Origin of the sequence: Psychrobacter sp. T6-6 (genome assembly GCF_052258185.1) — a bacterium.
In the GTDB taxonomy this organism is placed as follows: Bacteria; Pseudomonadota; Gammaproteobacteria; order Pseudomonadales; family Moraxellaceae; genus Psychrobacter.
In genome coordinates, this window is record NZ_JBQQEX010000002.1 from 519042 (window position 1) to 634384 (window position 115343).

The following is a 115343-nucleotide window of genomic DNA, read 5'->3' on the forward strand; positions in this document are numbered from 1 at the left end:
ATTATCAAAAGGTTTATAGGTAGTCACAGCTGCTGGCTGCCTGTCATTCTGCTATCTATATTGCTTGTCTGGCAGGGACGTCAGAGAACCAAATATCAGAACCTGAAGCCAGAAAATCCTGTCAAAACCCTATGTCAAACCCATCAGAATTTAAGGAATGTATGATGTCGAATTCTCGCCTACTGTGGTCATCAATGACCGTCACCGCAGCATTGATGCTGAGTGCTTGTAGCCAACCTGCCAACGAAACAACTGATGCCAGCGCCGATGCACCTGCTGCAGAAACGACTGGGCAAACCATTCGTATTGCAACCGAAGGCGCTTACCCTCCATTCAACTATACCAATGCCGATGGTAGCTTGTCAGGCTTTGATGTCGATGTCGCAAACGCGCTATGTGATCAGATGCAAGCTGAATGTGAAATCGTCGCTCAAGATTGGGACGGTATTATCCCAGGTCTATTGGCACAAAAATATGATGCGGTTGTCGCAGGGATGTCTATTACTGCTGAGCGTCAAGAAAAAGTTGATTTCACTGAGCCGTACTTTGCCAACACGATGGTATGGCTAACCAACAATGATGGCAGTTTTGATCCGATGGCGATCAACAATGTCACACTAGGTGGACAGCGCTCTACCACGCCAGGGGCTTATCTACAGGATAACTACGAAGGCAAAGAAGGCAACACGGTTCAACTGTATGACAACTATGACAATGCTTACCTAGATCTAAAGTCTGGTCGTAGCGATGCGGTATTGGCCGAAAAAGTCTCTGCCAAATCATGGTTAGCAGACAATACAGAAGGCTTTGGTATTGTTGGTGATGAAATTGATAACGATGACAACATTGCGATTGCTGTGCGTAAAGGGGATGGCCTCAAAGCAGAATTTGATAAAGCATTGAGCGAAATCCGTAGTAACGGTGAGCTTGCACGCCTTGAGCAAAAGAACTTTGGTCAATAATGGTTTCCTGAATGTTTGTACTCAAAACAAGCGATGCTGATAAGTAAAAAACGGTTCAGTATTGCAGAAACAGTTGAGTATAAAGTAGTCAGTAATAAGTGATGATACGGCTGGTAAATATATTAAGGAATAAGAGATATGACAATTTCAATGAGCAAAAAAGCATTGTGGCTAGCGCCGCTTAGCGCAGCAATGCTAATGTTGGCAGGTTGTAACAATAGCGCAGCACCAGAAGAAAGCGCTGAAGCTGATACCGCTACCGAAGCACCTCTAGATATCAAGATCGCCACAGAATCAAGCTATAAGCCTTTTAGTTACACAGACGCTGATGGCAAGCTAATCGGTTATGAGATTGAACTGGTTGACGCATTGTGTGCACAGATGAAAGCTGAGTGTGAAGTGATCTCACAAGATTGGGATGGTTTGATTCCAGGATTGAACGCACAAAAATTTGATGCAGCCATCGCTGGTATGTCGATCACCCCTGAGCGTCAAGAAGTGGTTGATTTTAGTGACCCGTACTTCTATAGCGGCATCATCCTAATTGGCAAAAAAGGCGATGACCTCAGTGTCGATGCGCTAGCAGATCAGCCAATTGCGTCACAGCGCTCGACAGTATCCTCACAGTATCTGCAAGACGAGCATGCAGATGCTGATATCAAGCTCTATGACACGCAAGACAATGCTTACCTAGACCTGACGTCAGGCCGAGTACGCGGTATGATGTCTGACAAAGTCACTGGTACCGACTGGCTAAAAACCGAAGCTGGTAAAGATTACGAAATCAAAGGTCAAGAGATTAGCAGTGACGACGATGCAATGGGTATTGCCTTCCGTAAAGGCGATCCATTGGCTGCAAAATTCAATGCAGCATTGGCTGAGCTAAGAGATAATGGCACTTATGACCAAATCACTGGCAGCTATTTTGGTACCAGCTCGACCGCTGCTGCACAATAAGTAGTCGTCACGGATGGTGTCGAAGAGGTAGTGGTCGCCGACGAGGCGGCAACTGCCTAAAAGGACGTCTAGCGAGTGGACGGTTGTTCCTCAAAAGTACGTTATTTAACCAAGAAAACTCAAGGATGATCATGAGCAACCATTGTGCCTCAGCCCGTGCCACGATTGGCAAATCTGTTATGAGTACCATAACGACCAGTCGTCTATCTGTACCGTTGTTTGCATTAGCGACTGCTTTTGCAGTCACTGGGTGTAGCAACAGTCAAGACAATGCAAGCGATACCAATCCAGAGGCGACCGACAAAGCAGTAGTCACGAAGGAGGACGTATTGCGTATCGGTACTGAAGGGGCGTATGCGCCTTTCAACTATACCAATGCGGATGGGACACTTGGCGGTTTTGATGTTGAGATAGCAGAGGCGCTCTGCGCGGATATGCAGGTGACTTGTGAGATTGTAGCGCAAGACTGGGACGGTATTATCCCTGGTCTAAAAGCAGGCAAGTATGATGCGATTGTGGCGGCGATGTCGGTCACACCAGAGCGCGCAGAGCAGGTAAGCTTTACCGATCCGTACTTCAGTAATGCTTTGGTTTTTTTAGCCAAAAAAGACAGCAGCTTCGACCCCAGCAATCCTAGCGATATTGACGCTAATTCGATTGCCGCACAGCGCTCGACTATCTCATCACAGTGGTTTGAAGATACTTACCCGCAAGCTGAGATGAAGCTTTATGATACGCTGAGCAATGCATTTTTGGATCTCGGTTCAAACCGCGTCGATGCCATGATCTCTGATAAGCTGCCAGCGATAGAGTGGCTCAGCTCACCTGCTGGTAGCAAGTATGCGCTAAAGGGTGATGAGATTGATATCAATGACAACTTTGCCATAGCGGTACGTCCAGGCGACCCGCTACAGGCAAAGATCAATCAATCTTTAGCCAATATAAAGGCTAATGGTACATACGATAAAATCAATCAGAAGTACTTTGCGGTACCAGCAGCGGAGGCGAGCACGGTCAGTACAGAAGCTACTGAACAGTCAGCGGTAGCAGACGCTAGCTGATGTCTAATAGCAATAAAAAATACTGATTCAAAATTATTGATTCAAAATTACTGTTTTGATTCACAAAAGGATATCGCTGTCATGGCGATGTCCTTTTTTATCAATTCCTAAACCTACTCTATGCTCATAGCATAGTCATCGTTATTCCCCATCCGCTTTACTCAAATTTAGTCAGTCTTTTTCCTGGTTATCAGTCCAAGTGTCTGTTTAGGTACGGTTTAGGCACAGCTTTTACGCGTCAGTATTAACATCACGGCGAGTGAATATGATAAAATCAGCGCTCATTTCTACCGTGTCAATTATCGTAGCGCTAATCGTATTCTTCTGACGTCGTTTTTTGACGCCGACCATCCCTATTGATTTGGTATAAAATACGGTGTTTCGCCGCGTTCAGCTATTGATGCTGATTCTTTTAACTCATATTTTGCTAGGGCGTGTCTTCATTTTAAAAATGGTAATAAAAATGAGATAAATTGCAGTCAAACAAGGAAAATAGCGCAAATAATATCGAGATATTAGTCAGCTATTTGACGCCGTTTGGCAAGATTTAGCCGTTTTTAAACCATTTAGATATCTATCGATTGAACTGAAGACATGCCCTAATTGCTAATATAAAGAGACTGAGTGGATAATCGTGTTTGACTTACAAGGATTTGGCGCGCTTTTATTAAGCGGCGCTACCGTCACCATACAGCTTGCCGTGACCAGTTTAATTATTGGTCTGGGCTTAGGCTTGCTTGGCGCAACCGCAAAGATGTCTAACATCTGGTTACTGCGTAAGCTTGCGACTGTCTATACTGCGACGATGCGCGGTATTCCTGAGCTGTTATTGGTGCTCTTTATTTATTATGGCGGCTCTATATTATTGATGAGCATCCTCAAAAAGTTCGGCTATAACGACTATGTCGAGATCAGCGCTTTTTGGGGCGGTGTTATGGCGTTGTCTATTGCTTTTGGTGCCTATGCGACTGAGATTTTTCGCATGTCCATCCAAGAGATTCCGGTAGGTCAGCGCGAAGCGGCGCAAGCGATTGGTATGCGTCCTTTTCAGACGTTTTATCGCATTACGTTGCCGCAGGTATGGCAGATTGCACTGCCTGGTCTGGGGAATTTGTTTTTGGTATTGCTCAAAGATACGGCATTGGTATCGGTCGTGGGTCTCAAGGACATTATGTATCAGTCTTCACGAGCAGCGCAGTCAACACAGCAGCCATTTACCTTTTATATGGCAGCCGCGATTATTTATTTGGGTCTGACCATGTTGATTACTGGCTTTATGATGTGGCTTGAGTGGCGCGCCAATCCTGCGGCACGCTATGCCAAAAAGATAAGCCGTCAATCCACTCACAGTCAATCGACCATAGGGTAGAGGAGAGATACTATGGATTGGAATTGGCAGGTCATTTTTGATCATATCCCTGACTTACTAGGCGGCGCGGTATTGACCGTACAGCTGGTTGTGATCTCAGGTGTTATTGGGTTGCTCTTCGGCTTGGTTTTGGCATTGTTACGCCTGTCGAAAAACTGGCTCGTACAGATAATCCCGTTTTTATATATCTTCTTCTTCCGTGGTACGCCGTTGCTGGTACAGATATTCCTGATTTATTATGGTTTGGGTCAGTTCGAGGCGGTGCGTGAGTCGTTTTTATGGGAGCCAGTGCTTAGCCAAGCATACTGGTGTGCCATCATTGCCTTTACCCTCAATACCAGTGCCTATCTTGCAGAAATTATACGCGGTGCGATTCAGACGATACCCGTCGGTGAACTTGAAGCCGCTGATGCCCTTGGGATGTCAAAATGGCAGAAGCTTACACGGGTTACCTTACCGCGTGCGTTTGGTATCGTGATACCTGCTTACAGTAACGAAGTTATCTTTATGCTAAAAGGTAGTGCCTTGGCGTCGACGATTGCATTGATGGATATCACGGGTGTTGCTCGTACGATTAGTGCACGTACCTATACCTTGATGGAGCTATTCTTTGCCGCGGGTATCGTTTATCTATTGCTGTCATGGGTGATCTTATTTAGCTTTAGATTGTTTGAAAAACGCATGAATCGTCATACCAGTTATGTGCCACCAGATGTGGTGACCAATACGATTCCATAGTTAGCTACTGATTATTAAAATCATTAAGGTCACAGTACACAAGACAGTATGGATTGCTGAGAAGTATCCGTCATTTACAGGGAGAGTCTAGATGAGCCAATCACCACATGTGTCGTTAGCAAATGCTATTGCAGCGGGTGTCAATCAAGAGCAAAGCGTTAATAACCATAATGATAGTCTACGCGCTACTATTGGTAAAGTAGTTTGTGTAGGTCGTAATTATGCGGCGCATGCTGCAGAGTTAGGCAATGAGGTGCCGTCATCGCCAATACTATTTATGAAGCCAGCGTCTTCGGTGGTTTCTATGCGTAGCGATGTGATCCGACCCAATCCAGAGCAGTTTGGCGAGACGCATTATGAAACTGAGCTATGCATTCAGCTATCCGCTGATTTGTCTATGGCGACGATTGAGCAGGCGCAGCAAGCAATCGGCGGAGTGACATTAGGTTTGGATTTAACCTTGCGCGATTTGCAAAGCAAGTTAAAAGAAAAAGGTCATCCGTGGGAGCGTGCCAAATGTTTTGATGGGGCATGTGTGCTTGCTGATTGGCTTGACCCACAGGCGTTTGGCAATCTTCAAAATGTACAGTATCAGCTGACTATCAATGATAAATTAACTCAAGATGGTGATAGTGCTTTGATGCTGTTTCCCGTCTACGAGTTACTGGTCAATATCAGTCATGCCTTTAATTTGCAAGCAGGCGATGTGATTATGACTGGCACACCAAGTGGCGTAGGCGTTTTGCAAGCAGGGGATAAGCTTACCCTCACGTTGGGCGCTCATGAGTGGACATCGCCAGTACGATAGGCTTGCTAAGATAGCTGAAGCCATTATTTACAATAATATCTTGTAACAACGGCTAGCAATGACAGCTCGTAGTAACACATATCAAAAACCCTAAGCAATCGCTCGGGGTTTTTTGCGTTTGCTCTTTATATTTTGTGCTCTTTATATTAAGCCTGATTATTACACTATTTTATCTGCTTGATGGTTCTTATTGGCTCAATTGTTCTTAGTTGTCATCGAGCCGACAATTGTCATTATTTTGTCATCTATCGTTCAGCGTGCTGTCATAAAGGATCAGTAGACTTAAGCGGAATTCGTATTTTTGTGGTTGTAATTGCAACGCCGCGACCCACCCTCCGCCAATCTAGCCTAATAGCAAGGTGACTGATAATGACATTATTGAACAATGAGCGAACGCTTGCCCACGAAGTGGTTGAAGACTCAAACCCTACTAACAATACTGACTTTCAGACGATTATTAATCGTCGATTGAACCGCCGAAGCATCCTAAAAGGAGGCACAGGATTGACGGCTGCTGCGTTTTTTGGCGCACTACCATTGGTTGGTTGTAGTGATGATGACGACGGTAATATTATAGGCAGTGACAATAACGCCGCTATCCCTGCACAAGGGGATTTGAGTCGTCCGGATACGTTGAAGTTTGAGGCAGTCGCGCACTCAACTGCGAATACTATGACGGTAGCAGCAGGCTACACCGCTGAGATGATCTTGCCGCTTGGCACACCGCTTATGTCGGGTATTGAGGATTGGAAAGACAACCGCGAACAGTCTGCCGAATCATTTGAGTGGCGCATGGGCGATAACCACGACGGGATGTGGTTCTTTGGCAAAAAAGGCAATGCCTATGACGCCAAAGCTTCAGAAAATAGCCTATTGGTCATGAACCACGAATACGTCAACAGCAGTGAGCTCAGTCCTTTTGGCTATTATGTCACTCAGGATAATGATGCGGCTCCTATCTTCAAAAACCGACGTCTTGCAAGCGACGTGCGCCGCGAGGTTAACTGTCATGGTGTCTCAGTGGTTGAGCTCACTCGCCGTGCGGATGGCAACGGCTATGAGATGGTAGCAAACTCAAAATACAACCGCCGTATTACCAGTAGTACGACTGCGCAATTAGCAGGTCCTGTAGCAGGCTCTGATCTGGTCAAAACCAAGTTTGATCCAACAGGCTTTCAGACTCGCGGTATCAACAACAACTGCGGTGCAGGACTGTCACCTTGGGGTACTTATCTGACTACCGAAGAGAACTTTTTGGGAGTGTTCGCCCGTGGACAAGATGCCAGCCAATTGAGTACTGGTGATAATTACGGTCGTGAGCGCTATGGTGCGACAGAGGACTTCCCAGGCTGGGAGTATCTATGGCATACCCCAGATGCAAATGACGCTAAGATAACAGACGAGTTCTCACGCTGGGATATGACGGCCGTCGGTGCCAGCGCCGCTGAGGATTATCGCTATGGTTTCAACACTTTTGGTTATATTACCGAGATTGACCCATTTGACCAAAACTCTGTACCGCAAAAACGAACTGCCCTGGGCCGTTTTGCTCACGAAAACTGTGCCTATGCCCCTGTAGAGCAAGGCAAGCCAGTGGTGTTCTATATGGGTGATGATGCGCGCGGCGAGTATATCTATAAATTTGTATCTACAGCAGTCTGGTCAAACTCAGATATCGGTGGTGGATTAGCAGCAGGTGATAAGTATCTCAATGACGGGACGCTATACGTCGCGATCTTCAATGAAGATGGTAGCGGCGAATGGAAAGCACTGGTTCATGGTCGAAACGGTTTAGATGTGTCTAACAGCGTATTACCGTTTAACGGACAAGATGAGGTGCTCGTATTTGCTCGCGCGGCTGCTGACGCGCTGAACGCTACTAAGATGGATCGACCTGAATGGGTATCGGTCAGTCCGATGACAGGCGATGTCTATGTGACATTGACCAATAATAAATATCGCGGTGTGCGCGATGATCAGCCTGTCTCAGCATCTAATCCTCGCAGTTATAATAATGATGGCAATGACAATGGTCATATCATTCGCTGGGCAGAAGCGGGTGGCGATCATGCTGCAACGAGCTTTGAGTGGGATATCTATCTGTTTGGTGCGCCAAATGATCTGTCAGCAGAAAACCTATCTGGGCTGAATGACAACAACGATTTTTCTTCACCTGATGGCTTGTATTTTGATCCACGCGGCGTCTTATGGATTCAGACAGATGATGGCGCTTATACTGATACCAGTAGCTGCATGCTGCTGGCCGCACTACCGGGTGAGGTCAGTGATGGATCGATGACCACCACATCAGCAGGGCAGTCAACCCGAGTGGGCACATCTGCCAGTAATGACAATATCAAACGTTTTTTTGTCGGTCCTGAGGGCTGTGAAGTCACAGGCATTACTATGGCACCAGATTTCAAAACCTTGTTTATTAATATTCAGCATCCAGGCAATACGTGGGGTGCGGTGGCTGGTGGCAATATTCCTCGTTCCGCGACTGTAATGATCACACGTGATGATGGTGATGTCATACTGGCAGAATCATTCGATGAGACAGATAGCTCGGCGCAATAAGCGAAAACAGTGATGCAAAACAATCAGATAGAACAGTCAGATAAATAATGGTCTATCGTATAGACAAAAGTACTAGAACTATATAAAAAATCCCAAGTCATGGCTTGGGATTTTTGTTTGGGTGTATATGCTGAATAACGCTTTTATGATGACAAAGCCACCGTTTATCATCTATATCTCTCTTTTGGTCACTAATGGACGCTGAAATCAAATCATTCGCTTCTATTTGCGACAGTTAAAGGATAGTATGGAAAACTATCCTTATCGCTAAATGTGTCAATATTATGAGCAGCCAAAATTTGTTTTATAACCCTAGTGTTAGTGACAGTAGCGCTCAAAATGATAGCAATTATACTCGCAATCACCATGAACTTGATGCGCATTTTTTCTCAGATGCTAGCGTACCGCTGCATAGTGATTGGTATGAGCAGATAGATCAGCTCGAAGCAATCGATATGGATGAGCTGGTCAAGTTATTAGCAGACACAGACGACGGCAACGAAGCCGTCAAAAAACCTGTCTCTTTGGCAGATTTTTTTGAAGGGTTGGCGCAGCTTGCAACCATGGGTGTGGTCGAGATCACTGAAATAGTTGAGGCTATCCACCGTGAGGTTATCTTGCGTCCGATGGGGCGATTCAATGATAAACATTTAAATAAGTGGCAGCGTGGTTTTACTGGACGCATCTATGGCACGATACGCCATATCATGCTAATGGTCGGTAATAATCTAGCCTCTGTCCTACGAATATACAAAAACTTCATCGTCCAAAAAACGGCTCAACCATTACCTGACTCATTAAAAAAATTGGTCAATGTCATCAACGGCGTCATGGGCGATCATTTGGTCAACAATCAAAACGCACTCGCTGTTCCGATGATGTTATACAACAAAGATGGCAGTCCCCAAGAAGAGGTGCTATCTGGACGTATCGTTATCTTTTGCCATGGTTTGTGTATGAGCCATTTGAGCTGGCATGCACAAGAAAATAACAACCTAGGGGATGCGGTACATGTCAGTCAGCCTGATACTACCGTGCTGTACTTAGATTACAATACAGGGCGACGTATCTCACGTAGCGGTCATAAGTTCTCTCAGCTACTACAGGACTTGGTCGATGATAACCCAGATATCAGTCAGATAGATTTGGTTGGTCACAGTATGGGTGGATTAGTTTCCCGTAGTGCGCTGTTTTATGGTGAGCAAGAGCGCTTGGGCTGGATAAAGCGCGTGGGTAATCTCATCACCCTAGGTTCACCGCATCACGGGGCAGTGCTTGAGCGTATCGGTAATTATGTACAGGACATCATTGCCAAGTTGCCATTTGCAGGCTCACTTGCCAAACTCGGTGACATGCGTAGTGCTGGCATCATTGATCTACGTCACGGCAGTATTCGTGATGCTGACTGGCAGGCATTAGAGGGACGCAGTGTATTACCACAAGATTTCCGCCATCCTGCGCGTCTGCCAAGCGGGATTAAAACCTACTTTGTCGCTAGTGCTTTGCTCGAGACGCATTATGATTCTAAAGTGACCGATCTGCTAGGTGATAGTCTGGTCTCGGTGGCATCAGCGCTGGGTGAGGATGATGCTGAGCATGCTTTGTTTGTGCCAGATGGTCACAAAGCGATATTTTATGGTGTGAACCATATGAACTTAATTCATAGTAGACGGGTGCGTGAGCAAGTCGTTGAATGGCTGTTCGACAACGGTCGAAGTGACTATGCCGGACGTCCTCGCATACATTCTTATCCTAGAAGTTTGGCTGTGGCGGTGTAGAGAACAGTGAGGATCATTTCGAGTTATCTGCGTTATGTGTACTGCGCAATGACGTTTTTATCATTCAAGAAAGGCTTATTGAGAAATTTGTTCTTGCTACTAGGCGGTGCGCTTATAGTCACTAGTTGTGCCAAGCCAAATGTACATGACCCTAACGCTCAAATTAAAGTAGATGTAGATGGTGACAATTATCTCATTCCCTTAAACCATATTGTCAGACCAGATACGGGTAGTTATGCCAGTTTTGAGGCGGATATGGGTCATGGTTATTTCTTTTGGCCTAGCGGTCGTGGCCTTAATAATAGTGATAAAAATCCAAATGTCTTTGATTATGACAATAATATTATAGAGTTTTACTGGGCAGCTAAAAACTCGAAAATTGAAGGTGCTGATATACCGACTAGAATAGAAAATATCAAGCATGAAGAGAGTAGAGATGTTGATAAAGATGCTTATGAACTAGAAGCATATATCGGATCAGGCGACAATCCCTTTATATACTATATAGGAAATATCTATCTAAACTCACCTTTCATGATTCGCTGTATGCCTACAGTTAATGAAGACCAGGATAGAATGTGCCAAATGGAGTATATGTACCCTGAGTACAATAACTATGTAAGACTTCAGTTTTCAAAAAAACATTTAGCTGACTGGCAGGCAATCAATACCATGGCGATTGATTATATGAAAAAATGGCATCAAGACTAAAGGTAATTCAACGTAAAAGCAGTCATATACTTTCAAAGTTCTAAAAATAAAAACCCCTCAAGCATGACGCTTGAGGGTTTTTTTATGAATACTGATTTATAGTAGGTAAGAAAACCTACTCAGCAAATATTGCTGCTACATCATCTTTATCAAAGGTATAGATTTCACCGCAGAATCCGCAATCCATCTCAAACGTGCCGCCTTGCTCATCGATAATATCTAACGCTTCTGCCTCACCGATTTGCTCGATTGCCATCTCGCATTTTTCGCGTGAGCAGGTACACCCAAAGGCTAGGGGAGCAGGCTCAGGGGCGACGATGTTTTCTTCATGATATAAGCGATAGAGTATCTCATTGGCATCCAGCGTCGTCAACTCTTCCGCCTTAACCGTACGCGTCAGCACGCTCAGACGAGTCCATAAGTCATCATCGATACCGGCATCTTGGTTTTGCTCAACTTCAGATGTTTCTTCAGCAGTACGCGGTAGCATCTGTACCAATATACCACCCGCTTGTAGGCCATCAGATGCCAAGTTGATCAATGTCGGAATCTGTGCCGATTGCTTTTGATAATGCGCCAAGCAGTCTGCCAGGTTGTCATGGCTACGCTCAACGATACCTTGGTACGGCTCACCGCCATCAGGTTGGATATTGATAAACAATACGCCTTGCCCCATCGCGCCCAGCTCAGCAAAGGCGTCTTTGGCATGAGTCATATTGTCCCACGCTTGTACTTGCTCATCTGTCTCACCTTTCCAGCTGGCAAGCGCACGGATGATACCGTCTTGATCGCATTCTGCCATTGCCCAGTTCAGTAGGCTGTCACTGTCTGACGACTGCAATTGAATAGATAAGCGACCGTTGATTTTGACTGTACTGATTAGCAAACTTGCGGCCGTCAACATCTCACCCAACAAGCGTTTGATGGCTTCGGGATAGGGCTTTTGAGCAATGGTGCTTGCATAGCTGCGTGATAGGCGCACGACGTCGCCGCGCACTGGAGAGTCTTCAATAAAGAAACGTTGGCGAATGTCGTTACTACCATGAGTGTCAGTAGTTTGGCTGTCCGTATTTGGGACTTGGATATCTTGTGTCATAAGTCATTTGTAGTATAAGGAAGTTGTTTGCTTTATGGGGATTGCTACCGATTTATCAATTGTATTTATCATACTGCGATGACCAGCTTGAATAGCAAAAGCCGATAAACGGTCTAAATAATAAGTCTATATCTATACAAGCTTTTATTGATCACAGTCTATATAGCCTTTATTGGTTCGAGTTTATAACCTTATAGAAGCAGTAAATCACTGGCGTTTAACCAAAGTATAGATATAGATTCTCTCGAAAAAAATTCACCATCGAGTGCAATTTTGTTGTACAGTAACATTAAATTGCATTGTGATAAACAACAGCAACAACCGTACGGATGCGGCGCAGTTAGGTCGTCCAATTAGACCTATGTCGTCCAAGCACTCATTAATCTTGTGATAAAAGGATGTATTTCATGACCTACTCATTTTCTAAACCGTTGACTTTGGCAGCCTTTATGGTACTTGGCTTAGCGGGTTGTAGCAACAGCAGCGACACGAGCACTGAAGCGCCAGCAGATGATGCAACCGCGACAGAAACCATGAATGGTACGCTACAAAAAATCAAAGACTCGGGTACCATCGTTGTCGGTCACCGTGACTCCTCTATCCCGTTTTCTTATATTGCTGATGACCCTAACCAGCCTATCGGTTATGCACATGACCTAGAAATGAAGGTAGTCGAAGCCGTCAAGCAAAAGCTAAACATGCCAGACCTCAACATTCGTTATAACTTGGTGACCTCACAAACCCGTATCCCACTGGTACAAAACGGTACGGTAGATTTTGAGTGTGGCTCAACCACCAATAACGAAGAGCGCCAAAAACAAGTGGCATTCTCTAACGGTTTCTTTGAAATTGGTACACGCTTATTGACCAAAAAAGACTCTGGCATTCAAGACTTTGAAGACCTAAAAGGTCAGACTTTGGTGACCACGGCAGGTACGACGTCAGAGCGCTATATTCGTCAGTACAATGATGACAATCAAATGGATACCAATATCATCTCAGCAAAAGATCATGGCGAAGCTTTCTTGATGCTAGAAAACGGCCGCGCTGATGCCTTTATGATGGACGATGTACTGCTCGCTGGTGAACAAGCCAAAGCAAAAAATCCTGATGAGTGGGTTATCGTTGGTGAGCCACAGTCGTTTGAGATTTACGGTTGTATGATGCGTAAAGACGATCCTGAATTCAAAGCAGTGGTTGATGAAGCATTGACCAATGTCTTTAGCTCAGGCGAAATCAATAGCATTTATGACAAATGGTTCTTGAACCCAATCCCGCCAAAGAACGTCAATCTAAACTTTGAGATGTCAGACAACCTAAAAGCGTTGATTGCCAATCCACATGACAGCGCTCAGCCAAAAGTTGCAACGGCTCAGTAACGCTCATTGTCCCTCAATATAGCTTGCCTATACGCTCAGATAGCTTGTGATGCTGCCTGTGACGTTTAGGCTTATCAATCGCTGCTCGGAGAGACAACCATGAATTATAGCTGGAACTGGGGTGTGCTCTTTGAGCAGACTGGTATCGGTAACGAGCTTTATATCCATTGGATGATTACTGGTCTAGGCTGGCTGCTATTGATTGGTAGTATTGCCTGGACCATCGCTATGGTCGTCGGTACCATCTTTGGTATCATGCGTACGCTGCCCAATAAGACTGCTCGTACCATTGGTACGGCATATGTGACGTTTTTTCGTAATATTCCACTATTAGTCCAGTTGTTCTTTTGGTTTTATATTGCACCTGGCTGGCTCACGCCAACGATACAAGAATGGTGGTACAAGGAGCTGTCTCCGAATACCTCAGCCATGCTATCAGCCAGTATCGGTCTGGGTCTATTTACCGCTGCTCGTATCGTTGAGCAGGTACGTACAGGTATTGAGTCGCTGCCTGATGGGCAGATCAATGCAGCTTATGCACTAGGGTTTAGTATTCCGCAAGTCTACAAAGAAGTACTACTGCCGCAAGCCTTTCGTATTATTTTACCGCCGCTCAGCTCTGAGCTGACCAACTGCTTTAAAAACGCATCCGTGGCCTCGCTTGTTGGGGTGATGGAGCTGATTAGTCAAACCAAAACCATCAGCGAGTACACCCAAAACAGCATTGAGATTTATACCTATGCGACGATTATCTACTTGGTTTTCAATCTGTCCTTGATTGCTATTATGGGACTGATTGAGCGTAAATTGCGCGTGCCTGGACTCATTGCAGGAGGTCAGAAATGAATATGACCGAATTGGCAACCGCCTATCCTGGTTTGATGGGCGGCATGATCACCACCTTAAAAGTGCTGTTTTTGGCTATTTTGGGTGGTATCAGTCTAGGAACTGTATTGGCATTGATGCGCTTATCAGGCATCAAAGCGCTTGAGATTCCAGCGAAGCTATACGTCAATTACTTCCGTTCTGTACCACTGCTACTTGTCCTACTGTGGTTTTATTTTGCGGTACCGATGATTTATCTGGGGGTAACAGGCAAGTACTTGCAACTTGATGCTGCTTTTGCGTCTTGTGTGGTTGCCTTTATGATGTTTGAGGCTGCTTACTTCTCAGAAGTGGTACGTGCTGGTATCCAATCGATTGGCAGCGGACAGGTCAATGCTGCCAAAGCACTAGGCATGACATATAGACAAACCATGAGTCTGGTTATTTTGCCGCAAGCCTTTCGTAAGATGCTGCCACTGATTTTGCAGCAGTGTATTATTCTATTCCAAGATACCACACTGGTATTTGCGATTGGTTTGACAGACTTTTTCCGTGCCGCATACGTTCGCGGTGAGCTTATGGGATTACTCACACCTTATATCTTAGGTGCTGGTGCTGTCTATTTTGTGATTAGCTTGAGTGCCTCTATTGGGGTGCAGCGTATTCAAAAGCGTCTGCGGTTCTGATGTGGTACTTGATGTGATTTTTTAGATGATGACGTCTTAAATAACAGTTATCAAAAATAACGTGGTTAGGAGCCAGTGATGAACACAGCGGATACATACTTAAATGCCTTTGGCGGACTGGTCACCAACAATGGTCATGCTAGTGATGAGATGGTCATTCAAATGTCCAATGTCAGTAAATGGTATGGAGACTTTCAGGTACTGAAGGAGTGTACCGCACATGTACATAAAGGTGATGTGGTCGTGGTTTGTGGCCCATCAGGTAGCGGTAAATCAACCTTGATTAAGACGGTCAATGGACTTGAGCCTTTTCAAAAAGGGGAAATCATGGTCAATGGTGTCTCTGTCGGTGACTCAAAGACCAATTTACCCAAGTTACGTAGCCGTGTCGGCATGGTGTTTCAACATTTTGAGTTGTTTCCGCATTTGACGATTATTGATAATCTGACCGTCGCACAGATCAAGGTATTGGGACGCAAAGAAAGCGAGGCCAAGCAAAAAGCTATGGCATATCTAGACCGCGTTGGTCTGACGGTACAGGCAGCAAAATATCCAGCCGAGCTCTCTGGTGGTCAGCAGCAGCGTGTGGCGATTGCTCGTGCACTGGCTATGGATCCTGTGGCGATGCTCTTTGATGAGCCGACATCCGCGCTTGATCCTGAGATGATTCAAGAAGTGCTCGATGTGATGGTTGAGCTGACTCGTGATGGTATGACTATGATGTGCGTGACCCATGAAATGGGTTTTGCCAGTCAGGTTGCCAACCGTATTATCTTTATGGATGAAGGACATGTGGTAGAAAACTGTAGTAAGGATGAGTTCTTTGAAGGTGCAAAAAGTGAACGCGCACAGCAATTTTTATCAAAGATTTTGAATCATTGATCGTATTTTGATTTGCGACTATTGATGGCACTGTTTGCAATCGTAATGCTATTAATCGTCATGCTACTAACAGTACCGCTTCTAGTAAAAAGACACGTCCACAAATATACTTTTTACTATTAATGGTTACACAAAGCGCCCTATTAAGGACAGCGAAATGCTCTCTTTGATAGGGCGCTTTGTATTTACTCTCTCTTCTATGGTTATTCAAAAAACGACTTGGAGCCTGCTATGTTTACTCCTAAAGCATTTAAAGAAGAGCGTTTTGATACGATAAAAGCATTTATCAAAGAGCAACCTCTAGCGACTGTTGTTGTACAAACACAGAATGGACTAGAGGCTTGTCATATCCCCATGTATTGGCAGGATGATGGTAGTGAGTACGGTTGCCTATACGGTCACATCGCCAAAGTAAACGCTTTGAACGACTATGATAATCTCGATGCACCATGGCTGATTATATTTCAGGATGCGGGTCATTATATCAGTCCCAATTGGTACCCAAGTAAAGCAATAACCCACAAAGAAGTGCCGACTTGGAACTATCGTAGTGTGCATATCAGAGGCTCAGTTAGTCTGTTGACCGACCCTATGGTATTGACGGAAATATTATCGGAACTCACTCAAGATTTTGAAGTTAATCAACCAATTCCGTGGTCGCTTAATGATGCGCCAGAAAATTATATTCAGGCACTCTGTCGAGCAATTGTCGGTATTCGCATCAGTATTACAGACATTCAAGCACAATTTAAGCTGAGTCAAAACAAAACAGTTGAAAATAGAGCAGGTGTACTCGCCGGACTGCAACAGTGTAATACGGCAAAGGCAGATGCTATGGCTAAACTCATTCTTTAAAAAAACCGACTTAGAAAGATCGATGAAGATAATGATTACGATATTAACGGATTGAATATTGCTTAACAATATCAACTTAATTGAGGGGCACTATAATGGTCAAGCGAACCGTTGGTATATTACTGTTTAATGAAGTAGAAGTACTGGACTTTGCTGGGCCTTTTGAGGTGTTCTCGTTGGCGGAGAACGGTGCAAGCGATAAGCACTTTGAGGTTATTACTATTGCTGAGCATCAAGCACCGATCTCTGCCAGAAACGGTTTACAGGTTATTCCTGATTATAGTTTTGCCACTCATCCAGCTATTGATGTGTTGGTAGTTCCTGGTGGTTATGGTGCTGAACAAACAGAAATACATAATAAGGCAGTGATTGATTGGATTATTGCCCAAACAAACGTGGCAGTACTGACACTCTCAGTGTGTACAGGTGCCTTGTTACTAGCAAAGGCAGGTTTGCTCGCTGGTAGGTCAGCAACTACTCATTGGATGGATCTGGATAATCTGGCGTCATATCCCGACATTAATGTTATCTCTGAGCAGCGCTTTGTGGATGCAAGCGATGATACCTGTAGTATTGTCACATCAGCGGGGATCAGTGCAGGCATCCATGCCAGTCTATACTGTATAGAAAAATTAATAGACAGTAACACCATGCATACAACCGCACATCGCATGGCGTTCGATATTGACTAATACACGTGGTTAGATAGGTGAGTGCATGTCTGTTTACTGATACAATAGCCGCCATTATTATCGATAATTAAAACAATTCCTTATCTATATTGGAGCTATTATGAGCGCAGAAAACCTATCTACAACGTCGCCAGCATCAGCAAAAACAGGTGTCGTCATCATTGGTGCAGGATTAGCAGGCTGGCATGTGATTGATGCTATTCGTGCCAAAGATAAAGCCATTCCAATCACTTTGATCACAGCGGACAGTGGTGATCGTTATCACAAACCGATGCTGACCATGGCAATCAGTCAAAACAAACGCGCGTCAGATTTAGTAAGGGCGACGGGCGTAGATGCGGCGCAAACAGCAGACGTAACCTTGCTGGCTAATACAGAGGTAACAGATATTGATCCGGTGAGCCAAACCCTACAACTGCGTGCTACCAAGCACTCAGACGACGCACCGACGACCATCGGTTATGAAAAAATGGTGCTAGCGATGGGCGCACATCCTATTTTTCCTAAGAGCTTACCGCAAGACTTGGTCTGGCATGTCAATCATATTGAGCGTTTTGGTCAGCTACAAGAGCAACTGGCAACCGGTAGCCAACACGTTGCAATCGTTGGTGCTGGTATGGTGGGAACAGAAATCGCAGAAGACTTGCTCAAAGCAGGTCACAAAATAACACTGATTGATCTAAATGACGCGCCGCTATCACAGATGCTACCGGCCAAGGCGACGGCACGTATTGCTAAGGCAGTTGAGTCACAAGGCATCCAGCTCTTAGGCGGCTATCAAGTGTCTGCTGTTACTCGTGTTGGCGATAACAGTGATAACGATAAGCTGCGAGTAGACTATGCACCATTATCATCAGATGCAGATAACACTGATACTCAGTCGCTTGAGCCGCTAATTGTCGATCACGTGATTGCCAGTACAGGTCTGACCGTTGACGCTCAACTGCCAACTGCGGCTGGCGTCGAGTTCGATCGTCGTACGGGTATCGTGGTTGATGCGGCGACACTGCGTACCAACGCGGCGAATATCTATGCCATTGGGGACTGCATGTCTATAAATGGAGTCGCGTGTCGTTATGTCGCACAGTTGCGGGCACAGGCTGCGACTATCGCTAATGATATCTTAGGGCATGAGCATGATGGCTACGATCATAAGCCGCCTATGATTCGCCTAAAAAACAAAGCGATATCTGTGATGGTGACGGGTGTGCCGCAAGCGGCTGGCAATTGGCAAGTCAAAACCGAAAGTGATGATGAGCTTGTTATGGATTTGCTGGATGACAATGATGCTGTTAGTGCAACGGTAACGATAAAAGCACCAGCCACTCCTAAAACACCATAAATAATTGGCTTTGAGTAAGCACATTTAAAAACAGCGTTTATGACTGTGCCAGCCCCATAATGGTTAATAGGGCTGGCTTTTTTGTGTCAAAAATTTGCCACGATTCTATGCTATGTTTCGTTATATCTCTCTGAGCAAGTATTTTTTATGACTAATTAAATGATACATATTGTATTGATATTGTTGACAGGCTTTTGCCTATGGCGTTATAGTAGCTGAACGCTATGCACGGCCTCATCACGGAAGAAGGTTTGTATACAAGCGATCAATCAGCACATAAAAAGTAAAACGAAAGGACTCGTTATGACTCAAACTCCCGATTTCGATTCGACTCGCATTGACTTCGATGCCATTTTAAACAACATTCCTAGTATTAATATGGGCGCGCGCTCAGCAAATGCACCGCTCACTCAAAGCTACGATAAAGGTCCTGATGTACCGCTGATTGAAGCGACAATCGGCGACTTTTTTGATGCTGTTGTTTCTAAGTATCCTAATCGCGAAGCATTGGTTGTCCGTCATCAAAATATCCGCTGGACATATCGTGAGCTACAGCAGCAAGTCAATCAGCTGGCCAGTAGTATGATTGAGATGGGGCTTGAGATTGGTGATCGTATCGGTATCTGGTCACATAACAATGCTGAATGGCTACTGATGCAGTTAGCCACAGCAAAAGTCGGCGTCATCCTTGTCAATATCAATCCTGCCTACCGCACCTTTGAGTTGCAATATGCCCTAAATAAACTCGGCTGCTCAGCGCTTGTACTTATGCGCCATTTTAAAACCAGTGACTATGCTGGCCTAATCCGTGAGCTGTGTCCTGAGATTTACCATAAAGACTATACTCAGCTTGATTTGGTTGAGATTCCAACGATTGAGCGTATCATTTGGATTGATGAGCCAGAGTCTGATGAGATCTTTGGCTTTATGCAGAAATTCTCGGCATGGATGAGCGAGGGTGATGCCAATGATCCACGAGTGGCAGAGCGTCAAGCTCAGCTCAAAAACACCGATGCTATCAATGTACAGTTCACCAGTGGCACGACAGGGACTCCAAAAGGCGCCACCTTAAGTCACCGCAATATCTTAAACAATGGTTATTTCATTGGTGAGGCGATGAACCTCACTGAAGAAGATAGACTCTGCATCCCCGTACCGCTATATCATTGCTTTGGCATGGTACTTGGCAACCTAGCGATTCTTACGCATGGTGGTTGTATCGTTTATCCAAATGATGGCTTTGAGCCACTGACTGTATTGCAAGCTGTAGAGGAAGAGAGATGTACAGGTCTGCATGGTGTGCCCACGATGTTTATCGCAGAGCTCGACCATCCTAAGTTCGAAAACTTTGATCTATCGACTCTGCGCACAGGTATCATGGCAGGGTCCAGCTGTCCGATTGAGGTCATGCGCCGCGTCATCGATAATATGCATATGAGTGAAGTCACCATTGCCTATGGCATGACAGAGACCAGTCCTGTGTCTTGTCAGACCAATGAGCACACGCCACTTGATAAGCAAGTCTCGACCGTGGGGCTAGTACAGCCTGCGCTAGAAGTAAAAGTCGTTGATACCGCAACGGGTGAGATCGTAGCGTTAGGCGAGACAGGTGAGCTGCTCACACGTGGTTATTCAGTGATGAAAGGCTATTGGGGCAGTCGCTTCAAGACACGTGAAGCCATCCAAGATGGTTGGATGCATACAGGTGATCTGGCGACAATGGATGAAGACGGCTATGTCAAAATCGTCGGTCGTAGTAAAGATATGGTCATCCGTGGTGGCGAGAATATCTATCCGGTAGAAATCGAAAACTACCTCTATCGTCATCCAAAGATTCGCGATGTGCAGATCGTCGGTATACCAGATGAAAAATATGGCGAAGTACTCGCAGCATGGATTGTTCCGAAAGAACCGGGCTGCTTGACCGAAGAGGAAGTACGAGAGTTCTGTAGTGAGCATATCGCTCATTATAAAGTGCCGGCATACTATCGTTTTGTGACTGAGTATCCGATGACCATCACAGGTAAAATTCAAAAGTATAAAATCATTGAGCAAATGAAAGAAGAATTAGGGCTGTCATAGGCTTATTTATCAGCTCTAAACTTGTTTATCAGGCCCAGAACATGAAAGATGAACCGTGTGAGTAGCCATTGCAAACAGCGGCCAGTAATATTTAAACAAATGACTGCGCACCTAAAAAATGACTCGCATAACAAGCTACTCGTAATTACGTATCTATGTATAAAAGAAAAAGGGATATCATGAGCGCTACTATAACCAGTAAACTGAGTCCGAACTCAAGCGATTTTCAGCAAAACAGTGCTGCGATGCAAGAGATCGTCGATGACCTGTATATACACTTGCGTAAAGTTGCCCAAGGTGGCTCGGAGCGCGCACGTGCCAAGCATCTTGCACGTGGCAAACTGTTACCACGCGAGCGGGTCGAGCGTCTGCTGGATGTGGGTACACCGTTCCTAGAAGTGGCGCCAATGGCCGCGCATGATATGTATGGTGAAGAAATTCCAGCGGCGGGTGTGATTGCAGGTATAGGCCGTATCAATGGGGTCGAGTGCATGATTGTCTGTAATGATGCCACGGTAAAAGGCGGCACGTACTACCCAATGACCGTCAAAAAGCATCTACGTGCCCAAGAGATTGCGCAAGAAAACCATTTGCCATGCGTCTATCTAGTCGACTCAGGTGGTGCCAACTTACCCAATCAAGATGATGTGTTCCCTGATAAGGAGCACTTCGGTCGTATCTTCTTTAACCAAGCCAATCTCAGTGCGGCAGGCATTCCGCAGATTGCTGTGGTTATGGGCAGCTGTACGGCTGGCGGTGCGTATGTGCCTGCCATGAGCGATGAGTCTATTATTGTAAAAGAGCAAGGCACTATCTTTTTGGGCGGTCCGCCACTAGTCAAAGCAGCGACTGGTGAAGAGGTCACCGCAGAAGACTTGGGCGGCGGCGATGTACATACCCGACTGTCAGGTGTGGTTGATCATCTAGCGCAAAACGATACCCATGCACTATCTATCGCTCGTAATATCGTCAGTCATCTAAATCGCCCAGTGAAAAATATTCCCAATCAAATCACACCGCGTCCGCCACGTTACGACGCTAAAGAACTGTACGGCGTGATTCCAACGGACAAGCGTAAGCCATTCGATATCAGAGAAATTATCGCCCGTATCGTTGACGACAGTGCCTTTGATGAGTTCAAAGCGCGCTTTGGCACAACGTTAGTGTGCGGATTCGCTCATATCGAAGGGATGCCTGTAGGTATCATTGCGAATAATGGCATCTTATTTAGTGAATCTGCCCAAAAAGGCACACATTTCATCGAGCTATGCTGTAAACGCAAAATACCGTTGGTGTTCCTGCAAAACATCACAGGCTTTATGGTTGGTCGTAAATACGAAAATGAAGGTATCGCCCGTCATGGTGCCAAGATGGTAATGGCAGTGGCCAATGCCAAAGTGCCGAAATTCACGGTCATCGTTGGCGGCTCGTTCGGCGCTGGTAACTACGGCATGTGTGGCCGCGCTTATAGTCCGCGTTTCTTATGGATGTGGCCAAATGCCCGTATCTCTGTCATGGGCGGTGAGCAAGCTGCTTCGGTACTGGCAACGGTCAAGCGTGATAATTTTGATCGCAAAGGTGAAGCGTGGAGTGAGGAAGATGAAGCTGCATTTAAAGCACCGATTCGCGAAATGTACGAAGAGCAAGGTCATCCGTATTATGCCACCGCGCGCATGTGGGATGATGGCGTGATTGATCCTGCTGATACGCGCAATGTATTGGCTTTAGGGCTGAGTGCAGCTTATAACGCACCGATTGAAGAGACGACGTTTGGTGTCTTTAGAATGTAAGATCAAGGGTCAGTGCTAACCATTTAATGACATTCAATAACGGTATTCGTTAGTAAAGATAGCGGATCGTGATCAAAAGAAGAGAGAATCATGCAAAACGATATTAATAATTATAAAAGTCTATTAGTCGATATAAAACAACACGTCGCTACCGTGACGTTAAACCGTCCTGAGATACGTAACGCGTTTAATGATGAGATGATTGCCGAGCTGACCGATGCTTTCACCACCCTTGGTGCTGATGGCGAGGTGCGTGTTATTGTATTAGCGGCTGCAGGCAAGGCGTTTTGTGCAGGTGCTGATCTTAATTGGATGCGTGCCATGGCGGATTACAGCTATGAAGAGAATCTAGCGGATGCCGATAAATTGGCGCAAATGCTCAAGACTATTTATGAATGTCCTAAGCCGACAGTCGCAGCTATTCAAGGCGATGTATACGCAGGTGGTATGGGCTTAGTTGCTGTTTGTGATGTGGCTATCGCCGTTAAGATTGCTAATTTCTGCCTCAGTGAAGTGCGTTTGGGATTGGCCCCTGCGACTATCAGTCCTTATGTTATCCGAGCGTTAGGTGCTAGAGCATCGCAGCGTTATTTCTTAAGTGCTGAAGTGTTTGATGCCAAAAAAGCGCGGCAGCTTGGCTTTATTCATGAGCGTGTTAGCGAAGAGTGGCTGAGCGATGAAGTGGCTGCGTTCTGTAACAAAGTGGTTAAGAACAGTCCAGATGCAGTCAAAACCTGCAAACAACTATTACATGATGTTGCTGGTGCACCTATCACTGATGAGCTGATTGCCGATACAGTAAAAGGTATCGCTGATATCCGTTCATCAACACAAGGCAAAGAGGGCGTGCAAGCCTTTTTACAAAAGCGTAAACCGGATTGGCTGACAGCAGATTAACGATAAATAATAGATAAATGAGCCAATAGATAAGACGTCAAATAACAACGACAAGACACAGGGATAGTTATGTTTTCTAAAATTCTAATCGCCAACCGTGGTGAAATTGCTTGCCGAGTGGCTGCGACTGCTAAGCGTCTTGGCGTCAGTACCGTTGCTGTCTATTCTGATGCGGACCGCAGTGCTAAGCATGTGGCTGTCTGTGATGAAGCAATTTATCTAGGTGGTTCGGCACCCAAAGACAGTTATCTCAAAGGCGATGCTATTATTGCTATCGCTAAGCAAACGGGCGCCCAAGCGATTCATCCAGGATATGGGTTTTTGAGCGAAAATGCAGACTTTGCGCAGGCTTGCCAAGATGCTGGCCTAGTATTTATCGGTCCATCGGCGGATGCTATACGTGCTATGGGTGGCAAGTCCGAATCCAAGCGCTTGATGGAGGCCGCTGGCGTGCCGTTGATACCCGGCTATCATGGTGACAATCAAGATGCCCAGTTTTTGCAGCAGCAGGCAGATGACATTGGCTACCCAGTATTGATCAAAGCCAGTGCAGGTGGTGGCGGTAAAGGCATGCGTATCGTTGAGCAAAGCAGCGATTTTATTGATTTGCTCGACTCGTGTCGCCGTGAAGCGATTACCAGTTTTGGCAATGATCAAGTATTGGTCGAAAAATATGCCCTAAAACCACGTCATATCGAAATCCAAGTATTCGGTGATACGCATGGCAATTACGTGCACCTGTTTGAGCGTGACTGCTCCGTACAGCGCCGCCATCAAAAAGTATTAGAAGAAGCCCCAGCACCAGGTGTCGATGCTGCCATGCGTGAAGCAATGGGCACAGCGGCAATCGAAGCAGCACGTGCGGTTGATTACGTTGGTGCAGGTACAGTTGAGTTTATTGTGGAGCAGCGTGAAGGTTCTATGAATTTTTATTTCATGGAGATGAACACGCGCTTGCAAGTTGAGCATCCTGTTAGTGAAGCCATTACTGGTGTCGATTTGGTTGAGTGGCAGCTGTTGGTTGCTGCGGGTCAGCCATTGCCAAAAACGCAAAATGATCTGGCTATCAACGGTCATGCAATCGAAGCACGTATCTGCGCCGAAAACCCTGACAATAATTTCTTGCCAGCGACAGGGACGTTATTCACTTATCAAAAGCCTGAGCACAGTACGTTTGTCATTGATAAAGACGGTAATGGCGTACGTATCGATGATGGCGTACGCGCAGGTGATGTCATCAGTCCTTTCTACGACTCTATGATTGCCAAGCTGATCGTCCATGCGCCTACGCGCGAGCAAGCGTTAGCTAGACTAGATCGGGCATTGGCGCAGACGCGTATTGTAGGACTGCCAAATAACGTGGCATTTTTGCGTTATATTTTGAATACCGATTCATTTAGCCAAGCCAATCTCGATACAGCCTTGATTGAGCGCGAGCAGGACAAGCTGTTTGATCAGCATCCGCTTGGATTATCGGCGCTTGTGGTAACGGCTATTGCGCAGCAGCTTGCGAGCGAAGCGACTACGCAGGGCTTAGATCCATTCAACAAGCCAACAGGTTTCCGTGCTTATAGCGACTATACTCGCTCTTTTAGCTTGGTTTATGATGAGCAGTCATACAGTGCTCGCATCAGTAATTGGTATAATGCGAGTGGTGCTGATAGCAAAAAAGGCGGCGATAATCTCAGTAGTTTTACGCTCATCATTGGTAAAGAAATCGCGAATACGCAGGATGATAGCAATATCAATGTAGCTGCTCAGACCGAAACGGTTTATGAAGGGCAAGTCAGCTATGATAGCAGTGACGCGCACAATCATACCTTATGGTTAGAGGGTGCCCGTATCAGTGCCCAAAGCTGGGTCAATAATGAGACAGTTTATGTGTTCACAGATAGCGGACGTGATGAAATTACGCTTATTGATATCATGGCACATGTAGGCGAGGATACGGCAGCGGTTGGTAGCTTAAAATCACCAATGCCAGGGCAAGTGGTTGCATTCAAAGTAGCTGTTGGCGATACTGTAAAAAAAGGCGAGCCACTTGCCGTCATCGAAGCGATGAAAATCGAACATACGATTACGGCACCGACGGATGGGGCTGTGGCAGAGCTATTGTTTGCAGCAGGTGATTTGGTCGCTGATGGTGATGAGTTATTACGTATCGATAGTGAAAGCGAATAGAAAAGGATAATAAGTATGAGCCATTCGTATCCAGAGCATGTCACTATCGTCGATGTCAGTCCACGTGATGGACTCCAAAACGAATCGATGACGGTGCCGACCGCTATTAAGCAAGCACTCATTAATGATCTGATTGCAGCGGGTGTCAAAAAACTAGAAGCAACCAGTTTTGTTTCACCGAAATGGGTGCCACAGATGGGCGATAATAGCGAGTTGCTTGACGCACTTGAACCTACGCGTCAGACAGACATTTGCTACTCAGTATTGGTACCCAATATGCGCGGTTTTGAAAATGCCATCGCACATCGTCCTGATGAAATCGTCATCTTTGGTTCAGCGAGTGAAACCTTTAGCCAAAAAAATATCAACTGTAGTATTGATGAGAGTATTGAACGGTTTGCACCAGTGACTGCGGCAGCAAAAGCGCAGGGTATCAAAGTGCGCGGCGTAATCTCTTGTACGGTTGGTTGTCCCTATGAAGGCGAGATTGATCCTAGCCAAGTAACTTATGTCACTAAGCGATTGGTCGAGATTGGCTCAGAGCAGATCGGTATTGCTGATACGATTGGTGTGGGTACGCCGCTCAAAGTACAGCGCGCCCTACAAGCAGCGCTTGAATACGCTGATATCACGATGCTGTCGGGGCACTTCCATGACACTTATGGTCAAGCACTCAGCAATACTTTGGCTGCATTACAAATGGGTGTCAGCGAATTTGATACTTCCGTCGCTGGCCTCGGCGGTTGCCCGTATGCCAAAGGCGCAACGGGCAATGTTGCGACTGAAGATGTGGTATACATGCTGCATGGCATGGGTATCAGCACCGGTATTGATTTAGATAAGCTGGTCGTGGCGGGTGAAGGGATCAGTACATACTTGAAGCGTCCAAATGGCTCAAACGTGGCTCGGGCTCTAATCAATAAACGTCAGTCTTAATTAGTATAGTCAATCCCTGTGAAGGTATGACAACGTTAACCTTGTTTGAAGTATTTGATATACATCTACACTCGGTTGCCTTGCCATACTCTCACATTGAATGGACTATACCATTAAAAACGGTAGCAAAAATACAGTTACAGTGGCTTTAAAAAACAGATTCAAATTCGAAAATTAAGAACATTTATATACAAGGAATGGTTATGAGTTTACCTGGATTAAATTTTCAGCTTGGCGAAGATATCGACGCCCTACGTGATGTCGTGCAGCAATTTGCAGCAAACGAGATTGCCCCACGCGCAAGCGAGATCGACAGTAGTGATGAGTTCCCCATGGATTTGTGGCAAAAGATGGGTGACCTCGGTCTACATGGTATTACTGTTCCTGAAGAGTATGGAGGTTCTAACATGGGTTACGTCGCACACATGGTCGCGATGGAAGAGATCAGCCGTGCTTCGGCATCGGTAGCGCTTAGCTATGGTGCACACTCTAATCTATGTATCAACCAAATTAAACGTAACGGCTCTGAGGCACAAAAGCAAAAATATCTGCCGAAGCTCATCAGCGGTGAGTTCATCGGTGCCTTAGCAATGAGTGAGACAGGCGCTGGCTCAGACGTCGTTAGCATGAAGCTCAAAGCAGAAGAAAAAGACGGTAGCTATATTTTGAACGGTAGCAAAATGTGGATCACCAACGGCCCTGATGCGGATGTGATGGTGGTCTATGCCAAGACCAACCCTGAAATGGGTGCAAAAGGCATGACGGCATTCATCGTTGAAAAAGGTATGGAAGGTTTTGGCACCGCGCAAAAGCTAGACAAGCTCGGCATGCGTGGTAGTCATACGGGCGAGATGACCTTTAATAACGTAACCGTACCGAGCGAAAATATCTTAGGCGGTCTCAATGAGGGTGTGAAGGTGTTGATGAGTGGCCTAGACTATGAGCGCGCCGTATTGGCCGCAGGTTCAATCGGTATCATGCAAGCAGTAATGGACAATGTTGTACCTTATATCCATGATCGTAAGCAGTTTGGTCAAGCGATTGGCGAGTTCCAGTTGATTCAGGGCAAAGTCGCAGACATGTATACGATACTGCAAGCGGGTCGTAGCTTCTTATATACCGTCGGCAAGAATTTGGATATGTTGGACGCGCGCGGTGCTGGTCATAGTCGAGAAGTGCGTAAAGATTGCGCCAGTGTGATTCTATGGTGTGCCGAAAAAGCTACTTGGATGGCAGGCGAAGGCATTCAGATATTTGGCGGCAATGGCTACACCAACGAGTATCCACTAGGTCGCTACTGGCGCGACGCCAAGCTCTATGAGATTGGTGCAGGTACCAGCGAGATTCGCCGTATGCTGGTTGGTCGTGAGCTATTTAACGAAACCAAGTAAAGCGATATCAGTGTAGTAGTTAGCTGAGTAAGATTAAAGTTTTATAAAAATTAATCTTCAAAAGACAATACGGAAAAAAGCAGCACGTTTTAGACGTGCTGCTTTTTTATGGGCATAACATTGCGTTAATTGCGTTATCTGTGAGTGACTATGGTTTGTTATGGTAATCAAAATATCGCGCCAATCCATTTAATAATAAATCATCACGCAAGCGTACGGGGCGATTGACATGCTGAGCAATAGTCGCTGCATCTCCGCCTGTCATAATAACCTCAAAGTTGGGATGACGACGGCTAATCTCATTAATGGCGCCAACAATGGACAATAGTATCCCGCGATGAACCGCATCTTGGGTAGTCACGCCTTGGCTAACACTATCAAAAGTGCCGTTAGAGATAGTTATTTGTTTGGTACCAGAAAACAGTGATTCACGCTGCAAGTAAATACTAGGGAAGATGTAACCGCCCAAATGCTCAGCATGATCAATCAAATCAATAGTCACCGCGGTACCGCAGCCAATCACGCATTGGCGTTTTTTCTTATCAACCGCCCCAAGCATTTGTAGCCAGCGATCACAGCCGAGCTGCTGATCGTTATAATCACTTTTCATAAGGGCATGTGCAGCGTCGACATGAACAAACTCAAACGGAATATTCAGACGGCTAAGTGTATCTGAGACTTTGGCATTGAGATCGTCGCCCAGTACTGATGAGATACCAATAAAATCAGGTGCATACCGCTCGAAGCGATCAGTTAGACCCATGAGCAACTCAGCAGGTGCTTGCAGGTGCTGCTTGGCATCATGTGCGACTATTTGCCCGATATCATCGGTAAGCCAATATTTTAGGCGGGTGTTTCCAAGATCAAGCCAGAGCATAAAAATCCCTTTACAAAGTGCTCGTTAGTGATGGTGCTCGTTAATGATGGGGTTCATCAATATAGTCATCTAAGCCTAATAAATAACGTCTATGCGTCCAGTAAAAAGCGTAGAAATCTTACCGTTATCTTGCTGCAATTGCAAACACCCATGCGTATCGACACCGCACGCCACTCCTGTGACGATTTGTTTTTTATTATTATAGTCTTGGGTGACGCGTAGGCGTAGTCCTGCCAGTGCGTCCATTGCTGCGAACTGCTGCAAAAACCCGTCTAAATAATAGGTATGACCTGTTGGCTTTTCTATATCCAAATGCTCAAAGCGTGTCATCGCCGCCATCAAGGCTTTGCTCATCTGCTGATACAGCATCTGTAAGTCTGGCAGGCTGGTGGTTTGTGCTGCTGGCTGCAGCATTGCATGAATATCTTGCAAGCTTATCGCCTGATAACTCATTCCTTCAGAGGTCTGCGCGGTGAGCGTTGGCGCAGCTTTTACATTCAAACCAATACCCAGCACCACACCGACCAATTTGCCAGATTTGGTTACTGGTTCTATTAAGATGCCAGCGAGTTTTTGAAAAGGTAGTGTGTGTTGCTGTTGCTGTTGCTGTTGCTGTTGCTGTTGCTGTTGCTGTTGCTGTTGCTGTTGCTGTGCGGCGGCGTTATCCGATGATATGCGATGAGCCTCTTGAGAGGGATAAAAGCCCAAATCATTTGCCCATTTCACACCTACTGGAGTTAACCCTTGCGCTTGCAGTTGCTCATTCAATATTTGGATGACAGGCATCTTTGCCAGCTCAAGGCCAATAATCAAAGACAACAATCCACTGATTGGTGTATGCACAGGATGGTACAGGGACAGATATACATTGCCGTGCGGCGACTGCCATGAACGCCCATGTTGTCCACGTCCAGCGCTTTGAGTCTCCGCGGTCAAAACGTGTACGGTAGCAGCATCTAGCGTACCATCCTGTAGCGCTTCTATTAGCTCGCTATTGGTCGAGGCACTACTGACGACATGGCGGTGGTTGAGCTCAGATAAATAGGCGGAAAAACTCGAGAGTGGTGGCATAAGTTTAGTCGATGTGGTTGGAGGAAACTTTGATATACTGGGCGATTGTTATCGTCAGACAGTACCGATTAGACAGCATAAAGCTCACATTGAGGTTTGGCAAATGTAATTAAACATGCTCAAGCGCAAGCGAGTACTATAGCGCCAGTCAGTATTATAAAAGGTTTTTTCTATGATGTTATATGTTTGGTTTGTGATTGCAGGGGCGTTTGCAGGGGTCAGTGCAGGTCTGTTTGGCGTGGGTGGCGGTATGATTATCGTGCCTGCACTGGTCTGGATATTTACCGCTTATGACTTTTCGCCAGAAGTGATCACCCACTTGGCCATTGGTACGTCTCTTGCGACTATTGTGGTGACCTCGATCAGCTCACTGACGGCTCATAACAAACGCGGCGGTGTGCGCTGGGAAGTATGGCGCAAGATGGCGCTTGGTCTAGTCATCGGTAGTCTGGTTGGCGCTGGTATCGCAGATATGATTGATGGACAGGCGCTACAAGCTATCATTGGTTTTGGTGCGCTATTGGTTGCCCTAAAGATGCTGTTCTTTTCTAACAAAGAGCAAACAGGCAAACCGTTGCCCCCTGCTGGTGTGCAGTTTGGCGCTGGTACGGGTATTGGTATGGCGTCGTCTATCTTTGGTATTGGCGGTGGCAGCTTGACGGTACCGTTTTTGAACTGGGCGGGGCTACCGATGAAGCAGTCAGTCGGTACGTCGGCGGCGTGCGGGTTACCCATTGCATTAGCTGGTGCGGCTGGCTTTGCTTGGTTCGGTCAAGATGTGGTCAACCTTCCTGAAGGCACCATCGGGTTTGTGCATGTCACAGGGTTTTTGTGCATTTCAGTGGTCAGTTTTGCGATGGCAAAGGTGGGCGCCAAGCTTGCCCACGTATTGCCTGCCTTGATGCTTAAGCGCGCGTTTGGCGTACTACTGATATTTGCAGGAGGGCAGTTGTTATTGAGTGGGCTGGGCATATTGTAGCCATCTCAAATCTTTATCGTAAAAAATGTAAACCATGAGATATTCTTAGTATGAAAGCAGCAGAAAAATATCGCCGTGTTTTTGGCTCAATACATCACTTAAAAGACCAGATATCATGGACGACTGGTCTTACGAACATGGTAGAGTTTTTGGCGTGGGAGCCAAAGCAGATTCTTGGTATCACCAAAAAGCAATATGTACGCCAAATCATCGAATGGGCGACCGATCCAGAGTTGGCGGGTAAAGATGTAGAAGAAATTGAACACGCTATCATCAAAAAGCTCACTGCAAAGATGCATGAGTCTGAGCGGTTAGAGACTTATTCAACACAAAGGATCGGTATTTGCCATCCGAGAGAAGCCACTCGCCGCGTCATGTTTTTTTCTGAAGAGTATCTCAATAAAGAGTTCGATATCTTTTTGAGCTTATGTAGTGATACCTACTTAGACTTATTTTATCAGCAATTCATCACTTTTAAATCAAATGAGACATGGTCGACGCATGGCAACAGTGGACTGTTTGAAGCCAGTACAGCGCTAAAGGCAATGTATATGGATAACTTAGCTTATAACCATCAGTCAAATGTACTGATCGCCAATGAGCTAAAATTTAATGGTCGAAAAAACCCAGATCAAATTCTAAAGTACTGCGTGATGTACGAGCATTTACTCGAGAACGGCTTTATCGATAAGGGCACAAAATTTTTGCTGTTATTTATTGGCGGTGATGCGCTAGAGTATAACAAGCAGCGCCTCGTCGACCGAGAACTGGCACTGTGTCATAAAAGACCTAAGAAGTATCAGCACTTATTGAGACAAGAGCTATTGGAAATCGTCGATCATCTGCAAGTAGCCAGTCTCACGTGGTCATCATTGATTGCGTTCAATGATCGTTATCTAGCAGAAAACGATGTGTGCCAAGTAGAGCAAAAACTACTACAAGGGTTTCGCCAAAGCCTGCAATCAAAATCGTTTATGCACTTAGCGGTTTAACCCTAAAAACTCACAACAATTTCAGGTAGAATAGCCGCCTGTTTCCGCCATATCAACTGACTATTCATGCGTTTAAAATCCCTAAAGCTGGCAGGCTTCAAATCCTTTGCCAACCCAACGACCTTTACCTTTCGTCATGGTATCACTGCCATCGTCGGACCAAACGGCTGCGGCAAATCCAATGTGATTGATGCCATTCGCTGGGTGCTGGGCGAAACCTCTGCCAAGCAGCTGCGCGGCGGGGCGATGAGTGATGTTATCTTTGCCGGTACGCAGGATAAAACAGCCAAGAGCGTCGCCAGTGTTGAGCTGACTTTTGAGCATACTCAAGATGAGCAGACGGGCATTCGCCATGAGTTTAACTTGTACCAAGAGCTGTCTGTTCGCCGTCAGGTAAATAAAGACGGTCGCTCGGATTACTTCATCAATGGCACACGTTGTCGCCGCCGCGATGTGGTTGATGTGTTCTTGGGGACTGGGCTGGGTGCGCGCAGTTATGCGGTCATCGAGCAAGGCATGATTGGGCGTATTGTTGAATCTAGCCCTGTGCAGCTGCGTGAGTTTATTGAAGAGGCGGCTGGGGTTTCGCGCTATCAGGCGCGCCGCGAAGAGACGCAAAAGAAGCTTGAGAAAACAAGAGACAATCTAGCGCGTTTACATGATGTGCAAAGCGAACTACTGCGCCAACAAAAGACACTGTCTAAACAGGCAGCGAGCGCACAGCGTTACGAAGAAATCTCTCTCAGCTTGGCTGATATAGAGCAGCAGCTTGCCATTCAGCAGCTCTATCAAGCCAAGCACAATCAGCAGCAGCAAAAAATAGCGCATCAGCGAAGTACCGCAGAAGTATCAACGCTGCAAGCTGACTACGATACGCTCAAAGCTCAGCAAGATAAGCTCACTTCCCGTATCAATCAAGAGCAGTGGCTCAAAGACGATGCCCAAAGCGCGCATTACGAACAGCAGCTCAGCTACCAAAACGCCGAGCACCAGTTAAGTGATGCCACATCACAACTGATGGCGATAGAGCAGCAACGGTCTCACTTGGCGCAGCAGCGTGAGCAAGCCCTTACTGACACCGAGCACTTAAAGTCTGAGCAAACTGAGCAGCACAACGCCCTAGACGAACTACGTCCACAGCTTGCTGAGCTAACCAGTAAGCGCGATAATGATAAGCGTAATGAGCAGCCGTTGCAGCGCGCATGGCATGACGCGCAAAACCAGCTGTCACGCTTGCAGGATAAAGCACGCACACTTGAGCAGCAGCAAGCGATTAATGCTCAAGCACAAAAACGCCATCAACAAAACCATGATAAATGGCAACGCCGCGCGCAAAACTGGCAGAATCTCTGGCAGCAGCTACAGCAGTCACTATCATTATCTGACAGTGCTAACACTGGCACAAACCAGGCAGATGATAAGCAAGACTTGAGTCAGGTGCTAGCGCAGCAAGTTACTGAACTGAGCAAACAGCTACAGCAGATTGAACGTCAAAAGGATGGCGTGGACGAACGGCTGTCCGACATGCAGCCGCAAGCACATCATTTGCAGCAAAACCTAAGCACGCAGCAACGCAAGCTAAGCGATGATGAAAAACGCCATGCGCTGCTGGCAGGCGAATACGATACCTTGCATCAGATACTACATCCTAAACCTACACAGCAAGCTCAGCAGAAACCCACAAAGACTGAAGCTACCTCGACAGACAATGTATATAACAATGATCTACAGACTCAGCAATTGGCCGTCGTCACCTTGCGTGAGCAGATTGAGCTGAGTGCAAAAGGGCAAGCGCATGCACAACTACTCGATAATGTCTTAGCGTTATGGCTAGATAGCCATGTACTGACCTCTAACCAACAAGCCAACCAAATCAATCCGTCACACGTTGATCATGTGAATGGTGAGGCTAAAAAAGCCGATAGCTTATGGCAAGTGCTTGCGCCGAACGTCAATGATTTACTAATGTACCAAACCTCACAAAATAAGCCTGCCAATACCAAAGACAAAGCAACAGTTGAAACAGGTCATAGCCATAGCCTGTGGCTGCCTACTGAGCAAAATGAAGTCAAAGACCATGCCTTTGTCAGCGACTTGCCAGAAAATTTGATTGATAAAGTATTGCCATTATCGCAGTTGATTACTCAGCCTTTACTCTCGCTATGGCAGCAATGTTATATATATACGTCGCAGTTTGAAACCATTGAACAGTATGAGATTGATACTCTTGCTGATGTACTAAAGTCATTACCACCATCAGCGATACTACTTACTACCGATGGTTGGATGATCAGTCGTCATGGAACAGTTAATCTAAGTAAGTTTGCTGGTGCTCAGGATGAGCAAAACGATAGCAGTAGCCAGTTCCTCACCCAGCGTTTGGCGCAGCGTACGCGTTTACAAACGTTAGAAGATCTACTCGGTGATCTAGAGTTGAGCATCGAAAATCAGCAAAAAATCATCACCAAAAACCAGCGCGACTATGATGCATTGATGGTCAGTCTAGAAGAAACGCGCGCGCAAGCTGAACAGTTAACCCGTGATAAGCATAAATACCAGCAGCAACTGACGACCGAACGCGCCAAAGCTGAGCGCTTGCAAGCGGATAGCCAGCGTCTGAACGCTGATGAGGTGACGCTTGAGCAGGAAAAGCAAGAACTGGTACAAGAACAACAGACGCTTGCGCAAGAGCAGCAGCATATCGACAGCGAGATCGCTACGCTCACCCCGCAAATAGCAGAGGCACGAGCGACAACCCAGCAATTACAATCTGAGCGCAGTGCGCTAAACCGTGCGCGGCAAGCTGATGATGACGCATGGCAAGCCTTGCAGCTACGTATTCAGCAGCATGAGATACGCCTAGAGAATAATATCAACAGTCTGACGCGTGCAACCGAGCAATATGATAAGTCATTAGAGAACGAACAAAAATTACAGATGCGTCATGAGCAGCAGCAGACCAAACTGCCAGAGCTAAAAGCCGCATTGCAGCGCGCACAGACCGCTCGCGATGCACAGCAAGTATTGTTGAGCGAGCGCGATAGCGTGTTAATGGAACTAAAACAAACGTATGCTCAGCAGCAGACGGTATTTGATGCCTTACAAAATACCTTGCAAATGCAGCAGAGCGCGCTTGCCCAGCATGCAACTGAACTGGCGCTAAGCGCAGCACGATTAGACGATGCCATTGTGCATACGCAAAGTGCCCTAGATGCTTACGCTCGTGTGAGTGATAAATACCAATCACAAGCTGCGCATACACAGCAGCAAAGCATGAGCGTCTCAAACTTATTGGCAGACTTTATCGCTCATGATCGCCGCGTCCGTCCAGACAAAATCGCTGAGCTAGAGTCCGAGCAAGCCAAATTAACCCAGAATTTAAGTAAGATTGGGCCAGTCAATTTGGCAGCAGTGGCAGAGCTGGCTGAGGTCAATGAGCGCCTAGAACCACTTGCTCAGCAGACGACAGATATTGCGGCAAGTATGCAGACGTTGGTCGAGGCGATTGCCTCTATTGACGAGACGACTAAGACGCTATTTATGCAGACGCTTGATGCGGTCAACAACGAGCTGTCCAATTTATTTGCCAAGGTATTTGGCGGTGGACAGGCTAGCCTAACATTGAACACTGACGAGATGCCCACGGGTACGCCAAAGTCAGAGCAATGGCGTGCAGGGCTGACCTTGATGGCGCAGCCGAAGGGCAAACGCAACAGCCGCTTAGCGGTGCTGTCTGGCGGTGAAAAAACCCTTACTGCGCTGAGTTTGATTTTTGCGATATTTAAGCAGCATCCCGCACCGTTCTGTGTGCTAGATGAGGTCGATGCGCCGCTTGATGATGCCAATGTCGCACGCTTTACCAGTCTTATCCATGAGCTGGCAGATGATTTACAGTTTATCTTTATCAGTCACAACAAACTGACGATGCAAATTGCTGATGAGCTAAAAGGTATCACGATGCCCAGTGCAGGCATTTCTACCCTAGTCAGTGTATCGCTCGATGAGGCCGCGCGTTACGTAGAGAGCTAATACAAAAGCCCGACAGCAAATAGGTTATAAGAATCAGAGCAATGCAAATATAATCAATCCATTAGCATAAATGCAAATAAGCTTGACCTTAGCCAAGCATACTGGTTATAAAGTACACAATGTGGTGACGACATAGATTAGCCATGCTAGAATATTGCCATTTATGCTCGTTTGTGTATTCCCTTTTGTTATATATACTAGGATGTATTTATCATGACCGTTATTCAGTTTATATTGATTGCCATTGCCGCGTTTATCGTGCTTGCAGGGCTGTTTATGGTCATTCGCAGTTTTAAGCGCCGCGGTAATGCTGAAGCGGCAGCGGTCAATTATGACAAAAACGGTATTCCTATCATACCGCGTCACGAGCGCAACATCGTTGATCAGCCAGACTTTGATGATACGGTCGCGGGCGAGACGAGTATCGGCCCTGACCGCAGCTATCTCAATGCTGTCGTCGAAGAAGAGCCACTGACTCAGCCTCATACCAATGTCGATGCGCAGCTGACGGCTGAGCGCAATCATGTCGCAGATACCGAGCATGACGTTATAGATGACGCTGACTATGCGCGCTGGCAAGAGGAGCAGCAACGTAGCGATGATACCGAGTTCTTAGCTGCTGCTGACCAAATGCAAGTCGAGCAAGAGCCTGATGCATTCTCAAGCCTGATGTCAGCAACAGATAGTTTGATGCCCTCAATCGACACTGCAGAAGAACCAAGCTTTGAGAATAATAGCCCAGTACTTGATCAGCACCTATCCGCATCTGACGATGATGCGCAAAACGGACCGTTGATCAATGCCAAAGACAACATCAATATCACCATCTTGCCGCACCAGTATCGTGATCGTCCAGCCTCAACTATCCGTGGTCGCGATCTATTAGCGTTGATTGACAAATACGGTCTGCGTTATGGGGCGATGAATATGTTCCATCGCTACGAGCAAAAAGACGGCACTGGTATGCTGTGGTTTAGTATGATGGGTATCACCGATAGCGGCATCGCGCCATTTGATCCGCATAGTGTTGCCACCAACACTTACAACGGCGTAGTCGTATTCTTATCATTGCCGCATCCACAAGCCGTGCGTAGCTTCGATAGCATGATGAGCATTGCTTATATGATGGCAAGCGATCTAGACGCGATTATGCTGGATGAAGAGAACGAACCAATCACCCCTGAGTACAAGCAGCAGCTGCGTAATCAAGTTCGTGATTATGAAGGCTAAGGGCTTAAAAGCTACGAAAGTTAAAAGCTGACTAGCATAAGCAATCATAAAGAAGGCAAATAGCGATTAACGTTATTTGCCTTTTTTAGTGGGCTCTAGTTTCTGCAAGATTCTAGAGTTGGTTAAAGATAAGTTAGATACAAGCAAAGTGAGTGTAAGTACTACACATAGTAGACTGAGCGAGCCTGAGACAGTATCTGATTTATATCGGATTGACTATACCGAGCATCCTGCAAACTTGTTATCATATCGGCATCTTGAATGACAAAAAAGACGCCGACTATGACTGACGCTACCTCATCAAATAATTCTAAAAATCTATCTGCTCAAGTAGAAAACCAAATTCCTGCGACATCTAATACAGCCAGTTCAACCGATAGTAGCAGCAACAATACAGAGATTGTCTCAAAAATGCGGTCGCTGATCGACGCGATCAAAACGCATAACTACGCTTACTATGTACTCGACAATCCGTTATTAGAAGACAGTGAATACGATCAACTGCGTCGCTCATTGCTAGAAATCGAAGAAGCCTATCCAGACCTGATACAACCTGACAGTCCGATTAACCAAGTCGGTGATATGCCGCTATCTGCCTTTACTCAAGTCACGCACGACATTCCGATGTTATCGCTGGGCAATGTCTTTGAATATGATGATTTGCGCGACTTTATGCGCCGTGTCAATGATCGCCTGAGCGTCTCGCAGCAAAACCCTGAATACGAGATGGAGCTAAAGCTTGACGGACTGGCAGTCTCACTGAAGTATGAGCACGGCAAATTTGTGCAAGCGGTCACGCGCGGTGACGGGCAGACAGGGGAGGACATTACGCAAAATGCCAAAACTATTCGTAATCTGCCATTATGGATTGCCGATGCGGCTGATATTGCGCTGTTAGAAGTGCGCGGTGAAGTACTGATGCCAAAGGCAGGGTTTGAGCGTCTCAATCGATTGGCGGAAGAGAGTGAAGGTAAAACCTTTGCCAATCCACGCAATGCCGCCGCTGGTAGCTTACGTCAGCTAGACCCAGCCGTGGCTGCCAGTCGTCCACTCGCATTCTATGGCTATTCGGTCAATCAAGGATTGCCTGAAAATATCGACACCCAATCAGGTGCGCTGGCGTGGCTCACCGAGCTTGGCTTTACCGTCAGCGCCGTAGAAGTGGTCGCCAACCCACGCGCCGCGCAGACCTATTATGAGTCTGTGATAGAAGGTCGTGGCGATTTGCCGTTTGAGATTGATGGTATGGTGATCAAGGTCAATAGCCTTGCGCTACAGCAGCAGCTTGGCTTTTTATCCCGTGAGCCGCGCTGGGCAACCGCTTATAAATTCCCTGCCGAAACCGTCATGACGCGTCTCAACGATATCGAGTGGCAAGTCGGTCGTACGGGTCAAATCACGCCTGTCGGTAAGCTTGAACCTGTCAAAGTTGGCGGCGTCACCGTCAGCAATGTCACCTTGCATAACTTTGGTGAGATTCAGCGTCTGGATGTACGAGCAGGCGACACGGTCAGTGTCCATCGGGCAGGTGATGTCATCCCCAAAGTCACACGCGTCTGGCACGATCAGCGCCCAGCCGATAGCAAGCCAGTAACCTTACCTTCGGCTTGTCCTGTCTGCGACTCGCCTGTGGTGCTGCCAGAAGACGAAGCATTGGCACGCTGTACGGGCGGACTGTTTTGCCCAGCACAGCAGACTGAGGCGCTCATTCACTTTGTCTCGCGCCGTGCGATGGATATCGATGGACTTGGCGCGAGTTGGCTCATTAGCTTCTTTGAGCATGGTCTGGTGAAAACGGTCGCTGATATCTATCAATTGCACAACCATGCGGATGAGATGGTCACCTTTGAGAAACTGGGGGAAAAGTCCGTCCAGAATATCATCAATGCTATCGAAGCGAGCAAGCACACGACATTGGCTCGCTTTATCTACGCGCTGGGTATTCGTGGTGTCGGTGAAGGTACAGCACAGAACTTTGCTCAACAGTTTGGTGATTTAGATAGTCTAATGTCGGCCAGTATTGAGACCTTGATAAAAACGCCAGATGTCGGTGAAATCACTGCCGAGCTGACCTATAAGTTTTTCCGCGCGCCGCACAATATCGAAGTCATCACAGCGCTACGTGAAGCTGGCGTCCATTGGGATAAAGTTGAGCAAGTCGCATCCGAAGGGCTGCCACTCGATGGGCAAACGTGGGTCATCACGGGAGCGCTCGATAGCATGGCGCGTGATGAAGCCAAAGCCAAACTACAAGCGCTGGGTGCAAAAGTCTCGGGCAGTATCTCTGCCAAAACCACGGCGCTACTGGCAGGAGATAAGGCTGGCTCTAAACTAACCAAAGCGGAAAAATTGGGCGTTAAAGTGGTAGGTGAGGAAGAGTTCTTGATTATGGTTAGAGAGTAGATTTAGCTTCAACTGAGATTTATAGATGCGCTGGGCGCTACCACTTGCAAACATTGGATGATGCTTTATGAAAACAATAATACAAGATGCCAGCCAGCGCGAAATTGGTTGTTTTGTTAAAGGAACATCAGTCAGAGTAGAGGGTCCAAATAGGTTTAGCTATAAACCGATACAAGATATCGAAGTGGGTGACAAAGTACTCTCAGCAGCTGAAAATGGTATCGGAGAGCCTGTCTTTAAACGAGTGACCAAAACCTTTAAGTTTGAAAACAAAGAGATATGGTACGTTGGATATATCGATATCACTAGACCCGCTCTAACAGATATAGATGATATACAGGACATTCATTATGCGATGTTACCAAACCATGTTGGTGTCACGCCAAACCATCCCGTTATGGTCGTGGGTAAAGGATATCATACTGATCGAGATCGTTCACTTATTGGACCGCCAAAGGATTTAGCGTTATTTGATATACCTGAATGGAGACGTGCAGATCAGCTAACGTTTGGGGATATACTAGTGAATCCAGAAAATGGTAATCATTATGCAGTGATAGCTGCTAAACCATTATACCAGTACGGGAGTGATCAGGTCGGTAATATGGCATGGATGCATGCCACACCTTATTATACTCATGCTGTGGAAGATATTGAAGGTATGGAGGAAAGCCTAAGTAAAGGCACGCTATTTGATATGGACAATATTCGTAAAACTTTTGGTCAGTTTCAAAAAACGGATATTTCTTGCGCTAACTACAATATCACCACTCATGATGATGGTACAGAGTCTTATATTCCTTATACCACGACGGTATATAATCTCGAAGTTGAGGACTATCACACCTACTGTGTCGGTGGTTTTAATCAAATTATGGTTTATAATACCAACTGCGGTACTGATAACCCCGAAAATTTTCTACTTGAATATATTGCGCCCAAACGTATGCTTGGCGATGGTTATGCTGACTTGAATATGGACGGACGCAAGTGATGGAACGTAGGGTGCGCTCAGCGCACCTAGAGAAATAAACTACTCTAATTTATCTGAAAAATGCTAAAAAAACCCAATTGAATCATTACCCCAGACTTCTACATAAAAACCTTGCCGTATATATAAAGATGAGATATATCTTAGCCTTCTACTCCACCATTTCCCCATGCGCCTTCGCCTCACCTTTTTTACCATCAGGTTTGATCTCAATGGGCAATACCAGTCCTTTGGCAAAGTCATCAGACAGCACATAATCATAGCTGCTGGCAGTGATATCGGGCGTGGTATGAATGATAAGCGTCATCTCATTGCCATCGGTCAGCTCATGTGAGACATAGGTTTCGCTCAGCTGATCCAAGACTTTAGACAGTGCTTCATTACTTGCCATGCTGATAGTGAGGTTGTGCTGTGAGGTCGCCGCATCCACTTTGAAAAACTCAGCATAGTCTCGGACGTTTTGACTATCGATTGCAAACGGATACTTGTAGTTGGTGGGGTCAGCAGGCTTTGTACCGTTGTCTACCAGTGACCAGTCTACCGTGTCGGCAGTCGGTTTTCCTTCTGATGTCGATGGCTCGGCTGCGGTATCTGCTGTCGCCACTTTGTTCGCTACTTGGTCGGTGGTATCAACAGAAGAGTCGGTAGCGTTATCGCAGGCTGTCAGCGCCCACATACTTGCCGTTGCGATTACCATCATACTTATCAGACGCTTAGCCATCGAGTTATCCTTTTCATCACTGATCATCATTGATTTGCTCTAACTGCTATTTTGACAGCTTTCTTGATGGTTCTCTAGCAAAAAGCGTCAGTGACCAGTTTTTGAGCTAATGCTAGAGCTGGAACGGATAGATGTAGTTGTTCTCATAACCACAGCCCTAGAGCCATAATCATAGTCACGAAACTATCGATCAAACAGGTATAAAAAAGCAGCCACTATCTAGTGACTGCTTTATTTTTTAATAGGTTTCTGCTTATCTTTGATGGACTAGATTTGGCAGTTTACTTTGTATTCTTTTCCATTTGCCCATTTCATTGCAAAGATACCTTTGTCTTCTTTCATGTGCCATGCATAGATGACTTCTGGGTTTGAGTCGTTGACATAGCTTGCAACGTCACCCTTGATACCGCCGTTCAAGACGACTGGCTGCTCTGCCCATTTTACTTTAGGTAATGTGGCATTGACCATGACTTGCTCTTTATTGATAGATTGCTTTGCCATGATTTTGCTGCCGTCAGTACAGGTGTAGGGTGCTGGCGCCATGCGATCATAAGCCGCGGTTACCTTTTCTGTGACGGGTGTATCAGTGGTTTCTGGAGCCGTCGTAGCACAAGCGCTCAATAGGGCAAGGGCTGGTAGGGCGGTTGCGATTTTAGTTATCATGTTCATGGTTCTCTCCAGAGTTTGTCACTGATGTCATTCGATTATATTTATTTAGGTAGGTAGCCTATGAGGGTTATAGTAGCGAAAACGAACTATTTCAGTGTTAGAAATTGTTTATTACCTGTTAGCTTGGTTACCTAATCCGTGACTAATGTAACTTATGATTCTAGATGTCCTTAATCCTGCGCACTACTAACCCTAGGTGCCATGAGTTCTAGGTGTTTTTAATCGTAAATACTACCAACTGCATATGTTCTATAAAGTAAAGGCAGTAAATCAAAAACACCGATTATAGTGGGTGGTACTGCTAAGTTTGTTCATAAAAAAGCGCCTATCAACGAATTGTCGATAGACGCTTTTTTGATTAACTAAACACGCTCTAAACTGAGCATGTTCTTTTATATCGTTAACGCTACTTGGTTTTGCGCGGTGGCAGACCAGTATGCTGGGTTTGGAAGTTGCCTTTACTGACTTTTTTCTTGGTATTTTTTCCGGCAGCGTTTTTGCTTGTGCCAGCACGGTTTGAGGCGTTGTTGCTACGCTTCACCGAATCATTACCTAGGCGACTGTTCTTTTTGCGCGCTGACTGATAGCTGTCTTGCGCCGCGTCACGCCCTTCTAAACTGGCGTTAAATGGTGGAATCAAGCAGCCACGGTTTTTACCAATCAGATCGCTACGGCCCATGTCTTGTAGCGCTTTACGCAATAACACCCAGTTTTTTGGATCATGATAGCGCAGGAACGCTTTGTGCAGTTTACGCTGTTTGCCAGACTTGACGATATCCATGTCACCTTCATCACGGCTAACCTTGTGTAGCGGGTCTTTGTGCGTGTGATACATGGTGGTCGCGGTCGCCATTGGGCTTGGATAGAATGCCTGTACTTGGTCGGCACGGTAGCCATTATTTTTGAGCCACAGTGCAAGGTTCATCATGTCTTCATCTTTGGTACCCGGGTGGGCGGCGATGAAGTAAGGAATCAGATACTGCTCTTTGCCTGCTTCTTGACTGAACTGCTCAAACATCGCTTTGAATTGATCATAACTGCCCATACCCGGCTTCATCATCTTCGATAGCACGCCTTCTTCAGAGTGCTCAGGGGCAATCTTGAGATAACCGCCGACATGATGGCTGACCAGCTCTTTGACGTATTCAGGGTCTTTTACCGCCAAATCATAACGCAAGCCAGACGCAATTAGGATTTTTTTCACGCCTTTGATATCACGGGCTTTGCGATAAAGTTTGGTCAAGTTACTGTGATCGGTCAGCAAATTTTCGCAGACATCAGGATAGACACATGACGGCTTACGGCAGTTCTTTTCAATAGTCTCATCCTTACAGCTCAGACGATACATATTGGCCGTTGGTCCGCCAAGGTCAGAGATCACGCCAGTGTAGTTAGGGGCGGTATCACGAATCGCTTCGACTTCGCGCAAGATCGACTCTTCTGAGCGGTTTTGAATAATGCGCCCTTCGTGCTCAGTGATCGAACAGAACGTACAACCACCAAAACAGCCACGCATGATATTGACCGAAAATTTGATCATGTCATAAGCAGGGATACGCGCATCGCCATAGCTTGGGTGTGGCAGGCGGGCATATGGCAAGTCAAACACATAATCCATCTCTTCTGTCGAGAGGGGAATCGGTGGCGGGTTCAGCCAGACATCGATAGAGGTATGCGAGTTACCCGCACCGCTACTATGACGCTGTACGAGCGCGCGAGCGTTACCCGGATTGGTTTCCAAATGCAAGATACGGTTGGCGTGGGCATAGAGCACAGGGTCAGATTTGACGTGCTCATAATCAGGCAGACGAATCACCGTTTCTTCACGTGGCGGCATCTTAATCTTATGCTTACGGGCGGTTTTTGGCTTATCAAAGCCACGCATTTGTACCACTTGCGTCTCTTCGTCGACTTGATCGACATTGATAACTTTATTGGCAACTGGTTCTGCGACAAAACCCTGATACTGTGACGACATTGATGACGGCATCGCTTGCCCAACAGGTGAATCTGATGGTTTGTTCTGCTCAATTGAGCAGCTATCAACGTCTTCGGTCATGACATACGGGTTGATGATAGGATCGACACGGCCAACGGTATCGACATCGTTACTGGCGACTTCTGTCATGCCTGCTTGCCAATGACGGCGAGTCGGAGTCAATAGATAAGAGGTACCGCGCAATTTACTCATTTGCTCGAAGCTATAGCCTTTTGACAGACCATGTACCACATCGACAATGGCACGCTCCGCATTACCATAGAGTAAGACATCAGCACGCGCATCCAGAAGGATACTACGGCGGACTTTGTCTGACCAATAATCATAATGGGCAATACGGCGTAAGCTACCCTCGATACCGCCTAAGATGATCGGTACATCAGGATAGGCCTCACGGCAACGCTGACTATAGACGATAGCGGCGCGATCAGGGCGTTTGTTGGCGACGTTGCCAGGAGAGTAGGCATCATCGCTACGGATTTTGCGATCGGCTGTATAGCGGTTGATCATGCTGTCCATGTTGCCTGCGGTCACGCCATAAGCATAGACCGGCTTGCCAAGCTCCATAAAGGCGTCTTTGCTCTTCCAATCTGGCTGCGCGATGATACCCACACGAAAGCCTTGTGACTCGAGCAAGCGACCGATGATTGCCATACCAAAGCTTGGGTGATCGACGTAGGCATCGCCTGAGATGATGATGACGTCACAAGCATCCCAGCCCAGATCGTCCATCTCTTTGCGGCTCATCGGTAGATAAGGCGCAGGCTCGTAGCAGCTTGCCCAGTGTTTGTCATAATCGTAAAGTGGCTTGGTGCCTTGTTTAAAGGCAGTGCGGGCGATGGTATCGGCAGACATGGGCGGACCTGTTAATTAGAAAATGGCACTAAAAATACGTCCCTTATCACTCAATGATAATAAAGGCGAATGTAAAAGCACTTATTTTAACATGAATCAACCTCACTATGCGACCTATTCTATGACGGGTGATTGCCGATAAGTTATTGATAGCGCGAGATAAACTGCAGTGACAAAGTAAGCCGCCAGTACAGCAGGGTAGCGATAAAAATAACCTAAGCTGAGCAGCAATATCATCAGCGCGACAAACCCATTTCTCACACATTTTCTCATGTTTGTTAGCCGTTCTAATTTTTCTCCACAGATTCTGGCATAGGTTTTGCTCCGACTCTATCAGGGCTTATTTGTGTGCCTCTATGAGTGAAAATGGTGCACCGATAACATTTAAAGGGTTGGATAAGTGTTTGGAGATAAAATGAGAACATCATCTGTTGGGCTAGATGTGACAAAGAAAATATGTGGGTCATTACCGCGTAATATGCTCATGCTGAGTACGCTATTGTTTGGCGCGATGGGCCGCGCACAAGCTGCTGAGGCAGATACGCTAACCATAGCACAGCTGCTCGAATACCAGAACATTGCTTGGATTATCTGGGCTGGGGTGTTGGTGTTTTTTATGCAGGCAGGTTTTGCATTACTAGAGAGCGGATCAGTACGCGCAAAAAATGCAGTAAACGTGATGATGAAAAACTATACCGATATGTGTATCGGTGGTTTGGCGTTTTATTTGGTTGGCTTTGGGCTGATGATGGGCACCAATAGCTCTGGATTTGTGGGTACTGATAACTTTATGCCAACTGCCTTGTCCAATATGGACTGGGCACTGATGTTCTTTCAGATGATGTTTGCGGCGACCGCAGTGACGATTGCGAGTGGTGCGATGGCAGAGCGCGTCTCGTTTTTCGGTTATGCGATAGCGGCTTGTTTGATTTGTTTGTTTATCTATCCTGTGTTTGCCAGCTGGGTCTGGGGCGGCTATTTTGGCGGGTCAGGCTGGCTCGCTGAGCGTGGTTTTATTGATTTTGCTGGCTCGACGGTGGTCCATTCTATCGGCGGCTGGTTGGCACTGGCAGGTGTCTTAGTTATCGGACCGAGACTGGGCCGTTTTGCACCTGATGGGACGCCGCGATTGATCGCAGGGCATAACATGACGCTACTGGCGCTAGGCGGGTTTATCTTGTGGTTTGGCTGGTTTGGGTTCAATGCTGGATCGACCCTGTCTATCACAGGCGATATCGGTCTTATCGCGGTTAATACCTTTGTCGCCGCAGTCAGTGCTGTAGTGAGCTATATGCTGATCTCTCGGACACTGAACAAAGCAATCTTGCTCAGTGATAGTGTCAATGCCAGTTTGATCGGACTCGTGTCTATCACGGCAGGCTGTGCCACAACGACGCCTTTATATTCTATTATTATCGGTGCCGTAGCGGCCGTGGTCTATATATTGTCTACGCAGGCGCTACTAAAGCTCAAGATAGACGATGTGGTCTCAGCAGTGGCCGTACATGGCTTCGGCGGCGTATGGGGTACGCTCGCGGCTGGATTATTCTATACAGGGGATTTATTTAATTTATCACGGCTGGGCGTGCAGGCGCTGGGCGTCGGTGTGGCTTTAGTATGGGCATTAGGGCTGGGTCTTATCATGTATAAGCTGATTGATCTGAGCTTTGGATTAAAGGCGAGCCGTTTACATGAGCAGCGCGGCCTTGATTATACCGAGCATGCAGAGCTGGGTTACCCTGAGTTTCAAAAGCAAATGTTTGATGCTAAAAGTCTAACAGAGCGTCACTTATAGGAGAGAGCTGATGAATACTGATACTCAATCCGTAGACCAAACGGTATCCGCGATGGCAGAGGTGCTGGCAAAATACTTACATCCTGAGGAAGTACGACTGCTGAAGACGCAATGGCTACGGTATCCGGCGGTCTCTGTCAAGATGATGCAACAGTGCGTGTTGGACGCAACCCGGCGCTATCCTGAGCTACAAGCGCACAAATCTGAGATTCGTAAAGGCTTTTGGGATACGCTGCAAGCGAGCAATGAGCAGATAGTGGAGACCGACAGTCATCAAGAGACCATCGATACCCCAGTACCATTGCCTCTCTCTGAGCTGGTATTGGCGTTTTATACGGTGATGGAGACGCTTCGCAGTCAACTAACGACTATCGACAGTCGTAACTTTTTTTTGACCATGCACCAAACTGTCTCGCAAGAGCGCACCTTCAAAGAGCATAGCATTCATATCAAATCATTTTTGGACGGTGATCGTCCATCCATACCTGACAATGAGTATCTTCTCAATAATTTGATTCAGCTTGCTTACGTTTGCTTGTGCGACGTTGCAGGACCTGTTGAGGCAGATGAGATATTGTTCCAAGCCGCACAAACGACCAAGCAAAGTTATCCAAAAGCAGTCGTCGAGAAGTTGTTTTAATAGACCAATTGGGCGCGTTACGGTTGAGTATGGAGTACCTGTCGATAACGTGCCTTTTATAACGTGGCTTTCATGACGTAGTTTCATTATGGAGCTTTCATAACGCACCTTGAAACTTGATACTAGACGATGAGTAGTCTAATAGTTAGCTATTTAATCTAATAACTGAAGCGGGAAAGTAACGACATCGAAGGCGAGGGCAAAGGGTAGCAATACTAGCTTTTGTGCACCATTTGGACCGCTACGAGTGACGACATCTTGCTGAGTCTGTGTATAGAAGCTTACGGTATAAGGTTTGGTCAAGGCGCGATACTTTGACTGAATGAGCCCCAAATTGCTGACTTGCGGATAGATAGCTCCTTTCACAGGCACGCTGAAGCAAAAGCGCTGAGCATTGATACGTTGATCGCTCGCTGAGGTGCACTCCAAGCCATTGTTTTGCAAAAAGAACTGATAATCCGCGCGCCCAAACTCATCCTTTAGTTTGGCATAAGATAGCTTCATTTCCCCTTGAAAATAGCCATCGTTGTTCGGTACATAAAAGCTCATGTCATTATCAACTTGAATGTTTTTTTGTGTCAGATTACTCAGTAAGTTCACCATCTCAGTCCCACCTTGGGTGAGTACGTAACTGTTCTTCTCACCCACGATCACCATCGTGGCGTTTGGCATTTTGGGTAATGCCTGCGCTGGGCGACCAAAGGCTATGATTTGATCTTCAGAGAGTATCTGTTTTTCTGTATTAGTCGTGACATACTTGCCACTGTCAAGCAATGAGCTGGTAGCACAGCCTGAGCTGGCTAGTGCTGTCGCGAACAAAGCCCCTGTTAGTATTGCTTTTGGGCGCAGTGATTTTTGTGTGGCATGCATATCCGTGCCAGTAGAGTTTGTGTCGTTAGTCATGAGTAGGCGTCCTTGTCTATAGAATGAACCATCGATATTTTACTGCTTATCTAACTTTTACTATATCGTACAGGGATTAGCGACCACTTATCTACTTGTCACCAGAATTTATAAGAAACACCATCGCGTTAGACAGATAGGGGTTATCAGTCCAACGTAATTTTCGTCCCACTCTTGGTAAAGTTCATCACAAATTGGCTTTTAAAATTACGGACATTGTTTTCGTACGTCAGTAAGCTGCGGGTGAACTGATGATAGTCGCTCATATTTTTGGCATTGACCATCAACATAAAATCAAAATCGCCCGAAACCTCATAACAGCTCATGATACGTGATTGTGCGTCCATCAGTCGCTCAAACCGATGCTGCATTGAGGTGTTAGAGCGCTCTATTTCTATCATGACCACCGCTGTCAGACCGTAGCCTACTTTGTCAGGATTGACGATGGCGACTTGTTTGCTAATTACATCATGATCTATGAGTGCTTGTATACGCCGCTGAGCCGTTGCAATAGACACATGCACTCGCTCTGCGACAGTTTTAAGCGGTAATGTCGCATCATCTTGCAGCAAGTTCAAAATAGCTTTATCAGTATTATCTAAAATATAACTCATCTCAGGATATCCTTAATAGCAGAGAATTTAATGATTTTATAAAAATTATCACTAAAAATACTAATATAAGAAAATAATAATTTATATACCATGAATATGATAATTTTATTCATTTATTTGTTTATATAGAGATAATATCTCAAAACAATTAAGTAAAATAGACCATATCAATCAGAGCTACTCAAAAATGAGAGTAAGCGGTTGGGTCTTTACTGTCTATCAATACTTACGGTGCTTATCATGTCTATCTCAATGCTCTCCAATGTATTCGCTAATACGCTAGCAACGACTGCTGCACGTTTGCCATTAGCTGCGATTTGGACGGTAGGTAACACACAGCAACGCACTCTGATATTAGGGGTGTCTTTTGCCATATTATCCAATGTGCTATTTGGCGTCCTCTATGCGTATAGCAGTTTTTTGGCGCCATTATCAGGGACGCAGGTTTTCATCTGGCGCATGCTCGCGATGTGGGCAGCGTTGGTCGGATACTTAATAGTGAGTGGACGTCTAGGATTGCACGTTGATAAATTGAAAGTGCTCAAAGGCGCTAAACAATGGGCTTGGTTGCTACTGCCTACACCGATATTTCTGAGCCAGTTTTGGTTGTTTATGTGGGCGCCAGTCAATGGACAAGGTGTACAAACCGCGATGGGATACTTCTTATTCCCACTGATGATGGTGGTGTTTGGTTGCGTGCTTTTTGGCGAAAAACTCAGTCGTTTGCAATGGCTGGCAGTAGCCTTTGCTGCATTGGGTGTGGGTAGCGAAGTTATCCGTACGCAGAGTGTTTCTTGGGCGACGCTATGGGTGTGTAGTACTTATCCTATTTATTACATCTTACGCCGCATGCAAGGAACCGGTGCTGTAACGGGGTTGTTGGTCGATTTAACGATATCTGCGCCCTTTGCTTTGGCTTACTTATTCTTTTTTGCCCCAAACAGTGTAGTGATGGTTAGCGGCTCTGGTTTCTTTATCATGATGCTTATAGGATTGGGTGTGCTCAGCGTCTTGGCGATGAAGACCAATATTGATGCCAGTCAAATGCTACCCGTTAATGTTTACGGCATGATGAGCTATCTAGAGCCTGCATTGCTATTTATTTTGGCAGTGACCGTGCTGGGTAATCCTTTTGAGTCAGCGATGATCTATAGCTATGGTCTGATTTGGTTGGGTATTGCCTGTCTGATTGCGCATGGTGTTAGGCAGTTGCGTCAGGCTAATAGAAAGACAGCGTTGTCGATAGATGAGCAGGTCGCACAATAGAGCAGATGGTTGATGGTTACAAAAGCTATTAATTAGTAGTGTGCATTAGAGGTGATGAGCCATAAGATGTCATAAGAAGTGAATAATATACAGTGGACAATAAAAAGGACGGCTCAATATTTACTGAGCCGTCCTTTTCTATTTAGATTGAATACCACTTAATCTAAATGCTGTTTGAAGCCGCGCTGCTTATCACGTTCCCAGTCACGATCTTTTAGCGTTTTACGCTTGTCATGCTGCTTTTTACCCAAGGCTAGACCAATTTGACATTTCACCAGTGAGTTTTTCCAGTAGCAAGATAGCGGTACGCAAGCATAACCTTTTTGGTTGATTGCCCCAGATAGCTTTTCAATCTCACGACGGTTCAGTAGCAGTTTACGGGTACGAATGCTGTCTGGACTAACGTGCGTTGAGCTAGATAGTAATGGCTGAATGTGCGCACCGAACAGGAAGGCTTCATTATTGCGGAATATGACGTACGCTTCGGTAATCGTCATCTTCCCTGCACGAATGGCTTTTACTTCCCAACCTTGTAATGCCAGTCCTGCCTCAAAGGTTTCTTCGATAAAATACTCATGACGCGCCTTTTTATTGGCGCAAATCTGATTATCAGGTTTTTTTGATTTTTTTGACATAATTTCTCCATAAGGTTTGCCCGACATGCGAGCGCCTTATCTGATCAGTCCTACTAATTCCTCATCCTAATCCAATATATAGTCTTAAACTTTACTTAGATAATAAGACAGATGAGTCGAACCGCCTATTGTATCAAAGCCTCTAGTGAAAAGGTAAATCAGCTGTTAGGACAAATGTAGCAGATAAGTATTAAGTTTGAGCAAAATTTGCTAGCATATGGCCTAATATCACCGATTATATCAGTCATGCTATGAGCCACTCTATTTCTTCTAACTCCTCAAAGCTACATACCAAAATCCTATATCCTGGCACTTTTGATCCTATTACCAATGGTCATGTGGATCTGGTTACACGCGCCGTCAAGCTATTTGATGAGGTCGTAATCGCGGTTGCCTCAGGGCATCATAAAAAGCCCCTGTTCAATTTTGAAGAGCGGGTCGCCTTGGTCGAAACCGTATTTGCGGACTTACCGCAAGTCTCTGTGATTGGCTTTGAAGGGTTGCTTGTCGATTTCATGCGCGAAAAGCACGCTACGGCAGTGTTGCGTGGATTACGGGCGATGTCAGATTTTGAGTACGAGTTTCAACTGGCAAATATGAACCGCGAGCTAGACGAAAACTTTGAAGCAGTATTTTTGACCCCATCTCAGAACTACTCGTTTATCTCGTCTACCATGATTCGTGAGATTGCCAAGCTTGGCGGTGATGTTAATAAATTCGTCCCGCCCTGTGTTTTGCAAGCATTCGACAAAAAGCTAAATATTAAATAAAAGACGCTGCATTAAAGATAAGCTGCTAGCACTTGCTAAAACAGTAAGGAGCAGCCATATAGGAATAGGGCTTGTCCCTATTCTAAAAATAGTGATAAAAATTAGACAAATCGCAGACAAACAAGAAAAATAGTGCAGACAATACCGAGATATTGCCCAGTTATTTGACGCCGTTTGTCAAAGATTTAGCCATTTTTAGCCCATTTAGTGATAAACGTTTGAATTAGGGACAAGCCCTAATACGAGTAAAAATATAAGGAGCAGTTTATGGCACTATTAATCACTGATGAGTGCATCAACTGTGATGTGTGTGAGCCCGCTTGTCCCAATGAGGCCATCTCAGAAGGCGATGATATCTATGTCATCGACCCAGATTTATGCACAGAATGTGTCGGACATTTTGACGAGCCACAGTGCGTGGTGATCTGTCCGGTTGACTGTATCCCTCACGATCCCAATCATATCGAAACAGAGAGTGATTTATTGTCTAAATACAAGCGAATTACGGGTCAATAAAACATTGATAAGCGATTGATGACGTTTGGATTTACAACGTTTTGGGGACACCACGATGACCATGGAAACAACAACCACGCAAACAACAACCACCAAACCAATTCAAGTAGCAAGTGAGTTCGATCAGCGACATCTTTGGCATCCATATGCCAGCCTGCCACCCACTTATTCTAATATCGTAATCGATCGCGCTGAAGGCATTTATATCATCACTGAAGACGGCACACGCCTGATCGATGGCATGTCGTCATGGTGGGCGAGCGTCCATGGCTACAATCATCCCAAGCTAAACGAAGCGCTGACCCAGCAGTTGAGTAAAATGGCGCATGTGATGTTTGGTGGGTTGACCCATCAGCCAGCGATCGATCTTGGCAAAAAGCTACTCGATATTGTACCTGCTGGACTTGATGCGATTTTTTATGCAGATAGTGGCAGTATTGCCGTAGAAGTGGCACTAAAAATGGCATTGCAATATCAAGTGGCTGCTAAGCGTCCATTCAAGCAGCAGTTTGCGTCAACCCATTCAGGGTATTACGGAGACACGTGGCATGCCATGAGTGTCTGCGATCCTGTTAATGGTATGCACAGCCTGTATGGCAAGCAATTACCGATGCAGCATTTTGTTCCAGCACCGCCGCTTGGCTTAGATCGCGCATTGACAGTAGATGAGCATGAATCATTAGCTCAGTTTTTTGTCGAGTATGGTGCGCAGCTGGCGGGATTTATCATTGAGCCAATTATTCAGGGCGCAGGCGGAATGCGTTTTTATAGTCCTGAATATCTACAATTGCTGCGTCAACTGTGTGATGAGCATGATGTGCTCTTGATTGCCGATGAAATTGCCACTGGGTTTGGACGTAGTGGTAAATTATTTGCGTGTGAACATGCTTGCATCAGCCCTGATATCATGACCATTGGCAAAGCGCTGACGGGTGGCTATATGACCTTTGCGGCAACTTTGTGTACTCGTCATATTGCCGATACCATTCATAATAGTAATTATCCAGCGCTGATGCATGGTCCAACCTTTATGGGTAATCCACTGGCTTGTGCAGTGGCATGTGCATCTATTGATTTGATCCTGTCTTATGATATCGAAGCGCGTACCGCAAACATGCAGACTATTATGGAACAGCAATTAGCGCCTGCCGCGTTATTAGAAGGTGTTGCTGAGGTTCGTTGTTTGGGCGCAGTTGCTGTGATTGAGTTGCATGACGCGGTCGATATGCCCATTTTTCAATCCTTATTGATTGATAATGGTATTTGGGTTAGACCGTTTGGTAAGCTGGTGTACATCATGCCACCTTATGTGATTACTGATGACGAGCTGACTACCTTATGCCAAGCACTCCTAAAAGTGGTGCGTACGTATTTAGAAAATCGAGGTTGACCATGAGCGTGCTATTTGTATCTGGCATTGATACCGATATCGGTAAAACCTATGCTACCGGACTGCTTGCTAAAGCGTTGATGCAGCAAGGTGTAAATGTCATGACACAGAAACTGGTGCAAACAGGCATCAGTAAACAAGCAAATGGCGAACTAGGCATCGCAGATGATATCTTAAGCCACCGCAAGTTGATGAAGATTCCGCTGCAGCCTTGTGATTTAGATTTTACCACCTGTCCTTATCGCTACGAGAAACCTGCCTCACCGCATCTTTCTGCTGCATTGGCAAACCAGCCCCTAGATATTCAGATGATTACTGAAGCCACCAAAGCATTGCAAGCCGATTACGGTATGGTGTTATTAGAAGGAGCAGGCGGCTTATTAGTTCCCATTACTACTGAATTATTGACCTTAGATTATATTGCGGAGCAAGACTATCCTATTGTCTTGGTCACCTCCGGTCGGTTAGGTAGTATTAATCATACGTTACTGAGTTTAGAAGCCATAAAATCGCGCGGATTAACGGTGCATAGTATAATTTATAATCACATTCATGACGATGCTGAGCAAACGGATGCTGAGATTACAAACAGTACCATTGATTTTTTACAAGCCTATTTGGCTCATCATTATCCTAAGGCGCATTGGTTGCAGCTCCCGTATATAGAAATTGCTAGCACCGATACAATATCGAGCGACTGTTGTTTGTCTTTACCAAAAGATTTTATCTAAGTTATTTGTGCTGTCTTTGAAAATAAATTCAAAAGATAGTCGCATGCCCTTATAAGTTTGCTATACTAGCGCGCTTGGTAGACTAGGCGATCGCCGCTGCACACTGGCAACAGATGAGCAGGGGAGGAAAGTCCGGGCTACATAGGGCAGCGTGCCAGCTAACGGCTGGGCAGGGTAACTTGACGACAAGTGCAGCAGAGAGTAGACCGCCTTTAGTATCTTAGGGTATTATCGGTAAGGGTGAAAGGGTGCGGTAAGAGCGCACCGCGTGAATGGCAACATCTCACGGCATGGTAAACTCCACGCGTAGCAAGACCAAATAGGCATCGGCATGGCGCGGCCCGCGTTCGATGCGGGTAGGTTGCTTGAGCGTATTAGCGATGATACGCCTAGAGGAATGATCGTCCACGACAGAACCCGGCTTATCGGTTTACCAAACCTTTTTTATTGTTTGTGGTAGTAATCGTTGCAATTAATCTGAATTACATTCATTTTTTTGCAAAAAATGCCCATTAGGGGTTGACGGCAGTCAACAGCTTGGGCATAATGTGCAGCCTAAAACGGCGATGTAGCTCAGCTGGTTAGAGCGCATGACTCATAATCGTGAGGTCAAGAGTTCAAGTCTCTTCATCGCCACCATATATAGCAGTACTTGCAATATCAAAAAGCCAATCCTTTGAGATTGGTTTTTTTTTGCTTCAAATAATGTCTTGTCTCAAAAGTTTCTAGACGTCACTGCTTAGTTAAATATCTCTTGCCGATTATCAGTCAATCTTAAACCATTGATAAATCGTCTCTCTACTACTAAAATCGCCTTACTTTGTGGTCGAAAACTGCTAGAATACTCCTTCATGCGTATGCATAAGAGTTAATGTGCTTGGCTTTGTATAGTAGGCGACGACATTAGTAAAATTGACTGGATTGAGACATCTAATTCTCAACGAAGCACAAGTATCTCCAATTGTACCTGACCGCATCTGTTCTTTAGCTTCATTATTCTATCACCCTTAAATTAGTAGGCGCTTTGTGACTGCATTAGCCAATATTCGTAACTTTTCAATCATTGCCCACATTGATCATGGTAAGTCGACCCTTGCCGATCGTTTTATTCAGATGTGCGGTGCCTTGCAAGATCGAGAGATGCAGGCGCAGGTGCTCGACTCGATGGATATTGAGCGTGAGCGCGGTATTACCATCAAAGCACAGTCGGTAACGCTGTTTTATGATCACCCAAATGGTGAGCGCTATCAGCTGAACTTTATTGATACGCCCGGGCACGTTGACTTCTCATATGAAGTATCGCGCTCGTTGGCGGCTTGTGAAGGCGCGCTATTGGTCGTTGATGCGGCTCAAGGCGTAGAAGCACAGTCGGTTGCCAACTGCTACACAGCAGTAGACCAAGGTCTAGAGGTAATGGCAGTCCTCAACAAAATTGACTTGCCACAAGTAGAGCCTGAGCGTGTTATTCAAGAGATTGAAGATATCATCGGCATCGATGCAGTAGATGCACCGCGTGTCTCAGCGAAATCTGGTCTTGGTGTTGATAAATTGCTCGAAGCACTGGTTGAGTTTATTCCGGCACCGACTGGCGACCGCGAAGCACCTCTGCAAGCACTTATCATTGATTCATGGTTTGATAGCTATTTGGGCGTAGTATCGCTAGTACGCGTACGCCAAGGAACCGTAAGAAAGGGCGATAAGATTTATATCAAATCGACCGGCGATGCTCATCCCGTGAGTTCTATCGGTGTATTCACCCCTAAGCCTGTCGATACTGGCGTCTTAGAAGCAGGCGAAGTGGGCTTTATCATTGCGGGTATCAAAGACATCGCTGGCGCCCCAGTAGGCGATACGATTACGCATTCTAAAACGCCTGACGTCGATCGTATTCCAGGTTTCAAACAGATTACCCCGCAAGTATATGCAGGGATGTTCCCAGTAGATTCTAGCGACTTTGAAAAGTTCCGTGAAGCACTACAGAAACTACAAATCAACGATGCGTCGTTGTTTTTTGAGCCGGATACCTCAGATGCATTAGGCTTTGGTTTTCGTTGTGGCTTCTTGGGTATGCTACACATGGAGATTATCCAAGAGCGTCTAGAACGCGAGTATAACTTGGATTTGATCACCACTGCACCGTCTGTTATCTATGAGATCGAAAAGAAAGGCGGCGAGGTTATCTATGTTGATAATCCATCAAGACTACCTGAGCCGAACAATATAGAAGAGTTCCGTGAGCCGATTGCGCGCTGTCAGATTCTAGTACCGCAAGATTACCTAGGTAATGTCATGACGCTATGTATCGAGCGCCGCGGTGTACAGGTCGATATGCGTTTTATGGGCAAGCAAGTTCAGATTATCTTTGATATTCCGATGGGCGAGGTGGTCATGGATTTCTTTGATCGTCTAAAATCAGTCTCGCGTGGTTTTGCATCACTGGACTATAATTTTGATCGTTATCAAGTTGATAAATTGGTTAAAGTCGACGTACTAATCAATGGCGATAAAGTTGACGCCTTGGCGATGATTGTACACCAAGATCAAGCGCGTTTCCGTGGTAACCAGCTCGTGACTAAAATGAAAGAGCTGATTCCGCGTCAGATGTTTGATGTGGCTATTCAGGCGGCTATCGGTAGTCAGATCATCGGTCGTAGTACCGTAAAAGCGATGCGCAAAGACGTATTGGCTAAGTGTTATGGCGGCGATGTATCGCGTAAGAAAAAGCTGCTGTCTAAGCAAAAAGCGGGTAAAAAACGTATGAAGCAAGTGGGTAATGTGGAAATTCCACAAGAAGCCTTCTTGGCTGTCCTGCAAGTAGATAGCTAAACGCTAGCGTTATCCACTATAGTTTTGGTACATCACAGTTGAACGTCGTTAGTCTTATCGTCAAAGCAGCTATACAGGCAGCGTGTTAATAGGTAATTTGGTATGGATTTTGATTTTAATTTAATTTTAGTACCGTTAACTATAGGCTTAGGGATTGTATGGCTGTTAGATAAGCTTGCGCTCAAGCAACGTAAAACTCGCGGACGAGGTCAAGAAAGCCTCTTGGTACGCTGGGCTTATGACTTTTTCCCTGTTTTGGCCGTGGTACTGGTTGTACGCTCGTTTTTGGTTGAGCCTTTTAATATTCCATCATCTTCTATGGTACCAACGTTGTATACGGGTGACTTCATTGCAGTCAACAAGTATGCTTATGGCGTCCGTTTGCCACTGACTTATAATAAAGTTGTGGATACAGGTGAGCCTGAGCATGGTGATGTGGTGGTTTTCCGCTATCCTGAAAACCCAAGCATCTACTATATTAAACGCTTGATTGGTTTGCCTGGTGATACGGTCAGCTACAGTCAGGGTACGATTTCTATCAATGATGTTCCTGTAGATACGACGCCTATCGATTTTGATGCAAATGCTGAATTGACGTCACAGCTCTATCTGCCAGGGCAGATGGGTCCAGGTCAAGTGCTCACTGAAGAGAGTGCGGCTGCAATGGGTCAGCAAGAAGAAGACGCAGCAACGTACTTTCAAGAAACGCAAGGTGACAATAAGCACTTAGTTCGCTATTTAGATGGTATGAACAGCGCACAGTACGCGCCTTTTTTACAACAACAATCGCCAGAAGTGGTTGATTCGGAAGGCACAGAGTGGCGTATTGAAGTACCAGAAGGTCAGTATTTTGTGATGGGTGATAACCGCGATCGTAGTGCAGATGGTCGATTTTGGGGATTTGTTCCTGATGAAAACCTAGCAGGCAAAGCTATCTACATATGGATGCATAAACCACCTGGACTAAATTTACCGACCTTTGAGCGTAATGGTACTATTGATTAACATTGTGAGTGCTCTATTGGTTGATTTATAGATAATAGTTTTATGCTAATATCGTTGCTATCCAATCGATGACTGTCTGATAAGTAGCCATCAAAAACAGTTATTTACCCATAGAGGAATATCATAATGCAGCAGTTATCTGGTTTGACCACGCAGCGCGGTGCTAGTGTGACCAATATCGTTCTCATTATTATGGTGCTGGGTATTTCTCTGAAGCTTATGGTAGCTATCCTACCTGCTCAAATTGGTGACTATCAGTTAACAAAGCTTTTGAGCGCAGAGCTAAAAGTAGCCAACAATAATAATGAAACAGCTAAGCAGTTCGTTGAGCGTGTGAATAAACAGCTGTCTATCAATGCTGATTATGATACCAAGGCAGAAGAAGTATTTACTTTTACCGACAAAAAAACAGGCCAATTGGCTATTCATAAAAAATACGAAGTAACCAATAATTTTTTTAGCAATGTTGATATTGTCAATCGTTTCGAAGGCAATGTTGATATGGCTGAAGCAAAGTAAGCGGCAGCAATCCAGCACAGTACTTTTATACTCTTGATATTGCCCAACGTATACTTTTATTAAACTAAATCTGTAAAACAGAAGGGATAACCACAAGCCACGCATGAAACCAACTTCGCAACATTCCCAAGCGGTTCCTACTCCCAAAAAAAATAGCACGTCTGTCGACACGCTTGTTGTTAGCTCAGAATTTATTCAGCGGTTAGCGGTATTGACGCGTAAGTTAGGCTATGTGTTTAATGACTTAAGCCTCCCAAAGCTTGCATTGACACATCGCTCATTTGACAGCAAAAAAAACTACGAGCGTTTAGAGTTTTTAGGCGACGCGCTGTTGGGTATGATTGTGGGCGAAGCGCTATACCATCGTTATCCTAATCAGAATGAAGGACGTCTCACTCGTATGCGTGCCACGCTTGTACGCCAAGAGTCACTGGTTATCATTGCACAAAACTTGGAGTTGTCTAACCATCTAATATTAGGAGTAGGTGAGCGTAAAGGTGGTGGTCGCAATCGCGCTTCTATTCTGGCTGACGCAGTAGAGTCATTGATTGGTGCTATCTACTTAGACAGTCATGATATGGATATTACTAGAAACTGCGTGCTGTCATGGTATGGAGATTTGATCGATAACGTCAACGACCAAAAAGCATTAAAAGACGCCAAAAGCCGTTTGCAAGAGTGGCTACAGTCGAAGCAGTTTGATTTGCCAAACTATGAGCTGATGGAAACGCGTGGTAATGCTCCCCATCAGATCTTTGTGGTACGCTGTCACGTCAATATTAACAACTGTCCTGATATTACTGAATCTGGTGAAAGTCGCCGTATTGCTGAGCAAAAAGCAGCAGAGCTTATGATCAATCAGCTACATAAACTTCCAGGATCAGCCAAAAAGCGTCCTTAGTGAATGTTTATCGATGTCCGCAAAAATATTTTAACTGCAGAGTGTCGTTTTCAAGCGAGGATACCTTGAAAGGCACTGTTTAATACCACCTTACCTATCAATCGTTTTAAAACTTTAAATATTACTGGCCGATAGCCAATAGCAACGATATAAGCAAGCTATCAAACGATATTTGGCCAGATACAACCCCTATAGGAATACCTTATGAGCAATCGTACTGATTTGCCATCAAATGAAAAAAACAACCCTCAAGACATGGTCGAACAAGCCGATACTGATTTAGACCAAAACAATATCGAAATTACTGATGGCAATAGTGATAACGTAGAAGATGTCACAGTAGACAATGATATGGCAATCGAAGAGTTTTTTGCACCAAGTAACAATGCTCGCATGGCTGATGACTTCAGATCAGGTTATGTTGCGATTGTTGGACGTCCAAACGTAGGCAAATCAACGTTGATGAACCATTTGCTTGGTCAAAAGTTATCTATTACCTCACGTAAGCCACAAACGACTCGCCACCGTATTCATGGCATTTTATCGAACCATGAAATGCAAGCTGTGTTTGTTGATACGCCAGGTATTCATCGTAATGAGGTGCGTGCGATTAACGAGCGCATGAATAAAGCAGCAGTGTCTGCTTTGGTGGATGTTGATCTCGTATTATTTGTCGTTGACTCAGATCAATGGCGTGATGATGATTTGCTGACGTTGCAAAAACTTGGTGAAACCAATTTGACAGTCGTACTAGTGATTAATAAATCGGATACGCTAAAAGACAAAGGCAGTGTGTTACCGCTTATTGAAACCTTCAATGAAAGTTTCGATTTTGCTGATATTGTTCCAGTATCTGCGCTCAAAAACCAAAATTTAGATCGTCTGCAAGAAGTCATTGCTTCACATCTGCCAATTGCCGCACCTATGTATGATACAGAGCAGATCACTGATCGCTCAGAGCGCTTTTTGGCTAGTGAAATCATCCGCGAAAAAATCATGCGTAGTGCAGGTGATGAAGTACCCTATGACTTGACCGTACAGATTGACGCTTTTAAAGATGAACCTGCGCATACTGATCCAAAAACAGGACGTCCACGTAAAGCATGTACTTTTATTGATGCGACTATATTTGTTGAGCGCGGTGGTCAAAAAGCTATCGTCATTGGTGATAAAGGTCAACGCATCAAGCAAGTCGGTATGGATGCGCGTAAAGATATGGAGCAGCTGTTCGATAAGAAGATTATGCTTACATTATGGGTCAAAGTAAAACGTGGTTGGTCTGATGACGAACGTGCATTGACCAGCTTGGGCTATTGATAGCGATTAAAGGGTAGTGCGGTAATACTGCTACCCATATATTAAATGCTGAGGTGATAAACGATGCGTAACGAAGCGTTAATTGGCTATTTATTACATCAGCGACCTTATCAAGAAAAGCGTGCATTGTATTATCTTTTTTCTCAGCAGCATGGTGTGATTCATGGTATTGGGAAAAAAGGCGCACCGCTATTTATGCCTTTGCAACTTTTTGCGACGGGTAAACGCGATTTAAAGACATTCAGTCAAATTCATATCACCTCGCAAACGGTCACTCAAACAGATAGTGCATTAGAAGGTAGTTTTGCCAAGACTTCACAAGCAGTACCTTACGCCAATATCAATGGTCAACACCAATATGCAGCGTTATATCTTAATGAGATACTGTGGCGGCTGTTACCTACCGAAGATCCAATGCCTATTTTGTGGCAACATTATCAAACCAGTTTAGAGCGCCTCAAGCAGTCCTTGAGTGCTAATGAGCTACGCCTATGTTTGCGCCAATTTGAAAAGCATCTGTTTAATGAGCTTGGTTTTACGTTAACGCTAACACATGACAATGTCGAAGATAATATTGAGCCTGATGGTGTTTATCGGTTTTTACCTGATGTAGGTCTACTGCCTATTGCACAAAACGATACTGAATCTGAGCATTTGGAAAGTAGTACTAGCCAAACGGTTCTCAAAGGTGTGGATATTATTGAAATGGCACATCTTGGTATTGTTGAGACGACACTAAACAATTGGTCAAAGCTTCATCGGCATCTGATAGATCATTTACTTGACTATCAACCATTACAAAGTCGGCTACTATGGCAACAGCAGCAGCGTTATCAGTGAATTTATTCTTTCAAGTCATATAGTCAGCATGAGCTCTTTCGTCATGCTAGCAACCAGTAGGATGGTCTGCGTTAGGTTTGTATCTGACAATACCTGCTTGGTTGAATGATATCTGGTACATTGTCTGGTTGTAAGAAGAGGTGGGACAGTACTTGATATGTCCGAAGTGTCCTCGAGGTTTGCCGCTATCTCCCCAAAACTTAGTGTAGTGACGGTTGCTTGCTCTTAATTTTACCGTGCTGTATTTCAGGTTCAGAGACTGTTTGGTTATCAAAGTGTCTACGTTAGGATTAAAACGTTGGTTGTCGTTCTTATCTACAAACGCCAGAAGCGTTTTATCACCATTTTTATGACATCGTTTTTCGTTTTTAGACAAACAAACTATTATATCTTGTCTACTGATATAACTTTCAGCTTTAGCCAGAGATAGTGTGTTTTCCAGCTGGCTTTTAACACGGTTTGCTTCCATGCGTGTTAATTGTGTCAAAATACTTGGCGTTGCTACAGCAGTGACAATAGCCAGCACTGAAATAGTCACCATCAATTCAATTAGAGTGAAGCCTCGACTACTGCCTGATGATATCTTATGCCGCCATTTCATAACCTGCTATGTCCTATAGTATTCAGTTATTTTAACAAATGATCTAGCCTGTCCTATAGCTTCTACCAAATGCGATGCTTAGAGATTGTCGAGTGATGCAGTTAAATATCACAGTTAAAGTTAGTGTACAAACCGGGTACATTGACAAATTTGCTTTATGCCTAGAACAATGTTGATTGTCCTAATATAAACAGAATATATATCTACTGTCAAAAAATGTTTCAATTAGTGAATTATCCATATTAAACATAGAGAAAAATTATAAATTGTAATAAAATATGTTCAAACGATAGGTGTGGTCTTATCAATACCTACCGCGAACTCACATGCAATAGATAAAATTCGTAAGGTGTGTTAGTTCTGAGTAACTTAGGCAATGGATTGTGTTTTAGTTGCAACATCATCGTGTAATAATGTGTAGCTCGTTAACGAAAAACGTTGTAAACTGAATTGATAATCGCTAAGCTGCTTCTTAATTAGTTTTGCTCTGTAACTTAAATGTGTAAAAGATGTCTACTTTAAAGAAAACGTCTTGAGAATCGGTTTTGCTTAATGCATTACTAAAATTATCCTTTGGAGGAAGTCCATGAAACTGAATAAAATCGCTCTAGCACTGTTCGCTGTAACAGCGGCACCTTTAGCAGCTAATGCTGGTGTAACTATCAGCCCACTATTACTAGGTTATCATTACAGCGAAGGCGCTGATGATGATCAAGCTGAACTGTTGCAAAGCAACCAAGATAGTAATAGTTTTTACAAAGAAGACGGCTTATATACTGGTGCAGCATTGGGTATCGAGCTTACTCCTTCTACTCAGTTCCAAGTAGAGTATGGTGTATCTAATACTGATGCTATTGGTCAAAATGGTTCTGATAACTTTGATGCAGAACAAGAAATGATTTCTGGTAACTTCTTAATCGGTACTGAAGAGTTTACTGGTTATACTGATAGTGCATTAAAGCCATATGTTTTAGTTGGTGCTGGTCAGTCTAAACTTGACATTGAAAACAGTGCTGGTGACAAAGTCGCAAATACTACAGACACTATCGGTAACCTAGGTCTAGGTGCTATGTATCGTATCAACGATGCACTAAGCCTACGTGGTGAAGCTCGTGCAATCCACAACTTTGATAACAACTGGTGGGAAGGCATGGCCTTGGCCGGTCTAGAAGTTGTACTTGGTGGTCATTTAGCACCTACAGTAGCAGTACCACCAATGCAAGAGCCAATGGTTGATACTACTCCAGTAGTTGTTGTTGAAGCTGACCTTGATTCTGATGGTGATGGCGTACCTGATAGCATGGATGCATGCCCAGGCACTCCAATGAATGTAGTAGTTGATGAACGCGGTTGCCCAGTACCAGTAGATATTACTGACGAGCTGAAAATGGAACTACGTGTATTCTTTGACAACGACAAATCAGCTATCAAAGCTCAATACCAGCCAGAAATCGCTAAAGTAGCAGAGAAGATGCGTGAGTATCCTAACTCTACAGCTCGTGTAGAAGGTCATGCTTCTAAGACTGGTCCTTCAGCACGTTACAACCAACGTCTATCTGAAGCTCGTGCCGTTGCTGTTAAATCTATGCTAACCAACGAATTCGGTATTGCTCCAAACCGTCTATCAACTGTTGGCTACGGTTATGACAACCCAATCGCATCAAACGACACTGAAGAAGGTCGTGCTATGAACCGTCGTGTTTATGCCATCATCACTGGTGACAAAACTATGACTGTTGAGCAAACTAAAGATATGGTTGTTCAATAAGTATTAGCTAATCAGCTGTATAGTTAAATATACGGTTACAAAAAAAGTCACCTAATGGGTGACTTTTTTTTATTTGTGAATTGAGAAAAGTAAGTTATTTCATAAATTTATGAATCAATAATGTTATACTAGCCACCCAAACATTCTGTAAATTGACAGAATGTACATTAGCATAGCTATCTGTACGATGAATTTATCGGCATAGATATTTGATTATATTGAATTTCTTGATAGTACTTATATTGTGTTATCTAGATTTTAATATCTATCTGATTGATGATAAGAGTTTATCCAGCGGCGCTTATTGCTACTGCATTTTTTTAAGACGACACGAGCATTTTATATGGCGAACGATATCAAACACCTGCGTAACATTGCAATTATTGCCCACGTTGACCACGGTAAAACAACTTTGGTTGATAAATTATTACATCAATCTGGTACTTTTGGTGATCGTGCAAACATCGCTGAACGTGCAATGGATTCAGGTGATATTGAGCAAGAACGTGGTATTACTATTTTGGCTAAAAACACAGCTATCCGCTGGACAGATCAGACTTCAGAAACTGAATACCGTATTAACATTGTTGATACCCCAGGTCACGCCGATTTTGGTGGTGAAGTTGAGCGTGTAATGTCAATGGTTGACTGCGTATTGCTAGTTGTTGATGCTGTTGATGGTCCAATGCCTCAGACTCGTTTTGTAACGCAAAAAGCATTTGAGCAAGGTCTAAAACCAATTGTTGTTATCAATAAAATTGACCGTCCTGGCTCACGCCCTGACTGGGTGATGGATCAAATCTTTGATTTATTTGATAACTTAGGTGCTAATGACGAACAGCTTGATTTCCCAGTTGTTTATGCGTCGGCATTGAATGGTATTGCAGGTCTAGAAGCAGATGATCTAGCTGATGACATGACCCCACTGTTCAAGACTATCGTTGATGTTGTACAGCCTCCACAAGTTGATGCTGATGCTCCGTTCCGTATGCAAATCTCAAGCCTTGATTACAACAGCTTTGTTGGTGTTATTGGTATTGGTCGTATCCAGCGTGGTAAAGTTAAACTCAACACGCCAGTGACTATTATCGATAAACATGGTAAGACACGTAATGGCCGTATCCTGAAAATTATGGGTTATCATGGTCTTGATCGTATCGATGTCGAAGATGCGCAGGCAGGTGACATCGTTTGTATTACTGGTATCGATGCACTAAATATTTCTGATACCATCTGTGATCCTAATAATGTTGAAGCACTACCACCATTAACGGTTGATCAACCTACAGTATCGATGAACTTCCAAGTAAACAACTCACCGTTTGCTGGTCGTGATGGTAAGTTTGTGACGTCACGTAATATTCGTGAGCGTCTTGAGCGTGAGTTGATTCACAACGTGGCATTGCGTGTAGAAGATACTGAGTCTCCTGATAAATTTAAGGTATCAGGTCGCGGTGAGCTTCATCTATCTGTACTTATCGAAAATATGCGCCGTGAAGGTTTCGAGATGGGCGTATCAGGTCCAGAAGTTATCGTAAAAGAAGTTGATGGTAAGCTACAAGAGCCGTACGAAAACGTTGTTTTCGATATTGAAGAAGAGCATCAAGGTTCTATCATGGAGCAGGTCGGTCTACGTAAAGGCGAGATGACCAATATGGAGCTTGATGGTAAAGGCCGTATGCGCATTGAAGCCACGATCCCAGCTCGCGGTTTGATTGGTTTCCGCTCTGAGTTTTTAACATTGACTTCAGGTAGCGGTATCATGACGTCAAGCTTCTCACATTACGGTCCACAAAAGATCGGTGATGTTGGTGGTCGCTCTAATGGCGTATTGGTTTCTATGGCAAACGGTACTTGCTTAGGTTTTGCACTATTTAACCTACAGAAACGTGGTAAGTTATTTGCTGAGCCACAGCTTGAAGTTTACGAAGGTATGATTGTTGGTCTTAACTCTCGTAACGATGATATGACAGTTAACCCAACGACTGCTAAACAGCTTACCAACGTACGTGCAAGTGGTACCGATGAAGCATTGACGTTGACGCCAGCCGTTAAGTTCACTCTTGAGCAAGCGCTTGAGTTTATTCAAGACGACGAATTGGTTGAAGTAACGCCAAAAGCAGTACGTATCCGTAAGCGCTACTTGACCGAAAGTGAGCGTAAGCGTCACGGTCGTAGCAAGAAAGGTGCTTAATATTTTAGTATCTCTAAAATAAATCAATAAAAAAGGCTAACGTAACGTTAGCCTTTTTTTATATCTGTTTATAAATCGTTTGTTCACAAGCTGACAGTTCTTAAACTACCCAAAAAACCGTTAACAATAGTAATCTATGGAATGACAGTTCTATGGAGTGACAACCACGTAATCGTTGGTATTAATCAAAATCTCTGATGGTTGATCAACGACGATACGTACAATATTATTATCAACAACCTGCGATTTATAGTAGTTGTCTTCGGCAACGGTACAGCCTAAACATCTTCCCATGGCATCCCAAGGCTCAACAAACAATTTTTGCTGCGCTTGGTCTGCATTACCCCCAATAAGTGAGAAGGGGAGACTAACGAGATACACTGCGGTACCAGCGACAGCATTAACGAGTTGTAATGGCTTGCCAACGACTGTATCAACTACCATTGTCTCGTATGAAGGACCAAAGTCAGTCTCGTCTATTTCTATGGCTGCAAAAGTAGGCTGCATACTAGCAACCATTAACCCTAAGGTAGCACCAACAGTAAAAAGACTTTGCTTAACTGTGCGTTGGGTTCTAGCTTTAACAGTCATAACGATATCCTAAGATTCATAATTAGTATGATTAATGGCTGCTGCTGTCTTCACATGGGAATAATGCGGCAACGATATACGGGTGTAGTATTACAGAAAAATAAATAGCTTGCACTGTTTATGTAAGTGCTCCTTCTATTAAAGCAAGATGCACGTCAATAAGCAACAAGAATGCGCAGGATATTCTTACTGCAATAAAACATACTTTGCTCAGTTAGAGCGACTTGGTAAGAGTGCTCGCTTGAGCTTAAGGCAAAATAAGGCGCCATGTATAGCCAGCGGTTACGCTAGCGGTTGACACTCTGGACAGTAAACACTGGCTCTACCATTGAGTTTTATATTCTCCAATATAGTATCGCAATGTAGACAGTGCTCTCCTTGGCGACCATAAACGTTCAAAGTTTGCTGAAAGTAACCAGTCTGACCACTTGCTACTGTAAAATCGCGTAGCGTCGAGCCCCCAAGCTTAATAGCCTTTTTTAAGATATCTTTAATATGATCAACCAAAATATTAAGCTGTTGGTATGAGATTTGGTTAGCAGGGGTAGCGGGATGAATACCTGATAGATAAAGGCTTTCGGTCGCATAAATATTACCAACACCTACCACAACTTTTTGTTCCATGATCACTGATTTAATGGCTCGAGTGATAGATTTTTTCTGCTTGGTCGATAAGGAACTGTCCGGTTTTGTGCTGAGGTTATCTTTACGACCAGAATCAGTACGTTGAATCAACGCGTACAAATAATCTGCAGTAAACGCTTTTGAGAGTGGTTCAGGGCCTAAATGATCTAATAATTTAGCACCGTAATCTTTGTACCATAGTACTGAGCCAAAACGTCTAGGATCATAGTAATGTAGTTGAGACTTTGTATTGTCAGCATTGTTAAAAGTAATGATCAAATGATCATGTTTGCGTTTATCAGTACCATGAGGATGCTGCTGCAAACTACCTGACATTCCTAAATGAACGAGCAGCTGAAGTGGTGATGCTATTTTCATGGAGTCAGATTTGTCATCAACTATGACAGGTAAAAAACTGAGAACGAGATATTTTGCTCGACGCTCCACGCTATCTAACGTGTGATTCATTACACTATCTAAGTCATTTGGCATTGCCCAGCGTAACTTGGGTTGGAACACTTTTATATCAGCTACCTGTTGTCCCAATAGCGGTGCAAGGCTGGTTTTGGTCGTTTCTACTTCTGGCAATTCAGGCATAGTATTCTTATGACAACTCTATTGTTGAATAATCGATATATAGATAACGGTATGACTTAAGCGACAGCACGGCGAGCATGCAAAATACCATGCTGCTGCTCTAGCTTTGCTAGTAGCTTAGACAAATGTGCCAACCCTGAAACCTCGATATGAAACTTTAGAAAGGCAATATTGTCATCATTACTAAGGGTTTGAACTTGGCGAATATTGACATTTTCTTTGTCAATAATTTGCGTCAGATCACGTAATAGACCACGCCTGTCGTATGCTTCTACATGAATATCAACTGGTTGATAGCGACCTGATTGCACCTCCCAAGCTGCCTCGATTTTGCGTTCGGGATCGCGCTCAACCAGACGTGTATATTCAGGACAACCGCGGTTATGAACACTCACGCCTCGTGATAATGTAATATATCCAGCGATTGGTTCGCCATGCACAGGATGACAGCAGCCTGCTAAGTTGACCTCAATATTATCTAGACCATCGATATGGATTTTGTAAGCATCAATCTTACCTGAGTCTCTATTATCCACATGAGAGGTAAAATTCTCTGACGGTATTTCAGGCTCTAGATGCAGCTGACGCGAAATATGACTGGTAAGCTGATTAAGTCCAATATCACCTGTAACAAGACCCACAATAATATCATCGGTGGTATTAACGTGAAAATGCTGAATATAGTCATTTAAATCAATACTGTTAGGATGTACAGACAGACGCTCAAGCTCTTTGCTGAGCATCTGGCGACCTATCTCTATATTTTTATCACGGTCTTGCTTGTTGAACCACTGGCGCAGTTTTGAGCGCGCGCGGTTGGTATGAATATAACCTAGTGAGGCCACTAACCAGTCGCGGTTTGGCTCACGTGAAGACTTGGTGATAATCTCAACCTGCTCACCTGTTTTGAGTTGATAGGTCAGTGGCACATAGCGCTGATTGACTCGAGCGGCTTGTGCACTGTTGCCTACTTGAGTATGCACGTAGTAGGCAAAATCAAGAACAGTTGCACCTTTGGGCAGCTCGGTAATGTCGCCATCACGGCTGAAGATATAAATACGCTCAAGCTCGTCGAAATCAACGAGTTGTTCTTCTTCATCGAACTCTGTGTCATCGTCTTCGCTTGTCAGTGTGGATGAGCGCGTTTGACTACGCGTTTCATTATTAATAGACAATAACTGACGTAGTGAGCTGATTCTTTGGTTTAAGTAGTTGTCCTTTTTATTCTTCAGACCTTCTTTATAGTTGACATGCGCACACATGCCAAGCTCAGCCTCAAAATGCATTTCATGCGTACGAATCTGCACTTCCAGTGATTTGTTCTCAGCAATGACGGCAGTATGTAGAGAGCGATAGCCATTTGACTTTGGATTAGTAATATAGTCATCAAACTGCTCAGGAATATAACGCCATAAGCCATGTACCAGACCCAAAACGTGATAGCAGTCAGAGGGATTGGTTACCAATACACGTAGTGCACGAATATCATAAAGCTGATCGAACGACAAACCCTTAAGTTTCATTTTGCGATAAATGGAATAGATGTGTTTGACACGTCCAGAGACCTCACCTTCAATACTTGCCTGTGCTAATGAGTCATTGAGCTTGTCTTGTACACGTTGGATGTAGGATTCGCGTTCGCTGCGTTTTTCTGACAGTAATTTGGCAATTTCTTTATATCTGTCAGGCGCAAGATAACGAAAAGCCAAGTCTTCAAGCTCCCATTTAAGCTGTGCAATACCCAAGCGATGCGCGAGCGGCGCATAAATAGTCATGACTTCGCGTGCAACCCGGCTCTGACGCTCTTCATTAGAAAAGGTCAGCTCACGCATGGCAAAGGTACGCTCTGCCAGCTTAATAAGGACCACGCGCACGTCATTGGTGACAGAGATAAGCATGCTGTAGATGTTTGACAGCTGATCACGTTGGTTGTTTACGAAGTGGTCTTCTAAGCGCTTGTTACTCTCGATAATCTCTGAAAGCTTACCCATGGCCAAGGTGTCTTTGACAAGGGTATGAACATCTGAGCCGAAGTTTTTCTCTACTTCAGCAAGACTAATGATCGACTTACGAGCACTACGGTATAGCATGGCTGCGACGAGTGCATCTTCATCCTGATAGAGATAGGTCAATATATCCGTCATTCCGATGCCGGTCACATAAGCCCCTGAACGCTCAGATTGGCTGGTGTTCATATGATTGCGGATAAACTCACAGGCAGCACTAAGATGAGGCACTGACTCTTGTCCAATGCGTTTGGCAACATTATCTAGCCATGTTGGGACGTCGATATTGGCTTGATCTATATCAACAGGGTCGAGCTCTTCATTTGACTGCGCGTAGGTATTGTCTAATTGCTCATTATCAAGCTTGGGATCGCGGCCATCATAAGTATGTGCAGCGGAGCGATCAAAAGTCGTATGTAGCTTATGAGTTGCCAGCTGGTATTTGATATCGAGGGGAATTTGGGCATAGCTATTGGCCGACTGATGAGAGCGTTGGCTCGCTACCAGTTGCGCCGCCAGTGTTGCACTATCGGCCTGTGTGGTCTGTCCATCCACCAGTGGTAATCCTTCACGAATCTTTACCATAGCCGACTCCTCTTAGCTATTTTGAATTGATTATAACCTCATCTACTATGCACACACTCTGAATTGACGATTCATAAAGTGCCAGCTATAAACCAATACAACTGCTAAAAATGTTATTTTTAGCAGCTATAAAATGCGCGTAAAATATATAAAGCTATGAGCGTAGGTACTTCTCATACTTTGATCTAAAATATAAGAAGATTGTTTACTATTATCTCACTTTGAAATGACAAATCAAGCGAGCGTCTGTAATGACTGTGGCTAATTCTATGGATTAGCCGTTATTTCTCGATAAGAACTTATCCAAATTTTGTATCAGATTATGTCATCATCAAACGTCTACTTAATATGGCTTATTCATCATATGATAGGGCCTAAATTAAACGGCTACTTTTTCAAAGCGAGCGATAGATTCAACATGGCCTGTATGGCAGAACATGTCCATTACACCCGCGTGTGTTAGACGATAGCCTTGCTCTAGCAATGCCTTTGTATCACGAGCGAGCGTTGCTGGATTACAAGAGACATAGACGATACGCTCCGCATTGAATTTTGGCAAATACTGCATAATCTCCCACGCACCAGAGCGTGGTGGATCGATCAACAGTGCATCAAAACCTTGATTGGCCCAAGGCTTGTCAGTGCAGTCTTGCGTCAAATCTTGACTATAAAATTCAGTGTTATTGATACCATTGCGGCGTGCGTTGTCAGCCGCGCGTTCGGTCATAGCTTCGCTACCTTCGACCCCAATCACTGAACCTGTCTCCCCGACCAGACGCGCTAAAGGTAGACTAAAGTTGCCCAAACCACTGAACAGATCCAGCACTCGTTCGCCTGCTTTTAGATCCAACAAGTCGCAAGCCAGCTTCGTCATTTGACGGTTTACAGATAGGTTGACTTGGGTAAAGTCAGTAGGGATAAACTCAAAGGTTAAGTCATATTCTGGCAGTTGATAATACAAGCGACCAAACTGCTCGCTTAAGTCGTCGGCATCGGTTAAAGCGATACGTTGAATGCTATCAGCACCTTTCGACTGCAGATATAGCTGCCAGTTACGCGCTGCAAAGAATACTTTTAGTTTATCTATATCCGCATCTGACAATGGTTCTAAGTTACGCACGATAAGGGCAACTGGCTGATTACCATCGGGCAGCTCAGGCAAATGCTCACCCATCGCAAGTTCAAGCTGAGCAATCTTGTCACGACTCTCTAATGTGCTGATTAAAGTCTTTAGGTTTTCAATCTCAAAGCCAATACGTGGGTCTAAGATATGACATTCATTTAACTCTGCCAAAAAGTTGCTCGAGCGCTCACGGAAGCCGACCAGCGCTGTTTCTTTTTTGACCACATAACGCACGCCTAGACGTGCTTTGGTACGGTAGCCAAGTCGGTCGCCAACGACAGGAGGTAGCCAGTTATCAGGAACTGCATTGGCTTGATGTACCAGCATCTCAGCAAGTACAGTTTGCTTAAAGTTTATCTGACCGTCTGGCTGCCAATGTTGTAAGTTACAACCACCGCAAACCCCAAAATGCGGGCAAGGCGGTACTGCACGTTCAGGATTTGGATTGGCAGTAATACTAATTGCATCCCCTTCTTCAAAACTGGCACGGCTATTGGTTATTTTGACCAAAGCGCTTTCGCCCGGTAGTGCAAAGCTGACAAATATTTTTTTGCCGTGTTTGTCTTCAGCATGGCCATCATCAATACCAAAGCCATTACCATAGACAGCAACGCCTCGACCATCGTGTGATAAGCCGTCAATATTGAATGGAATCGGTTCTGCATCCTTTAGACGACGACGCGTTTTTGATGATGGTTTAGACTTTTTCTTACTAGGCGGAATAGCAATCTTCTGGGTATCGTTCGTTTGAGCTTCATTCGTTTGAATACCACTGTTTTGTGATGTCGCATCAGATGCTATAGGCGTTTTTGAATCGGTGGGTTGCATAAACCTGCCTTAATAATAAATAACTAGAAAAGGGGAGTGAGAGCTGCTGATCGTATTATGGCTATAATGTGGGTGCCGATGACCAGTCAGCAATAAATTCTTGGTGCCGCAGACTACCATTTGCCTGGGTATACTGTGCCAGATAGTCGTAGCTCTGCTGTTGCCAGGCATCGAAGCCTGGTGAGGATAACTGCCCCGTAAGACGTAACCAGCGTAGATAGATAAGCCACGTGTTCATCACATCAGACTCACAATAGATAGATAAGGTCTGCCAGTCTCCACTCTCGACTAGAGCACCGACCATGCTACCATCAACGTCAGTCTTGCCTGGCAAGCCATACAAGCTGGCGACGATATCCATAGCTTCGCGGCGGCTGGCGCCGTATTGACTAAATCTGTCCATCAAATCAAGGTGACGCGTGTGGAAGCGATTGACATAGTTATCAAAACGCATGTTTTTGATGCGTTCGCCTTCTTCAAACAGCCATGGCGCCGATAAATCGTACTGCATCGCACGATATATCAGTACAGGCATGTCAAAGCCCGAACCATTCCAGCTGATGAGCTGTGGCAATGTCTCAACATCGCTAAACGCTCGAAAAAACTTAGCAAGTATGTCTTTTTCACTAAACTTATCTGCAGTTAACGAAAATAACGATAACTTGCCGTCTTTGATATATAACGCTGAGATACAGACAATGCGCTGTAGTGGCAAGCGCATAAAGTCATGCCCTGCCTCTTGCATCCGGATTGCCGTCAGTGCGCTCAACGTATCTGCATCGTTGAGCTGCGCCAGCTGCGGATAGATACGACGCGCAGCATCAATATCGGCAACCGTCTCGATATCAAAGACGAGTATAGGGTCAGATGGTAGCGATTGTGACATGAATAATCCTAACTATTTATCAGCTTACTATTTGTAAGCTAGCTGGTTATAAGCTTAATTGGTGGCGTCATCTATAGCGCTATCATCGACGCTGTATAGACCGGTTGATAAATAACGATCTCCACGATCGCAGACAATAAAAGCAATAACAGCATCAGGATTGTTTTTGGCTACTTGCGTTGCTGCCCAGGTAGCGGCGCCTGAGGATACACCAGCAAAAATCCCTTCGTTCTTCGCCAGTTTGCGCATATAAATCTCAGCGATATGCTGATCGACATCCATGATGTCATCTACCAAGTCTGCGTCAAAAATACCTGGCATATATGCAGCAGGCCAACGGCGGATGCCAGCAATAGAAGCTTCTTCATCGGGTTGCAAACCGATGATTTGGATATCTGGATTTTGTTCTTTTAGATACCGTGAGACACCTGTGATGGTACCTGTAGTACCCATTGAACTAATAAAATGAGTGATTTTACCGTCGGTTTGTGCCCACAGTTCGGGCCCTGTGGTTAGGTAATGTGCTTGGCTATTATCAGGATTGTTAAACTGATCTAACACGATGCCTTTGCCGTCGGTTTGCATCTGTAATGCCAAGTCACGCGCCGCTTCCATACCTTCATCCACCTCAATCAACGTCGCGCCATAAGCAATCATAGCGTCTTTGCGTTCTTGAGTTGAGTTGGTTGGCATTAGCAAGGTGATTGGATAGCCGCGCATTGCCGCGACCATGGCTAGCGCAATACCAGTATTGCCACTAGTTGCTTCAATCAACATGTCACCAGGCTTGATATCACCGCGCTGTTCGGCTTGATAGATCATATTAAAGGCCGGGCGATCCTTTACAGAACCAGCAGGGTTGTTGCCTTCCAGTTTAGCCAATAGCGTGGCACCATTGTCGATGTGCTCTTGCTCAGGCAGTCGCTGTAATTTGACCAGTGGCGTTTGACCGACACAATCAGCAAGCGTGGTCACTTGAGTGATAAAGTTGGTGTTTGATATGGCCGTAGCGGACATAAGCGATCCTTATTTATTTTTTAGAATATTTTTTGGGTAACCGTTTTGGATAGGGTTACTGTTTTTATTGTTTGATAATAATTCGAGACAGCTGCTTTGTATATTGGTTTATGGTGAGAAGCAAACCAAAACGTGAAGGCAGTAGAATACGCTCCCATACGTGTTGACTATGAGCGATCTATTGTGGCAAATAAAAAGTTGCGTCATTATATCATTTTGTTTTCAGCTGCGCTTATCGCATGATGGAATAATAGTGACTGAGCTAGCTTGTTAGTTGAATGGGTCTTGATGGGTGGCCTAAATACCAGTTGTGGTACAGCAACCTTGATTATCATCGAGGTTAGATGTAACTAGGATGAAAAATATGTAGCGGGGCATATCACTTTCGTATTGACTGCCGTATTGGGTAGAGTGGTTGTCTGATCGAGACTTAACTGAACTAGTATTAATGGTTCACCGTCATTTATAGAATCCTGTTAAGATAATCTCAAGCGTAAAACAATATATTGTGTGAAGAAATAGGCTAGCATAGTTAATCGCTTGTGCAGCGCATGTTAGAAGCAGCATCAAAATTCACTGCAAAAATTCGGTAGAGAGTAGGGCGAGCATGGCATATAGAAAACGTTTCGATACCAGTAGTGCTTATGGTCAGTTGGTCATACTGGTGTTTTTGCCCATTTGCGTGTTGGCAGCGGTGGGTGGTATTTTGGTGTTTCACGAAACCATGCGTGCTAGTGACTCAGAGCAAGAAGTGTTGGCTGAAGCGGTACTTATTCGCTATACACCAGTTATCGCTGAGCTAATCCCTGATCTGTTAGCGCAAGAGCGTCAGCAAATATGGAAAGGCACCGCTGGCGCATCGGAAACTGCAATGACCACGCTTGAAAGCATACAAGATAAACTTGGGCGTATGCAGTCTGAGCAGCATGTACAGCGTATCGCTATCATCAATGAAGGCAATCAGGTCTTGGCAACCGTTGGCTATGGTCTGAATGAAGAGTGGCCTTTAATCACTGATTCGGCAAGTTTCTTGTCACAAAAACCAACGCCGGTAGGAACAGCATATGGCAGTGTTTTGGGTGAGTTTGAAGGGCAGACCTTGTGGCTACTGGTCGATATGGACAATGAGCCTCTTTATATTGCCCGTTATCGTATTGCGATGGCACTGGTGATTACAGGTCTATTCACTATCTTAATTCTATTGCTCAGCTTAAATATCTACTCAAAACGTTGGATTGCGCCAATCTACGAGCTGCGCTTGCAGTTACAACGTACCCATGTCGACAATCTATACCAGCCTGTACCAGTCGAGTCAGATGGTGAGCTCAATTTATTACAGCAAGACTTGGTTAGGACGCTACGCCGACTGCATAGGAGTTTCCAAGAGCTAAAAGACCACGCCGAGCAGACCGAAGATGACCTGCGTTTGGCTTTTGATGAGATGGAGATGCAGAATATCTCTATCCGAAACGCGCGTGATGCAGCAATCTCAACCAGCCAAGCCAAGTCTGCATTTCTAGCCAATATCAGTCATGAACTGCGTACCCCGCTAAACAGTATTGATGGTTTTATCAACTTGCTGGCGCGTCACGGTGAGCTAAACCCTGAGCAGGATTTGTATGTACAGACCATACGTAAGTCTTCGGCGCACCTGCTCGCTCTAGTAAATGACGTTTTAGATTTTTCTAAAATTGAGGCTGGCAAGTTAGTGCTGGATCGCCATGAATTTGATCTTTATGACACGATATACGATGTGGTCGATATGCTCTCTCCTGTCTCTGCGGAGAAGGGTTTGCGTATGGCAGTACTGTTCTACAATGATGTGCCGATGCGTATCAATGGCGATGCACTACGTCTTAAGCAAGTACTGACCAATATCGTCGGTAATGCCATCAAGTTCACGGATAGTGGCGATGTGGTGGTGCGAGTGAGCTTGGATGACCATCGCGATAACTATCTGATGATTAGTGTGCAGGACAGTGGTAAAGGCATCTCTCTTGCTGATCAAAAAATGCTGTTTCAAAGCTTCAGCCAAGGCGATCCATCCATCACGCGTCAATATGGCGGTACAGGATTGGGACTGGTCATCTCCAAACAGCTGACGCGTCTGATGGGCGGTGACATTGGGTTTCATGACAATGCTCAAGAAAATATTGCCAATCAAGGCGCGACGTTCTGGTTCCGTATGCCAGCTCATGTCGATGTATTAGAAGCAGCAACTGGTCAGACCATTGAGCTACCAGTCTTGGCGCCGCTTGCGAGCGAAACCGATGAGTTTAACGTGTTGGTCTGGATCAATCATACCGCCTCAATACAAGTGCTCAAAGCAAGCTTGCAATACTTACCGATTAAGCTAACCCAAGCCAACTCACTACCAGGGGTACTTGAGTCACTAAAAGAATATGGGAATTTTTGGGATTGGGTCATTGTTGATGATGATACGCAAGACGACATGATGGCGCTGCTCAAACAAATACGTCTGCACTATCAAGGTAAGCTAGCTGTATTTGGCTATCAAGTCGCTGCTGACCAAGCGCTGCTGAACCGTTATCACGCTAATATCTTGTATGAGCCGTTAGACAAAAGACAGCTCTATGCGATGCTTGATACGCAAAACCGCAGCGTACCAAGTAGCTTGCAAGCGCCGCGCTGGAAAGGGGTCACGGTGCTAGCAGTTGATGATCATTTGCCAAACTTATTGGTGTTAGATGCACTATTGAGTGAGCTTGGTATTCAAGTCATCACAGCGAGTAGTGGGTTTGATGCTATAGAGATTATCAGTAAGCAACAAACCAAAAATGTCAAAACTGCCAAAAATGATAAGCATAGTCTATCAAATAAGACCCAGCTCTCTAAAGCAGAAGCGCGTGATGAAGTAAACAAGAAATCAAGCACTGCGCTTTATACTGAAGATGCAGGAGTTGAAGATAAAGCCGCTGCCCAAGACAAAAGTCATATCGATTTGATATTTATGGATATTCAAATGCCGCGTATGTCAGGTCACGAAGCGGCCAAGCAAATTCGTAATATTGAAACTGCTGATAGCCGTATTCCTATTATCGCGCTAACAGCGCACGGCTTAGCTGATGAGCGTGACAAGTTGATTGCCAGTGGTATCAACGACTACGTTGGTAAGCCCATTAGCCAACCGCAGTTGCTACAAGTGCTACAAAAATGGCTGGGACGTACAAGCAATTCGCCACAACTCACCGCATTGTCTCATACAGACTTACAAGCATCTGGTTTACCACTCACTGACCTACCAAGCTCTGATCTACAAAGTTTTGATCCACACGATAACGATCTACAAAGCTTTGACCCACAAAGTGCCGACCTGACGCATGTAGATCTTAAAGAACACGCAACGCAGTTTTCAGGTTCAAAGACAGCGCCTTATCCTATAGCCAAAGACAGTGACAGGGTTAGAGGTACGCTTGATACGATAAATCAGGCAAAAGATCAGGCAAAAGATCAGGCAAAAGTTACTCGGCCATTATCATTGAAAAAAATTCGGGATGATTACTTACGTGACAGCCAGCCTCGAGAGGATTATAGACGAGAGACGACGCGTGAGAATCAGCCACGCTACGGAGGGGTACGCCTACATAATCAAGGACGCGCGCCGTTATTAGACTCACAAGCGGCACCTGTAGCGTATGCTTCTGAAAATATGGGTGCGAGTATAGATGAGAGAGTTTATGAGCAAGCAGATCATAATCTGCATCAAAACTTACACCAGACCCTAAATCAAGACTTAAATCAACACAACGTAAGTACGTCCGAAGATACGTCTGAGATTTTAGACTGGCAAGACGCACTGACGCGATCAGCAAATAAACCTGATCTAGCAGCGAAGCTCATCATCATGATGATTGATACGATCAATGAGGAAAAGCAAGCATTGACTCAAGCATGGGAAGCACGTGACCGTAGCCTATTGGCACAAATCGCGCACCGTATACTGGGTGGTAGTCGTTACACAGGTGTACCGCAGTTGCGTCAGGCCAGTCAGGACCTAGAGGACAAGTGCTTATTAAATGTGCAGCATACAACGCCAGTACAGTTTGCGATGATTGAGCCGTATTACGAGGCACTACTTACAGCGCTGAATAATTTACAGAGTCTTGATTTGTCTGCTTATCCGCAGCTCAACTATCATCGATTGAGCGAAAACGATATGACATGGAAAATGATATAAAGCGATCCATCATCCCGTTATTTGACTATTTACGATTTGACCAGCTATAGCTTGACTATTTATGGTTTAACACTAAAGCCACTGGCTTTTGTAGAGCTACTTATTGCTAGTAGCCAAATGACTTGTGCATCTCTTCAATTGGTGCATCTCTTCAAACAGACATCTCATATCGTACCGTGGCAGTCAGTTATTGCTACGGTAGAGTAGGGGTAAGCCTGCTAATATTATAACCACTACTATATTTATATTATTTCATTGATAAGGACTGTTATGAACGCGATTGCAAGTTACCAATACGAGACGTTACAGGTGAGTATTGTAGACAATATACTAACGGTCACCTTGAATCGTCCACACAAAAAAAATGCCATGAGCTTTCAAGTGATTGATGAGTTGATTACTTTGGCAGATCGAATCAGCAAAGACAAAACAATACGCGCCGTTATTTTGAAAGGTGCAGAAGGTACATTCTGTGCAGGTATTGATTTGGGTGATCTAAATCATCCAAAAAATAAAGCCTTTGCTATTTGGGAGTTGATCAAGCCTTGGCAAAGCTCGTTCCAACGAGTTTGTCTGGTATGGCGGGATTTGCCAGTACCTGTCATTGCGGTATTAGAAGGCTACTGTATTGGTGCTGGGCTACAGTTGGCCCTGGCTTGTGACGTACGCATCAGCCATCCTGATTGTCAGTTATCTATCATGGAAGCCAAATGGGGCTTGGTACCGGATATGGGTCTGACGCAATCGGCGTTTGGTGTGGTGCGAGAAGACGTGTTAAAAGAGCTGGCTATGAGTGCGCGCATCGTTAATGCCAACGAAGGTAAAGATTTGGGGCTCATTAGCCATTGTAGCGATACTCCGCTGGAGCAAGCACAAGAGCTAGCGGCTGAGTTTGCTGAACGTTCCCCTGATGCGGTGTTAGCAAGCAAGCGAGTCATCAATGCGATGTACGAGCAACCTACGGCAACCTTATACAAAGAAAAAGTGTGGCAGTTTAAGATGATGATCGGACGTAATCGTAAGCTTGCACTTAGAAAAGCAAAACAAGCCAGTACCGTATTTGGTAAACGCCAGTTCCGCTAATATGCTTTTACTTTAATGAGAGATAAATGAGATAGGTTAAATAGTTTCTTCCAAGCTATCTAACCTAAATATTTCTAATCTCAATATTTTTATACCCGTACTTTTTAAACAGTATTTTTAGCCCTGTTTAGGCAAAAGATATACCAGACATATTTTGACAAAAAATTTGATTGTTTTTTAGTTGTTAAGGGATGTTTCACTAGCAGTTCACAGCTATTGAAATACAGGCAGATAGCACGATATAACACTGTCCGCTTGCACAGATGCAGGTAAAGATGCACTATTGTTGTTAAAAGTGCCTCTCTACTCTACGCCTATAATAAGCACCTAAACACCAAAGCAATCATCACTATATAAAACGGTCCAAATATGTCTGTCTCAAAACCCTCCCTCCCCAATAAGCCTATCGCTTCTGAACGCGTACGCTCTGCTGATCTGCCTGTCGCCTGGATTATGATGCTTGGGTTGATGGTTGCGGTAGGGCCCTTGTCTATAGACATGTACCTACCTGCATTGCCCTCGATGGCAGATGATTTTGGCGTATCTACGGCATTTATGGCCAACTCTGTGCCAGCGTATTTTTTAGGTCTGGTATTTGGGCAGCTATTCTATGGGCCTTTTAGCGATCGTGTTGGTCGCGTCAAACCATTATATATAGGTATGACGCTGTATGTGATTGCCTCTATCTTGTGTGCAACCACCAATAACGAATACGTGCTGTTTGCAGGTCGTACTTTGCAAGCTTTAGGCGCTTGTGTAGGGGCAGTGGTGACGCGTGCTGCTATTCGTGATCGTCTCACAGCCAAACAGACTGCAAAAGCCTTTTCAATCATGATATTGGTCATGGGCTTAGCACCTATATTGGCGCCATCACTAGGAGCATTATTCCTACAGTTCTTTGATTGGCATTCTATATTTTGGTTCTTAGCTGCTTTTGGTGCGCTAAATTTATTGCTTACCAAGTTTTTCTTCTTTGAAACCTTGACCGAAGAAAACCGTAATGTACGCCCTGCAAAAGAAGTGCTAAGTCAGTATTGGGATCTACTAAAAGACCCAACCTTTAACTATCCAGCCATTGGCGGCGGGTTATTAATGGGTGCGATGTTTGTTTATATCAGCTCAGCGTCTGAGTTGATCATGGATACGTATGGCGTATCAGCGACGCATTTTGGCTGGTTGTTTGGAATGAATGCAGCAGGTTTTGTGGGATTAACTCAGCTAAATCAATGGCTCACCAACCGATTTCGCATCTTAAGTATCTTGCGGTTTGGCGCGATGATGCAGGTTATCTCTGCAGGCGTGTTGTTTGTGATAGGTCTGTTTTTGGGGACAGATGCTTGGCTACCCTTAGTGCTAGCATGTATTTTCTTTTGTATTGCAGGTTTGGGTTTGACGCAGCCTAATGCTTCGGCAATTGCATTGGCATTTCAAAAGCGCCGTGCTGGTATGGCAAGTGCGTTACAAGGCTCGCTTATGTTTTCAGTAGGTATTTTTGGTGGGCTATTACTCAATCTATTTCCCGTCAATCCTGTACTCAAGATCGGTATTGCGATGTTTTCTCTTATGAGTATTGGCTCGTTCTTGATTTGGCAAATAGACCGTAATCTCAACCTTGACGATGCAGAATAGATAAAAACCGACAAAATAATTCAGCTATATTTCAAAAAGCCCTTATACGTTAAGCGTATAAGGGCTCTTTTATGCCTCGTGTTTTGTATATGCACAGCCTCACTATGAGAATCTATTTTCAAAAGTGTCATCTTACAATTCATATAGACAATTTTCGAAAACGCCTACCTTTAAAAAATCAAATATATCAGTAACCTATAACTAATTATACATAATCACCAAACATTATTATTGCAATTGTAATTTTAGGTAAGTATTATCTGAACGTAACTTTCTGTAAGTAAGTATTATAGGGATATTGCCTAACCTTTCTGAAGTGTCATTCAATAAAATGCACAACAACGCTAAGCTCTAAGGGTAGATTATGATGCAGTTATACCGAGTGTTACCAGTGATACTGAGTGTTGGCCTATTTGGCTGCGGTGAGTCTTCCACACAAGAAAACACCAGTACGACAGTAACAGAGAACAAGGACAGTTTCGTGAGTGAGCTGCCTGATACCGCACCAACTTTAAAAGTGGCTACAACCGGAACGATGCCTCCATTTTCGTTCCAAGACGATTACGGCAATATGCAGGGCATTGATATCGATTCAATCCGTGCTATTGGAGAAGAGCAGGGCTTTAAGGTCGAGTTTTACAAAGAAACTTGGCAAAACATGTTTGACAGTGTGGCCTCAGGTGGCCGTGATATCGCGATATCAGGTATCTCGTACAAAGACGATCGTGCGGTAAAGTACGGTTTATCTACCCCTTACTTCTTTAACCCATCCTCTATCATGTATGCCAAAAGCAATGTCACCATCAATGACATACAGGACTTGCAGGGTATGCACGTCGCTGCTATGGAAGGCTCAAAGCAAGAAGATCAGCTGAATGCTATGGGCAAATATAGCGATATGACCACACGAACTACCGCTTATTTATTGTATGAAGATTTGATGCAAGGCAAAGTAGATGTCATCTTGCATGACTTGCCAATTCTACAGTTCACTGCAAAAAACCATCCTGAGTACGATGTGACTATCGTTCCTTATGAAGGGCAAGACAATCCTTCAGCACAGCAGGTTATTTTGATGGCCAAAGGCAACAATGAGCTGATCAACAATGTGAATGAAGGTATTGCTAAGCTCAAGCAAAAAGGGACGTTTAAAGAGATTGAGACGCGCTGGTTGGGTGGTACTGAACCTGCAGATAATAGCGCTTCTGACACTACTACCACGCAATTGAACTAAGGAATTCTGCAGATGGCAACCACACCAAATGTTGACAACAAGCGCTATCAAGGTCTAATCATTTCAATTGCACTATTCTTATCTCTGATTGGTGCTTTGCTAGCGTTTACGTTTTATACCTCGAGTCTACTAGAAAGAAACACGGCTTTAATTGACCAAACCAACCAAGTTGCCAATAGTGCACAGGCCGTAATTAAAGATCTTTTTGACTTAGACAGTAGTTATGGTGAGGATACTAAGTCCCCACACATACAACGAGTATTGAGTCGTCTAGAAGAAAACACGGCACTAATTACCAGCTCTATTGCTGCAATCCAGCAGGGCGGTACAATTACAGATAAGCAAGGCAATAGTTACGATCTGCCAAACATTGATAGCAATGCACAAGCAAACATTGCCGCTGCCAATGAGCAATGGACAACACTAGAGCCTAAAATCCAAGCCTATTTAAAAGATGCTGATAATGTGATGGTGCCTTCTGCTGATGAATTGACTCAGGCAGTTGAACAGGCAAAAACATCAAGTTTGTTTATTAACGAATCTTTAGACAGTTTGACAAGAGACGTATTTGATAGCGCAGAGCGTCAAGCGACGACCATTCGTCTTATCCAGATACTGGGTGTTGCCGCGATCTTTACCTACTTCCTAATCTTCGTATTCTTCTTTGTACGCCGTTTGCGTGAGACAGATGCTGAAGCCTTTGCTGCTCGTCGCGAAACGCAAGAGATTATGGAGACAGTAAATACCGGTCTATTCCTGCTTGATAAAGACCTAAATATTGGACAGCAGCATTCGCGCGCGCTTAACAATATTATCGGTTCTGATAGATTGGCTGGAGAGAACTTTACCAATGTATTGCGTGGTCGTATTTCTGATAAAGACCTAAATACCACACAGCAATTTATTGAACAGCTATACAACCCTCGAGTTAAAGAAAAACTGGTTGATTCACTCAATCCGCTGCATAAAGTCATGCTACACAACGTGTCGGATAACAAAAATCTTGATAACCGCTTCTTAGATTTTAAATTCTCACGTGTATATGATAATAAAGATATCGCGCGTATCTTGGTCAACGTAAATGATGTATCAGATGCCGTCTATCTAGAACAGCGTCTAGAAAAAGAGCGTTCACAAAACGATATGCAGATTGAGATGTTGACGACTATCTTGAATGTAAACCCAAAGATCATCAACGAATTCATTGGCAATACCCAAGCGCATATCGAGAAGATGAACAACATCTTAAAAAATCCAGGCAGCTCGCAGTACGAACTTGAGAACAAGCTAAAAGCGATTTATCGCGAGATGCACAGCTTAAAAGGTGAAGCCTCGGCACTGAAGCTGCACAGCTTTACCAAAATTGCCTCGGATGCTGAAGATAAGTTACATGCGCTGCAGAACCAAAGCCAGTTGTCTGGTAACGACTTCTTGCCACTAGCGGTACATTTGGATGATCTGCTCAGCCTATCAAACACTATCGCGACATTAGGCGAGCGTATCAATCGTTCAGCACCGCCAAAAGCAGCCACCACGCCGTTGACATCAGATGATGCTATGGCAACAAATAGCGTACCAGTCACTGCAACCCGTCAGCCTGTGAGCCAGTCAATCGGTAATATCAGCACTGGTGGCGGTTTAGACATTGATTTGGACAGTAATACAGAAGAAGATCGTTTGTCTTTTTATAGTGAGTTTGCAAAAGAGATCGCTGCAAGACAAGGTAAGCAAGTACAGTTAAAGAGTAATACACTGGCGCAAACTGACATCCCAGCACATCTTGCAAAACCAGTCAAAGAGATCAGTATTCAATTGCTACGTAACGCAGTCGTGCACGGTATCGAAACACCAAGCACTCGCCAAGCAGCGGGCAAGACTGACGTTGGTACGATTGATCTAGAAGTACAAGATAACGGTTCAGACTTTGTGCTGATTGTACAAGATGATGGTCAAGGTATCGACTATGACAGCATCCGAAATAAGCTGAGTGCAGAAGGTCGTTTTAGTGCGGAAGAAGCGAGCCAGCTCAGTCAAGGCGATTTGCTCAAGCAGTTATTTTCCTCTGGGTTCTCAACCAAAGAGCATGCAGATGAAGATGGTGGTCGTGGCGTTGGACTTGATATTATCAAAGCGCAAGTCAAAGAGTATGATGGCAAGCTTAATGTAAACAGTGAACTGGGTCAGATGACACGGTTTGTCATTACGTTACCTAAAGCTTAACTACAACAGTAAATATATTGTCAGGGACGACAAGCACTTCATTAAAGGTAATAGATAAGTTATGCATAAATTAATGATTGTTGATGATTCAAATATTATTAGAAACCGCATTCAGCGCGCGTATGATTCGGGTCAGTTCATGCTAGTTGCGACAGCAACCAGCGGGGTTCAGGCTATCGAAAAATTCAATATCCATCGTCCTGATGTTATTACGATGGATCTGACCATGCCACAAATGGATGGACTAGAATGTATCGAAAAAATCATTGCGATTGATCCTGAAGTACGTATTTTAGTGGTGTCAGCATTGTCCGATAAAGCCACTGGTATTGAGGCACTATCATTGGGTGCCAGCGGATTTTTGTGCAAGCCCTTCTCAGAAGAGGAGCTTGTCGAGTCTTTGTATGAGCTGATGCAAGACTAACACCATTCATCGACTACAGCAGATATCATTATGAAAGAACAAAAGTTACAGATTTTTTTAAGCATTATTAGTAATTACTTTGATCAGTTTAGCGGAGAAGAGCTCGTTGCTGATACGCCTTATTTGTTAGAAAACAAACAGCCAAAAGTTCATGATTATACGGGTGTTATCGGTATTTCAGGTGGACAAAAAGGCGTGGTGTACTTTTCGGCAACTCATCAATTACTATCTTCGATCTTAGATAGCATGGGTGAAACCGATAAGAGTGATGAGAACTACATCGATTTGGCGGGTGAAGTTGCCAACACGATCGCGGGAAATGCACGCAAAGAGTTTGGTTCAGAGTTTCATATCTCTGTACCATTTGTGTTCAAAGGTGCGCCCCAAAGTATTGTGTTGCCGAACGATGAGCGTTCTTTTATCATTCCCATCACTTGGCACTCGCAAGTTGGCGAGATTGTGGTTTGTCTGCAGGATTAATGGTACTGCTGCCACGTAATACAGATGGATATTAATATATTATGTTTAAAGTAGAAAAACTGGGTGTGTTTCTAAGCTCGATCAATGCGTTTTTTTCGCAGATTGATGGCTCAGAAGTGGCTATTGATACCCCTTATTTGAATAGTAACAAGACCGCGATTGGTTTTGACTATAGCGGCGTGATTAAGATATCAGGTCCTTTAGAAGGCTGCGTCTATGTCAGTGCGCCAAGCGTGATGCTGCGCGAAGTCATTAGAGTGATGGGTGAGCCTGACTCGTCAATCACCATGATGAAAGATTTGTTGGGCGAAATGGCCAATACTATCTCTGGTAACGCGCGTACAGAGTTCGGCTCAGAGTTTATTATCTCTCCGCCGCATATCGTTGAGAGTGCGCCTAGCGTCTCTTACTTGCCAAAAGACCGCCAAAGCTATATCACCCCATTCACTTGGCGTGGTCATAAAGCAGTGATTGGGATCTGTATTGCGTAATATATGCATAAAGTAGCGTCTATACAGTTGAATGAATAATAAAAAAGCGATACCAAGGTGTCGCTTTTTTTTATTTTGTTAGCGCTCTATTTTGTTTTTATCTTATTGATATGCTACTGATAAACAGCTGGAGATTCAAAGGCGTTATGTGATAAAATACAGCGCAGCTATTTTTATAATTCGCTTTATAGTTTGGATTTGAGTGTTTCTTGAATCTAATGATAGCTTCTTTTTTAAACCAACCAATGACACACACATCATGGCAAAAAATTGCTGGGTGTTTGGCGACTTGATTAATTTGTGAACCGTTAGTGCTTTACTAATGAAAACTAACCGGTAGCAGATGCGTGTCGCTAAATAGGCTGTTTTTGTGATGTGGAGGCATAACCCAACCAATAGGATATATTCTCATGGCTACAAAGAACCCAACCAAAATCGAAATGCGCGACTTACTACAAGCCGGTGCTCACTTTGGTCACCAAACACGTTTTTGGAACCCAAAAATGGGACCATACATCTTTGGTGCACGTAACAAGATCCATATCATCAACCTAGAGCACACCGTAAAAGCATTCAACGAAGCGTTGACTTACGTAAACGGCCTAGCTGCTAAGAAAAACAAAGTATTGTTTGTTGGTACTAAGCGCGCTGCAAGTGGTATCGTACGTGAGCAAGCTGCTCGCGCTGGCATGCCATACGTTGACCATCGCTGGTTAGGTGGTATGTTGACTAACTGGAAAACTCTACGCCAGTCAATCAACCGTCTAAAAGAGCTAGAAAAGCAAGCAGAAGACGGTACTTTCGCTAAGCTAACTAAGCGTGAAGCGTTAGAGCGTACTCGCGATATGGAAAAACTTGAGCGTTCACTAGGCGGTATCAAAGACATGGGCGGCCTACCTGACGCTATCTTTGTAGTAGACGTAGATCACGAAGCGATCGCTATCAAAGAAGCCAAGAACTTGGGTATCCCAGTTATCGGTATCGTTGATACTAACTCTAGCCCAGACAACGTTGATTACATCATCCCAGCTAACGATGATGCTATCCGTGCTGTGACTTTGTATGTAACTTCTATGGCTGATGCTATCATCGCTGGTAAAGAATACGCACAAACTCAAGCTGGCGGCAAAGCTGAGCAAGCACCTGCTGCTACTGAAGAAGCACCAGCTGCAGAAGAAGCTGCTACTCCAGCAGAGTAAGTAACTGAATCAAAAAGTTTAACGTTGTAAGTATACCTTGATAACGCGTTTATCAGTATTCACACAATAGGTTAAACAGCGTACAAGCTCATAATAGGCATGATGTAGTTTTACTCGTCATGCCTTGTTATTGAATAAAGCATTATTAATAACACCATGTGTATAAGCGAGTCGCTATCGGGCGAGTATTATCGTTCCTACTGGTCATATCGCTGTACTGTAGAGATGTTATCTGTTTGACATCAACTACGGTTATATTAGTAATCGTTCAAAACGAGCTGTCTGCTAGATTTTAAGTAATACCAAGATATCGAATAGAAATACAGCACTTAGAAATACAGTGCTCCTATAAATAACTATACTAAGGTGACTCTTATGACAGAAGTAAAAGTATCTGCCAAAATGGTAAAAGAATTGCGTGACCGTACTGGTCTTGGCATGATGGAATGTAAAAAAGCGTTAGAAGAATCAAACGGTGATGTTGAAGTTGCCATTGATAACCTACGTAAATCTGGTCAAGCAAAAGCAGCTAAAAAAGCGGGTAACATCGCAGCTGACGGCGCTATCATCATCGCTCAAGGCGAAGGCAAAGCATTCCTATTAGAAGTTAACTGCCAAACTGACTTCGTTGCAAAAGATGACAGCTTCACTGCATTTGCAGAAAAAGTAGCTAACCTTGCACTAGAAAACAACGTCACTGACGTTGCTGCTATCTCTGCATTGCCTTATGGCGATGGTCAAACTGTAGAAGAAGCACGTGTATCACTAGTACAAAAAATTGGTGAAAACATCCAAATCCGCCGCGTTGAAACGCTTGAAGGCGCAAACATTGCATCGTACCGTCATGGTCTACGCATCGGTGTTGTTGTCTCTTATGAAGGCGGTGATGCTGATACTGGTAAGAACCTTGCAATGCATATTGCAGCGTTTAACCCTGTTGCTGTAGATGACGAAGATGTTGCGGCTGACGTACTAGCACGCGAAAAAGACATCATCGAAGCAAAAGCAAAAGAGTCTGGCAAGCCTGACAACATCATTGAAAAAATGATCGAAGGTGGCCTACGTAAGTACCTAGACGAAGTTACTTTACTGCGTCAGCCATACGTTATGGACAATGAGAAAAAAGTTGGTGACGTACTAAAAGCTGAAGGCGTAAAAGTACTTGGTTTCAAACGTCTAGAAGTTGGCGAAGGCATCGAGAAGAAGCAAGAAGACTTCGCTGCTGAAGTTGCTGCAACTCAGGCTGCTAACAAGTAAGCACGACGTATATTGGACAAGGCTGCGGGTGCTCAATGAGCACCCGCAGCTTGGCTCTACTTTTTGCTTTAATCTAGAGTAGAGCATCCAAGCACAAAAAAGCCCGTTAGTCTTTTAACGGGCTTTTTTGTGTCTTAATATTTAGTTGGTGTCTAGTTAGTGAGTTCTTAGTTAGAGAGTCTTTAGACCTAATAGCATGTAAACTTAAATTTAGCGCAAAGCATCATAAGCTGAGTTAGCGTAGCTAGCACTATTCACATTACTACTGGTACCATAACTGACGTTTTGTAGACCGTTACCTGCAATGGTACTGCCTGTCTGATTGCTAGCGTTGATGCTTGCACCAGATAGACCTGCATCATTTTTATACAGGCTATGATAGCGGCTCATGACCTTTTGAACATAGTTACGCGTTTCTTTAAATGGAGGAATACCGCCGTATTTATCAACATTGCCTTCGCCAGCGTTGTAACCTGCTATGGCATACTCGACGTTGTTGTTGAAGCGGCGCATGAGCCAAGCGATATATTTGGCAGAGCCTTCGATATTATCGGCAGGGTTCCAAGGATTACTTACTTTGAATCGACGGGCTGTGGCAGGCATCAACTGCATGAGGCCTTGAGCACCTACTGGCGAGCGGGCATTAGGATTAAAAGCAGATTCGGTATGCATCATCGCTTTCATCAAGCCTGGATCTACGCCATGACGTTCAGCAGAGGCGCGAATGTAGCTGTCATAAGCATTGCGGCTGCCGCTATTGCTAGCAGCGCTGCTGCCATAACTGTTGCTGCTACTGCCACTATCATACGTTTTAGAATCTTTATAATAAGTGACTTTTACTTTTTTCGTAAATTTATCAAAATTTCCACTAGGGTTTACGTTGGTCAGTAATACTTGCCCACCTTTGTCTTTATAGATATACATATTGCCAGCATTGGCAGCAACAGAAAAACTAGACAGAGCAATTGCACTTAATAAAATAGGAGACAAACAGCGAGTAATCAAAGTAGCAGTATTTATCATAGTGTTATCACTTTTCATCGAATAATGGCAAATTGTTTTGACTATAGACGCGTTGTTTTGTGCGTTTAAGCGGTTATCAGTAATGCCGGATTTTGTAGCTCATCATGAACACAGCTACTCTGCGGATGCCACGTCTAATAAGAACCACTTGCAATAGATACAAAAAATAATAGTTGCTTACTATAACATATAATAACTTTTTGCCGTATTAGATTGGCAAAATAAGTTGTAAAATCAAGTTTTTACCATCGTGCAATGTAAGGTGCGTACCATGCTATAGGTTCAGAGACTTTCGAGCGAAACCCTCATATCATGCGACCTCTAATTGCTTGCAGTCTATTTCAAAGTGAATGCAGCATCTTAACGCTCTAAAGTTTAATCATGATGACAATGTTTAAAAATAACGCTCAGAAATAGTATTTAGTTCAGGTAGTGTCAAAAATTAAAAACAGTGCTTAGAACAGAGGTTGCCACACATACCAAGATCAAAATCGTGTTCAGCAACGGTAAAAAACGACAACATAGCTATCGACCAGTTATTATAGCCTGTTACTAAAGCCAGCAGTTAGAAAGGTCTAAGTGTTAAGCAATAAGGGCACTGATAAATACAGGTACCCAGACAGCAGTAACCAGACCATTGACAGCCAGTCCAAAGGCAGCATAACGTCCAGCCGTATGACTGATTTGCCATGCCTCTACGGTACCAAATGCATGAGCGGCCAGTCCGAGCGCCAGCCCTTTGGCACGATCATCATTAACGCCGCGAAATAAAAAGCGCGCGACCGTGCCGCCGATGAGACCTGAGACGATAATGATAAGGTTAGCCATCGCTAATGGCGCTTTAATTAAATCTGCGACACTGAGTCCAATAGGTGTGGTCACAGAGCGGGTAGCGAATGCCAGTATGGTGTCATGGCTGAGCGAAAACAGATAAGCCAGCGACATGGGCAGTAGGGCGCCAACGACGCTAGCAATTGCAACGATTATAGTCAGTTTTTTGACTGGTAAGCCTTTAAAGTTCATTGCTGCTAGTGGCACGGCCAATAGTACAGTGACATATCCCAAGAGATGATCGAATACGGGCTTGGCTGCGCTATAGTAGTTGTTGTAGTCCCATTGCAATACAAACAAGAAGACCAGTACGAGAACGAGTGCGGTAATGACCATCGGTAACCAAATCAATTTACGTGCCAAGACACGAGCAGTCACGTGTGCTACTAAAGTTAAGAGTACAGCCGCTAGGGTCGCCATCAATACGCTATCAAAAGTCATAATATCTCTCCGCAGCTCACTGCTGTCCCTTTTGCTCATTAGTGGTCACACTATCAGCATTGGCATCTTGATTTAACCAACGGTTGGCTAGTATCGCAAGTCCCCACAGTGGTATGAGTGTACTGATCAGCATCGTTATCATCACTCCCCATAGCTCATCTCCTAACGCAAATAACAACAAGCCTGCACCCGCCGAAACGGGCAAAAAAGCGAAACCACTATCGACTAGCAAGGTGTTACTTGCTCTAGTCATCCAGTTGGGTAATCCCTTGCTCAGGCGCCATACCATCAAGATAACAAACATCGCGACCAATCCCACGATGTTGGCGGCTTTTTCGATACCAGCCATTTGACAGAGAATGACAGCAGTTTCACGAACAGTGATAACCATGGTTAGCGTTAGAATTAACGCAAGCCACAGCGGTATATGTGAGGATTGAGTAGGCTTCATAAGTAGTGTGGCCAAGTCAGCTATAGATAGACTATATGCAAAAGCGAGTGAGTAATAGCATCAAGAATACTATAGAGAGGGTGATGTTGTGAACACCGTTAATTTTGAGATTATGGCTCTTGGCTAGTTGATGCTATCTATCAATATTTGTTGAATGTATAACAGGCGATTATATAGAGAGTGAGCCAACTAATAAAGCGTACAAGCAATAGCACTGTATATCCAAAAAAATGGACGATATCAATTGATACCGTCCATTTATGATTTAACTATATACTAAGTACTATCTGGCATCACCCAATAATCAATAGCCTTATCGGGATAAGGGGTTATTTTTCTGAATCTATCGCTTCAGAGCTCAGCGCATCAAACTCGTCAAACGCCTTTTCTTCGGCTTCTGTCATCGTCGGCTCTTCAATATTGTCTACCTTCTCGAATTCCTCGAGTACCGGCATCAATAGTGTGGCTTGGGCAAGTGGTAACACATCTATTGGTTTTAGGTTGGCTTGACCAAGTAGCTGTCGCAAACGATCACTTGGTAAGCGAATAGTAAGACACTCACGCCCCGTGTCGTCATAGCTTTCTTCTAAGATAACACCCAGCTCATACAAGGTATTTTTGAACTGTCCAGCATCGTAGGGCAAGGTCAAATCAAACGTAGTCAGTTTGCCAGTAAGCAATTGCTGTACCGCAAGTGTTAGTCCTTCCATACCGAGGTTCTCTCTAGAAGAGACATAGACGCGGTTTGGCTGTCCTTCACTCGCATAGCCGATATGTGCAGGCTCATCAGTCAGATCGATCTTGTTATAGACATTGAGCACAGGCACATCGTTGTCGATCTCTGCCAATACTTCCTTGACTGCTTGAATTTGCTCATGCATGTCTTCACTTGAGGAGTCAATGACGTGCAGCAATAAGTCCGCCTCTAGCGTCTCCTCTAACGTTGCATGGAAAGACTCAACCAGCTCATGCGGTAGATGACGGACGAAACCAACGGTATCGACCAGCACCACGCGCCCAACACCTTGCCAGTCCAAACGGCGCAGTGTTGGATCCAGTGTGGCAAACAGCTTATCAGCAGCGTAGATATTTTCGTCGACCAAGCGATTGAACAACGTCGATTTACCCGCATTGGTATAGCCGACAAGTGAGATAGTCGGTACATCAGATTTTTGTCGACGGGCACGGCCCTGCGCGCGAGTTTGACGAACTTTTTCTAGTTTGCTCTTGAGCTGATTGACGCGAGTCTGTAGTAGACGGCGATCGGTCTCAAGCTGGGTCTCACCAGGTCCACGCAGACCAATACCACCTTTTTGACGCTCCAAATGTGTCCAACCACGTACCAGACGGGTTGATAGGTGGTTGAGCTGCGCTAACTCTACTTGCAGCTTGCCTTCGTAGGTACGGGCACGCTGTGCAAAAATATCCAAAATCAAACCCGTACGATCCAACACGCGACACTTCACTAGCGCTTCGATATTACGCTCCTGTGAAGGCGACAAGCTGTGGTTAAACAGTACAATATCGGCATCGTGTTCGCGTACCATTTCTGCAATTTCTTCTGCTTTGCCGCTACCGACGAAGTACTTGGCATCAGGACGTGAGCGTGAGCCCGTAACCAGTGCCAAACGATCGGCACCTGCCGAATCAGCCAATAGCTCAAATTCGCCCAGATCGTCAGGATCTTGAATTTGGCGGATGTCTAAATGTACTAAAATGGCGCGCTCGCCACCTTCATGTCTTTCAAAATAATCCAAAGAGTATCACCTATTTAATAAAGTAAATGTCTCGCTATCATCAGCTTCGTAAGCCTTATCGTAGCGTTTATATGGTTCTTTATATGTGGTCGTATCACTTGATATTAAAGGGCATTAGCACAATTAGCGATAGTTTTATGTTACAGCGTTTGCTGTGGATAAATTGTTATAAATCTGCTTTATTGCCCATTTGTATAAAAGTAAACACATACTGAGTGAACAAGCTATCACTGAGCGTGCGAACTTTGCTATACTGGGCTCGTTTTTTGACCATTAAACACCCGTTATTTAATCATGAGGGCGCAGATGAGCCAAGCTAAATCAAGCTTTTCACTCAGACGACAGTTGGGCCGCGGCAAGCAAATCGCTGGTATGACCACGACCATGGTCGGCGGTTTACGTGCGGCACAGCGTATCGGTGCATTTAAGCAGCCACCACGCGAAAAACTACCACGCTATATTCAGACGTTTTGTCGCAAGATGGTAGGCTCGTTTGGGGTAAAAGTAGTTGAAGTTGAGCCTGTAGAGCAGCTTCACGGGTTATGGGTATCGAACCATGTCTCATGGATGGATATCCCTGTTGTTGGCACGGTAAGTCCAGCATTCTTTTTATCCAAAGCTGAGATTGGTGAGTGGCCTGTATTTGGCAAGCTCGCTCACGCCGCAGGGACGCTTTTCATTGAGCGTGGTTCCGGTGACGCAGGTTCAGTATCCTCACAAATAGCTGATTTCTTAGCCAAAGGTTTTTCGGTGGTGTTCTTCCCTGAAGCTACCACAACCAGTGGCAAAAAAATCAAGCGCATTCATGGGACACTGCTACAATCAGCCATAGACGCTGACGTACCTATCAGACCAATCATCATTGCTTATGTTGATAAAGAGGGCACCTTAAGTGATGCGCTACCATACTATGGCAAACTGACCATGAAAGAGAGCATGAAAAAAGTGCTCGATAGCAAAGATGTCACCGCTTATGTCTTACCATTAGCACCGATCGATCCAAAAGGCTGTACTAAAAGTGAGCTGACTAATGTATTGCAGGCACGTATGCAAGAAGGCTTAGCAGAGCTGCATTCAAGAGTGCTTAGCACAGGACTGATAGACTTGTAGTACCGAGTGCTTGTAGTGCTTTTAACGCAGTCCAGGCAATAAGCAGTCTAGCCAACAAAAAGGCGCAAACTGTGAGTTATATGACTCCGATTTGCGCCTTTTTTTGTGTTAGTGCTGATAGGCTGAATACAATATCACGCAGTAAACGCTATCAGCACTTATGTCCTCCAACGAGCTATGGTGATGGATTAGGCTGCTGCGCATGTACCGCTTCAATAGCCTCTAACACATCTGCTGTCAGCTCTACATTGACACTATCGATGTTTGATTTAAGCTGTTCGGTCGTCGTGGCGCCAATGATGTTACTGGTGACGAAGTGGCGAGAGTTCACAAAGGCTAATGACATCTGTGCCATATCTAGACCTGCCTCAGCGGCTATCTTGGCATATTGCTCAGTGGCTGATTTGGCTTGCTCATTCACATAACGCCCAAAACGCTCATACATCGTCAGGCGCGCACCAGCTGGACGTTTGCCATCGAGGTATTTACCAGACAACACACCAAAACCAAGCGGTGAATACGCAAGTAGACCAACATTCTCACGATGGGCAATCTCAGCCATATTAACTTCATACAACCGGTTCAACAAACTATATGGGTTTTGCACGGTAATGGGTGCAATCAAGCCGTTTTTATCCGCTTCCCATAAGTAGCGCATGAGACCCCAGGCGGTATCGTTTGATAAACCGTAAGCACGAATGCGACCTTTTTTGATCTCGTCGTTCAGCGCCTGAATGGTCTCTAGAAAGGGCGTTAAGTCATCTAATGACTGCGCTGCCATGTCTTCTGTATAGCCGCGCTGACCGAAAAAGTTTGTTTTACGCTCAGGCCAATGCAGCTGATAGATATCGATATAATCGGTTTGTAGACGCTCAAGGTTGCCGTCAATAGCGCTACTGATATGCTGCGCGTTAAAGCGCGTTTGACCATCGCGCAAAAAATCCATGGGTGATATTTTGCTAGCAAGAACAACTTTGTCACGCTGTTTGGTCTTGTCAAACCAAGTACCCATGAATCGCTCGGTATCACCCTGTTTGTCTTTGTCTGGTGGTGACGGATACATCTCGGCAGTATCCCAAAAGTTCACACCTTCAGAGAGTGCCATGTCCATTTGCTCATGAGCCTCAGCTTCATTGTTTTGCTGTCCCCAAGTCATCGTACCTAGACAGATCTTAGATACTTTTTCATCGAGTTGCGGTAATATTTGATACTGCATGCAAGTCTCCTTTTTGACTGTTTTTTATCGATATTTATTTTTAGAGGGGTTGTACTTATTGATGTTTACATCAATTTGATACCAGTAACACCAGGCGGTGTGACCTTAAAGACTTTTACTTTAAACAGAACATCTTGCCCTGCTAGTGGATGGTTGAAGTCTACTTCGACTTGGTCCTCATCGATGGCGCTGATCGTACCGGGTAGGGTGTTTTTGCCTTTGTCTTCGAACTCAACCATCATACCAATCTCTGGGTTGTCAGCGACGAGGGCAAACTGAGTACGGCTAAAGTGTTGGATGTTTTCAGGATTCCATTCGCCAAACGCTTGTTCTGGCTCAAGGTGAGCGGTACGCGTGTCACCGGCACGTAGGTTCATCAGCACTTGCTCAAAACCAGGCAACAAGCTCTCATCACCGATAGTCAATGACACAGGCGCATCTCGATTAAAGGTTGAGTCGATGATAGTGCCGTTTTCTAATGACACTTCAAAGTGCAGCTTTACAAGGCTACCGTAAGCGATACGAGTGTCTTCGTTTGGATTAATAAATTGAGATTGAGTCATAATAAAAAGCCATCGGTTGCTAGAATAAATGAATAGAAAATGCTGCGTTGGATTGCAGTCTCTTTAGTTGCAGTAATTACAGTATTATAGTGTAAGAAATAATAAGCCATCTAAGGCCAGATGTAAGCGTCAATAATGTAACGCATATGGTGTACTATAATTGGCAATTCTAAAAGATATGAGGTGTCGGTGGTGAATAAACAACAAGGCACTGTCAAAAAATGGCAGGATGATAAAGGGTTTGGCTTTATCGAAACCGAGGCAGGGGATTCAATCTTCTTTCATGTGAGTGAATTTAGAGCGCAGCGCCGTCCCAATGTTGGCGAGGCAGTGGTCTTTAGTATTGGACAAGATGAGCAAGGGCGCAGGCAAGCCAAGGAAGTACAGGAGCTTGGCTTTGTGCAGCAAAAAATGGCACAAAAGAACCAGCAGATCCGTCAGCGCAATCAGAAGCGTAACCATCAAGCAGAGTTTGAAGCAGGACAGAAGAAACGCTCGTTCCTTGGCATTGCCTTTTATGGTGTCTTAGCATTATTAGCAGCGACAGATAAACTGAGCTGGCTGGTGGTCGGCTGGTACGTAGTGCTAGGGGTTATTACTTATGGCATGTATGCCAAAGATAAGGCGGCCGCGCAAAGTGGCGACTGGCGTACGCCCGAGTCAACCTTGCACGTGCTGAGCGCGCTCGGCGGTTGGGTAGGCGCGCTATTGGCTCAGACGTATCTGCGTCACAAATCACAAAAGCCTGAATTTCGTGTGACCTATTATTTGACCGTTGTCATCAATATGGCAGGGTTGTTGTTTTTACTGGCAGGTGGCGGGTTAGAGGCTTTGACAGAGTTTTTCTAAAACGTTATCAGTAGGGCTTTGGTCAGTAGCATCAATACCTTTGCGATGAAAGTAATAAATAGGTCGAAAAAAAAGGTGGATTACGACTGCGTAACCCACCTTTTTTATTTATAAGTTGAATTAATATCTCTAGCTACATACATTTATGACCGTGGCATTTCACGCTTTTTTTCCAAAAACAGCATATCAATGATAATCAATAATACACCGATAGAGATACCAATATCCGCGATATTAAAAATTGGATAATGCCAAACATCAGCATAGTGCACATGGATAAAATCAATCACATGACCATGCAATAGACGATCGATGAGGTTACCAACTGCGCCGCCCAATACTAAAGCCAGACCAAATGATAGCAAGGTAGCCTTGCGCGGTGCTTTAATCAGATAAACAATCAAGACCAGTGACATGAGTAATGCCAGTCCCGAAAAAAACCACTTCTGCCAACCGCCCGCATCCGCTAAAAAGCTAAACGCCGCACCGTAATTATAAGCGAGTGTCCAATTGAGAAATGGCTCAATCACTGGCACTGGATCGTGAAAGGTCAGTTTGGTTTCTGCCAGCCATTTGGTCCATTGATCGATAATGACGATAATTATCGCCAGCGCATACCACATAAAAGCGCGACTGCCGTTAGCTACCATCTTTGGCACTTTAGTCAGACGACTTCTAGGCGTGGTCGAGCTACCTGTGGTCGCATGAGCAGGTTTAGGCGAATGGTCAACCTCAACCTGCGAGTCATGCGGGCTTTCAGGTGAATCCGTTGGGTTAGGCATAGTAACGCACCTCGCCGTCACCACTGACATTGGTCACGCAGCGCGCGCATAGTTCAGGGTGCGCGCTATCTGTGCCGATGTCATCACGAATGTGCCAGCAGCGTACGCACTTAGTACCGCTAGCTGCACTTACTTGTACGACTAAGTCCACAACCTCTTCTGTACTCTCTGCGTCCGTATCGTCTGTCTGCTTGACGCTATCAGCAGGTGCTTCGCTCATCGGTTTTAGCGCTGCTTTACTGGTAATCAATACAAAGCGCAGTTCTTCACCCAGCTTGGCTAAGCTCTCATGCATAGCACCGTCAGCATATAGGCTTACATCAGCAGACAAGTTAGCATTGATGATTTTTTCGCCACGTGCGGTCTCAATATGTTTGTTTACCATGTCTTTGGCAAACATAATGCGCTGCCAGTCATCGTTGCTGATGTCACTCAGCTCAAACGCTGGGAACTCGTACCACTCTTGAGTGAATACATAGCCGCCTTTGTCTGCTTCACGTTGGTTCAGCACTTCCCATGCTTCTTGCGCCGTGAATGACAAAATTGGTGTGATCCAGCGAATCAGTGCATGAGTGATATGGTAGATGGCCGTCTGTGCAGAGCGACGCGGCTGTCCATTTGCCTGCGTGGTGTACTGACGATCCTTGATAATATCTAGATAGAAACTACCCAAGTCTTGCGAGCAGAACGCCGTTACGTGCTGCGTGACCTGGTGAAAGTCCATCGCATCATAAGCACTCATAATTTGCGCTTGTACAGTTTGCGCACGCTCAATGATGAATTTATCAAGGCTAACCAACTCATTGATGTCAATGCTGTCAGTAGCTGGATCGAAGTCATCGGTATTGGCAAGTAAGAAACGCAGAGTATTACGGATACGGCGATATTGATCTATTGCCCCTTTAAATGATGCTTTACCAGCGCTCATCTCATAACGATAATCGCTAGACGCAATCCACAGACGCAGCATGTCAGCGCCCGTTTTATTGATCTCTTCTTGCGGGGTGATGATGTTGCCCAATGACTTACTCATCTTACGACCGTTTTCATCAACCACAAAGCCATGGGTCAATACCTGCTTGAACGGTGGACGCTCATATATGGCTTCTGAGGTCAGTAGAGAGGTCTGGAACCAACCGCGATGTTGGTCAGAGCCTTCTAGATACATATCAGCTGGATTAGTCAGCTCATCGCGCTGGTCAAGTACCGCAAAATGCGTCGTGCCCGAATCGAACCACACGTCCAACGTGTCCGTTGCTTTGTCATAGTCAGCCGCTTCATTGCCTAAGAAGTCCTCACAGCTGGCATCAAACCAAGCCTCAACACCGCCCTCAGCGATTTTTTGTGCGGCATTTTCCATCAGCTCAAGCGTGTTTGGGTGCAACTCGCCTGTTTCTTTGTGGGTAAAGAACGTAATTGGCACGCCCCACGTACGCTGACGTGAGATACACCAGTCAGGACGACCATTCATCATCGCCTCGATGCGGTTCTGTCCCCATGCTGGTGTCCAGTTCACCGACGGGATGTCAGCAAGCGCGCGAGCACGCAGACCCTGGGTTTCCATATTGATAAACCACTGCGGGGTCGCACGGAAAATAATTGGCGACTTATGACGCCAGCAATGCGGATAGCTGTGCTCGATTTTGGTATGGCTGACTAAGTGACCATTGTCATGTAGGGCAGCGATGATTTTTGGATTGGCTTTATAGATGTGCTCACCTGCAAATACCGCCGCGCTATCTAAATAAACGCCCGTACCGCCTACTGGGTTTTCAACAGGTAAGTTATATTTTAGACCCACGATATAATCGTCTAAACCGTGACCAGGTGCGGTATGTACCAGACCAGTACCACTATCGGTAGTGACATGATCGCCCAAGATGAGTGGCACTTGACGGTCTTCAATCAGTGGATGCTGAGCACGTAGGCCTTCAAGCTCACTACCTGATACAGTTGCTAAGATACCGTTATTGTCTAGTTTAAGCTCACTCAATGCAGTTTCAACCAGATCAGCAGCGAGTAGCAAATTGCCCCTTGAAGTCGCAACGACACTATAGTTATGCTCAGGATGGACTGAGATTGCTTGGTTAGCAGGCAGTGTCCACGGCGTGGTCGTCCAAATAACCGCAGCGATGTTATTTGCGATATCTGCCAATGCGGCTATTTTGTCCGTATCAAGTACATCAAAACTGACATAGATCGCGTCAGAGACCTTGTCTTGATATTCTACTTCAGCTTCTGCAAGAGCTGAGCTACAGTCCAAGCACCAGTTGACTGGCTTCATACCGCGCGTCACATGACCATTGTCATAGATTTTGGCAAGCGCGCGTACGATATTGGCTTCCTGCGCGAAGTTCATGGTCAAATAAGGGTTGTCCCAATCACCAAATACCCCTAAACGCTTGAAGTCTGCTTTTTGCAATTCAATCTGAGTGCTCGCATACTCGCGGCATAGACCGCGAAACTCAGTTGCTGAGACTTTTTTACCCACTTTACCAACTTTGGCTTCGACCTTTTGTTCGATCGGCAGACCATGACAGTCCCAACCAGGGACATAAGGCGCGTCAAATCCTGATAGCGTTTTTGATTTTACGATAATGTCTTTGAGTACTTTATTAACTGCATGACCCAAGTGAATCTGACCGTTGGCATACGGAGGGCCATCGTGCAAAATATACTTGGTCGCACCCTTACGTGCCTGACGAATTTTACCGTACACGTCATCTGCTTCCCAAGCAGCCAACCAATCTGGCTCGCGTTTGGCAAGGTTCGCACGCATCGCAAATGGCGTGTCCGCAAGGTTTAGCGTATCTTTGTAATCTTGGCTTGGGGTATCAGTGCTTTTATCAGTCATAGAAGATATCTTTTTAAAAGGTAGGTTTGTGTGTCGGTTCAAAACCGGCTATAAGGCTCGATTTCCAGTGTGGTTCAATTCAGTGTGGTTCAATATAGTACTGAGGGCCACGCGGTATTGATAATGCTTAATTACGAATAGTAGGTATATTGCTCATGATAGTCGGTTTATCAACCGTCATATCAGTAAATAGCCATTATCGCTTATTAGCCCATAAATAGTTATGTCAATAATAAATGGTAATGAGACGATTGCAACATAAAATATGCTTGTATAAATAATAGGAAAAAATATTTAGATCGGCAGCTATTATATGACAAAAAGGGTAGGGTAAAAAGAGCTGAGCAATCTCATCCTTATTTTGACCAATATCAATCGTTTATCTACGTTATATGTCGTTGATGAGAGTATAACGATGACCTCTTTTTGAAATGATTTTTAAAAAAGTCAGGTTCAGTCGCTAAAAAACAGAGGCGAGCCATAAGCGTAGCTTCAACGACCATAATGGCTGTATGCCAGTCAGTCCTTGCGTCATTTTGCCATTCTCTAACACCACATATGATGGGGTAACTTGCCCTTGCCAATCGTCAAAGATATCGCCCTCTTGATCATTTATCGTCCTAAAACTAAAATCGTTTTCATCAAGGTAGCTATGTAAGTCCAGATCAGAGCCTGACTGGACAGCGATGGTAACAACAGGATAGTTATCTGCCGCTAGCTTATTGATGGTAGGTGAAGTAAAGCTACAGACTGAACACCATGTACCCCAGAAGTATACTAGCGTCGGCTGTTCATAACTCAACTTAGCCAGATCAATAGTCTCTCCCTGATAACCAGTCAGTTGCAATTGCGGACTGGCTGGCATGACCGGTTGTCGCCACCAGTTGACCGCTGTATAGATGACTGCGAACATCAAGCCATATATCACGACCGTTTTTAGGATAGATAATATCTTTTGCTTTGTTGTCTTGGCAGGGTTTACTTCTTGATGCTTAACTTCTTGATGCATAGTATCAATTGTCATTACGTCAGCTTTTTGGTTTAGATGAGTCTATTTAATAAATGAGTGAGTAGATAGTAGATAAAAATAAACGGCTGAAAATCAGCCGTATTATTTATAAAGTCTACTATAAGTGCGCTACGTCAACCTATTATGGCTTTTGCGCGCGGTTTTGTAGCGGATCACCGATGAGTACGCTACCTGAGTTTTCACGGCGCTGCTCATCAGTTAATTTGCTCGCTGGAACTTTGGATTTTCGCTTCCATTTCAAGCTAAACAAGTCATCACGGCGATCAATCAAGTTATGTACTGAACCTTCATGGCGGACATGAGTAAGTTTGTCTAAGTTTACATCAGAGAAGAATACCATCTCCGTGTTGGCAGTGGTTTCTGCCATAATCGCATCATGCGGGAACGCAAAATCTGACGGTGAAAAAATTGACGACTGAGCGTACTGAATATCCAAGCTCTCTACTTGTGGCAAGTTGCCTACCGAGCCGCAAATCATGACATAGCATTCGTTCTCGATCGCACGCGCTTGGGCACAATGACGTACACGCAGATAGCCGTTTTTGGTGTCTGTCCAGAAAGGTACGAATAAAATATCCATATCGTCAAGTGCCATCAGACGGGCAAGCTCAGGGAACTCAACATCGTAGCAAACCAAGATACCGATGCGCCCAGCATCTGTGTCAAACACTTTGACTTCATCACCACCTTCGATAACCCAAGCACTGCGTTCATGCGGGGTAATGTGGATTTTGCGTTGTTCTTCAACCGTACCATCGCGGCGACACAAGTAGCTGACGTTGTATAGCGTATCGTCTTCATCCAAATACGGCATAGAGCCTGTAATCACATTAACGTTATAACTGACCGCTAAGTGCGAAATCTCATTTTTGAACCACTCGGTATAACCTGCCAAAAAGCGAATGGCAATATTTTGATCTGTTTCTTCACATAGCCCCATCAATGGTGCATTAAAGAACTCAGGCAAGCACGCGAAGTCTGAGTTGTAATCAGCCATGATATCGACAAAGAATTCAACCTGTTGTAGTAGCTCTTCAGGAGATTCAACTTCACGCATTTGCCACTGAATACCACCGATGCGCACTTCAGATTTGCGTGTGTTGGGTTTGTAGTCTTTAGGCTCATAATAGATGTTGGCCCACTCAAGCAAGGTAGCAAAACCTTTTGATTGCTTATCGTCTGGTAAATAAGCGGTCAAGATACGTTTGACAATAAAGCCATTTGATAACTGAAAAGACAGCGCTGAATCGTGAATTTCACGGCTTTCGACCGCATCGATGTACTCGCCTGGGGTCAGGTCTTTATGATTGTGGTAATTAGGAATACGGCCGCCGGCAAGGATAGAGCGGAAATTCAACTGACGACACAGCTCTTTACGAGCATCATAAAGACGGCGACCTAGGCGATAGCCACGATAATCAGGATCAATCAGCGCGTCCAAACCGTAAATCGCATCACCTTCAGGGTTGTCTCTGATGATTTCTTTTTGCCCAATCAAATCATCATAGGTGTGCGGGTTAGAGAACTTTGCATAATCGACACGCATCGAGAGCACGATACCGATCAGTTGGTCATGGTCAAACAAAGCAATCTGACCTTCAGGAAAAGCATCAATTAAAGTATGAATGGTTGTCTTTGACCATGCACCACCTAAGTTTACATAGACCCGATCCATTAATGCTTTTAGTTGTGGGTAGTCTTTTTTCTTAATTTCAGCGATCGTAAGATGAAAGTCGTCTAGCTTTTCAATTTTGCTCATAATATTCCTGTGTTAAGTCTCTACTAAATTTGAGTATGTCTAAGATAAAGATATTAAAAACTGTATTCTGTCAATTTTTTATAAAAAAACCAATAAAAATATGTCAATAACCAGACAGAGCCGTTACAATGATTTATTGCCGTATTTACAATAGGTTATAGTCACATCTTATGCCGTATTGCTCAGTATGTTTGAGGTTTATTTTGACTACTATAGAAAGCAAACGGCAGTAACTATTGCCTGCTGTACTGTATGATCTTTATCGCATCATCAATAGCGAAAAAACATAATCATACAATGCTTTCATAACGGTTATTGTTTTGCTATTTATTATATAAATACATAATCTAAGTAATATCTATCAGTACCCTTCATTTTGCTTGCTATGATAGCAAGCTGCAGAGGTAATAATAGTCCTACGTAGTAATTATTTGCTACGTTTGTGTGAGTCAGTATCTTTATTTACTTCAGGCATAGTATCGTTTTGCTTGTTTCATTTAGCCGTATTTATCGGCTTTTAGGATTGTTTTATTATGCCCTCAAATCGTAGCAATAGAATCAAGAGATGGGAAGATATAGAAGAATCAGCACTGGTCCAGCTGGTTTATGTGAGTACATTGACCATCAGCTCACGCCTGAATACTTCTATTTTTGATGAAGTAGAAGGACATGCTCGTAATTACAACGAGCAGCACGGTATTACCGGTACTTTATGTTATGGCAATGGTCATTTTTTACAGTGTATCGAAGGCGAGAAAAGACACGTATTTGCGCTTAAAGAGCGTATATTTGCGGACAGTCGTCACAAAAACATCGAAGTATTGTTACTGGAAGTGATCAATCATCGTGGCTTTACTGATTGGCGTATGCGTTTACTGTTTTTGGAGCGCTGGCTATGGTCGCCTGCTACCAAAGAACAAGCAGCACAGCTGTCGCCGTTTTTGCCATTTGCACCGCACGGTTGGTCATCTGATCGTACAGAGCGGTTTTTGCAAACGATCAAAACCTTTGATAGTCCACCGCATATCAAAGCGGCAGGCATCACTTACAATGCATTGGGTAACATGTTTCGCCATATTGCAGCACCGCATCAGGCATTTTTGATCATTCAAGGGTTTTTAAGTGTGTTGCTGGTCGTCGCGCTGATACTGTTATATTTATAAACGATAGATATTAGCCATAAAAAAGACGCTAAGCCTGATGGTTTAGCGTCTTTTTTGTGACAAAGCATTGGAGTATATTTGTGAACTCTAATGCTTACATATCAAAAATCTTACCACGGTTCATAATGTTATTTGGATCAAAGACTCTTTTGATGTCTCGCAAGTAATTGATCTCAGTTTCGCTGCGACTATATTGTAGATAAGGCTTTTTTGTCATACCTACGCCATGCTCAGCAGATACTGAACCGCCGTATTTTTGTACGGTTTCAAACACGTGTTTATTCACCACCTGACATTCTGCAAAGAAATCATCCTTGCTCATGTTCTCAGGTTTCAAGATATTAAGATGCAAGTTACCATCGCCGATATGACCGAACCAGCAGACTTCAAAATCTGGATAGTTAGTGCTCACAATGCTATCGATCTCTTCGATAAAATGAGGCACATGACTAATCAGTACAGAGACATCATTCTTATAAGGCGTAAACACTGAGATGGTCTCAGAGATATATTCACGCAGTTTCCACAGCTCTGCCGCTTGCGTCAAACTTTGGCTCATCACACCATCGACGACCCAGCCTTGCTCCATACAGTGCTCAAATATAGCCATGGCCTTATCCATGATAGGCTCATAAGGCGCTTCGAACTCTAGTAGGGTATAAAACTTGGTACGTGATTCAAACGGCTCTTGTACTTGACCATGTGCCATCAGCTTATCAATTGCCACGTCATCAAAGAACTCAAACGCAGTCAGATCAATCTGTGCTTGAAAGGCAGAGAGTACATTCATGACATCATTAAAGCTGTCCATACCAAGCACCATAACGTTTAAGTCTTGTGGCTGACGCTCAAGCTTGATCTGTGCATGGGTGACGAGCCCAAGCGTGCCTTCACTACCGATGAACAATTGACGCAAATCATAACCCGTAGCGTTTTTTACCATGCCGCGATTGAGGTGCAAGATATCACCTTTACCCGTGACGACGGTCAGACCCATGATCCATTGACGAGTCATGCCATAGCGAATGACTTTGATGCCGCCTGCGTTGGTGCCGATATTACCGCCCATCTGACTAGAGCCTGCCGAAGCAAAATCGACAGGGTAATATAGCTCTTTTGATTCAGCGAACTGTTGCAGTTGCTCTGTGATGACACCTGCTTCAATCTCGACCATACGATCAGCAGGATAGAACTGCCCAATCTGGTTCATTTTATCCATACTAACGACAATCTCACCGTTGGCTGCTACTGCACCAGCAGACAGTCCAGTACGACCGCCACTTGGGGTCAGCACGACGTTGTGCTCATTAGCCAGTAGCACAATGGCTTGTACTTGCTCAGTGCTCTTTGGAAAGACGATGGCAGCGGCAGCAGGGGCGAAGTGCTTGGTCCAGTCTTTGCCCCAATGCTCTAAGCTCTCCGCATCGGTTTTGATTTGGCTGGGGTCAAATTGATGAGTGTCAGTCAGTGTGCTCAAGATCGTTTGCACAGCAGTGGTGTTGGTATCGGATATGGGCTGATCGGTAATGGTCGTCATGGTCAACTCTCAATATTAGCGTAAGCACGATGCTAGGAATGTTGGTACTGCTTATTATATAGCGAAACAACTATAAATTCAGTGATGAGTCTGCTCGTGATAACAATAAGTGGGTGGTGGTTTTTACAAATAAGAAGCGATCAATGATAAAAAAGCAGTTCGATAGGTTTTAAGTAGAATGATTCACTATAGCATAAAAATTTTTCAGGCTTGATAACCAATAATTCATCTAATCTGCTAACATCGACCTCAAATTTTGTGTAAGATATCGGGACTGTTTTCGTTTCATCCATCATAGATTATCCAACAGATAATCTTATAAAACAATTATAGGACAGTTCTCATATGGCGTTATCACTACAAAAAGACAAAATCCGGTTTTTATTGCTTGAAGGTCTACATGACAATGCCCTAAAAGTACTAGAAGGCGCTGGTTATCACAACATCGAGAATATCAGTCACGCACTAGACAAAGATGAGCTGATTGAGAAAATCAAAGACGCTCATTTTATCGGTATTCGTTCGCGTACTCAGCTGACGCGCGAAGTACTTGAGCATGCGCACAAGCTTATCGGCATTGGGTGCTTTTGTATTGGTACCAACCAAGTAGACCTAGAGGCAGCTCGTGACTTAGGTATTCCTGTCTTTAACGCGCCATTCTCGAACACCCGTTCGGTGGCCGAGCTGGTACTGGCTGAAGCCATCATGCTGTACCGCGGTATCCCTGAAAAGAATGCCACTGTACATCGCGGCGGCTGGGGTAAGTCTGCGACCAACTCACACGAAGTGCGCGGTAAGACTATCGGTATCGTCGGTTACGGCTCTATCGGCTCGCAGTTGTCTGTACTGGCAGAGAGCTTCGGCATGAAAGTCATCTATCATGATGTCGTGACCAAATTGCCGTTAGGTAATGCGGTACAAGTAGGTAGCCTAGAAGAGCTACTATCAACGGCTGATATCGTGACCTTGCATGTACCTGATGTGCCAAGCACTCGCTATATGATGAAAGCGGAGCAGTTCGCTCAAATGAAAGACGGCAGTTACTTTATCAATGCGGCACGTGGTACCTGTGTCGAGATTGACGATCTGGCGGCTGTGCTTGAGTCTGGTAAAGTATTGGGCGCGGCTATCGATGTGTTCCCAAAAGAGCCAAAATCAGCGGACGAAGAGTTTGAGTCACCACTGCGTAAGTTCGATAATGTGATTTTGACGCCGCATATCGGTGGGTCAACGCAAGAAGCTCAGGCCAATATCGGCCTTGAAGTCGCAGATAAGTTCGTTAGATACTCTGACCAAGGTGATACAGCGACTGCGGTAAACTTCCCAGAAGTGTCTATTCCGTTCAAAGAAAACTCGCATCGTCTGCTACATATCCACAAAAACGTACCAGGTGTACTATCGCAGATTAACCGTTTGTTTGCTGAAGCAGGGATTAACATCCTAGCACAGAGCCTAATGACGGAAGGTGATGTTGGTTATCTAGTCATGGATGTCGATTACAATGACTCAACAGCTGCACTAGATCAGTTAAAAGATGTGGAAGAGACTATCCGCGTACGCATTTTATTCTAATATAGTCAATTCATTAGAAAAAAGTGACAGCGTTAACCTCGTTTGAAGTTAAAAAAAGAGAGGCTCTATTTAATAGAGCCTCTCTTTTTATTTTGCCAAATCTAAACTAGTTGGCTTTTGCTTTATTGGCAGCTTCTGCTTGTAGACGCGCTTCAGTCTTAGCGACTTTACGCTTTTCGATGACGTCTATTACGTCACTACCGATATGAGCTTCGCCGCGTTGTTTTGCCAACTGCATTTGGTGCTCACGCTCACGGAAACGGGCTTTTTGCTCATCGGTTGCCTTGTCGATACAGTGTGGGCAAGACTCGCCTTTGATATAGGCAGGACTTTGCATATCCTCAGCGGTGATCGGCATACGGCAAGCAAAACACTGCTCGTAGCTGCCTTTTTCTAAATTGTGATTGACCGATACACGGTTGTCAAAGACGAAGCAATCACCTTGCCACATAGAGTCGCTGGCAGGAACTTCTTCTAGGTATTTTAGAATGCCGCCTTCTAGATGATAGACTTCTTCAAACCCTTGCTCACGCAAATAGGCAGTAGATTTCTCACAGCGAATACCGCCCGTACAGAACATGGCGACTTTTTTGTGCTTGGTGGGGTCCAGCTCTTTTGAGACGTACTCTGGAAACTCACGGAAGGTTTCCGTATTTGGATTGACCGCATTTTGGAAAGTGCCGATTTGCACCTCGTAATCGTTACGCGTGTCGATCAAGGTGACCTCAGGATCTGAGATTAGTGCATTCCATTCGCTCGGCTTAACGTAGCGACCAACAGACTCTAATGGGTCGATGTTTTCTACGCCCATGGTAACGATTTCTTTTTTTAGTTTTACCTTGGTACGATAAAACGGCTGTGCATCAGTATAAGACTCTTTAAAAGTAAACGTACCAATGGCTTCAATACTGCGTAGATAGTCAAGTACAGTATCAATACCTTGGCGCGTACCAGAAATCGTTCCGTTGATGCCTTCACTTGCCAGCAACAATGTGCCTTTGACGTCATTACCTAGCATAGTATTTAGGATAGGCTCACGATAGTGCTCAAAATCGGCAAAGCGTGTGAACTTATATAATGCAGCAACGACGATGTTGTTGGTAATGCTATCGTAGACAGGTGCTGACTGGTTATCCGTTATCGCGTTTTCTTTGGTATTACTATCTTGGTTAGTGCTCATGTCTCTCTCCTGCTGGCTAGGTCGCAAACCTAGTGCAATGGTAATAAAAAAGTAGATAGATATATAACATTAGCTCAATTGTGGGATTACTAATGCGCGCGTAGTGTAGCAAATTTTAATAAGGTTTTGAATAGCTTATCGTGTTTGAGCCGAAACCGTTAAAAAGGATCGGCAGTTTCTCTATCAATTGATGGTTTCTTCATAAGATAAAAAACAAAAAAGCCCAGTAAAATACTGAGCTTCTTTATATTCAATGCGTCACGCAAAACCAGCGTTTATTTACTCTGGAACCAAGTGTCTGCTTTGGTACGTGCGCTGGCAATGTCATCACTTGATAAGTTTAATGCCAACTGACCGATTTTACCGCGTGCTTTATTACGGACTTTTTCATCTAGCATGCCATCACGGGCAGCCAAATCATACCACTTATAAGCATCGACCAGATTCTTTTGCTTTTCATCTAATAGGGCAAGTGTATAGCTGGCACGGTTATCACCACGCATGGCGGCTTTCTCCAACCACAGACGTGCTTGTTGCAGGTTAGGCTGTACGCCTTCACCGCGTAAGTACATAATAGCAAGGTTTAGCTGAGCAGGAGCAACGCCTTGTTGAGCCGCTTTGGTGTACCACTGGATTGCTTGTTGGGTATTTTGGGCAATACCTTCACCTTTTTGCAAACGCTTGGCTAGATAGAACTGAGCGTGATCGTTGCCTTGAGAAGCACGACTAGACAACTCGCTAATAGGCATAAGCTCAAAACGTGAGGTATCAAGCGGTACATTTGATATTAACTCAGCATTGGCTAAACCAGCACAAGAGAATAATGCAGTAAACAACGCAGCTTTTAATAATTTCATAGCAGCTCCAAAATTAGGCAGTTAATAAGCAAAAAAATTGTACCGCCAAAGTGTTTTAGACGGCGATAACAACTAGGTGACATCTTGCGATATGAACTTACCTAATCATTAGCAATGGGTTTTATCATTTTTGTATCGTCGCTTGAACCCCAATAATTAGACAGACGGTCGTAATAGTAGGGTGGCTGACAACATTTTGCTAGCTTAACACCCAAACTTACGAAACTCAAATACTAATTACAAGATTTCATAGTCATCTATACCTGATTGTCCCTATTAAAATCATAGAGTTACTATAAGACAATAACCAATTGACTGTTTGACGGGCACGAATATCTACTGATGAGCACGTTGTTATTTGCGTCAGTATAAATCAAACAACTGACATTACTTCGGTTTTTTCTTCGTTACTCGGTAGATAGCAACATCTGCTAACAAATTAGGCGCTTGGCGTATGAGCGCTTTCATCAATGGTGTATGTCCTTTCTCAGAATCACTAACAGCAAAACGATTGATAATATGAATATCATGCTGCGCGCATAGCTGCTCAAAGTCCTTGAATGTACACAGATGAATGTTTGGGGTGTTGTACCACTCATAAGGCAGCGCTTCTGAAACAGGCATCATGCCTTTAAGCCCTAGATGGATACGGTTTTGCCAATGGGCAAAATTAGGGAAGGTAATGACCGCTTCACGAGCAACTCTCAACATATCAAGCAATAGTACGTCAGGGGACTTTACCGCTTGCAGGGCACGCGCCATGACCACCGTATCAAAACTGTCATCAGCGAAACGCGCCAGCCCATCGTTTAGATCCTGCTCAATAATCGATAAGCCATTACCAATGGCCTCATTGATTTTGTCTTCATCAATCTCAAGCCCATAGCCTGTTACGCCCAGCTTTTGTTGCAAATGTGCGAGGAGTTCGCCATTGCCACAGCCCAAATCAAGTACGTGTGCTTGCGGCGCAATCCAGCGCTCTGCCAATTGGTGATCCATTCTCATGAGCGCTCTCCTGTGGCTTGGCGACTAGGGGTAATAAAAGGCGCCGTCAAAAACCCTTCGACCGCACCCATGTAGCGTGGGATATCAAATAAGAAAGAATCATGACCATGCGGGGCATCAATATTGATATAACTGACGGGTTTGCCTGTTGCCATTAGCGCGTCCACGATCTCTTGCGAGCGCTCGGGTGCAAAGCGCCAATCAGTGGTAAATGACACGACTAGATATTGACACTGCGTATGAGCAAGAGCAGCTTTGAGCGCAGACAGTTCTTGCTGACGATCAGATTCAATCTCTTCAATCGTCGCTACCGTACCTTCTAACTCATTTTGTGTGTTTTTCTTATCCGTCTCAACAGCCGCTGCGATTGAATCCTCTAGCGGTACAGCAGACTCTGTACTGTCTTTCACTACGGCTGATGGGTAGCCACGCGTCGGATCAAAATAGTCTAGCGCTTTGGTCATAAGCAGATAGGTATTGGCATCGAAGTTTTCACTAAAGCGCTCGCCTTGATAACGCAGATAGCTTTCAACCTGAAACTCGACATCGTAGCCATACATAAATTTGCCAGATTTCAAATCACGGCCAAATTTGGCTTTCATCGCGTCATCAGTCAGATAGGTGATATGACCGACCATGCGTGCCAGTATGAGACCGCGGCGAGGGTATGTGCCCGCTTGGATATAACGTCCATCTTTAAAGTCAGGATCGGATAATATAGATTGGCGCGCTACTTCGTTGAAGGCGATATTTTGAGCAGATAGCTTTGGCGTACTGGCGATAACCACACAGCGCTTTAACCGCTCTGGATAATCAACAGACCATTGTAGCGCTTGCATACCGCCCATTGAGCCACCAACGATGGCGTGCCAAACGTCGATGCCTAGGCGATCTGATAACATGGCTTGGGTTTTCACCCAGTCTTTAATGGTGATCAGCGGAAAATCAGGACCATAAACTTGTGGCTCACTGCTGCTATTTGTATTGCTAGTATCTGAGCCAACGCTATCTGGGTTGATAGTAGTAGGACCTGTCGAACCAAAACAGCTACCGATATTATTGACGCATACCACATAGAACCGATTAGTATCGATAGCTTTATTAGGACCGATCATATTGTCCCACCAGCCCGCTTTTTTGTCGTCGCTGTTATGAAAACCTGCGGCGTGGTGGTTACCTGATAGTGCATGGCAAATCAAAATAGCATTTGAGTGGTCGCTATTGAGTGTCCCATAAGTCTCTACCATTAAGTCAAAAGAGGGTAGAGTCCGGTTGCACTCCAGGGTCAATGGTTCAGCAAAATGGTAATTCTGTGGCGAAACAATACCGACTGATCTAGCAGCAGAATTGGTTGGGCTGCTGGCTTTGGCATGAGAGTTGGGTTGCTGGTCATTAGTGTTATCAGAGCGTGCGTTCAAAGCTACCTCACAGGACGACAATCATCAATAAAATAAAAACAAAATGGCAAACGGTTGGCAGACTATTTTGCCTACCCAATTTTTATAAGCAGGGCTTGCCTATTGTATGGCGATGCGCGTAGGAGTACAACCTTTCAACAAACCTTTCGAGTGTCATCCCTGTAGCAAATAGGTCATAGACGAATAATGAATAAGTGCCAAATATAATGAATAAGGAAAGAATAAAGGACAACTGCGTATCAAATTGTATAAGAGTGCTTTTGCCATGCGCTATTTATGGATAAAATGCTACACTAAAGATGTCTATATTCCATAGTGTCTACACAATCCTGCGTTCTCTTATTGTGATAGTTGTGACATTATCTCCAATAACTTACTGCTGATAAATAGTGCTGCTATGAAACCTGAATTGCCTCCACGTATTGCTGTCCTGTTAGTCAACCTCGGTACACCAGATGAGCCAACGGCACCTGCCGTACGTCGCTATCTCAAACAGTTCCTGTCAGATCCGCGAGTGATTGAGATTCCCAAGTTTTTATGGGCAATCATCTTGAATCTGTTTGTATTGCCAAGTCGTCCTAAGCGCGTGGCAAAAGCTTATGCCAGCATTTGGGAGGGAGACTCACCGATTCGTAAGATACTCAATAGCCAAGTTGAGCTATTGGAACCGCGTCTGGCAAACAGCGTGGCGCCATTTCGTGTCTCTGTGCATCCTGCGATGAGCTATGGCAATCCTGGACTGCCTGATGTCATGGATGCACTACGCGAAGAAGGGGTGGATCACTTTGTCATTCTGCCATTGTTTCCGCAGTACTCGGCCTCTTCTGGTGGCGCGGTATACGATGCACTGACGAAGTGGACACTCAAGCAGCGTAATCTGCCAAACTATACGATTGTCAAAGACTACTTTGCTCATCCGCTATACATTCAAGCATTGGCCAACTCGATTCGCCGCTTCCAAGAGAAGCATGGCAAGCCTGACAAGTTAATGTTTAGCTTCCATGGTATCCCGCAGCCCTACGCGGATAAGGGCGACCCTTATCCTAAGCGCTGTAAATGTACTGCAGCACAAGTGGCACATGCACTTGGTCTAAAAGAGGATGAATGGATTATCAGTTTCCAGTCACGTTTTGGTAAGCAAGAGTGGGTAAAGCCGTATACTGATGTGGTGTTAGAAGACTGGGGCAAGTCTGGGGTACGCTCAGTACAAGTGGTTAGTCCTGCATTTTCAGCGGATTGTCTTGAGACGCTAGAAGAGCTGGCCATTGAAAACCGTGATAATTTTCTGGAAGCAGGCGGGCAAGAGTATCACTACATTCCCGCACTTAACCTTGATGAGACCCATATTGAGTTGCTTGAAGCATTGAGCTTGCCTCTTGTAAAAGGGTGGGCGGGTACGCTTGATGGTTGGGTTTGATTAGCCAAATGTAATAATTGCTATGAATAAGTATAAAAAATACCGGATATAACATTCGGTATTTTTTTGTCTTGATTATCTGGTAAATAAAAGTTGGGTTTTACACTATTCGATATGTAAAATAGTCCAAACAGATTTCGTTTTATATGAGTTTTGATTTGTATTTGTGAGATTTTATTTTTGAGGATCAATATGTCTAACGTTAGTAGTTCGGAATCATATATATCAGTACAGAAACCTAATGGCCAACCTTCAAGCCTACCGCCAATGGACGAATATAGTAATCCTCTACCGCAGTTATTGGATGAGCCAAGATTTTGTAAAGTATCATGGGGGATAAAGTGGATAATTCAGCCTTTTGAAATGTTTAAAGGTAACTTTTTAATATGGCTAGCCGTCAGTGTCATATTGTTTGCTATTTCAATCATAGGTTCTTATGTCCCTATAATTGATTATATTTTTGGAGCTACAAGCATTATAGCAGCGGCTATTATCATACTTATTTGCTCAGCACAGTTCCAGAATGAAGATCTTGACCTTCATCAGCTTTGGGTTAAGCTCAAAACAAACTTAAGATCTCTCATTATTCTGAATATTCTGTTTGTAGTTGGACTAGCTGTTGTATTCATACCTGTATTAATTTTCTTTAGCGGTATATCTTTAACGCTCCTATTGGATATTGAAGCGATAAAAATAAGTGACTTCCCAATGACTCCTTTTGTGTTTAGTATTTTAGTCTCATTGGTATTATTTTTAATGTTATCAATGGCAATGTGGTTTGCTCCAGCATTGATTGTATTGCATGGTTTAGATCCAAAAAGCGCAATGAAGCTCAGTCTTAAAGGGTACTTAGCTAATATATTGCCAATGATTGCTTATGGGCTGGGTCTTATTATTGTGTTGCTATTTTTTCTAAAAATCACATTAGGTTTAGGAATTATCATAGCCGTACCATGGGTAATCATGAATTGTTATATTAGCTACCGTGATGTTCTGACTGATCAACCATTATCAATAGTTTAAATATCAATAGTTTGAATGGTATTGCTCAAAAATTTAAACGAAAACAGAGTTATTGGGCATAAAAAAGCACGCTTAACGTTATTAAGCGTGCTTTCTTGATTTAAAGAAGTACTCCAGCAGTCGTACTAAATTCTAAAAATCATCATCATTGCTACGCTCTGCGGCATCTCTATCGGCGATATCCATCGCATCCGGATAATCACTGTCATCAAGATTGTCCTGTACCAACACCTCATCTACGCGTGATTCATCAATGTTTTGACGATGTATAGGCGTTAGCCCTTGTGTAGCTGCGCTACCAACTTCTGAGTTGTCAAAACCAGCACTGTTATCGATGACATCGTCATTATCGATAGTATGTAACATCGGGTTATCTAGATCGACCAACTGATTGTCTGCATCGGTTTGACCAACGACACCGTCATTGCGGCTGTTACCATCAATATGATCCATCTCTTCTTGTAGTGGGTTTTTTGAGTTTTCCATAAGTCATTCCTTATTGTAATTATTGGCAGTAAAATTATCGTACGCGCTTGTAAAAGCATTATTTATTTTGACAGTGTTATTCTACTGAACAGTCTGTACGGTTATTAGAATTTTCACTAGTAGTAAGGTGTGACAGGATGTTCAAAATATGTAAGGCGATGGACGAAATGCAAAATCGGACGGCTACTCATATTGAGCAGCCGTCCGATTTTGCAGCATTTTTTATACAGTTTGAGCCACTAAGTGATTAAGTGTAAGCCATTATGATGGTCTTTTTAATTATTGGTATGCTTGAATTTATAATTTAATTTCTGCATCAGATATGATTCATAGTCAGCCAGTTTGAAACGCCACAAATAGATCAAGGCAATCGCATAGATGGCCGTTTCCGACAATTCTTCGACGAACTCGCCCCAGGTATGCGGGAATACAATGGCGTTCTCTCCCATATATTGGATGATTGCCAGTACTGCAGCGCTGAGATAGAGTGAAACAGGCACGTTCT

Annotated in this window: 92 protein-coding genes, 1 tRNA gene and 1 other RNA gene (1 of these 94 only partly in view); 61 read left to right on the forward strand and 33 right to left on the reverse strand. The window is 44.6% G+C overall.

Annotated features, from left to right (window positions below):
* Nucleotides 1-161: 161 nt before the first annotated feature.
* The 9 genes from ACTXGL_RS05395 (at nucleotide 162) to ACTXGL_RS05435 (ending at nucleotide 10961) form a co-directional block, all read left to right on the forward strand.
* Nucleotides 162-962, forward strand: coding sequence for a transporter substrate-binding domain-containing protein (locus ACTXGL_RS05395; RefSeq protein WP_443525381.1), 801 nt, complete (start codon nucleotides 162-164; stop codon nucleotides 960-962).
* 138 nt (nucleotides 963-1100) lie between these two features.
* Nucleotides 1101-1919 carry a transporter substrate-binding domain-containing protein gene (locus ACTXGL_RS05400; protein WP_443525383.1) on the forward strand — a complete coding sequence of 273 codons (819 nt, stop codon included), beginning with the start codon at nucleotides 1101-1103 and terminating at the stop codon, nucleotides 1917-1919.
* Between the two features lie 131 nt (nucleotides 1920-2050).
* On the forward strand, nucleotides 2051-2980 hold the full coding sequence (locus ACTXGL_RS05405; RefSeq protein ID WP_443525385.1) for an ABC transporter substrate-binding protein: 930 nt from the start codon (nucleotides 2051-2053) through the stop codon (nucleotides 2978-2980).
* Nucleotides 2981-3614: 634 nt separating this feature from the next.
* Nucleotides 3615-4349, forward strand: coding sequence for an ABC transporter permease (locus ACTXGL_RS05410; protein WP_114701215.1), 735 nt, complete (start codon nucleotides 3615-3617; stop codon nucleotides 4347-4349).
* 12 nt (nucleotides 4350-4361) lie between these two features.
* On the forward strand, nucleotides 4362-5087 hold the full coding sequence (locus tag ACTXGL_RS05415) for an ABC transporter permease (RefSeq protein WP_443525387.1): 726 nt from the start codon (nucleotides 4362-4364) through the stop codon (nucleotides 5085-5087).
* Between the two features lie 91 nt (nucleotides 5088-5178).
* Nucleotides 5179-5895 carry a fumarylacetoacetate hydrolase family protein gene (locus ACTXGL_RS05420; protein WP_443525389.1) on the forward strand — a complete coding sequence of 239 codons (717 nt, stop codon included), beginning with the start codon at nucleotides 5179-5181 and terminating at the stop codon, nucleotides 5893-5895.
* A 369-nt stretch (nucleotides 5896-6264) separates the two neighbouring features.
* Nucleotides 6265-8472, forward strand: coding sequence for a PhoX family protein (locus ACTXGL_RS05425; protein WP_443525391.1), 2208 nt, complete (start codon nucleotides 6265-6267; stop codon nucleotides 8470-8472).
* A 284-nt stretch (nucleotides 8473-8756) separates the two neighbouring features.
* Complete coding sequence (locus ACTXGL_RS05430) at nucleotides 8757-10250, forward strand: esterase/lipase family protein (protein ID WP_443525393.1); 1494 nt, start codon at nucleotides 8757-8759, stop codon at nucleotides 10248-10250.
* Nucleotides 10251-10298: 48 nt separating this feature from the next.
* Entirely contained in the window at nucleotides 10299-10961 is a 663-nt protein-coding gene (locus ACTXGL_RS05435) for a hypothetical protein (protein ID WP_443525395.1), read from the forward strand.
* Between the two features lie 115 nt (nucleotides 10962-11076).
* Here the strand turns inward: ACTXGL_RS05435 and hslO are convergent, their stop codons facing one another.
* A complete protein-coding gene (hslO, locus tag ACTXGL_RS05440) occupies nucleotides 11077-12057 on the reverse strand; it encodes an Hsp33 family molecular chaperone HslO (protein WP_443525397.1) in 981 nt (326 codons plus the stop codon).
* Between the two features lie 407 nt (nucleotides 12058-12464).
* Here hslO and ACTXGL_RS05445 point away from each other — a divergent pair, with 407 nt between their 5' ends.
* From ACTXGL_RS05445 to ACTXGL_RS05505, 13 genes are all read left to right on the forward strand, one after another.
* Entirely contained in the window at nucleotides 12465-13436 is a 972-nt protein-coding gene (locus tag ACTXGL_RS05445; RefSeq protein ID WP_443525399.1) for a glutamate/aspartate ABC transporter substrate-binding protein, read from the forward strand.
* 99 nt (nucleotides 13437-13535) lie between these two features.
* Complete coding sequence (locus ACTXGL_RS05450) at nucleotides 13536-14282, forward strand: amino acid ABC transporter permease (RefSeq protein ID WP_319051089.1); 747 nt, start codon at nucleotides 13536-13538, stop codon at nucleotides 14280-14282.
* Nucleotides 14279-14947, forward strand: a complete 669-nt coding sequence (locus ACTXGL_RS05455) for an ABC transporter permease subunit (protein ID WP_319051088.1) — start codon at nucleotides 14279-14281, stop codon at nucleotides 14945-14947. Before ACTXGL_RS05450 ends, ACTXGL_RS05455 begins: the two co-directional genes overlap by 4 nt.
* Before the next feature lie 150 nt (nucleotides 14948-15097).
* A complete protein-coding gene (locus tag ACTXGL_RS05460; protein WP_319051235.1) occupies nucleotides 15098-15829 on the forward strand; it encodes an amino acid ABC transporter ATP-binding protein in 732 nt (243 codons plus the stop codon).
* 231 nt (nucleotides 15830-16060) lie between these two features.
* On the forward strand, nucleotides 16061-16684 hold the full coding sequence (locus ACTXGL_RS05465) for an FMN-binding negative transcriptional regulator (protein ID WP_443525402.1): 624 nt from the start codon (nucleotides 16061-16063) through the stop codon (nucleotides 16682-16684).
* Between the two features lie 95 nt (nucleotides 16685-16779).
* Entirely contained in the window at nucleotides 16780-17376 is a 597-nt protein-coding gene (locus ACTXGL_RS05470; protein ID WP_443525404.1) for a DJ-1/PfpI family protein, read from the forward strand.
* Nucleotides 17377-17476: 100 nt separating this feature from the next.
* Nucleotides 17477-18718: an FAD-dependent oxidoreductase gene (locus ACTXGL_RS05475; RefSeq protein WP_443525405.1), complete on the forward strand. Its 1242-nt coding sequence runs from the start codon at nucleotides 17477-17479 to the stop codon at nucleotides 18716-18718.
* A 303-nt stretch (nucleotides 18719-19021) separates the two neighbouring features.
* Nucleotides 19022-20800, forward strand: coding sequence for an AMP-binding protein (locus ACTXGL_RS05480; RefSeq protein WP_443525407.1), 1779 nt, complete (start codon nucleotides 19022-19024; stop codon nucleotides 20798-20800).
* Nucleotides 20801-20979: 179 nt separating this feature from the next.
* Nucleotides 20980-22590 (forward strand): carboxyl transferase domain-containing protein, encoded by a 1611-nt coding sequence (locus ACTXGL_RS05485; protein ID WP_443525409.1) that lies wholly within the window; start codon nucleotides 20980-20982, stop codon nucleotides 22588-22590.
* 90 nt (nucleotides 22591-22680) lie between these two features.
* The gene (locus ACTXGL_RS05490) at nucleotides 22681-23487 is read left to right on the forward strand and encodes an enoyl-CoA hydratase/isomerase family protein (RefSeq protein ID WP_443525411.1); all 807 of its coding nucleotides are present in this window, start codon (nucleotides 22681-22683) and stop codon (nucleotides 23485-23487) included.
* A gap of 69 nt (nucleotides 23488-23556) precedes the next feature.
* Complete coding sequence (locus ACTXGL_RS05495; protein ID WP_443525413.1) at nucleotides 23557-25668, forward strand: acetyl/propionyl/methylcrotonyl-CoA carboxylase subunit alpha; 2112 nt, start codon at nucleotides 23557-23559, stop codon at nucleotides 25666-25668.
* Nucleotides 25669-25683: 15 nt separating this feature from the next.
* Nucleotides 25684-26604: a hydroxymethylglutaryl-CoA lyase gene (locus ACTXGL_RS05500; RefSeq protein ID WP_443525415.1), complete on the forward strand. Its 921-nt coding sequence runs from the start codon at nucleotides 25684-25686 to the stop codon at nucleotides 26602-26604.
* A gap of 203 nt (nucleotides 26605-26807) precedes the next feature.
* On the forward strand, nucleotides 26808-27995 hold the full coding sequence (locus ACTXGL_RS05505; protein ID WP_443525417.1) for an isovaleryl-CoA dehydrogenase: 1188 nt from the start codon (nucleotides 26808-26810) through the stop codon (nucleotides 27993-27995).
* A 148-nt stretch (nucleotides 27996-28143) separates the two neighbouring features.
* Here the strand turns inward: ACTXGL_RS05505 and ACTXGL_RS05510 are convergent, their stop codons facing one another.
* Nucleotides 28144-28872, reverse strand: a complete 729-nt coding sequence (locus tag ACTXGL_RS05510; RefSeq protein ID WP_443525418.1) for a pantothenate kinase — start codon at nucleotides 28870-28872, stop codon at nucleotides 28144-28146.
* 75 nt (nucleotides 28873-28947) lie between these two features.
* The gene (locus tag ACTXGL_RS05515; RefSeq protein WP_443525420.1) at nucleotides 28948-29943 is read right to left on the reverse strand and encodes a biotin--[acetyl-CoA-carboxylase] ligase; all 996 of its coding nucleotides are present in this window, start codon (nucleotides 29941-29943) and stop codon (nucleotides 28948-28950) included.
* Between the two features lie 175 nt (nucleotides 29944-30118).
* Between ACTXGL_RS05515 and ACTXGL_RS05520 the strand changes: the two genes are divergently transcribed.
* From ACTXGL_RS05520 to ACTXGL_RS05545, 6 genes are all read left to right on the forward strand, one after another.
* On the forward strand, nucleotides 30119-30922 hold the full coding sequence (locus ACTXGL_RS05520; RefSeq protein WP_443525557.1) for a sulfite exporter TauE/SafE family protein: 804 nt from the start codon (nucleotides 30119-30121) through the stop codon (nucleotides 30920-30922).
* Nucleotides 30923-30972: 50 nt separating this feature from the next.
* The gene (locus ACTXGL_RS05525; protein WP_443525422.1) at nucleotides 30973-31914 is read left to right on the forward strand and encodes a hypothetical protein; all 942 of its coding nucleotides are present in this window, start codon (nucleotides 30973-30975) and stop codon (nucleotides 31912-31914) included.
* A 66-nt stretch (nucleotides 31915-31980) separates the two neighbouring features.
* Nucleotides 31981-35943, forward strand: coding sequence for an AAA family ATPase (locus tag ACTXGL_RS05530; protein ID WP_443525424.1), 3963 nt, complete (start codon nucleotides 31981-31983; stop codon nucleotides 35941-35943).
* A gap of 213 nt (nucleotides 35944-36156) precedes the next feature.
* Complete coding sequence (locus ACTXGL_RS05535; protein ID WP_443525426.1) at nucleotides 36157-37173, forward strand: cell division protein ZipA; 1017 nt, start codon at nucleotides 36157-36159, stop codon at nucleotides 37171-37173.
* A gap of 411 nt (nucleotides 37174-37584) precedes the next feature.
* Nucleotides 37585-39576, forward strand: a complete 1992-nt coding sequence (ligA, locus tag ACTXGL_RS05540; protein WP_443525558.1) for an NAD-dependent DNA ligase LigA — start codon at nucleotides 37585-37587, stop codon at nucleotides 39574-39576.
* Between the two features lie 67 nt (nucleotides 39577-39643).
* Nucleotides 39644-40570, forward strand: coding sequence for a Hint domain-containing protein (locus tag ACTXGL_RS05545; protein ID WP_443525427.1), 927 nt, complete (start codon nucleotides 39644-39646; stop codon nucleotides 40568-40570).
* Nucleotides 40571-40718: 148 nt separating this feature from the next.
* Here the strand turns inward: ACTXGL_RS05545 and ACTXGL_RS05550 are convergent, their stop codons facing one another.
* The 3 genes from ACTXGL_RS05550 to ACTXGL_RS05560 form a co-directional block, all read right to left on the reverse strand.
* On the reverse strand, nucleotides 40719-41288 hold the full coding sequence (locus ACTXGL_RS05550) for a hypothetical protein (protein ID WP_443525429.1): 570 nt from the start codon (nucleotides 41286-41288) through the stop codon (nucleotides 40719-40721).
* Nucleotides 41289-41555: 267 nt separating this feature from the next.
* The gene (locus tag ACTXGL_RS05555; RefSeq protein WP_443525430.1) at nucleotides 41556-41957 is read right to left on the reverse strand and encodes a hypothetical protein; all 402 of its coding nucleotides are present in this window, start codon (nucleotides 41955-41957) and stop codon (nucleotides 41556-41558) included.
* 406 nt (nucleotides 41958-42363) lie between these two features.
* Nucleotides 42364-44811: a YgiQ family radical SAM protein gene (locus ACTXGL_RS05560; RefSeq protein ID WP_443525432.1), complete on the reverse strand. Its 2448-nt coding sequence runs from the start codon at nucleotides 44809-44811 to the stop codon at nucleotides 42364-42366.
* Nucleotides 44812-45289: 478 nt separating this feature from the next.
* On the opposite strand from ACTXGL_RS05560, the gene ACTXGL_RS05565 reads away from it, so the two are divergent.
* Both ACTXGL_RS05565 and ACTXGL_RS05570 read left to right on the forward strand, forming a co-directional pair.
* Nucleotides 45290-46606, forward strand: coding sequence for an ammonium transporter (locus ACTXGL_RS05565; RefSeq protein ID WP_443525559.1), 1317 nt, complete (start codon nucleotides 45290-45292; stop codon nucleotides 46604-46606).
* Between the two features lie 10 nt (nucleotides 46607-46616).
* On the forward strand, nucleotides 46617-47246 hold the full coding sequence (locus tag ACTXGL_RS05570; protein ID WP_443525434.1) for a hypothetical protein: 630 nt from the start codon (nucleotides 46617-46619) through the stop codon (nucleotides 47244-47246).
* Between the two features lie 153 nt (nucleotides 47247-47399).
* Here the strand turns inward: ACTXGL_RS05570 and ACTXGL_RS05575 are convergent, their stop codons facing one another.
* Together ACTXGL_RS05575 and ACTXGL_RS05580 are read right to left on the reverse strand one after the other, a co-directional pair.
* Nucleotides 47400-48149: a YidX family protein gene (locus ACTXGL_RS05575; protein ID WP_443525436.1), complete on the reverse strand. Its 750-nt coding sequence runs from the start codon at nucleotides 48147-48149 to the stop codon at nucleotides 47400-47402.
* Between the two features lie 146 nt (nucleotides 48150-48295).
* A complete protein-coding gene (locus tag ACTXGL_RS05580; protein WP_443525438.1) occupies nucleotides 48296-48763 on the reverse strand; it encodes an Lrp/AsnC family transcriptional regulator in 468 nt (155 codons plus the stop codon).
* 240 nt (nucleotides 48764-49003) lie between these two features.
* Between ACTXGL_RS05580 and rarD the strand changes: the two genes are divergently transcribed.
* Nucleotides 49004-50029 carry an EamA family transporter RarD gene (gene rarD / locus ACTXGL_RS05585; protein ID WP_443525440.1) on the forward strand — a complete coding sequence of 342 codons (1026 nt, stop codon included), beginning with the start codon at nucleotides 49004-49006 and terminating at the stop codon, nucleotides 50027-50029.
* Between the two features lie 158 nt (nucleotides 50030-50187).
* Here the strand turns inward: rarD and smpB are convergent, their stop codons facing one another.
* Complete coding sequence (smpB, locus tag ACTXGL_RS05590) at nucleotides 50188-50664, reverse strand: SsrA-binding protein SmpB (RefSeq protein WP_057758370.1); 477 nt, start codon at nucleotides 50662-50664, stop codon at nucleotides 50188-50190.
* A 251-nt stretch (nucleotides 50665-50915) separates the two neighbouring features.
* Between smpB and coaD the strand changes: the two genes are divergently transcribed.
* From coaD to recO, 12 genes are all read left to right on the forward strand, one after another.
* Entirely contained in the window at nucleotides 50916-51434 is a 519-nt protein-coding gene (gene coaD, locus ACTXGL_RS05595) for a pantetheine-phosphate adenylyltransferase (RefSeq protein ID WP_443525441.1), read from the forward strand.
* A gap of 267 nt (nucleotides 51435-51701) precedes the next feature.
* Nucleotides 51702-51950, forward strand: a complete 249-nt coding sequence (locus tag ACTXGL_RS05600) for a YfhL family 4Fe-4S dicluster ferredoxin (protein ID WP_201568453.1) — start codon at nucleotides 51702-51704, stop codon at nucleotides 51948-51950.
* Nucleotides 51951-52011: 61 nt separating this feature from the next.
* Nucleotides 52012-53340: an adenosylmethionine--8-amino-7-oxononanoate transaminase gene (bioA, locus tag ACTXGL_RS05605; protein ID WP_443525561.1), complete on the forward strand. Its 1329-nt coding sequence runs from the start codon at nucleotides 52012-52014 to the stop codon at nucleotides 53338-53340.
* A 2-nt stretch (nucleotides 53341-53342) separates the two neighbouring features.
* Complete coding sequence (bioD, locus tag ACTXGL_RS05610) at nucleotides 53343-54071, forward strand: dethiobiotin synthase (RefSeq protein WP_443525444.1); 729 nt, start codon at nucleotides 53343-53345, stop codon at nucleotides 54069-54071.
* A gap of 74 nt (nucleotides 54072-54145) precedes the next feature.
* Nucleotides 54146-54512, forward strand: an RNA gene (rnpB, locus tag ACTXGL_RS05615) — RNase P RNA component class A.
* A 121-nt stretch (nucleotides 54513-54633) separates the two neighbouring features.
* A tRNA-Met gene (locus ACTXGL_RS05620) sits at nucleotides 54634-54710 on the forward strand.
* 387 nt (nucleotides 54711-55097) lie between these two features.
* Nucleotides 55098-56897 (forward strand): translation elongation factor 4, encoded by a 1800-nt coding sequence (gene lepA, locus ACTXGL_RS05625; protein ID WP_319051907.1) that lies wholly within the window; start codon nucleotides 55098-55100, stop codon nucleotides 56895-56897.
* Nucleotides 56898-56999: 102 nt separating this feature from the next.
* Nucleotides 57000-57902 (forward strand): signal peptidase I, encoded by a 903-nt coding sequence (gene lepB / locus ACTXGL_RS05630; protein ID WP_443525446.1) that lies wholly within the window; start codon nucleotides 57000-57002, stop codon nucleotides 57900-57902.
* A 126-nt stretch (nucleotides 57903-58028) separates the two neighbouring features.
* Nucleotides 58029-58421 carry a DUF4845 domain-containing protein gene (locus ACTXGL_RS05635; protein WP_319051905.1) on the forward strand — a complete coding sequence of 131 codons (393 nt, stop codon included), beginning with the start codon at nucleotides 58029-58031 and terminating at the stop codon, nucleotides 58419-58421.
* 103 nt (nucleotides 58422-58524) lie between these two features.
* The gene (rnc, locus tag ACTXGL_RS05640) at nucleotides 58525-59322 is read left to right on the forward strand and encodes a ribonuclease III (RefSeq protein ID WP_319051904.1); all 798 of its coding nucleotides are present in this window, start codon (nucleotides 58525-58527) and stop codon (nucleotides 59320-59322) included.
* Nucleotides 59323-59673: 351 nt separating this feature from the next.
* Nucleotides 59674-60639 (forward strand): GTPase Era, encoded by a 966-nt coding sequence (gene era, locus ACTXGL_RS05645; protein ID WP_443525563.1) that lies wholly within the window; start codon nucleotides 59674-59676, stop codon nucleotides 60637-60639.
* Between the two features lie 63 nt (nucleotides 60640-60702).
* A complete protein-coding gene (recO, locus tag ACTXGL_RS05650) occupies nucleotides 60703-61479 on the forward strand; it encodes a DNA repair protein RecO (protein WP_319051903.1) in 777 nt (258 codons plus the stop codon).
* 46 nt (nucleotides 61480-61525) lie between these two features.
* Here the strand turns inward: recO and ACTXGL_RS05655 are convergent, their stop codons facing one another.
* A complete protein-coding gene (locus tag ACTXGL_RS05655; protein WP_443525449.1) occupies nucleotides 61526-62080 on the reverse strand; it encodes a pilus assembly FimT family protein in 555 nt (184 codons plus the stop codon).
* A 586-nt stretch (nucleotides 62081-62666) separates the two neighbouring features.
* Between ACTXGL_RS05655 and ACTXGL_RS05660 the strand changes: the two genes are divergently transcribed.
* Both ACTXGL_RS05660 and typA read left to right on the forward strand, forming a co-directional pair.
* Nucleotides 62667-63848: an OmpA family protein gene (locus ACTXGL_RS05660; RefSeq protein WP_443525451.1), complete on the forward strand. Its 1182-nt coding sequence runs from the start codon at nucleotides 62667-62669 to the stop codon at nucleotides 63846-63848.
* Nucleotides 63849-64191: 343 nt separating this feature from the next.
* The gene (gene typA, locus ACTXGL_RS05665) at nucleotides 64192-66042 is read left to right on the forward strand and encodes a translational GTPase TypA (RefSeq protein WP_319051900.1); all 1851 of its coding nucleotides are present in this window, start codon (nucleotides 64192-64194) and stop codon (nucleotides 66040-66042) included.
* A 150-nt stretch (nucleotides 66043-66192) separates the two neighbouring features.
* Here typA and ACTXGL_RS05670 read toward each other — a convergent pair whose 3' ends face one another.
* The 6 genes from ACTXGL_RS05670 to cysM all read right to left on the reverse strand — a co-directional run bounded on the left by ACTXGL_RS05670 (nucleotide 66193) and on the right by cysM (nucleotide 74299).
* Nucleotides 66193-66633, reverse strand: coding sequence for a hypothetical protein (locus ACTXGL_RS05670; protein WP_443525452.1), 441 nt, complete (start codon nucleotides 66631-66633; stop codon nucleotides 66193-66195).
* Nucleotides 66634-66915: 282 nt separating this feature from the next.
* Entirely contained in the window at nucleotides 66916-67854 is a 939-nt protein-coding gene (gene mutM / locus ACTXGL_RS05675) for a bifunctional DNA-formamidopyrimidine glycosylase/DNA-(apurinic or apyrimidinic site) lyase (RefSeq protein ID WP_443525454.1), read from the reverse strand.
* A 56-nt stretch (nucleotides 67855-67910) separates the two neighbouring features.
* A complete protein-coding gene (locus ACTXGL_RS05680; RefSeq protein WP_443525455.1) occupies nucleotides 67911-70445 on the reverse strand; it encodes a RelA/SpoT family protein in 2535 nt (844 codons plus the stop codon).
* A gap of 379 nt (nucleotides 70446-70824) precedes the next feature.
* Nucleotides 70825-72396 (reverse strand): 23S rRNA (uracil(1939)-C(5))-methyltransferase RlmD, encoded by a 1572-nt coding sequence (rlmD, locus tag ACTXGL_RS05685; protein ID WP_443525457.1) that lies wholly within the window; start codon nucleotides 72394-72396, stop codon nucleotides 70825-70827.
* A 61-nt stretch (nucleotides 72397-72457) separates the two neighbouring features.
* Nucleotides 72458-73282: a 3'-5' exonuclease gene (locus tag ACTXGL_RS05690; RefSeq protein WP_443525459.1), complete on the reverse strand. Its 825-nt coding sequence runs from the start codon at nucleotides 73280-73282 to the stop codon at nucleotides 72458-72460.
* 54 nt (nucleotides 73283-73336) lie between these two features.
* Nucleotides 73337-74299: a cysteine synthase CysM gene (gene cysM / locus ACTXGL_RS05695; RefSeq protein WP_443525460.1), complete on the reverse strand. Its 963-nt coding sequence runs from the start codon at nucleotides 74297-74299 to the stop codon at nucleotides 73337-73339.
* A 607-nt stretch (nucleotides 74300-74906) separates the two neighbouring features.
* Between cysM and ACTXGL_RS05700 the strand changes: the two genes are divergently transcribed.
* From ACTXGL_RS05700 to tsf, 10 genes are all read left to right on the forward strand, one after another.
* Nucleotides 74907-78497 carry an ATP-binding protein gene (locus ACTXGL_RS05700; protein ID WP_443525462.1) on the forward strand — a complete coding sequence of 1197 codons (3591 nt, stop codon included), beginning with the start codon at nucleotides 74907-74909 and terminating at the stop codon, nucleotides 78495-78497.
* Between the two features lie 270 nt (nucleotides 78498-78767).
* Nucleotides 78768-79580: a crotonase/enoyl-CoA hydratase family protein gene (locus ACTXGL_RS05705; protein ID WP_443525463.1), complete on the forward strand. Its 813-nt coding sequence runs from the start codon at nucleotides 78768-78770 to the stop codon at nucleotides 79578-79580.
* 369 nt (nucleotides 79581-79949) lie between these two features.
* On the forward strand, nucleotides 79950-81209 hold the full coding sequence (locus ACTXGL_RS05710; protein ID WP_443525465.1) for a multidrug effflux MFS transporter: 1260 nt from the start codon (nucleotides 79950-79952) through the stop codon (nucleotides 81207-81209).
* 364 nt (nucleotides 81210-81573) lie between these two features.
* Nucleotides 81574-82443 carry a substrate-binding periplasmic protein gene (locus ACTXGL_RS05715; RefSeq protein ID WP_443525467.1) on the forward strand — a complete coding sequence of 290 codons (870 nt, stop codon included), beginning with the start codon at nucleotides 81574-81576 and terminating at the stop codon, nucleotides 82441-82443.
* A gap of 12 nt (nucleotides 82444-82455) precedes the next feature.
* Nucleotides 82456-84663: an ATP-binding protein gene (locus ACTXGL_RS05720; RefSeq protein ID WP_443525469.1), complete on the forward strand. Its 2208-nt coding sequence runs from the start codon at nucleotides 82456-82458 to the stop codon at nucleotides 84661-84663.
* A 61-nt stretch (nucleotides 84664-84724) separates the two neighbouring features.
* Nucleotides 84725-85087, forward strand: coding sequence for a response regulator (locus ACTXGL_RS05725; protein ID WP_087814005.1), 363 nt, complete (start codon nucleotides 84725-84727; stop codon nucleotides 85085-85087).
* Between the two features lie 30 nt (nucleotides 85088-85117).
* The gene (locus ACTXGL_RS05730; protein ID WP_443525472.1) at nucleotides 85118-85567 is read left to right on the forward strand and encodes a chemotaxis protein CheX; all 450 of its coding nucleotides are present in this window, start codon (nucleotides 85118-85120) and stop codon (nucleotides 85565-85567) included.
* A gap of 41 nt (nucleotides 85568-85608) precedes the next feature.
* A complete protein-coding gene (locus tag ACTXGL_RS05735; protein WP_319051887.1) occupies nucleotides 85609-86058 on the forward strand; it encodes a chemotaxis protein CheX in 450 nt (149 codons plus the stop codon).
* 410 nt (nucleotides 86059-86468) lie between these two features.
* A complete protein-coding gene (gene rpsB / locus ACTXGL_RS05740; protein WP_201607367.1) occupies nucleotides 86469-87257 on the forward strand; it encodes a 30S ribosomal protein S2 in 789 nt (262 codons plus the stop codon).
* A gap of 375 nt (nucleotides 87258-87632) precedes the next feature.
* Complete coding sequence (gene tsf / locus ACTXGL_RS05745) at nucleotides 87633-88514, forward strand: translation elongation factor Ts (protein WP_201607368.1); 882 nt, start codon at nucleotides 87633-87635, stop codon at nucleotides 88512-88514.
* 210 nt (nucleotides 88515-88724) lie between these two features.
* Here tsf and ACTXGL_RS05750 read toward each other — a convergent pair whose 3' ends face one another.
* The 4 genes from ACTXGL_RS05750 to hflX form a co-directional block, all read right to left on the reverse strand.
* Nucleotides 88725-89537 carry a lytic transglycosylase domain-containing protein gene (locus ACTXGL_RS05750; protein WP_443525475.1) on the reverse strand — a complete coding sequence of 271 codons (813 nt, stop codon included), beginning with the start codon at nucleotides 89535-89537 and terminating at the stop codon, nucleotides 88725-88727.
* Nucleotides 89538-90119: 582 nt separating this feature from the next.
* Nucleotides 90120-90809 carry an LrgB family protein gene (locus ACTXGL_RS05755; RefSeq protein ID WP_443525476.1) on the reverse strand — a complete coding sequence of 230 codons (690 nt, stop codon included), beginning with the start codon at nucleotides 90807-90809 and terminating at the stop codon, nucleotides 90120-90122.
* A gap of 16 nt (nucleotides 90810-90825) precedes the next feature.
* The gene (locus ACTXGL_RS05760) at nucleotides 90826-91260 is read right to left on the reverse strand and encodes a CidA/LrgA family protein (protein ID WP_443525478.1); all 435 of its coding nucleotides are present in this window, start codon (nucleotides 91258-91260) and stop codon (nucleotides 90826-90828) included.
* Between the two features lie 329 nt (nucleotides 91261-91589).
* Nucleotides 91590-93017: a ribosome rescue GTPase HflX gene (hflX, locus tag ACTXGL_RS05765; protein WP_443525480.1), complete on the reverse strand. Its 1428-nt coding sequence runs from the start codon at nucleotides 93015-93017 to the stop codon at nucleotides 91590-91592.
* 306 nt (nucleotides 93018-93323) lie between these two features.
* Between hflX and ACTXGL_RS05770 the strand changes: the two genes are divergently transcribed.
* Nucleotides 93324-94127 carry a lysophospholipid acyltransferase family protein gene (locus tag ACTXGL_RS05770; RefSeq protein ID WP_443525481.1) on the forward strand — a complete coding sequence of 268 codons (804 nt, stop codon included), beginning with the start codon at nucleotides 93324-93326 and terminating at the stop codon, nucleotides 94125-94127.
* A gap of 175 nt (nucleotides 94128-94302) precedes the next feature.
* On the opposite strand, the gene ACTXGL_RS05775 is transcribed toward ACTXGL_RS05770, so the two are convergent.
* Both ACTXGL_RS05775 and ACTXGL_RS05780 read right to left on the reverse strand, forming a co-directional pair.
* Complete coding sequence (locus ACTXGL_RS05775) at nucleotides 94303-95343, reverse strand: aldo/keto reductase (protein ID WP_443525483.1); 1041 nt, start codon at nucleotides 95341-95343, stop codon at nucleotides 94303-94305.
* Nucleotides 95344-95408: 65 nt separating this feature from the next.
* Nucleotides 95409-95906 (reverse strand): FKBP-type peptidyl-prolyl cis-trans isomerase, encoded by a 498-nt coding sequence (locus ACTXGL_RS05780; protein ID WP_443525485.1) that lies wholly within the window; start codon nucleotides 95904-95906, stop codon nucleotides 95409-95411.
* A gap of 192 nt (nucleotides 95907-96098) precedes the next feature.
* Here ACTXGL_RS05780 and ACTXGL_RS05785 point away from each other — a divergent pair, with 192 nt between their 5' ends.
* Nucleotides 96099-96755 (forward strand): DUF1294 domain-containing protein, encoded by a 657-nt coding sequence (locus tag ACTXGL_RS05785; RefSeq protein WP_443525487.1) that lies wholly within the window; start codon nucleotides 96099-96101, stop codon nucleotides 96753-96755.
* 143 nt (nucleotides 96756-96898) lie between these two features.
* Here the strand turns inward: ACTXGL_RS05785 and lspA are convergent, their stop codons facing one another.
* The 4 genes from lspA to ACTXGL_RS05805 form a co-directional block, all read right to left on the reverse strand.
* Nucleotides 96899-97537, reverse strand: a complete 639-nt coding sequence (gene lspA, locus ACTXGL_RS05790) for a signal peptidase II (RefSeq protein ID WP_443525489.1) — start codon at nucleotides 97535-97537, stop codon at nucleotides 96899-96901.
* Nucleotides 97530-100391: an isoleucine--tRNA ligase gene (gene ileS, locus ACTXGL_RS05795; RefSeq protein WP_443525491.1), complete on the reverse strand. Its 2862-nt coding sequence runs from the start codon at nucleotides 100389-100391 to the stop codon at nucleotides 97530-97532. Before ileS ends, lspA begins: the two co-directional genes overlap by 8 nt.
* Nucleotides 100392-100851: 460 nt before the next feature.
* Nucleotides 100852-101415, reverse strand: a complete 564-nt coding sequence (locus ACTXGL_RS05800; protein ID WP_443525493.1) for a protein disulfide oxidoreductase — start codon at nucleotides 101413-101415, stop codon at nucleotides 100852-100854.
* Between the two features lie 127 nt (nucleotides 101416-101542).
* Nucleotides 101543-103180, reverse strand: coding sequence for a carbon-nitrogen hydrolase family protein (locus ACTXGL_RS05805; protein ID WP_443525495.1), 1638 nt, complete (start codon nucleotides 103178-103180; stop codon nucleotides 101543-101545).
* A gap of 533 nt (nucleotides 103181-103713) precedes the next feature.
* Between ACTXGL_RS05805 and ACTXGL_RS05810 the strand changes: the two genes are divergently transcribed.
* Nucleotides 103714-104343: a BLUF domain-containing protein gene (locus tag ACTXGL_RS05810; RefSeq protein ID WP_443525497.1), complete on the forward strand. Its 630-nt coding sequence runs from the start codon at nucleotides 103714-103716 to the stop codon at nucleotides 104341-104343.
* Nucleotides 104344-104437: 94 nt separating this feature from the next.
* On the opposite strand, the gene ACTXGL_RS05815 is transcribed toward ACTXGL_RS05810, so the two are convergent.
* Nucleotides 104438-105880, reverse strand: coding sequence for an FAD-binding oxidoreductase (locus ACTXGL_RS05815; RefSeq protein WP_443525498.1), 1443 nt, complete (start codon nucleotides 105878-105880; stop codon nucleotides 104438-104440).
* A 345-nt stretch (nucleotides 105881-106225) separates the two neighbouring features.
* Here ACTXGL_RS05815 and serA point away from each other — a divergent pair, with 345 nt between their 5' ends.
* Nucleotides 106226-107452 (forward strand): phosphoglycerate dehydrogenase, encoded by a 1227-nt coding sequence (serA, locus tag ACTXGL_RS05820; RefSeq protein ID WP_443525500.1) that lies wholly within the window; start codon nucleotides 106226-106228, stop codon nucleotides 107450-107452.
* Between the two features lie 106 nt (nucleotides 107453-107558).
* Here serA and trhO read toward each other — a convergent pair whose 3' ends face one another.
* The 4 genes from trhO to metX form a co-directional block, all read right to left on the reverse strand.
* Nucleotides 107559-108632 (reverse strand): oxygen-dependent tRNA uridine(34) hydroxylase TrhO, encoded by a 1074-nt coding sequence (gene trhO / locus ACTXGL_RS05825; protein ID WP_443525502.1) that lies wholly within the window; start codon nucleotides 108630-108632, stop codon nucleotides 107559-107561.
* Nucleotides 108633-108907: 275 nt separating this feature from the next.
* Complete coding sequence (locus ACTXGL_RS05830) at nucleotides 108908-109489, reverse strand: tetratricopeptide repeat protein (RefSeq protein ID WP_443525504.1); 582 nt, start codon at nucleotides 109487-109489, stop codon at nucleotides 108908-108910.
* Between the two features lie 387 nt (nucleotides 109490-109876).
* A complete protein-coding gene (metW, locus tag ACTXGL_RS05835; RefSeq protein WP_443525506.1) occupies nucleotides 109877-110494 on the reverse strand; it encodes a methionine biosynthesis protein MetW in 618 nt (205 codons plus the stop codon).
* Nucleotides 110491-111819, reverse strand: a complete 1329-nt coding sequence (metX, locus tag ACTXGL_RS05840) for a homoserine O-acetyltransferase MetX (protein ID WP_443525564.1) — start codon at nucleotides 111817-111819, stop codon at nucleotides 110491-110493. Before metX ends, metW begins: the two co-directional genes overlap by 4 nt.
* Nucleotides 111820-112309: 490 nt before the next feature.
* On the opposite strand from metX, the gene hemH reads away from it, so the two are divergent.
* Nucleotides 112310-113329 (forward strand): ferrochelatase, encoded by a 1020-nt coding sequence (hemH, locus tag ACTXGL_RS05845; protein ID WP_319051868.1) that lies wholly within the window; start codon nucleotides 112310-112312, stop codon nucleotides 113327-113329.
* A gap of 192 nt (nucleotides 113330-113521) precedes the next feature.
* Nucleotides 113522-114352, forward strand: coding sequence for a BPSS1780 family membrane protein (locus tag ACTXGL_RS05850; RefSeq protein ID WP_319051867.1), 831 nt, complete (start codon nucleotides 113522-113524; stop codon nucleotides 114350-114352).
* Nucleotides 114353-114484: 132 nt separating this feature from the next.
* Here ACTXGL_RS05850 and ACTXGL_RS05855 read toward each other — a convergent pair whose 3' ends face one another.
* Together ACTXGL_RS05855 and ACTXGL_RS05860 are read right to left on the reverse strand one after the other, a co-directional pair.
* Nucleotides 114485-114838, reverse strand: a complete 354-nt coding sequence (locus ACTXGL_RS05855) for a hypothetical protein (RefSeq protein ID WP_443525508.1) — start codon at nucleotides 114836-114838, stop codon at nucleotides 114485-114487.
* Between the two features lie 275 nt (nucleotides 114839-115113).
* Nucleotides 115114-115343: the final stretch of a hypothetical protein gene (locus ACTXGL_RS05860; protein ID WP_443525510.1), read on the reverse strand. Its footprint extends 370 nt past the window's final position; the window shows 230 of its 600 coding nt (coding positions 371-600); its start codon lies beyond the right edge, outside the window — the gene reads right to left on this strand; the stop codon is at nucleotides 115114-115116.

Excerpts from the sequence above, each read along its gene's own strand:
- recO (WP_319051903.1), top strand. The coding sequence starts at position 60,703 with ATGCGTAACGAAGCGTTAATTGGCTATTTATTACATCAGCGACCTTAT.
- ACTXGL_RS05415 (WP_443525387.1), top strand. The coding sequence starts at position 4,362 with ATGGATTGGAATTGGCAGGTCATTTTTGATCATATCCCTGACTTACTA.
- serA (WP_443525500.1), top strand. The coding sequence starts at position 106,226 with ATGGCGTTATCACTACAAAAAGACAAAATCCGGTTTTTATTGCTTGAA.
- ACTXGL_RS05510 (WP_443525418.1), bottom strand. The coding sequence starts at position 28,872 with ATGCTCTGGCTTGATCTTGGAAACACCCGCCTAAAATATTGGCTTACC.
- ACTXGL_RS05445 (WP_443525399.1), top strand. The coding sequence starts at position 12,465 with ATGACCTACTCATTTTCTAAACCGTTGACTTTGGCAGCCTTTATGGTA.
- tsf (WP_201607368.1), top strand. The coding sequence starts at position 87,633 with ATGACAGAAGTAAAAGTATCTGCCAAAATGGTAAAAGAATTGCGTGAC.
- ACTXGL_RS05525 (WP_443525422.1), top strand. The coding sequence starts at position 30,973 with ATGAAAGCAGCAGAAAAATATCGCCGTGTTTTTGGCTCAATACATCAC.
- ACTXGL_RS05480 (WP_443525407.1), top strand. The coding sequence starts at position 19,022 with ATGACTCAAACTCCCGATTTCGATTCGACTCGCATTGACTTCGATGCC.
- rlmD (WP_443525457.1), bottom strand. The coding sequence starts at position 72,396 with ATGCAACCCACCGATTCAAAAACGCCTATAGCATCTGATGCGACATCA.
- ACTXGL_RS05810 (WP_443525497.1), top strand. The coding sequence starts at position 103,714 with ATGCCCTCAAATCGTAGCAATAGAATCAAGAGATGGGAAGATATAGAA.
- ACTXGL_RS05655 (WP_443525449.1), bottom strand. The coding sequence starts at position 62,080 with ATGAAATGGCGGCATAAGATATCATCAGGCAGTAGTCGAGGCTTCACT.
- ACTXGL_RS05705 (WP_443525463.1), top strand. The coding sequence starts at position 78,768 with ATGAACGCGATTGCAAGTTACCAATACGAGACGTTACAGGTGAGTATT.
- ACTXGL_RS05545 (WP_443525427.1), top strand. The coding sequence starts at position 39,644 with ATGAAAACAATAATACAAGATGCCAGCCAGCGCGAAATTGGTTGTTTT.
- ACTXGL_RS05725 (WP_087814005.1), top strand. The coding sequence starts at position 84,725 with ATGCATAAATTAATGATTGTTGATGATTCAAATATTATTAGAAACCGC.
- rnc (WP_319051904.1), top strand. The coding sequence starts at position 58,525 with ATGAAACCAACTTCGCAACATTCCCAAGCGGTTCCTACTCCCAAAAAA.
- bioA (WP_443525561.1), top strand. The coding sequence starts at position 52,012 with ATGGAAACAACAACCACGCAAACAACAACCACCAAACCAATTCAAGTA.
- ACTXGL_RS05430 (WP_443525393.1), top strand. The coding sequence starts at position 8,757 with ATGAGCAGCCAAAATTTGTTTTATAACCCTAGTGTTAGTGACAGTAGC.
- ACTXGL_RS05505 (WP_443525417.1), top strand. The coding sequence starts at position 26,808 with ATGAGTTTACCTGGATTAAATTTTCAGCTTGGCGAAGATATCGACGCC.
- lepB (WP_443525446.1), top strand. The coding sequence starts at position 57,000 with ATGGATTTTGATTTTAATTTAATTTTAGTACCGTTAACTATAGGCTTA.
- ACTXGL_RS05635 (WP_319051905.1), top strand. The coding sequence starts at position 58,029 with ATGCAGCAGTTATCTGGTTTGACCACGCAGCGCGGTGCTAGTGTGACC.
- ACTXGL_RS05735 (WP_319051887.1), top strand. The coding sequence starts at position 85,609 with ATGTTTAAAGTAGAAAAACTGGGTGTGTTTCTAAGCTCGATCAATGCG.
- bioD (WP_443525444.1), top strand. The coding sequence starts at position 53,343 with ATGAGCGTGCTATTTGTATCTGGCATTGATACCGATATCGGTAAAACC.
- ACTXGL_RS05420 (WP_443525389.1), top strand. The coding sequence starts at position 5,179 with ATGAGCCAATCACCACATGTGTCGTTAGCAAATGCTATTGCAGCGGGT.
- ACTXGL_RS05850 (WP_319051867.1), top strand. The coding sequence starts at position 113,522 with ATGTCTAACGTTAGTAGTTCGGAATCATATATATCAGTACAGAAACCT.
- ACTXGL_RS05715 (WP_443525467.1), top strand. The coding sequence starts at position 81,574 with ATGATGCAGTTATACCGAGTGTTACCAGTGATACTGAGTGTTGGCCTA.
- coaD (WP_443525441.1), top strand. The coding sequence starts at position 50,916 with ATGAGCCACTCTATTTCTTCTAACTCCTCAAAGCTACATACCAAAATC.
- typA (WP_319051900.1), top strand. The coding sequence starts at position 64,192 with ATGGCGAACGATATCAAACACCTGCGTAACATTGCAATTATTGCCCAC.
- ACTXGL_RS05600 (WP_201568453.1), top strand. The coding sequence starts at position 51,702 with ATGGCACTATTAATCACTGATGAGTGCATCAACTGTGATGTGTGTGAG.
- ACTXGL_RS05455 (WP_319051088.1), top strand. The coding sequence starts at position 14,279 with ATGAATATGACCGAATTGGCAACCGCCTATCCTGGTTTGATGGGCGGC.
- ACTXGL_RS05475 (WP_443525405.1), top strand. The coding sequence starts at position 17,477 with ATGAGCGCAGAAAACCTATCTACAACGTCGCCAGCATCAGCAAAAACA.
- rarD (WP_443525440.1), top strand. The coding sequence starts at position 49,004 with ATGTCTATCTCAATGCTCTCCAATGTATTCGCTAATACGCTAGCAACG.
- ACTXGL_RS05395 (WP_443525381.1), top strand. The coding sequence starts at position 162 with ATGATGTCGAATTCTCGCCTACTGTGGTCATCAATGACCGTCACCGCA.
- ACTXGL_RS05570 (WP_443525434.1), top strand. The coding sequence starts at position 46,617 with ATGAATACTGATACTCAATCCGTAGACCAAACGGTATCCGCGATGGCA.
- ACTXGL_RS05855 (WP_443525508.1), bottom strand. The coding sequence starts at position 114,838 with ATGGAAAACTCAAAAAACCCACTACAAGAAGAGATGGATCATATTGAT.
- ACTXGL_RS05485 (WP_443525409.1), top strand. The coding sequence starts at position 20,980 with ATGAGCGCTACTATAACCAGTAAACTGAGTCCGAACTCAAGCGATTTT.
- ACTXGL_RS05750 (WP_443525475.1), bottom strand. The coding sequence starts at position 89,537 with ATGATAAATACTGCTACTTTGATTACTCGCTGTTTGTCTCCTATTTTA.
- ACTXGL_RS05470 (WP_443525404.1), top strand. The coding sequence starts at position 16,780 with ATGGTCAAGCGAACCGTTGGTATATTACTGTTTAATGAAGTAGAAGTA.
- ACTXGL_RS05760 (WP_443525478.1), bottom strand. The coding sequence starts at position 91,260 with ATGAAGCCTACTCAATCCTCACATATACCGCTGTGGCTTGCGTTAATT.
- ACTXGL_RS05560 (WP_443525432.1), bottom strand. The coding sequence starts at position 44,811 with ATGTCTGCCGATACCATCGCCCGCACTGCCTTTAAACAAGGCACCAAG.
- ACTXGL_RS05465 (WP_443525402.1), top strand. The coding sequence starts at position 16,061 with ATGTTTACTCCTAAAGCATTTAAAGAAGAGCGTTTTGATACGATAAAA.
- ACTXGL_RS05425 (WP_443525391.1), top strand. The coding sequence starts at position 6,265 with ATGACATTATTGAACAATGAGCGAACGCTTGCCCACGAAGTGGTTGAA.
- ACTXGL_RS05730 (WP_443525472.1), top strand. The coding sequence starts at position 85,118 with ATGAAAGAACAAAAGTTACAGATTTTTTTAAGCATTATTAGTAATTAC.
- ACTXGL_RS05830 (WP_443525504.1), bottom strand. The coding sequence starts at position 109,489 with ATGAAATTATTAAAAGCTGCGTTGTTTACTGCATTATTCTCTTGTGCT.
- ACTXGL_RS05530 (WP_443525424.1), top strand. The coding sequence starts at position 31,981 with ATGCGTTTAAAATCCCTAAAGCTGGCAGGCTTCAAATCCTTTGCCAAC.
- ACTXGL_RS05450 (WP_319051089.1), top strand. The coding sequence starts at position 13,536 with ATGAATTATAGCTGGAACTGGGGTGTGCTCTTTGAGCAGACTGGTATC.
- rpsB (WP_201607367.1), top strand. The coding sequence starts at position 86,469 with ATGGCTACAAAGAACCCAACCAAAATCGAAATGCGCGACTTACTACAA.
- ACTXGL_RS05755 (WP_443525476.1), bottom strand. The coding sequence starts at position 90,809 with ATGACTTTTGATAGCGTATTGATGGCGACCCTAGCGGCTGTACTCTTA.
- ACTXGL_RS05490 (WP_443525411.1), top strand. The coding sequence starts at position 22,681 with ATGCAAAACGATATTAATAATTATAAAAGTCTATTAGTCGATATAAAA.
- ACTXGL_RS05500 (WP_443525415.1), top strand. The coding sequence starts at position 25,684 with ATGAGCCATTCGTATCCAGAGCATGTCACTATCGTCGATGTCAGTCCA.
- lspA (WP_443525489.1), bottom strand. The coding sequence starts at position 97,537 with ATGCCTAACCCAACGGATTCACCTGAAAGCCCGCATGACTCGCAGGTT.
- metW (WP_443525506.1), bottom strand. The coding sequence starts at position 110,494 with ATGAGAATGGATCACCAATTGGCAGAGCGCTGGATTGCGCCGCAAGCA.
- ileS (WP_443525491.1), bottom strand. The coding sequence starts at position 100,391 with ATGACTGATAAAAGCACTGATACCCCAAGCCAAGATTACAAAGATACG.
- ACTXGL_RS05580 (WP_443525438.1), bottom strand. The coding sequence starts at position 48,763 with ATGAGTTATATTTTAGATAATACTGATAAAGCTATTTTGAACTTGCTG.
- ligA (WP_443525558.1), top strand. The coding sequence starts at position 37,585 with ATGCGGTCGCTGATCGACGCGATCAAAACGCATAACTACGCTTACTAT.
- ACTXGL_RS05550 (WP_443525429.1), bottom strand. The coding sequence starts at position 41,288 with ATGGCTAAGCGTCTGATAAGTATGATGGTAATCGCAACGGCAAGTATG.
- ACTXGL_RS05495 (WP_443525413.1), top strand. The coding sequence starts at position 23,557 with ATGTTTTCTAAAATTCTAATCGCCAACCGTGGTGAAATTGCTTGCCGA.
- ACTXGL_RS05435 (WP_443525395.1), top strand. The coding sequence starts at position 10,299 with ATGACGTTTTTATCATTCAAGAAAGGCTTATTGAGAAATTTGTTCTTG.
- mutM (WP_443525454.1), bottom strand. The coding sequence starts at position 67,854 with ATGCCTGAATTGCCAGAAGTAGAAACGACCAAAACCAGCCTTGCACCG.
- ACTXGL_RS05690 (WP_443525459.1), bottom strand. The coding sequence starts at position 73,282 with ATGTCACAATCGCTACCATCTGACCCTATACTCGTCTTTGATATCGAG.
- ACTXGL_RS05575 (WP_443525436.1), bottom strand. The coding sequence starts at position 48,149 with ATGACTAACGACACAAACTCTACTGGCACGGATATGCATGCCACACAA.
- ACTXGL_RS05515 (WP_443525420.1), bottom strand. The coding sequence starts at position 29,943 with ATGCCACCACTCTCGAGTTTTTCCGCCTATTTATCTGAGCTCAACCAC.
- ACTXGL_RS05770 (WP_443525481.1), top strand. The coding sequence starts at position 93,324 with ATGAGCCAAGCTAAATCAAGCTTTTCACTCAGACGACAGTTGGGCCGC.
- hemH (WP_319051868.1), top strand. The coding sequence starts at position 112,310 with ATGAAACCTGAATTGCCTCCACGTATTGCTGTCCTGTTAGTCAACCTC.
- ACTXGL_RS05710 (WP_443525465.1), top strand. The coding sequence starts at position 79,950 with ATGTCTGTCTCAAAACCCTCCCTCCCCAATAAGCCTATCGCTTCTGAA.
- ACTXGL_RS05775 (WP_443525483.1), bottom strand. The coding sequence starts at position 95,343 with ATGCAGTATCAAATATTACCGCAACTCGATGAAAAAGTATCTAAGATC.
- ACTXGL_RS05460 (WP_319051235.1), top strand. The coding sequence starts at position 15,098 with ATGGTCATTCAAATGTCCAATGTCAGTAAATGGTATGGAGACTTTCAG.
- ACTXGL_RS05780 (WP_443525485.1), bottom strand. The coding sequence starts at position 95,906 with ATGACTCAATCTCAATTTATTAATCCAAACGAAGACACTCGTATCGCT.
- hslO (WP_443525397.1), bottom strand. The coding sequence starts at position 12,057 with ATGACACAAGATATCCAAGTCCCAAATACGGACAGCCAAACTACTGAC.
- ACTXGL_RS05805 (WP_443525495.1), bottom strand. The coding sequence starts at position 103,180 with ATGAGCAAAATTGAAAAGCTAGACGACTTTCATCTTACGATCGCTGAA.
- smpB (WP_057758370.1), bottom strand. The coding sequence starts at position 50,664 with ATGTCAAAAAAATCAAAAAAACCTGATAATCAGATTTGCGCCAATAAA.
- ACTXGL_RS05680 (WP_443525455.1), bottom strand. The coding sequence starts at position 70,445 with ATGGTAAAGATTCGTGAAGGATTACCACTGGTGGATGGACAGACCACA.
- ACTXGL_RS05720 (WP_443525469.1), top strand. The coding sequence starts at position 82,456 with ATGGCAACCACACCAAATGTTGACAACAAGCGCTATCAAGGTCTAATC.
- ACTXGL_RS05700 (WP_443525462.1), top strand. The coding sequence starts at position 74,907 with ATGGCATATAGAAAACGTTTCGATACCAGTAGTGCTTATGGTCAGTTG.
- ACTXGL_RS05520 (WP_443525557.1), top strand. The coding sequence starts at position 30,119 with ATGTTATATGTTTGGTTTGTGATTGCAGGGGCGTTTGCAGGGGTCAGT.
- ACTXGL_RS05405 (WP_443525385.1), top strand. The coding sequence starts at position 2,051 with ATGAGCAACCATTGTGCCTCAGCCCGTGCCACGATTGGCAAATCTGTT.
- ACTXGL_RS05815 (WP_443525498.1), bottom strand. The coding sequence starts at position 105,880 with ATGACGACCATTACCGATCAGCCCATATCCGATACCAACACCACTGCT.
- ACTXGL_RS05565 (WP_443525559.1), top strand. The coding sequence starts at position 45,290 with ATGCTCATGCTGAGTACGCTATTGTTTGGCGCGATGGGCCGCGCACAA.
- ACTXGL_RS05670 (WP_443525452.1), bottom strand. The coding sequence starts at position 66,633 with ATGACTGTTAAAGCTAGAACCCAACGCACAGTTAAGCAAAGTCTTTTT.
- ACTXGL_RS05400 (WP_443525383.1), top strand. The coding sequence starts at position 1,101 with ATGACAATTTCAATGAGCAAAAAAGCATTGTGGCTAGCGCCGCTTAGC.
- ACTXGL_RS05800 (WP_443525493.1), bottom strand. The coding sequence starts at position 101,415 with ATGACAATTGATACTATGCATCAAGAAGTTAAGCATCAAGAAGTAAAC.
- ACTXGL_RS05535 (WP_443525426.1), top strand. The coding sequence starts at position 36,157 with ATGACCGTTATTCAGTTTATATTGATTGCCATTGCCGCGTTTATCGTG.
- ACTXGL_RS05555 (WP_443525430.1), bottom strand. The coding sequence starts at position 41,957 with ATGAACATGATAACTAAAATCGCAACCGCCCTACCAGCCCTTGCCCTA.
- trhO (WP_443525502.1), bottom strand. The coding sequence starts at position 108,632 with ATGAGCACTAACCAAGATAGTAATACCAAAGAAAACGCGATAACGGAT.
- cysM (WP_443525460.1), bottom strand. The coding sequence starts at position 74,299 with ATGTCCGCTACGGCCATATCAAACACCAACTTTATCACTCAAGTGACC.
- era (WP_443525563.1), top strand. The coding sequence starts at position 59,674 with ATGGCAATCGAAGAGTTTTTTGCACCAAGTAACAATGCTCGCATGGCT.
- ACTXGL_RS05660 (WP_443525451.1), top strand. The coding sequence starts at position 62,667 with ATGAAACTGAATAAAATCGCTCTAGCACTGTTCGCTGTAACAGCGGCA.